Origin of the sequence: Cupriavidus sp. DF5525 (assembly GCF_040149425.2) — a bacterium.
GTDB classification, from domain to species: domain Bacteria; phylum Pseudomonadota; class Gammaproteobacteria; order Burkholderiales; family Burkholderiaceae; genus Cupriavidus; species Cupriavidus pickettii_A.
Map to the genome: position 1 here is coordinate 334,400 of NZ_CP168265.1, position 112,114 is coordinate 446,513.

Annotated in this window: 101 protein-coding genes, 1 tRNA gene and 3 pseudogenes (1 of these 105 only partly in view); 59 read left to right on the forward strand and 46 right to left on the reverse strand. The window is 67.2% G+C overall.

Annotation, left to right across the window (positions count from 1 at the left end; genetic code table 11):
• Together ABNX08_RS01675 and maiA are read left to right on the forward strand one after the other, a co-directional pair.
• Nucleotides 1-519, forward strand: the 3' portion of a protein-coding gene (locus tag ABNX08_RS01675) for a fumarylacetoacetate hydrolase family protein (protein ID WP_022533435.1). 183 nt of this gene lie to the left of the window's left edge; only the last 519 of its 702 coding nucleotides appear in the window; its start codon lies off the left edge, out of view; the stop codon is at nt 517-519.
• A 4-nt stretch (nt 520-523) separates the two neighbouring features.
• The gene (maiA, locus tag ABNX08_RS01680; RefSeq protein WP_022533436.1) at nt 524-1,171 is read left to right on the forward strand and encodes a maleylacetoacetate isomerase; all 648 of its coding nucleotides are present in this window, start codon (nt 524-526) and stop codon (nt 1,169-1,171) included.
• Nucleotides 1,172-1,243: 72 nt separating this feature from the next.
• Here maiA and ftsY read toward each other — a convergent pair whose 3' ends face one another.
• Nucleotides 1,244-2,446 (reverse strand): signal recognition particle-docking protein FtsY, encoded by a 1,203-nt coding sequence (gene ftsY / locus ABNX08_RS01685; protein WP_349605439.1) that lies wholly within the window; start codon nt 2,444-2,446, stop codon nt 1,244-1,246.
• A gap of 216 nt (nt 2,447-2,662) precedes the next feature.
• On the opposite strand from ftsY, the gene ABNX08_RS01690 reads away from it, so the two are divergent.
• From ABNX08_RS01690 to ABNX08_RS01710, 5 genes are all read left to right on the forward strand, one after another.
• Nucleotides 2,663-4,210 carry a pitrilysin family protein gene (locus ABNX08_RS01690; protein WP_022533438.1) on the forward strand — a complete coding sequence of 516 codons (1,548 nt, stop codon included), beginning with the start codon at nt 2,663-2,665 and terminating at the stop codon, nt 4,208-4,210.
• Between the two features lie 9 nt (nt 4,211-4,219).
• Nucleotides 4,220-5,611: a pitrilysin family protein gene (locus ABNX08_RS01695; RefSeq protein WP_349605440.1), complete on the forward strand. Its 1,392-nt coding sequence runs from the start codon at nt 4,220-4,222 to the stop codon at nt 5,609-5,611.
• Nucleotides 5,612-5,699: 88 nt separating this feature from the next.
• On the forward strand, nt 5,700-6,386 hold the full coding sequence (rsmD, locus tag ABNX08_RS01700; RefSeq protein ID WP_022533440.1) for a 16S rRNA (guanine(966)-N(2))-methyltransferase RsmD: 687 nt from the start codon (nt 5,700-5,702) through the stop codon (nt 6,384-6,386).
• A gap of 219 nt (nt 6,387-6,605) precedes the next feature.
• Nucleotides 6,606-7,091 carry a pantetheine-phosphate adenylyltransferase gene (gene coaD / locus ABNX08_RS01705; RefSeq protein WP_022533441.1) on the forward strand — a complete coding sequence of 162 codons (486 nt, stop codon included), beginning with the start codon at nt 6,606-6,608 and terminating at the stop codon, nt 7,089-7,091.
• A gap of 68 nt (nt 7,092-7,159) precedes the next feature.
• Nucleotides 7,160-7,420: a YfhL family 4Fe-4S dicluster ferredoxin gene (locus tag ABNX08_RS01710; protein WP_010814370.1), complete on the forward strand. Its 261-nt coding sequence runs from the start codon at nt 7,160-7,162 to the stop codon at nt 7,418-7,420.
• Nucleotides 7,421-7,518: 98 nt separating this feature from the next.
• Here ABNX08_RS01710 and ABNX08_RS01715 read toward each other — a convergent pair whose 3' ends face one another.
• From ABNX08_RS01715 to ABNX08_RS01750, 8 genes are all read right to left on the reverse strand, one after another.
• The gene (locus tag ABNX08_RS01715) at nt 7,519-9,363 is read right to left on the reverse strand and encodes a PhoX family phosphatase (protein WP_022533442.1); all 1,845 of its coding nucleotides are present in this window, start codon (nt 9,361-9,363) and stop codon (nt 7,519-7,521) included.
• 216 nt (nt 9,364-9,579) lie between these two features.
• Nucleotides 9,580-10,176 (reverse strand): aminoacyl-tRNA hydrolase, encoded by a 597-nt coding sequence (gene pth, locus ABNX08_RS01720; protein WP_022533443.1) that lies wholly within the window; start codon nt 10,174-10,176, stop codon nt 9,580-9,582.
• Nucleotides 10,177-10,324: 148 nt separating this feature from the next.
• Entirely contained in the window at nt 10,325-10,942 is a 618-nt protein-coding gene (locus ABNX08_RS01725; RefSeq protein WP_022533444.1) for a 50S ribosomal protein L25/general stress protein Ctc, read from the reverse strand.
• A gap of 128 nt (nt 10,943-11,070) precedes the next feature.
• Nucleotides 11,071-12,024 carry a ribose-phosphate pyrophosphokinase gene (locus ABNX08_RS01730; RefSeq protein WP_022533445.1) on the reverse strand — a complete coding sequence of 318 codons (954 nt, stop codon included), beginning with the start codon at nt 12,022-12,024 and terminating at the stop codon, nt 11,071-11,073.
• Between the two features lie 94 nt (nt 12,025-12,118).
• Nucleotides 12,119-12,195 (reverse strand) — tRNA-Gln (locus ABNX08_RS01735).
• A gap of 59 nt (nt 12,196-12,254) precedes the next feature.
• Nucleotides 12,255-13,133: a 4-(cytidine 5'-diphospho)-2-C-methyl-D-erythritol kinase gene (gene ispE / locus ABNX08_RS01740; RefSeq protein WP_022533446.1), complete on the reverse strand. Its 879-nt coding sequence runs from the start codon at nt 13,131-13,133 to the stop codon at nt 12,255-12,257.
• Entirely contained in the window at nt 13,130-13,741 is a 612-nt protein-coding gene (gene lolB, locus ABNX08_RS01745) for a lipoprotein insertase outer membrane protein LolB (RefSeq protein ID WP_022533447.1), read from the reverse strand. Before lolB ends, ispE begins: the two co-directional genes overlap by 4 nt.
• 94 nt (nt 13,742-13,835) lie before the next feature.
• Nucleotides 13,836-15,815: a tetratricopeptide repeat protein gene (locus tag ABNX08_RS01750; RefSeq protein WP_022533448.1), complete on the reverse strand. Its 1,980-nt coding sequence runs from the start codon at nt 15,813-15,815 to the stop codon at nt 13,836-13,838.
• 141 nt (nt 15,816-15,956) lie between these two features.
• Here ABNX08_RS01750 and mutM point away from each other — a divergent pair, with 141 nt between their 5' ends.
• From mutM to mutY, 3 genes are all read left to right on the forward strand, one after another.
• Nucleotides 15,957-16,823 (forward strand): bifunctional DNA-formamidopyrimidine glycosylase/DNA-(apurinic or apyrimidinic site) lyase, encoded by an 867-nt coding sequence (gene mutM / locus ABNX08_RS01755; protein ID WP_022533449.1) that lies wholly within the window; start codon nt 15,957-15,959, stop codon nt 16,821-16,823.
• A gap of 269 nt (nt 16,824-17,092) precedes the next feature.
• Nucleotides 17,093-19,045, forward strand: coding sequence for a dynamin family protein (locus ABNX08_RS01760; RefSeq protein ID WP_022533450.1), 1,953 nt, complete (start codon nt 17,093-17,095; stop codon nt 19,043-19,045).
• 113 nt (nt 19,046-19,158) lie between these two features.
• Nucleotides 19,159-20,346: an A/G-specific adenine glycosylase gene (gene mutY / locus ABNX08_RS01765; RefSeq protein WP_022533451.1), complete on the forward strand. Its 1,188-nt coding sequence runs from the start codon at nt 19,159-19,161 to the stop codon at nt 20,344-20,346.
• Nucleotides 20,347-20,365: 19 nt separating this feature from the next.
• On the opposite strand, the gene ABNX08_RS01770 is transcribed toward mutY, so the two are convergent.
• The 11 genes from ABNX08_RS01770 to ABNX08_RS01820 form a co-directional block, all read right to left on the reverse strand.
• On the reverse strand, nt 20,366-21,034 hold the full coding sequence (locus ABNX08_RS01770; RefSeq protein ID WP_022533452.1) for an LON peptidase substrate-binding domain-containing protein: 669 nt from the start codon (nt 21,032-21,034) through the stop codon (nt 20,366-20,368).
• 97 nt (nt 21,035-21,131) lie between these two features.
• Nucleotides 21,132-22,016: an RNase adapter RapZ gene (gene rapZ, locus ABNX08_RS01775; RefSeq protein ID WP_022533453.1), complete on the reverse strand. Its 885-nt coding sequence runs from the start codon at nt 22,014-22,016 to the stop codon at nt 21,132-21,134.
• Between the two features lie 107 nt (nt 22,017-22,123).
• Nucleotides 22,124-22,453 (reverse strand): PsiF family protein, encoded by a 330-nt coding sequence (locus ABNX08_RS01780; RefSeq protein WP_349605442.1) that lies wholly within the window; start codon nt 22,451-22,453, stop codon nt 22,124-22,126.
• A gap of 169 nt (nt 22,454-22,622) precedes the next feature.
• Entirely contained in the window at nt 22,623-23,594 is a 972-nt protein-coding gene (gene hprK, locus ABNX08_RS01785) for an HPr(Ser) kinase/phosphatase (RefSeq protein WP_012351664.1), read from the reverse strand.
• An 80-nt stretch (nt 23,595-23,674) separates the two neighbouring features.
• A complete protein-coding gene (gene ptsN, locus ABNX08_RS01790; protein WP_022533455.1) occupies nt 23,675-24,130 on the reverse strand; it encodes a PTS IIA-like nitrogen regulatory protein PtsN in 456 nt (151 codons plus the stop codon).
• Between the two features lie 427 nt (nt 24,131-24,557).
• Nucleotides 24,558-24,908, reverse strand: coding sequence for a ribosome hibernation-promoting factor, HPF/YfiA family (gene hpf, locus ABNX08_RS01795; protein ID WP_022533456.1), 351 nt, complete (start codon nt 24,906-24,908; stop codon nt 24,558-24,560).
• A 48-nt stretch (nt 24,909-24,956) separates the two neighbouring features.
• A complete protein-coding gene (locus tag ABNX08_RS01800; protein ID WP_022533457.1) occupies nt 24,957-26,435 on the reverse strand; it encodes an RNA polymerase factor sigma-54 in 1,479 nt (492 codons plus the stop codon).
• A gap of 168 nt (nt 26,436-26,603) precedes the next feature.
• Nucleotides 26,604-27,404, reverse strand: coding sequence for an LPS export ABC transporter ATP-binding protein (lptB, locus tag ABNX08_RS01805; protein WP_022533458.1), 801 nt, complete (start codon nt 27,402-27,404; stop codon nt 26,604-26,606).
• Nucleotides 27,405-27,460: 56 nt separating this feature from the next.
• A complete protein-coding gene (gene lptA, locus ABNX08_RS01810) occupies nt 27,461-28,114 on the reverse strand; it encodes a lipopolysaccharide transport periplasmic protein LptA (protein ID WP_022533459.1) in 654 nt (217 codons plus the stop codon).
• 114 nt (nt 28,115-28,228) lie between these two features.
• Complete coding sequence (gene lptC / locus ABNX08_RS01815; RefSeq protein WP_022533460.1) at nt 28,229-28,846, reverse strand: LPS export ABC transporter periplasmic protein LptC; 618 nt, start codon at nt 28,844-28,846, stop codon at nt 28,229-28,231.
• Nucleotides 28,847-28,868: 22 nt separating this feature from the next.
• A complete protein-coding gene (locus tag ABNX08_RS01820) occupies nt 28,869-29,852 on the reverse strand; it encodes a KpsF/GutQ family sugar-phosphate isomerase (protein WP_041681225.1) in 984 nt (327 codons plus the stop codon).
• A gap of 184 nt (nt 29,853-30,036) precedes the next feature.
• Here ABNX08_RS01820 and ABNX08_RS01825 point away from each other — a divergent pair, with 184 nt between their 5' ends.
• Nucleotides 30,037-32,016 (forward strand): monovalent cation:proton antiporter-2 (CPA2) family protein, encoded by a 1,980-nt coding sequence (locus ABNX08_RS01825; RefSeq protein ID WP_349605447.1) that lies wholly within the window; start codon nt 30,037-30,039, stop codon nt 32,014-32,016.
• Nucleotides 32,017-32,034: 18 nt separating this feature from the next.
• Here the strand turns inward: ABNX08_RS01825 and ABNX08_RS01830 are convergent, their stop codons facing one another.
• A complete protein-coding gene (locus ABNX08_RS01830) occupies nt 32,035-32,409 on the reverse strand; it encodes a ribbon-helix-helix domain-containing protein (RefSeq protein ID WP_022533463.1) in 375 nt (124 codons plus the stop codon).
• A gap of 102 nt (nt 32,410-32,511) precedes the next feature.
• Entirely contained in the window at nt 32,512-33,090 is a 579-nt protein-coding gene (locus tag ABNX08_RS01835; RefSeq protein WP_022533464.1) for a DJ-1/PfpI family protein, read from the reverse strand.
• Between the two features lie 214 nt (nt 33,091-33,304).
• On the opposite strand from ABNX08_RS01835, the gene ABNX08_RS01840 reads away from it, so the two are divergent.
• From ABNX08_RS01840 to ABNX08_RS01850, 3 genes are all read left to right on the forward strand, one after another.
• On the forward strand, nt 33,305-33,877 hold the full coding sequence (locus ABNX08_RS01840; RefSeq protein WP_022533465.1) for an adenine phosphoribosyltransferase: 573 nt from the start codon (nt 33,305-33,307) through the stop codon (nt 33,875-33,877).
• 44 nt (nt 33,878-33,921) lie between these two features.
• On the forward strand, nt 33,922-34,533 hold the full coding sequence (locus ABNX08_RS01845; protein WP_022533466.1) for a LysE family translocator: 612 nt from the start codon (nt 33,922-33,924) through the stop codon (nt 34,531-34,533).
• A gap of 210 nt (nt 34,534-34,743) precedes the next feature.
• Nucleotides 34,744-36,435, forward strand: coding sequence for a Na/Pi cotransporter family protein (locus ABNX08_RS01850; RefSeq protein ID WP_022533467.1), 1,692 nt, complete (start codon nt 34,744-34,746; stop codon nt 36,433-36,435).
• Here the strand turns inward: ABNX08_RS01850 and ABNX08_RS01855 are convergent.
• A complete protein-coding gene (locus ABNX08_RS01855) occupies nt 36,432-36,917 on the reverse strand; it encodes an adenosine-specific kinase (RefSeq protein ID WP_022533468.1) in 486 nt (161 codons plus the stop codon). The two genes, ABNX08_RS01850 and ABNX08_RS01855, sit on opposite strands and share 4 nt — an antisense overlap.
• A 144-nt stretch (nt 36,918-37,061) precedes the next feature.
• Here ABNX08_RS01855 and ABNX08_RS01860 point away from each other — a divergent pair, with 144 nt between their 5' ends.
• Nucleotides 37,062-37,655 carry a histidine phosphatase family protein gene (locus ABNX08_RS01860; protein ID WP_022533469.1) on the forward strand — a complete coding sequence of 198 codons (594 nt, stop codon included), beginning with the start codon at nt 37,062-37,064 and terminating at the stop codon, nt 37,653-37,655.
• A gap of 2 nt (nt 37,656-37,657) precedes the next feature.
• On the opposite strand, the gene uvrA is transcribed toward ABNX08_RS01860, so the two are convergent.
• Nucleotides 37,658-40,522 (reverse strand): excinuclease ABC subunit UvrA, encoded by a 2,865-nt coding sequence (uvrA, locus tag ABNX08_RS01865; protein WP_022533470.1) that lies wholly within the window; start codon nt 40,520-40,522, stop codon nt 37,658-37,660.
• Between the two features lie 388 nt (nt 40,523-40,910).
• Here uvrA and ABNX08_RS01870 point away from each other — a divergent pair, with 388 nt between their 5' ends.
• The 3 genes from ABNX08_RS01870 to ABNX08_RS01880 all read left to right on the forward strand — a co-directional run bounded on the left by ABNX08_RS01870 (nt 40,911) and on the right by ABNX08_RS01880 (nt 43,498).
• Nucleotides 40,911-42,161, forward strand: coding sequence for an MFS transporter (locus ABNX08_RS01870; RefSeq protein WP_022533471.1), 1,251 nt, complete (start codon nt 40,911-40,913; stop codon nt 42,159-42,161).
• A gap of 263 nt (nt 42,162-42,424) precedes the next feature.
• The gene (locus ABNX08_RS01875) at nt 42,425-43,009 is read left to right on the forward strand and encodes a single-stranded DNA-binding protein (RefSeq protein ID WP_349605451.1); all 585 of its coding nucleotides are present in this window, start codon (nt 42,425-42,427) and stop codon (nt 43,007-43,009) included.
• Between the two features lie 123 nt (nt 43,010-43,132).
• Complete coding sequence (locus tag ABNX08_RS01880) at nt 43,133-43,498, forward strand: helix-turn-helix transcriptional regulator (RefSeq protein ID WP_022533473.1); 366 nt, start codon at nt 43,133-43,135, stop codon at nt 43,496-43,498.
• 605 nt (nt 43,499-44,103) lie between these two features.
• Here the strand turns inward: ABNX08_RS01880 and ABNX08_RS01885 are convergent.
• A pseudogene (locus tag ABNX08_RS01885) lies at nt 44,104-44,330 on the reverse strand (arsenic resistance protein); the annotation flags it as partial.
• Between ABNX08_RS01885 and ABNX08_RS01890 the strand changes: the two are divergent.
• The 7 genes and pseudogenes from ABNX08_RS01890 to ABNX08_RS01920 all read left to right on the forward strand — a co-directional run.
• Nucleotides 44,331-44,447, forward strand: a pseudogene (locus ABNX08_RS01890) (arsenate reductase ArsC); the annotation flags it as partial. It lies immediately after the preceding pseudogene.
• Nucleotides 44,448-44,461: 14 nt separating this feature from the next.
• The gene (locus tag ABNX08_RS01895) at nt 44,462-44,596 is read left to right on the forward strand and encodes a hypothetical protein (RefSeq protein ID WP_022533476.1); all 135 of its coding nucleotides are present in this window, start codon (nt 44,462-44,464) and stop codon (nt 44,594-44,596) included.
• Nucleotides 44,597-44,825: 229 nt separating this feature from the next.
• Complete coding sequence (locus tag ABNX08_RS01900; protein WP_051369673.1) at nt 44,826-45,263, forward strand: hypothetical protein; 438 nt, start codon at nt 44,826-44,828, stop codon at nt 45,261-45,263.
• 70 nt (nt 45,264-45,333) lie between these two features.
• A complete protein-coding gene (locus ABNX08_RS01905; RefSeq protein ID WP_022533478.1) occupies nt 45,334-46,629 on the forward strand; it encodes a TolC family protein in 1,296 nt (431 codons plus the stop codon).
• Entirely contained in the window at nt 46,626-48,161 is a 1,536-nt protein-coding gene (locus ABNX08_RS01910; RefSeq protein ID WP_022533479.1) for an efflux RND transporter periplasmic adaptor subunit, read from the forward strand. Before ABNX08_RS01905 ends, ABNX08_RS01910 begins: the two co-directional genes overlap by 4 nt.
• Nucleotides 48,158-51,328 (forward strand): efflux RND transporter permease subunit, encoded by a 3,171-nt coding sequence (locus ABNX08_RS01915; protein ID WP_022533480.1) that lies wholly within the window; start codon nt 48,158-48,160, stop codon nt 51,326-51,328. The genes ABNX08_RS01910 and ABNX08_RS01915 overlap by 4 nt, the downstream gene beginning before the upstream one ends.
• Complete coding sequence (locus ABNX08_RS01920) at nt 51,325-51,663, forward strand: copper-binding protein (protein ID WP_022533481.1); 339 nt, start codon at nt 51,325-51,327, stop codon at nt 51,661-51,663. The genes ABNX08_RS01915 and ABNX08_RS01920 overlap by 4 nt, the downstream gene beginning before the upstream one ends.
• Nucleotides 51,664-51,718: 55 nt before the next feature.
• Here the strand turns inward: ABNX08_RS01920 and ABNX08_RS01925 are convergent, their stop codons facing one another.
• The 4 genes from ABNX08_RS01925 to ABNX08_RS01940 all read right to left on the reverse strand — a co-directional run bounded on the left by ABNX08_RS01925 (nt 51,719) and on the right by ABNX08_RS01940 (nt 56,248).
• Complete coding sequence (locus tag ABNX08_RS01925; protein ID WP_041680930.1) at nt 51,719-52,666, reverse strand: glycosyl hydrolase; 948 nt, start codon at nt 52,664-52,666, stop codon at nt 51,719-51,721.
• Between the two features lie 89 nt (nt 52,667-52,755).
• Nucleotides 52,756-54,918: a di-heme oxidoredictase family protein gene (locus ABNX08_RS01930; RefSeq protein WP_349605453.1), complete on the reverse strand. Its 2,163-nt coding sequence runs from the start codon at nt 54,916-54,918 to the stop codon at nt 52,756-52,758.
• 250 nt (nt 54,919-55,168) lie between these two features.
• Nucleotides 55,169-55,747: a TetR/AcrR family transcriptional regulator gene (locus ABNX08_RS01935; protein WP_349605455.1), complete on the reverse strand. Its 579-nt coding sequence runs from the start codon at nt 55,745-55,747 to the stop codon at nt 55,169-55,171.
• Between the two features lie 117 nt (nt 55,748-55,864).
• The gene (locus ABNX08_RS01940) at nt 55,865-56,248 is read right to left on the reverse strand and encodes a VOC family protein (protein ID WP_022533485.1); all 384 of its coding nucleotides are present in this window, start codon (nt 56,246-56,248) and stop codon (nt 55,865-55,867) included.
• Nucleotides 56,249-56,785: 537 nt separating this feature from the next.
• On the opposite strand from ABNX08_RS01940, the pseudogene ABNX08_RS01945 reads away from it, so the two are divergent.
• The 5 genes and pseudogenes from ABNX08_RS01945 to ABNX08_RS01965 all read left to right on the forward strand — a co-directional run.
• Nucleotides 56,786-57,349, forward strand: a pseudogene (locus tag ABNX08_RS01945) (sensor histidine kinase); the annotation flags it as partial.
• A 203-nt stretch (nt 57,350-57,552) separates the two neighbouring features.
• Nucleotides 57,553-57,897, forward strand: a complete 345-nt coding sequence (locus ABNX08_RS01950) for an Hpt domain-containing protein (protein WP_367576162.1) — start codon at nt 57,553-57,555, stop codon at nt 57,895-57,897.
• Nucleotides 57,898-57,899: 2 nt separating this feature from the next.
• Nucleotides 57,900-58,544, forward strand: coding sequence for a response regulator transcription factor (locus tag ABNX08_RS01955; protein ID WP_349605458.1), 645 nt, complete (start codon nt 57,900-57,902; stop codon nt 58,542-58,544).
• Between the two features lie 111 nt (nt 58,545-58,655).
• The gene (locus tag ABNX08_RS01960; RefSeq protein ID WP_374063639.1) at nt 58,656-58,829 is read left to right on the forward strand and encodes a hypothetical protein; all 174 of its coding nucleotides are present in this window, start codon (nt 58,656-58,658) and stop codon (nt 58,827-58,829) included.
• Nucleotides 58,830-58,960: 131 nt separating this feature from the next.
• The gene (locus ABNX08_RS01965; protein ID WP_374063640.1) at nt 58,961-59,503 is read left to right on the forward strand and encodes an RcnB family protein; all 543 of its coding nucleotides are present in this window, start codon (nt 58,961-58,963) and stop codon (nt 59,501-59,503) included.
• Between the two features lie 95 nt (nt 59,504-59,598).
• On the opposite strand, the gene ABNX08_RS01970 is transcribed toward ABNX08_RS01965, so the two are convergent.
• Nucleotides 59,599-59,847 carry a hypothetical protein gene (locus ABNX08_RS01970; RefSeq protein WP_041680932.1) on the reverse strand — a complete coding sequence of 83 codons (249 nt, stop codon included), beginning with the start codon at nt 59,845-59,847 and terminating at the stop codon, nt 59,599-59,601.
• A gap of 573 nt (nt 59,848-60,420) precedes the next feature.
• Here ABNX08_RS01970 and ABNX08_RS01975 point away from each other — a divergent pair.
• The 4 genes from ABNX08_RS01975 (at nt 60,421) to ABNX08_RS01990 (ending at nt 64,023) form a co-directional block, all read left to right on the forward strand.
• A complete protein-coding gene (locus tag ABNX08_RS01975) occupies nt 60,421-61,512 on the forward strand; it encodes a collagen-like protein (protein WP_349605461.1) in 1,092 nt (363 codons plus the stop codon).
• Between the two features lie 250 nt (nt 61,513-61,762).
• Complete coding sequence (locus ABNX08_RS01980; protein ID WP_022533492.1) at nt 61,763-62,263, forward strand: ion channel; 501 nt, start codon at nt 61,763-61,765, stop codon at nt 62,261-62,263.
• Nucleotides 62,264-62,418: 155 nt separating this feature from the next.
• A complete protein-coding gene (locus tag ABNX08_RS01985) occupies nt 62,419-62,769 on the forward strand; it encodes a hypothetical protein (protein WP_022533493.1) in 351 nt (116 codons plus the stop codon).
• 300 nt (nt 62,770-63,069) lie between these two features.
• Nucleotides 63,070-64,023, forward strand: a complete 954-nt coding sequence (locus ABNX08_RS01990; protein WP_022533494.1) for a glutamate/aspartate ABC transporter substrate-binding protein — start codon at nt 63,070-63,072, stop codon at nt 64,021-64,023.
• Nucleotides 64,024-64,039: 16 nt separating this feature from the next.
• Here the strand turns inward: ABNX08_RS01990 and ABNX08_RS01995 are convergent, their stop codons facing one another.
• Nucleotides 64,040-64,936, reverse strand: coding sequence for a MurR/RpiR family transcriptional regulator (locus ABNX08_RS01995; RefSeq protein ID WP_349605463.1), 897 nt, complete (start codon nt 64,934-64,936; stop codon nt 64,040-64,042).
• 442 nt (nt 64,937-65,378) lie between these two features.
• Between ABNX08_RS01995 and ABNX08_RS02000 the strand changes: the two genes are divergently transcribed.
• The 6 genes from ABNX08_RS02000 to ABNX08_RS02025 are packed head-to-tail and all read left to right on the forward strand — an operon-like array spanning nt 65,379 to nt 71,837.
• Nucleotides 65,379-65,798, forward strand: a complete 420-nt coding sequence (locus ABNX08_RS02000; RefSeq protein ID WP_041681229.1) for a type IV pilin protein — start codon at nt 65,379-65,381, stop codon at nt 65,796-65,798.
• A 2-nt stretch (nt 65,799-65,800) separates the two neighbouring features.
• Entirely contained in the window at nt 65,801-66,295 is a 495-nt protein-coding gene (locus ABNX08_RS02005; RefSeq protein ID WP_022533497.1) for a GspH/FimT family pseudopilin, read from the forward strand.
• Nucleotides 66,292-66,912, forward strand: a complete 621-nt coding sequence (pilV, locus tag ABNX08_RS02010; protein ID WP_022533498.1) for a type IV pilus modification protein PilV — start codon at nt 66,292-66,294, stop codon at nt 66,910-66,912. The genes ABNX08_RS02005 and pilV overlap by 4 nt, the downstream gene beginning before the upstream one ends.
• Nucleotides 66,909-67,955 (forward strand): PilW family protein, encoded by a 1,047-nt coding sequence (locus ABNX08_RS02015; RefSeq protein WP_349605465.1) that lies wholly within the window; start codon nt 66,909-66,911, stop codon nt 67,953-67,955. Before pilV ends, ABNX08_RS02015 begins: the two co-directional genes overlap by 4 nt.
• Nucleotides 67,956-67,978: 23 nt before the next feature.
• Nucleotides 67,979-68,545: a PilX N-terminal domain-containing pilus assembly protein gene (locus tag ABNX08_RS02020; RefSeq protein ID WP_022533500.1), complete on the forward strand. Its 567-nt coding sequence runs from the start codon at nt 67,979-67,981 to the stop codon at nt 68,543-68,545.
• Between the two features lie 49 nt (nt 68,546-68,594).
• Nucleotides 68,595-71,837 carry a PilC/PilY family type IV pilus protein gene (locus ABNX08_RS02025; protein ID WP_349605466.1) on the forward strand — a complete coding sequence of 1,081 codons (3,243 nt, stop codon included), beginning with the start codon at nt 68,595-68,597 and terminating at the stop codon, nt 71,835-71,837.
• 7 nt (nt 71,838-71,844) lie between these two features.
• Here the strand turns inward: ABNX08_RS02025 and ABNX08_RS02030 are convergent, their stop codons facing one another.
• Genes ABNX08_RS02030 through ABNX08_RS02050 form a run of 5 tightly spaced genes read right to left on the reverse strand, consistent with a single transcriptional unit; the run spans nt 71,845 to nt 77,165 of the window.
• Nucleotides 71,845-73,332, reverse strand: coding sequence for an efflux transporter outer membrane subunit (locus tag ABNX08_RS02030; protein ID WP_022533502.1), 1,488 nt, complete (start codon nt 73,330-73,332; stop codon nt 71,845-71,847).
• Between the two features lie 11 nt (nt 73,333-73,343).
• Entirely contained in the window at nt 73,344-74,519 is a 1,176-nt protein-coding gene (locus ABNX08_RS02035; RefSeq protein WP_022533503.1) for an ABC transporter permease, read from the reverse strand.
• Nucleotides 74,516-75,496 carry an ABC transporter ATP-binding protein gene (locus ABNX08_RS02040; protein ID WP_349605467.1) on the reverse strand — a complete coding sequence of 327 codons (981 nt, stop codon included), beginning with the start codon at nt 75,494-75,496 and terminating at the stop codon, nt 74,516-74,518. The genes ABNX08_RS02035 and ABNX08_RS02040 overlap by 4 nt, the downstream gene beginning before the upstream one ends.
• Nucleotides 75,493-76,464, reverse strand: a complete 972-nt coding sequence (locus ABNX08_RS02045) for an HlyD family efflux transporter periplasmic adaptor subunit (protein WP_349605469.1) — start codon at nt 76,462-76,464, stop codon at nt 75,493-75,495. The genes ABNX08_RS02040 and ABNX08_RS02045 overlap by 4 nt, the downstream gene beginning before the upstream one ends.
• Entirely contained in the window at nt 76,461-77,165 is a 705-nt protein-coding gene (locus ABNX08_RS02050; RefSeq protein WP_349605472.1) for a TetR/AcrR family transcriptional regulator, read from the reverse strand. The genes ABNX08_RS02045 and ABNX08_RS02050 overlap by 4 nt, the downstream gene beginning before the upstream one ends.
• Before the next feature lie 274 nt (nt 77,166-77,439).
• Here ABNX08_RS02050 and ABNX08_RS02055 point away from each other — a divergent pair, with 274 nt between their 5' ends.
• Nucleotides 77,440-78,720 (forward strand): carbohydrate porin, encoded by a 1,281-nt coding sequence (locus ABNX08_RS02055; RefSeq protein ID WP_041681232.1) that lies wholly within the window; start codon nt 77,440-77,442, stop codon nt 78,718-78,720.
• Nucleotides 78,721-78,735: 15 nt separating this feature from the next.
• Here ABNX08_RS02055 and queF read toward each other — a convergent pair whose 3' ends face one another.
• Both queF and ilvA read right to left on the reverse strand, forming a co-directional pair.
• Entirely contained in the window at nt 78,736-79,569 is an 834-nt protein-coding gene (queF, locus tag ABNX08_RS02060) for an NADPH-dependent 7-cyano-7-deazaguanine reductase QueF (RefSeq protein WP_349605474.1), read from the reverse strand.
• A 20-nt stretch (nt 79,570-79,589) separates the two neighbouring features.
• Complete coding sequence (gene ilvA, locus ABNX08_RS02065; RefSeq protein ID WP_022533509.1) at nt 79,590-81,137, reverse strand: threonine ammonia-lyase, biosynthetic; 1,548 nt, start codon at nt 81,135-81,137, stop codon at nt 79,590-79,592.
• A gap of 313 nt (nt 81,138-81,450) precedes the next feature.
• On the opposite strand from ilvA, the gene otsB reads away from it, so the two are divergent.
• From otsB to ABNX08_RS02085, 4 genes are all read left to right on the forward strand, one after another.
• Nucleotides 81,451-82,233, forward strand: coding sequence for a trehalose-phosphatase (gene otsB / locus ABNX08_RS02070; protein ID WP_349605476.1), 783 nt, complete (start codon nt 81,451-81,453; stop codon nt 82,231-82,233).
• A 79-nt stretch (nt 82,234-82,312) separates the two neighbouring features.
• The gene (locus ABNX08_RS02075) at nt 82,313-84,115 is read left to right on the forward strand and encodes a glycoside hydrolase family 15 protein (protein ID WP_349605699.1); all 1,803 of its coding nucleotides are present in this window, start codon (nt 82,313-82,315) and stop codon (nt 84,113-84,115) included.
• A gap of 51 nt (nt 84,116-84,166) precedes the next feature.
• Complete coding sequence (gene otsA / locus ABNX08_RS02080) at nt 84,167-85,558, forward strand: alpha,alpha-trehalose-phosphate synthase (UDP-forming) (RefSeq protein WP_349605478.1); 1,392 nt, start codon at nt 84,167-84,169, stop codon at nt 85,556-85,558.
• Between the two features lie 23 nt (nt 85,559-85,581).
• A complete protein-coding gene (locus ABNX08_RS02085) occupies nt 85,582-85,935 on the forward strand; it encodes a 4a-hydroxytetrahydrobiopterin dehydratase (protein ID WP_349605480.1) in 354 nt (117 codons plus the stop codon).
• 11 nt (nt 85,936-85,946) lie between these two features.
• Here ABNX08_RS02085 and ABNX08_RS02090 read toward each other — a convergent pair whose 3' ends face one another.
• The 8 genes from ABNX08_RS02090 to ABNX08_RS02125 all read right to left on the reverse strand — a co-directional run bounded on the left by ABNX08_RS02090 (nt 85,947) and on the right by ABNX08_RS02125 (nt 94,184).
• Nucleotides 85,947-86,552, reverse strand: coding sequence for a nucleotidyltransferase family protein (locus ABNX08_RS02090; RefSeq protein WP_349605482.1), 606 nt, complete (start codon nt 86,550-86,552; stop codon nt 85,947-85,949).
• 15 nt (nt 86,553-86,567) lie between these two features.
• Nucleotides 86,568-87,608: an XdhC family protein gene (locus ABNX08_RS02095; protein WP_022533515.1), complete on the reverse strand. Its 1,041-nt coding sequence runs from the start codon at nt 87,606-87,608 to the stop codon at nt 86,568-86,570.
• On the reverse strand, nt 87,581-88,138 hold the full coding sequence (locus ABNX08_RS02100) for a CoxG family protein (protein WP_022533516.1): 558 nt from the start codon (nt 88,136-88,138) through the stop codon (nt 87,581-87,583). The genes ABNX08_RS02095 and ABNX08_RS02100 overlap by 28 nt, the downstream gene beginning before the upstream one ends.
• Nucleotides 88,129-89,382: a VWA domain-containing protein gene (locus ABNX08_RS02105; RefSeq protein WP_022533517.1), complete on the reverse strand. Its 1,254-nt coding sequence runs from the start codon at nt 89,380-89,382 to the stop codon at nt 88,129-88,131. The genes ABNX08_RS02100 and ABNX08_RS02105 overlap by 10 nt, the downstream gene beginning before the upstream one ends.
• Nucleotides 89,383-89,384: 2 nt before the next feature.
• Nucleotides 89,385-90,281, reverse strand: a complete 897-nt coding sequence (locus ABNX08_RS02110) for a MoxR family ATPase (RefSeq protein WP_022533518.1) — start codon at nt 90,279-90,281, stop codon at nt 89,385-89,387.
• Nucleotides 90,282-90,471: 190 nt separating this feature from the next.
• Nucleotides 90,472-91,272 carry a xanthine dehydrogenase family protein subunit M gene (locus ABNX08_RS02115; protein WP_349605487.1) on the reverse strand — a complete coding sequence of 267 codons (801 nt, stop codon included), beginning with the start codon at nt 91,270-91,272 and terminating at the stop codon, nt 90,472-90,474.
• A 35-nt stretch (nt 91,273-91,307) separates the two neighbouring features.
• Nucleotides 91,308-93,683: a xanthine dehydrogenase family protein molybdopterin-binding subunit gene (locus ABNX08_RS02120; protein WP_349605488.1), complete on the reverse strand. Its 2,376-nt coding sequence runs from the start codon at nt 93,681-93,683 to the stop codon at nt 91,308-91,310.
• A 12-nt stretch (nt 93,684-93,695) separates the two neighbouring features.
• A complete protein-coding gene (locus ABNX08_RS02125) occupies nt 93,696-94,184 on the reverse strand; it encodes a (2Fe-2S)-binding protein (protein WP_349605489.1) in 489 nt (162 codons plus the stop codon).
• Nucleotides 94,185-94,529: 345 nt separating this feature from the next.
• Here ABNX08_RS02125 and ABNX08_RS02130 point away from each other — a divergent pair, with 345 nt between their 5' ends.
• From ABNX08_RS02130 to aspS, 14 genes are all read left to right on the forward strand, one after another.
• Nucleotides 94,530-95,108 (forward strand): YqaA family protein, encoded by a 579-nt coding sequence (locus ABNX08_RS02130; protein ID WP_022533522.1) that lies wholly within the window; start codon nt 94,530-94,532, stop codon nt 95,106-95,108.
• 181 nt (nt 95,109-95,289) lie between these two features.
• Nucleotides 95,290-99,264 (forward strand): FAD/FMN-binding oxidoreductase, encoded by a 3,975-nt coding sequence (locus ABNX08_RS02135; RefSeq protein WP_022533523.1) that lies wholly within the window; start codon nt 95,290-95,292, stop codon nt 99,262-99,264.
• Nucleotides 99,265-99,273: 9 nt separating this feature from the next.
• Nucleotides 99,274-99,711 (forward strand): HIT family protein, encoded by a 438-nt coding sequence (locus tag ABNX08_RS02140; protein ID WP_022533524.1) that lies wholly within the window; start codon nt 99,274-99,276, stop codon nt 99,709-99,711.
• 124 nt (nt 99,712-99,835) lie between these two features.
• A complete protein-coding gene (locus tag ABNX08_RS02145; protein WP_022533525.1) occupies nt 99,836-101,704 on the forward strand; it encodes an ABC transporter ATP-binding protein/permease in 1,869 nt (622 codons plus the stop codon).
• 90 nt (nt 101,705-101,794) lie between these two features.
• Nucleotides 101,795-102,217, forward strand: coding sequence for a DUF971 domain-containing protein (locus ABNX08_RS02150; protein ID WP_349605490.1), 423 nt, complete (start codon nt 101,795-101,797; stop codon nt 102,215-102,217).
• Nucleotides 102,218-102,248: 31 nt separating this feature from the next.
• On the forward strand, nt 102,249-102,980 hold the full coding sequence (gene ubiE / locus ABNX08_RS02155) for a bifunctional demethylmenaquinone methyltransferase/2-methoxy-6-polyprenyl-1,4-benzoquinol methylase UbiE (RefSeq protein WP_349605492.1): 732 nt from the start codon (nt 102,249-102,251) through the stop codon (nt 102,978-102,980).
• A 64-nt stretch (nt 102,981-103,044) separates the two neighbouring features.
• Nucleotides 103,045-104,022: a Tim44 domain-containing protein gene (locus ABNX08_RS02160; RefSeq protein ID WP_022533528.1), complete on the forward strand. Its 978-nt coding sequence runs from the start codon at nt 103,045-103,047 to the stop codon at nt 104,020-104,022.
• 135 nt (nt 104,023-104,157) lie between these two features.
• Nucleotides 104,158-104,829 carry an SCP2 sterol-binding domain-containing protein gene (locus ABNX08_RS02165; RefSeq protein ID WP_041680936.1) on the forward strand — a complete coding sequence of 224 codons (672 nt, stop codon included), beginning with the start codon at nt 104,158-104,160 and terminating at the stop codon, nt 104,827-104,829.
• Between the two features lie 68 nt (nt 104,830-104,897).
• A complete protein-coding gene (gene ubiB, locus ABNX08_RS02170; RefSeq protein WP_022533530.1) occupies nt 104,898-106,475 on the forward strand; it encodes a ubiquinone biosynthesis regulatory protein kinase UbiB in 1,578 nt (525 codons plus the stop codon).
• Nucleotides 106,476-106,513: 38 nt separating this feature from the next.
• On the forward strand, nt 106,514-107,134 hold the full coding sequence (locus ABNX08_RS02175) for a methyltransferase domain-containing protein (RefSeq protein WP_022533531.1): 621 nt from the start codon (nt 106,514-106,516) through the stop codon (nt 107,132-107,134).
• Between the two features lie 284 nt (nt 107,135-107,418).
• Entirely contained in the window at nt 107,419-108,855 is a 1,437-nt protein-coding gene (locus tag ABNX08_RS02180; protein WP_022533532.1) for a sodium:solute symporter family protein, read from the forward strand.
• A gap of 220 nt (nt 108,856-109,075) precedes the next feature.
• On the forward strand, nt 109,076-109,417 hold the full coding sequence (locus tag ABNX08_RS02185) for an FmdB family zinc ribbon protein (protein WP_349605494.1): 342 nt from the start codon (nt 109,076-109,078) through the stop codon (nt 109,415-109,417).
• Nucleotides 109,418-109,431: 14 nt separating this feature from the next.
• On the forward strand, nt 109,432-110,154 hold the full coding sequence (locus tag ABNX08_RS02190) for a DUF502 domain-containing protein (protein WP_022533534.1): 723 nt from the start codon (nt 109,432-109,434) through the stop codon (nt 110,152-110,154).
• Nucleotides 110,155-110,229: 75 nt separating this feature from the next.
• Nucleotides 110,230-112,035: an aspartate--tRNA ligase gene (gene aspS / locus ABNX08_RS02195; RefSeq protein WP_022533535.1), complete on the forward strand. Its 1,806-nt coding sequence runs from the start codon at nt 110,230-110,232 to the stop codon at nt 112,033-112,035.
• Nucleotides 112,036-112,114 lie beyond the last annotated feature (79 nt).

Consider the following 112,114-nt stretch of genomic DNA (forward strand, 5'->3'; position numbering starts at 1 on the left):
AGCTACGTCGCCGACGGCACCGAAGGCACCTTCCCGTATCCGCCGGGCACCGGCAACTGCCACTATGAGGTGGAGATGGTGGTCGCCATCGGCAAGGGCGGCCGCGATATCCCGGTGGACAAGGCTGCCGAGCATGTGTTCGGCTACGCCGTGGGCCTGGACATGACCCGCCGCGACCTGCAGAACGAATCGAAGAAGACGGGCCGCCCCTGGGAGACCGGCAAGGCCTTCGACCAGTCCGCGCCGATCGGCCCGATCGTGCCGGTCTCGGCCATCGGCCATCCGGAGAAGGGCGAGGTCACGCTGACAGTCAATGGCGTCGAGAAGCAGCGCGGCGACCTGTCCGACCTGATCTGGTCGGTGCCGGAGATGGTGTCGTACCTGTCCAGGCTGTTCGAGCTGCAGCCGGGCGATCTGATCTACAGCGGCACGCCCGAGGGCGTGGGCCCGGTGGTCAAGGGCGATGTCATGCAATGCCACGTCGGCGGCGTGGGCGATCTCACCATCAAGGTAGTCTGATCCGATGCTGAAGCTTTACAGCTACTTCCGCAGCTCGGCCTCGTTCCGCGTGCGCATCGCGCTGGAGCTGAAGGGCCTGCCATATGAGTACGTGCCGGTGCACCTGCTCAAGGAGGGGGGCCAGCAGCTCAAGCCGGAGTTCCGTGCGGTGAACCCGGACGGCCTGGTGCCGGCGCTGGTCGACGGCGACCACGTGCTGCAGCAATCGATGGCGATTGTCGAGTACCTGGACGAAGTCCATCCCGAGCCGAAGCTGCTGCCCGGCACGGCGCTGGACCGTGCCTACGTGCGCGGCCTGGCGCAGGAGATCGCGTGCGAGATCCACCCGCTGAACAACCTGCGCGTGCTGAAGTACCTGAAGCACACCGTGGGCGCGAGCGACGAGGTCAAGGACGGGTGGTACCGCCACTGGATCGAGCTGGGCTTCGAGTCGCTGCAGGCCAATTTGGAGCGCGGCGGCACGGCCGGGCGCTTCTGCTTTGGCGACACGCCGACGCTGGCCGATATCTGCCTGGTGCCGCAGGTGTTCAACGCGCAGCGCTTCAATGTCGACGTGAGCCGCTATCCGGCGATCGCGAAGATCTATGAGGCCTGCATGGAACTGCCGGCGTTCCAGAAGGCGGAGCCGAAGTCGCAGCCTGACGCGGAATAGTCGTCGCAGGACTGCAATGCAAAGCGCCCCGGCACTGGCCGGGGCGCTTTGCTTTCCGCGCGTGCGCGGGGATTATCCCAGCAGCGCCTCGGCAAACTCATCCGCCCTGAACGGCTGCAGGTCCTCCACCTTCTCGCCCACGCCGATGAAGTAGACCGGCACCGGCCGCTGGCGCGCGATCGCCGCCAGGATGCCGCCCTTGGCAGTACCGTCGAGCTTGGTCACGATCAGCCCGGTCAGGCCCAGCGCGTCGTCGAAGGCGCGGGTTTGCTGCAGGGCGTTCTGGCCGGTATTGGCGTCGATCACCAGCAACACCTCGTGCGGCGCGCTCGGCATGGCCTTGCTGATCACGCGCTTGACCTTCTTCAGCTCTTCCATCAGGTGCAGCTGTGTCGGCAGGCGGCCGGCGGTGTCGGCCATCACGATGTCGATGCCCCGCGCCTTGGCCGCGTTGACCGCGTCGAAGATCACCGCGGCCGGGTCGCCGCTTTCCTGCGCCACCACGGTGACGTTGTTGCGCTCGCCCCAGATCGTCAGCTGCTCGCGCGCGGCGGCGCGGAAGGTGTCGCCTGCGGCCAGCAGCACCTTCTGGTCGTAGCGCTGGAAGTGCTTGCACAGCTTGCCGATGCTGGTGGTCTTGCCGGCACCGTTGACACCCGCGATCATCATCACCAGCGGTTGCTCGCGGCCCAGCGCCATGGTCTTTTCCAGCGGGCGCAGCAGCTGCGTCAGCAGGTCGCGCAGCGCGGCCTTGACGCCTTCGGCCGACTCGATGCGCTCGGACTTGACCCGCTTGCGCAGCTCGCCCAGCAGGTATTCGGTGGCTTCAACGCCGGCATCGGCCATCAGCAGCGCGGTTTCCAGCTCCTCGAACAGCGCCTCGTCGACCTTGACGCCGACGAACAGCGTGCCGATGTTGCGGCTGGTCTTGGACAGTCCCGTGCGCAAGCGGTGCATCCAGCCCTGTCTGGCTTCGGCCGTGGGCGCGGGCGGTGGGACCAGTTCCAGCGCCTCGGCCGGCGTCGGGACCGGCACCGGAATGGGTGCGGGCGCTGGCGCGGGGATCGGAGCCGCCACGGGGGCCGGGGCCGGTGGTGGCACCTGCGCGGGGACTGGCGTCGGGACCGGAACGGGGACGGGTGTCGGCGCAGGGATTGGCGCCGGCGCGGGCGCAGGGGTTGGGGCGGGCGCAGGCGCCTCGGCCGGAGCGGGTGCCGGGGCGGGGGCCTCGACAGGCGCGGGCTCGGCCTTGCGCTTCTTCCAGAAACTAAACATTGGGGAATGGGGTCAATACCGGGGCCGAGACCCTGGCGGCAGCCATGCCAGCAGGCGACCGGTTAATAATCAAGGAGTTACGCAGGCATCGCGGTGGCAGGGGAGAAACCGTTGTAGTCCCGGCCGGCGATTGCGTATAGTTCGCTACATGGCAGATCCGTGGGCGCACGCATGCACACATGGATCGATCGGCAAAATTCTAGCAGACGGGGTCGCATGAACCATTGCGCTGTCCTGACCGCAGCGGGCGCCGAAGGCGCCCAAACGCGCATTCAACGCCTCTCACAACCGCCCTTCGCACCACTCCAATCGCTTCCCGCCCGCGCCGCGCGTCTCGCGCGGCGTGTCATTCCCACGTTGCTGCTGGCGTTGCTGCCCTGGTCGATGCCGGCCGGGGCGCAGGGCGTGGTTGCCTCGCCGATGCCGGGTACGCAGACCGCGCCGGCCGGCGCAACCGCGCAGGGCACCACCGAGTACCGGCTCTCCAACGGCCTGCGGCTGATCGTCAAGGAAGACCACCGCGCGCCCACGGTGGCGCACCAGATCTGGTACCGCGTGGGCGGCATCGATGAGGTGAGCGGCACCACGGGCGTGGCGCATATGCTCGAGCACATGATGTTCAAGGGCACGCCCAAGGTCGGGGTGGGGGAGTTCTCCAAGCAGGTCGCCGCACTGGGCGGGCGCGAGAACGCCATGACCAACCGCGACTTCACCATGTACTACCAGCAGATCGGCAAGCAGTACCTGCCCAGGATGATGGAGCTGGAGGCCGATCGCATGGCCAACCTCATCATCAGGAAGGACGAGTTCGAGCGCGAGATGAAGGTGGTGATGGAAGAACGCCGCCTGCGCACCGACGACTCCGCGCGCGGCAACGTCTACGAGCAGCTGCTGGCCACGGTCTATACCGCCGCCGGCTACCGCCACCCGGTGATCGGCTGGATGGACGACCTGGTCAATATGCGCGTGGACGACGTCAAGGACTGGTACCGCCACTGGTACGTGCCCAACAACGCGCTGGTGATCGTCACCGGCGACGTCAAGGCCGAGGAAGTGCGCGCGCTGGCCGAGCGCTACTATGGCAAGCTCAAGCCGCGCACGCTGCCGCTGCGCAAGGACCAGGAAGAGCCGGAGCAGAAGGGCATCAAGCGCATCTGGGTCAAGGCACCGGCCGAGAACCAGTACATGGTGATGGCCTACAAGGTGCCGCGCCTGCGCGATGTCGAAAAGGACGTCGATCCCTACGCGCTGGAGGTGCTGTCGGCCGTTCTCAACGGCTATGACAACGCGCGCCTGACGCGCGAGCTGGTGCGCGAGCAGCGCCTGGCCGACGACGTCAATGTCGGTTACGACAGCATCAACCGCGGCGAGTCGCTGTTCGTGCTCGACGGCACGCCAGCCGCGGGCCACAACACCGACGAGATCGAGCGTGCGCTGCGCGCCGAGATCCAGCGCATCGCGAAAGAGGGCGTCTCGCCTGAAGAGCTCAAGCGCGTCAAGGCGCAGGTGGTGGCCGGCCAGATCTACAAGCGCGATTCGGTGTTCGGGCAGGGCATGGAGATCGGCGTTTCCGAGATTTCCGATATCTCCTGGCGCCAGATCGACCGCATGCTTGACAAGATCAAGGCCGTCACGCCGGCCCAGGTGCAGGCCGTTGCAGCAAAGTACTTTAGCGACGACAACCTGACCGTGGCCACGCTGGTGCCGCAGCCGATCGACCCGAACAAGCCCAAGACCCAGGCCCCGTCGGGCCTGCGCCACTGAGGAAAGGCGATGTCTCAATTCGTCACCGCATTTGCTACCCCGCAGCGCGCGCTGCGCAAACTGGCAGGCGCCGCGCTCGGCGCCGCCGTGCTGCTGGTCGCGCAACTGGCGCAGGCCGCCATCCCGATCGAGCACTGGACCGCCTCCACCGGCGCGCGTGTCTTCTTCGTGCACAGCCCGTCGATCCCGATGCTCGACATCAATATCGACTTCGACGCCGGCAGCCGCTATGACCCGCCGGGCAAGGCAGGGCTGGCCACGCTGACCGCCGCGCTGCTCGACAAGGGTGCGGCCGCGCAGGACGGCCAGCCGGCACGCGACGAAGCGCAGGTCGCCGACGGCTTTGCCGATACCGGGGCCGCCTTTGGCGGTGCGGCCGGCGGCGACCGCGGCGGCATCGGCCTGCGCACGTTGACGGCGCAGCCGGAACTGGACCAGTCGGTCGCGCTGGCGGCCCAGCTGATCAAGGCGCCGACCTACCCGGACGCCGTGGTCGGCCGCGAGAAGCAGCGCCTGATCACCGCCATCCGCGAAGCCGACACCAAGCCGGGCGTGATTGCCGACAAGGCACTGGCCAAGGCCATGTACCCCGACCATCCCTATGGCGTGGCGGCGACGCCGGACAGCGTGGCGTCGATCAAGCGCGACGACATCGTCAAGTTCTGGCGCGACAACTACAACGCGCAGCGCGCGGTGGTCACGCTGATTGGCGCCGTCGATCGCAAGCAGGCCGAGGCCATCGCCGAACTGCTTACGCGCGGGCTGCCGCAGGGCACTGCCGCGCCGGCGATGCCGCAAGTCAAGCTGAACATCCCCGCCACCGAACAGCGCGTGCCACACCCGGCGCAGCAATCCAGCGTGGTCATCGGACAGCCCTCGATCGCACGCGGCGATCCCGATTATTTCGCGCTGCTGGTGGGTAACTACGTGCTGGGCGGCGGCGGCTTCAGTTCGCGTCTGACTGACGAGGTGCGGGAGAAGCGCGGCCTGACCTACGGCGTCGACAGCTATTTCGCGCCGTCCAAGCAGCCCGGGCCGTTCGGCATCAGCCTGCAGACCAAGAAGGCACAGACCGACGAGGCGCTGGCGCTGGTGCGCCAGGTGCTGGCGCGCTTTGTTGCCGAGGGACCGACCGAGAAGGAGCTGCGCGCGGCCAAGGACAATCTGATCAACGGCTTCCCGCTGCGCATCGACAACAACCGCAAGCTGCTGACCAACGTGGCCAATATCGGCTGGTACGGGCTGCCGCTGGACTACCTGGATACCTGGACCGCGCAAGTGGGCAAGGTCACGCGCGAGCAGGTCAGGGCGGCGTTCCAGCGCCATGTGCGCCCGGACGGCATGGCCACGGTGATCGTCGGCGGCCCGGTGACCGCGCCAGCCACCACAGCCAAGCAGTGACGGCCACGCCGCATCGGGCCGGTTTGTCGATGCGCCGCCGCACACCCGAGCGTGCGGCAGAACGGCCCGCAGGCTCTACAATCACGGGATGAATTCGCGCTCCCGATTGCCATCGCCCGCCCCTGGCGGGCGAACCGCTACCCCCGCCACCGGCGGGCGGCCCACTGCATCCCCGGCCCCGCGCCCGGCACCCCGCCAGGCGCCATCTCAAGTCCGCATCATTGGCGGACGCTGGAAGCGCACCTTGCTGCCCGTACCCGATGCCCAGGGCCTGCGCCCGACGCCCGACCGCGTGCGCGAGACGCTCTTCAACTGGCTCGGCCAGGACCTGACCGGCATGGAATGCCTGGACCTGTTCGCAGGCTCGGGCGCACTTGGCTTCGAGGCCGCGTCGCGCGGCGCGGCCGCGGTCACGCTGGTGGAGTCCAACGCGCGCGTGGCCAAGCAGCTGCGCGACAACCAGTACCGGCTCGACGCCGGCACGGTGCGCGTGGTGCAGGGCGATGCCTTTGCCGTAGCCGCGCAGATGCCCGATGCCAGCTTCGACGTGATCTTCCTGGACCCGCCCTTTGCCGAGGACTGGATCGGCCCAGCGCTGGAACATGCGGCGCGGCTGTCGCGTCCGGGCGGCGCGGTCTATGTGGAAACCGACCATGCGCTGACCGGTGCCGATGCGCCAGTGCCTGCGTCGCTTGAGATCGTGCGGCACGCGCGCGCCGGCGCGGTGCATTTTCACCTGCTCTTGCACCGCAGCCCTGGCAACGGCGCCGCCTGAGGTTCCAATCAGGCTCCACGAAGGCCCTCTATGCCCTGAAGCGGGGCGCCCGGTGACGGTGCGCTGCAGCAAAAGGGAGCGTCAGGGGCCTTCCAAGTGGCGGATTTAGGGTTACACTACGCCGCTGTCACAACGCTCGCGACGCAGCACCCGCGCCGGTCCGGCCGGCGAACGAGGCGGCCCACATACGGCCGGCAGCGGGCAGATCAAGGAGGAAGTATGGTCATCGCGGTCTATCCCGGCACCTTCGATCCAATGACCCGGGGACACGAGGATCTGGTCCGCCGTGCGTCGAATATCTTCGACGAACTGGTGGTCGGCGTGGCGCAGAGCCCCAACAAGCGCCCGTTCTTTGCGCTCGAAGAGCGCATCGCCATCGCCCGTGAAGTGCTCGGGCACTATCCCAATGTGCGCGTCGAGGGTTTTTCCGGCCTGCTCAAGGACTTTGTGCGCAAGAACAATGCGCGCGTGATCGTGCGCGGCCTGCGCGCGGTGTCCGACTTCGAGTACGAGTTCCAGATGGCGGGCATGAACCGCTACCTGTTGCCCGACGTGGAAACCATGTTCCTGACTCCGTCCGACCAGTACCAGTTCATCTCCGGCACCTTCGTGCGCGAGATCGCGGTGCTGGGCGGCGACGTCAGCAAGTTCGTGTTCCCGTCGGTGGAACGCTGGCTGCAAGAGAAAATCGGCAAACCGGAATAAAATAGCAGATTCAGATACGTCGATTCGCGGCCAGTCGGGCGCGGGCGTGTCCGCAGGAAGGAAACACCATGGCGCTGATGATCACCGACGACTGCATCAACTGCGACGTTTGTGAACCCGAGTGCCCGAACGAAGCCATTTCGATGGGGCCCGAGATCTATGAAATCGACCCCAACAAGTGCACCGAGTGCGTCGGGCACTTCGACGAGCCGCAATGCCAGCAGGTCTGCCCGGTGGCCTGCATTCCCAAGGATCCGAACAGGGTCGAGACGCATGAGGTGCTGATGCAGCGTTACCGGCTGTTGACGGCTGCCAAACACGCGGCCTGAACGGTTCCCTCGGCAAGGCAAAAAAAGCCCCCGCCACCGCAAGGTGACGGGGGTTTAACTTTTCCCCTTTACTACTTACTACTTACGACACTGCGCGGTCAGGCACCCATCGGCTTGCCGTCGGTACGGCGCACCACGATGGTGGACGAGCGCGGCGGCCTGGCCGCGTCCGGCCACTTGCCGGTGGGGTGCTGGATATTGATGAAGCAGGTGGTCAGGTCCGGCGTGTAGGCGATGCCGGTGATTTCGCAGCCGGTCGGACCCACCAGGAAGCGCTTGGACTGACCCGTCGGCGAGACGTAGTACATGCTGTTGTTGCCGAAGGTGTTGATGAAGCTGGCGCTGGTGCTGGAGTCGGTCTGCACCCACAGGCGGCCCTTCGGGTCGACGCGCAGGCCGTCCGGGCTGGAGAAGGTGTCGCCGTTGATATTGCCCTTCAGGTTGTCGGTGGCCAGCGACGGGTCGCCGGCCTGCAGCAGGATGCTCCACGTAAAGGTGGTGGCCAGCGGCGAATTGCCGGCTTCGATCCACTTGATGATATGGCCGTGCAGGTTGTTCTTGCGCGGGTTGGCGGCGTCGGTCTGCTGGCGGCCGCTGTTGTTGGTCAGCGTGCAGTAGAGCGTATTGTCCGGTGCGGCCGTGATCCACTCGGGACGGTCCATCAGCGTGCCGCCGGCCACGCGCGCGGCGGCCTTGGTGTTGACCAGCACGTCGGCCTGGCTGGTGAAGTCGACCGTGGTCGGCGCCGGCGAGGTGGCCGACTGGGTCCAGTTGCCCGGATCCGAAGCGCCGACGGTCAGGCCGTTCTTGCCCTGCGTCAGCTCGATCCACTGGCCGCTGCCGTCGGCGTTGAATTTGGCGACGTAGAGCGTGCCGCTGTCGAGCAGGTTGGCGTTGGCGGCGCGGGTGTTCGGATCGAAGGCCTTGCTGGGTACGAACTTGTAGATGCAGCCCGGCGTGCCGTCGTCGCCCATGTAGAAGGCGACGTTGTTGCTGGCGTCGGTCAGGAAGGCGACGTTCTCATGGTCGAAGCGGCCCATCGCGGTGCGCTTGGACGGCGCGCCCAGCGTGCCGTACGGATCGACTTCCACCACCCAGCCGTAGCCGTTGTCGGCCTGGTTCGGGTCGATGTAGTTGTCCGTGCTTTCTTCGCAGGTCAGGTAGGTGCCCCACGGCGTGTAGCCGCTCGAGCAGTTGTTGAGCATGCCGACCACGGTCGAACCCACCACCGAGGCAGCCGGGCCGCCCACGCGGTACAGCGTGTTGCCGGTGTAGCGCTTGTTGTAGATCGAGTCGCGCTTGACCTGCCACTTGCCGCTGGCGGCCAGTTCGACCTCGATCACCGAAATGCCGACGGCCGACAGCGCGATGCGCTTCTGCTCCGGGCTGGCAGTGGCGGCGTCGTAGGCGGTCGGGAACAGGATGTTGTAGTCCGGCAGCTCGTGGTTGATGGCGAGCAGGCCGCCCTTCTGCGGATCGACGCCCGGCAGCGCGAAGAAGTGCATGCCGTCGTGGTTGCCGCCGGCCTGGCGCTCGGTCTCGGCGGACGACTGGAAGGCGCCGGCATAACCGGTGGCGCCGGCTTCCACCGGATCGCCGGCGGAGAACAGCACGTCGATGCTGTAGCCGTTGGGCACCACCACGGCATCGGCGGTGGACTTGGCGACCGGCTCGAAGGTGACTTCATAGCTCGGGGTGACCGGGCCGGTGGGCGCCGGCCCTGGGGCGGGTGCAGGGGCCGGGGCGGGATCGTCACCGCCGCCGCAGGCGGCCAGCAGGCCGCTGCCGAAGGCCGAGACCAGCGACAGGCCGAGGCCGCCGCGGAGCACCCGGCGGCGCGCCGGGTTGGCGGCGACGATGTCTTCGAGCATCTGGCCGGGCACGTCAACGTCGGGCTTGGCGGCGCGGCCGGCGGCACGCGCTTCGTCGGTCAGGTACGACATGGGCTTTTCCTCCTGTGGGTTTGTCATGGGCGCAAGCCATCATGGGATGCCGGCGCGGTGGGAAGCCCGCAATGTAGGTGCCGCCTGTGTAACTTTGATGACCGGATGTCTGCGACAGCAGAGTTTTGGATCGGAACGCGACAACAATTGAAAAAGGCCGCTTTTGCGGCCCGTTTTCATGCTGTTGTCGCAGGAGTGTGCCTGCGTGCGCTCCCGTCAGCGCGCGGTATGCAGCTGCGCCATCGCGCGCTCGGCATCGCCGCGCGCGAGCAGCCCCAGCGGGTCGATGCTGCGGTCGATGGCTCCCTCGATCGCTTCCTGCTCCTCACGCCGGGGCGGCTTGAGCACGAAGCTGACCACGTCCTCGCGGCCCGCACCGGCGCCGCCCGGCGCGTTGCGCGGATGGCCCACGCCCAGGCGCAGGCGCCAGTATTCCTGCGTGGTCAGGTGGGCCGAGATGTCCTTGAGCCCGTTGTGGCCGCCCGCGCCGCCGCCGCGCTTGAGTTTCACGGTGCCCGCCGGCAGGTCCATCTCGTCGTGGGCCACGACGATCTCGTCGGGCAGGATCTTGTAGAAGCGCGCCAGCGACACCACGGCCAGCCCGGAGCGGTTCATGAAGGTCGACGGCTTGAGCAGCCAGATATCCTGGTCCCACAACCGCGCACGCGCGGCCAGTCCATGGAAGCGGCCCTCCACGCGCAGCGTGGCGCCGCCCATGCGGGCGAGCTGGTCCACCAGCCAGAAGCCGGCGTTGTGTCGGGTGGCCTCGTACTCCGCACCGGGATTGCCGAGGCCGACGATGAGCTTGATCATGCGTGTTGAACAGGTTGGGTGGCAGCGGCTACTGCGTGCAACAACGGCGTACCGCCTGCAGGCGCCAAGCATACGCCAAAAAAAACCGCCGGCAGGGCCGGCGGCTTTTGGCTGCGTGCGGCCAGGGCCGCCACGGCGCAACGACAGCTTAGGCAGCCGGCGTCTCGCCTTCGCCTTCGGCAGCGCCTTCGGCGGCCGAAGCGGCGCCAGCCGGCAGCGAGATGCTGGCGATGGCGGGATTGTCGTCACCGTGGGTGATGACGGTCAGGCCTGCCGGCAGCTTCAGATCGCTCAGGTGCAGGGTCTGGCCCAGCTCCATGGTGCCGACGTCCACTTCGATGAACTCAGGCAGGTCGGCCGGCAGGCACGACACTTCCAGGTCGTTCACGATGTGGTTGACCAGGCCGTGGCCCAGCTTCACGCCAGGAGCGGTCTCCTGGTTCATGAAGTGCAGGGGCACCTTGACGTGGATCTTGTCGTTGGCCGACACGCGCTGGAAATCGACGTGCAGCACCAGCGGCTTGAATGGGTGCATCTGGAATGCACGCAGCAGGGCCTGTTCCGACTTGCCGGCGACTTCCAGTTCCAGGATCGACGAGTGGAACGCTTCCTTCTTCAGGGCGTGCCACAGCGCGTTGTGATCCAGTTCGATCATCTTCGGTTCGGCGGCGCCGCCGTAGATGATGCCGGGGGTCTTGCCCGAATTGCGCAGGCGGCGGCTCGCACCCGTTCCCTGTACGCTACGCTCGAAAGCGACAACTTTCATGATGACTCCAAAGTAAGAAGGCTGTCCGCGACCAGACAGCCCCGTTGCGGCGCAAAGATAGATATGCGCCGATCAAGCCACGTTGACCGCCAAAATCTGGCAATCAACGTGGTAAACCAAAAATTTTATCAGGATCCCGCGAACAGCGACATGATCGAGTCGCCCTTGACGATGCGGGTGAAGGTCTCGGCCAGCAGCGGGGCGGTCGAGAGTTGACGGATCTTGGTGCACTTGGCGGCTTCCTCGGACAGCGGGATGGTGTCGCACACCACCACTTCGTCCAGTGCCGACTCGGCGATGCGGGCAGCGGCGCCGCCCGACAGCACGGGGTGCGTGCAGTAGGCGAAGACCTTCAGTGCGCCGCGCTCCTTCAGCACCTGGGCAGCCTTGCACAGTGTGCCGCCGGTGTCGATCATGTCGTCCATGATCACGCAGTTGCGGCCGTCGACTTCACCGATGATGTTCATCACCTCGGCCACGTTGGCCTTGGGACGACGCTTGTCGATGATCGCCAGGTCGCAGTTCAGTTCCTTGGCCAGCGCGCGGGCACGGACCACGCCGCCGACGTCCGGCGACACCACCAGCAGGTCGCCGTAGTTCTTCTCGCGCAGGTCGCCCAGCAGTACCGGCGAAGCGTAGATGTTGTCGACGGGGATATCGAAGAAGCCCTGGATCTGGTCGGCGTGCAGGTCCATCGTCAGCACGCGCTCGACACCAGCGACTTCCAGCATGTTGGCCACGACCTTGGCCGAGATCGCCACGCGCGCCGAACGCGGGCGGCGGTCCTGGCGGGCATAGCCGAAGTAGGGCATGGCGGCGGTGATGCTGCGTGCCGAGGCGCGCTTGAGCGCGTCGACCATCACCATCAGTTCCATCAGGTTGTCGTTGGTCGGCGCGCAGGTGGACTGCAGCACGATGACGTGCTTGCCGCGAACATTTTCCTGGATGTCGACCTGGACTTCTCCGTCGGAGAAACGGCCAACGAGCGCCTTGCCCAGCGGAATGCCGAGGTGCTGTACGACAGCCTCCGCGAGTTTGGGGTTGGCGTTGCCGGTAAATACCATCAAGCCTTCGCTGCTCATTCGGGGCACCTGTCTTGCTGCTGGGGGAGCTTGGCGTCACCGGCAAAGCCGGTGACTGATACAGAGGGTCCGTAAGGACACTATAGGAATGTAATGGCAGGGGAAGAAGGATTCGAACCTTCGAATGCCGGAATCAAAATCCGGTGCCTTGACCAACTTGGCGACTCCCCTACACAACCGGGCCGTTCTTCGTGGTACCACACTGCCGTACCGCGCCGAACGATAACTTGCTATGCGAGCGCTGCGAGCGGGTGACGTGCCAGACTGCGCACACACCTGCCATCCCACTCGGGAGGCAACCTTTCCAAAACCTGCTGCGCTGTTGTTGCGTCGGGAAAACGCGCAAACACACAGGCTCCGGAACCGGTCATCCTGGCATGCTGATTGTGTTGCTTCAGCCATGCAAGGGCTCGGGCGACTTCGCCGAACTTCGCTGTTGCTATCGGTTCCAGGTCGTTGCGACCGAAATCGAATTTGTTTGTGCGAGCAGCGAAGACCGCAATTATGGAGAGCGGCGTATCCCTTGTCAAGCAGCTGTCCGAAAAAATTTCAGCGGTCGGCACGTGTTGTTTCGGGTGGATGACGACGAACCAACTGTCGGGCAAATCGACCGGCGTCAGTTGCTCGCCAACGCCTTCGGCAAACGCGTTATGCCCGAGCACGAACACAGGCACGTCGGCCCCCAGCGTCAGGCCGATGCGCATCAATTCGGCACGCGAAAAGCCGAGGCCCCACAGGTGGTTCAGCGCCAGCAGCGTGGTGGCCGCGTCGGACGATCCGCCGCCGATGCCGCCGCCCATGGGCAGCACCTTGTCGATGGCGATGTCGGCGCCGAAGGCGGTGCCGCTGGCCGCCTGCAAGGCGCGCGCGGCGCGCACTGCCAGGTCGGTGTCGGCCGGCACGCCGGGCACATCGGTGACACGCGCGATGACGCCGTCATCGCGCCTGCGGAAATGCAGCGTGTCGGACCAGTCGACCAGCTGGAACACGGTCTGCAGCGTGTGGTAGCCGTCAGGGCGGCGGCCGGTGACATGCAGGAACAGGTTGAGCTTGGCCGGCGCCGGGCAGTCGCGCAGCTCGGGCGGGGGCAGGGCAGCGGTTCGGGTCATGGCGTTCGCGGATCGATCACCAGGCGTACCGACAGCGGATTGGCGGCGGAATCGCGCGCCAGGTCGATACGGCGCGGCACCGGGCGGGCAGCCGCATCGGGCGCAGAGGTGTCCTGCCACGCGACATAGCGCACGGTCCAGCCGTTCTGCGCGAGCGTTGCGAGGCGTCCCTGCTCGTCGCGCGTGGTGCGCGCGGGCGAGCCCTGCGCGGCGCGGCCATGCAGCCAGTCGCGCATGCCTGCCACCGGCAGCGCGAAGCCGAGCGCCTCTTCCATCAGCGTGTCGACCTCGGGCGCATTGCGCGGCGGCTGGTTGGGCAGGTCGAGCGTGGCGCCCGATGGCGTGGCGGTCACCACGGCCAGCGTCTGGCCAAGCGGGGAGACCAGGTCCAGGCGCACGTTACGGCCCTGCTCCTCCCAGCGGAAGCTGCCCTGCACGCCTTCGTCGCGCCCGTAGCGCACGTAGTTGGCGGAGAAGCGGCCAGTGTATTGCTGGCTCGCGGCGGTTCCATCGGCATCGAAATTGCGCGACGGCGCCACGCTGGCGCAAGCCTGCAGCAGCAGGGGGGCGCCAAGGCAAAGCAGTGCCAGGCGTCGGGTTCGGTTCATGGGCATTGTCGGGAAGCGGCGGCGCGCTGCGGCAGCCGCCGGCGGACATGAGTCCGGCGCCGCGGGCCTCCAGCGAGGCCGCGGTGCGCGGAGGTTACTTGGACGTCTGTACGTTGACCTTGTAGCGGCGCAGCGTGTCGATCAGGGTCTCGTTCTCCGGATCGATGCGCACGGCCTCGGTCCAGGTCTTGCGCGCTTCGTCGTGCTCGCCGAGCTGCCACAGCACCTCGCCCAGGTGCGCGCCGATCTCGGCTTCGGGCGCCTTGGCGTAGGCGTTGCGCAGCAGGTCCGCCGCGGGGCGCAGGTCGCCCATGCGGAATTTGACCCAGGCCAGGCTGTCCATGATGTACGGATCGTCCGGGCCCAGTTCGGAGGCGCGCTCCAGCAGCTTGAGCGCCTCGGGCAGCCGCTCGTTGCGGTCGGCCAGCGAGTAGCCCAGCGCGTTGTAGCCTTGCTTCTGCTCGGGCAGCAGCGCGATGACCTTGCGCAGGCCTCTTTCCATGCTGTCGTAGCGCTTCTGGCGCTCGTCCAGCATGGCCAGCTCGTAGATCCAGTCGGCGTTCTCGGGCTCGGCCGTGATGCGTTCGTCCAGCACCTTGCGGGCGCGGTCGTAGGCCTTGGTCTCCATCAGCGTGGCGACCTCGGCCTGACGGATGGCGGTCATGCGCTGCGAGCGCTGGCCTGGATCGGGGATGTCCTCGGCGTCGGAAAGCATATCGCCGAAAAGCGCCTGCGCGTCGTCGAGCTTGCCCATGCGTGCCAGCAGCTGCGCACGCTTGGCGGTCGCCGCGGGTGCCAGCCGGATGTCCTCGATGCGGTCCAGCCACTGGATCGCGCCGGCATAGTCCTTCCGTTCCTCAGCGATCTGCGCCAGGTACTGGTAAGCAATGTCGGGATTGGCGGTGGGCTGCTTCTGGACCAGCTGCAGGTATTCCTTCAGGTACTGCTCGGCCTCGGTGTAGTTCCTGGCCTGCAGGCTGGTCAGACCCAGCGCCAGCGGCACGCGCGGGTCTGCCGGTGCCACCTTGCGCAGCGTCTCGAACTCTTGCCGGGCCGCCTGCATGTCATTGCGCAGCAGGTACAGCCGCGCCAGCGTGATATGGCCGTTGACCGAGTCGGGAGACTTGTCGAGGAAGCGCTTGAGGATGGCGACGGCTTCGTCGGGCTCCTTCTCGGCGCGCAGCTCGGCGGCCATCAGTGCCGCGGCTTCATAGCCGGGCCGCAGCTTCAGCGCCTGGTCCAGCGCGGCAAGCGAGCCCGGCACGTCGCCGGCGACTTCCTTGGCGCGCGCCAGCGCGAGTTGGGTCTCGGGCAGACGCGTATCGTTCCTGGTCAGCTCCTGCAGCAGCGTAGCGGCGCCGGCGGGATCGCTGGTGCGCGACAGCTGCTGCTGCAGTTGCAGGATGGCATCGCCGCGATGGGTGGCCGGCACCGAAGCCAGTTGCTGCTGCAGCAGCGGCCGGGCATCGTCCCAGCGACCGTTGAGTACCAGCAGCGTCGACAGCACCTGGGTGGCGGCGGGCGAGTTCGGCGAGATCTCGCGCCACAGCCGCGCAGCGTCCAGCGCCTGCTGCGGGACGCGCGCGTTGAAGGCGATCTCGGTGGCGCGCTGCGCGAAGCGCGGGTCGCGTGTCTGCCGCGCCAGTTCCAGGTAGGTGCGGTAAGCCGGGCCGACCAGGCCGCGCTGCATGGAAATCTCGGCGGCGAGCACCATATAGACGATGTCGTCGGTCAGCTCGACCGACGGCAGCGCACTGCGTGCCGCCTTGGCGGCCGCGGCGCGGTCGCCCTCGGCGGCGGCCAGCTGCAGCCTGGGCAGCGGGGCCTCGGCGGGCGGTGCGGCATGGGCCGCTCCCGCGGCCACGGCGAGCAGTGCCGAGGCGGCCAGCGCACCCACATGGCGGCGGTGACTTTGCCGGAACACGGCGAGTGCGCTAGCGGCCCGCGCTGTGCGGGAAACGGCGCCTATGGCTGCGGCCAGTGGATTACCCGCGGCGTGCCTGGCGTGCCCGACGTGCTCAGTGAGGGGATGCGACGTGGTGTCCGGCATCTGGTCCGGAATAAGGTCCGACATGTATTGAGTGCTCCGGCGCACGCTGGCGAAGGATTGGATAAGGGCATTGTAGCCTGCCGCTACAATGCGCTGCTCGGCGCCCGCGGGCTTGCGCACGCAGGGCCGGCAGGAGTTTGGAGCGGTAACAAACGGAGAGGTTCGATGCCTGAATTGCCCGAGGTCGAGGTGACCCGGCGCGGCCTGCTGCCGCATGTGGTGGGCCGGCGCATCGCCGCGGTGACGGTACGCCACCGGGGCCTGCGCTGGCCGGTCGATCCGGAGCTGGAAAGCCGTCTGGCGCAGCGCGTGGTACGCCGGATCGAGCGCCGCGGCAAGTACCTGCTGCTCGAATGCGTCAGCGCCGATGGGGAGGCAGCCACCGGCTGGCTGCTGGTGCATCTGGGCATGACCGGCACGCTGCGGGTGCTGCCCGATGCGCCGCCGCCCGGCACGCACGATCACCTGGACCTGCTGCTCACGGCCGAACCTGGCGCCGGGCCTGGCCCGGTGGTGCTGCGCTTTCGCGATCCGCGCCGCTTCGGCGCGATCTTGTGGACCACGCTGCCCGAGGCCGAACTGCAGCAACACCCGCTGCTGCGCACGCTCGGCATCGAGCCCTTCGATGCCGCCTTCGACGGCGCCTGGCTGCACCGCCACACGCGCGGGCGCAGTGCCGCAATCAAGACCGTGCTGCTGGCGGGCGGCATCGTGGTGGGCGTGGGCAACATCTATGCATCGGAAAGCCTGTTCCGCGCCGGCATCCGCCCGACCACGCCGGCCGGGCGCCTCAGCCGCGCGCGCTGCGACCGCCTGGCGCAGGCCGTGCGCGAAACGCTGGCGCAGGCGATCGAGCGCGGCGGCAGCACGCTGCGCGACTTTGTCGGCAGCGACGGCGCCAGCGGCTACTTCCAGCTCGATTGTTTTGTCTATGACCGCGCCGGGCAGCCGTGCCGGGTCTGTAGCACGCCGGTGCGCCAGATCGTGCAGGGCCAGCGCTCGACTTTCTACTGCCCGAACTGCCAGCACTGAGCTGCTGCGACATGCGCTGTGTGGCGCACAATGCGCGCCGCTGCGGATTGTCGATGGGTCGGCGCAACACTCCTCGTCCGCGGAACCCACAAGGGGCGTGAATTCCACAAAACCGCCGTGGAAACCTGTATCGTGTGCGCAGTCATAAAAAGTTACAAAAATGGCCCAACCGTCTGAAAGATTCGCGGCGGCGGCCGGCATTGCGTGAACACGGGCACGCCACCCGGTGGCCAGCCCCGAGGTAGAAACCGAGTCAGCCAAACAGCTCCATGACAACGCTCGCCCACCAATTCGAACAATACGGCGCCTGGAGAACGGGGGTCCTCCAGTCACTGGCCGAATTCCAATCCTGGCTGCAGCAGCACGACCTGTACGACGCACAGGCCGATGACCGCGTGCAGCGCATCCAGAACGTACTGCGCGGCGACCGCCTCAAGGTCGCCTTTATTGCCGAGTTCTCGCGCGGCAAGAGCGAGCTGATCAACGCCATCTTCTTTGCCGACTACGGGCGCCGCATCCTGCCGTCGTCGGCTGGGCGCACCACCATGTGCCCGACCGAGCTGCGCTATGACGAGGCCGAGCCGCCGTGCATCCGCCTGCTGCCGATCGAAACGCGCCTGCAGGAAGCCTCGACCGCGGACTTTCTCGAGGCCGGCACCTCGGCCGCGCACTGGCATTCTGTGCCGCTCGACCCGTCTTCGCCCGAAGGTATGCTGGAAGCCTTCCAGCACGTGGTGCAGACCGTGCGCGTGCCGCCGCAGCAGGCCGAGGCGCTTGGCCTGTACCACGAGAACGATCCCGACGCCGCCTACGCGGTCGATGCCGAAGGCATGGTCGAGATCTCGCGCTGGCGCCACGCCGTCATCAATTTCCCGCACCCGCTGCTGCGCCAGGGCCTGGTGATCCTCGACACGCCCGGGCTGAACGCGATCGGCACCGAGCCCGAACTGACGCTGCGGCTGATCCCGGACGCGCACGTAGTGGTGTTCGTGCTGGCGGCGGACGCCGGCGTCACCAAGAGCGACCTGGAGCTGTGGCGCAGCCATGTCGGCGCCGGCCACCGGCGCGGCTGCCTGGCGGTGCTCAACAAGATCGACGGGCTGTGGGACCCGCTGCGCCAGCCGGCCGAGATCGCGCAGGAGATCGCGCGGCAGGTCTCCACCACCGGGAAGGTGCTGGGCATCGAGCAGTCACGCATTTATCCGGTATCCGCGCAGAAGGGCCTGGTGGCCAAGGTCACGCACGACGACGCGCTGCTCGCGCGCAGCGGCCTGCCCGAGTTCGAGCATGTGTTGTCCAACCAGTTGATCCCGCGCCGGCGCGAGATCGTCTCGGACCAGGCGCACCGGCTGGTGCAGGACATGGCGCGCGCCGCGCAGCAACTGCTGCAGAGCCGTCGCCGCGACATCGTCGAGCAGTTGTTCGAGCTGCGCGGCCTGCGCGGCAAGAACCACGCGATGGTCAAGCACATGCTGATGCGCGTGCAGGGCGAGAAGGAAGAGTTCGAGCAGAGCATCAGCAAGTTCCAGGCGCTACGGCTGGTGTTCGGGCGCCACAGCGCCGACATCATCAAGAGCCTGCAGCTGCGCGACGTGCGCCACACCATGCGCACCGCGCGCGAGCAGATGAAGGAGCGCTTCTTCTCGCGCGGCCTGCGCGAGGACATGGACGCGCTGTTCGCGCAACTGACCGCGCTGGTGACCGATGCCGACAACAAGATCGGCCAGCTGCATCAGCTGATCGAAAGCATGTACCGGCGCTTCAATGCCGAGCACGGCTTCACGTTGCCCGCGCCGATGCAGTTCACCGCCGAGCGCTACATTGCCGAGCTGCAGGAAACGCTGCGGCTGGTGCATGCGCATTTCGGCACGGTCAGCATGCTGACCCGCTCGCGGCCGCAGCTGGTGCAGAACGCGTTCAGCACCATGGCCAGCCGCGTGCTGGAGAACTTCCGCGACCTCAATCGCGATATCGAGGTGTGGCTCAAGTCGGTAATGACGCCGCTGGAAGCGCAGGTGCGCGAGCACCAGAAGCAGCTGCGCCGCCGTGTCGATTCGATCGAGCGCATCCACGAAGCCACCGACACGCTGGAAAGCCGCATCGCCCAGCTCGAGGAAGTGCTCAACGGCCTGGACGAACGCAGCGGGCATATCGAGAACTTCGCGCAGCGGTTGCTGCGGCCGACAGCCAATCCCGCCGGGGTGGACCTGGCAGTGGCCTAGCGCGGGGCACCGTCGCCGGGCGGTATATCATGTGGCGCCGCGCGTAGCGGCGCCATTTTTATTTGGTGCGCCCGCGACCGCAGCGCCCCCACGTTCTACACCAGTCTCACCCGATGCCCCGCAAGCCCGCCCCCCGTGCCGCTCCAGCCGTTCCCGCCGTGCCTGACGACATCCACGTCCCCCCCGATTTCGGCGCGCGCGTGGTCGACTGGCAGCGCGTGCATGGCCGGCACGACCTGCCGTGGCAGAACACGCGCGACCCATACCGCATCTGGCTGTCGGAGATCATGCTGCAGCAGACGCAGGTCAGCGCGGTGATCGACTACTTCCAGCGCTTTATCTTGCAGTTGCCCACGGTACAGGCGCTGGCCGCGGCGCCGGCCGACCAGGTGATGGCGTTGTGGGCGGGGCTGGGCTACTACTCGCGTGCGCGCAACCTGCACCGGTGCGCGATGCAGGTGGTCAGCGAACATGGTGGCGAGTTCCCGACCGACCCGGCGGTGCTGGCGACGCTGCCCGGCATCGGCCGCTCCACCGCCGCGGCGATCGCCGCGTTCAGCGCCGGCGTGCGCTCGCCGATCCTGGACGGCAACGTCAAGCGTGTGTTCGCGCGCTTCTTCGGCATCCACGGGCATCCGGGCGAACGCGCGGTGGAAGCGCGCATGTGGCAGCTGGCCGAGGCGGCGCTGCCGGCCCCGGGTCCGCGCCAGGCCGAGGACATGATCGCCTACACGCAGGGCCTGATGGACCTGGGTGCAACCGTATGCTCGCGTGGCAAGCCTGCATGCCTGGCCAATGCGGGTGCGTGCCCGCTGTCCACCGATTGCGTGGCGCGCCGCGACGGCCTCACCGCCGTGCTGCCCACGCCCAAGCCGCGCGCAGCCATCCCCGAGCGCAGCACCGTGATGCTGCTGGTGCGGCGCGAGCGTGAAGTGCTGCTGCGCCTGCGCCCGGACAGTGGCGTGTGGGGCGGCCTGTGGAGCCTGCCGGAGATGCCGGTCGACGCCGTGCCGTTCGATGCCGAAGCCGCGGAAGAGGCGGCGCTCGACTATGCGCGCGCCTTCGGCAAGCCGACGCGTGCCGCGCTGACCGGCGAGCTGACCCACGTGTTCACGCATTTCCGCCTGCTGATCCGTGCCATCCGGGTCGATGTCAGCACCGACCCCGGCAACCTGATGGTGCGGGACAGCGCCGCGGAAGCCGCGCAACGCTGGATTTCGCTCGATGATCTCGATGCGCTGGGCACGCCCGCGCCGGTGCGCAGGCTGCTGGAAGACCAGGCGCGCGGCGGGCTGTTTTGATTGATGTGGGGAACTGCGCCTAGACCATGTGGTTCTGGCGCATATACCGGTGCACGATCTCGATGCGCATGCCCGCATCGGGCAGTGCCATCAGCATCTGCTTGGCCTTGAGCGGCACCGGCAGCAGTTCGCACAGCCGGTTGGCGACCCAGCTCGGGTCGTCCCACAGGTAGGGCTCGTCAAAGGGCAGGCGGTCGGGCTGCTCGGCATGCAGCCGGGTCACGATGCGCCGCAGCGCGTCCAGGCATTCACCCAGCAGCTCCAGCTTGCAGTCGATGATGTCGGCGGGCAGCACTTCGGCGCGCGCCACCAGCAGGCCGTCGTCGCGCGTCTCGTGGCTGATGATGCGGAAGCGTTCGCGGCCGCGCGCGCGGATCAGCAGCACGCCCAGTTGCTCCATATTGCAATCGACGATGTCGGCGAGGCAGCCGATCGGCTCGGGCACGGTGGCCTGGTCGGGGCGCGCCACTTCTTCCCCGCTTTCGATCAGGCATACGCCAAAGGGCGTGCTGTCGCGCAGGCAGTTGCGCACCATGTCGACATAGCGCGCCTCGAACACGCGCAACGGCAGCCGTCCACCGGGAAACAGCACGGTGTGCAAGGGGAACAGCGGCAGGTTGTCGAGCGTCTGCGTTGGGTCGTCGGACCCTGCGGACGCGGTATGACGGTAGAGATCGGTCGAAGACATGCGGTGCCAGCTTGCGTAGGGGACGCTGTTCGGGCAGCAATGGCGCGCCGCCAGGCAAACGCTGCGCGCCACCGCCCGCAGGCAGGCACGATTCGCGTCAGCCCGCCGGCGCGAGCTCTCGGTGTCTCACCAGCACATTACCATGCGCCCGGAAATAGTTGGCGAGCCTTTCCGCAATATAGACCGAGCGATGCTGGCCGCCGGTGCAGCCGATCGCCACGGTCAGGTAGCTGCGGTTGTCAGCAATGAAACTCGGCAGCCACTTTTCGACATAGGCGCGGATATCCTCGGCCATCGCCAGCACCATCGGCTGCCCCTGCAGGAAGTCGATTACCGGCTTGTCGCGGCCCGTCAGCGGGCGCAGCGCCAGGTCGTAGTAGGGGTTGGGCAGCGAGCGCACGTCGAACACCATGTCGGCGTCGCTGGGCACACCGTGCTTGAAGCCGAAGGACTCGAACAGCAGCGTCAGCCGTTCGCTGTCGTCGCGGATCAGCTCCTTGATCCAGCTGCGCAGCGTATTGGTGCGCACATTGCTGGTGTCGATCCGGTGCGCGGCCTCGGCCAGCGGGCTCAGCAGCTCGCGCTCCATTTCGATCGCTTCCATCAGCGCGGTGTCGTTGAGGGCGGGCTCGCCGCCCGGGCCGGGCGTGCCTTCGGTGCGGATCGACAGCGGATGGCGGCGGCGCGTCTCGGAGTAGCGTTGCACCAGCGCGTCGGTGCTCGCCGTCAGGAACACCACCTCGACCTGGTGCTCGGGCGCGAGCGCGCGCACGGTGTCGGGCAGCTCGTCGAGCGATTCGCGGCTGCGGATGTCGGTGGCCACCCCCAGGTGCGTATAGCCCTGGCTGGCGAGATAGCGGGTCAGTTCCGGGATGAACTGCGCCGGCAGGTTGTCGACGCAGTAATAGCCTGCATCTTCGAGGACGTTCAGGGCGACGGACTTGCCGGAACCGGAAATGCCGGTGATGAGAATGATGCGCATAGCATGTGAAGCATAGCATCAGGTGATGGCCGCGTCATGACAGTCGCCGCAAGCAAAAATGGCGAGCCTCGCGGTTCGCCATTCATTGTGTGTCAGCTGGACATTGGTCAGGCCGACTTGGACAGGCATTCCTTCATGTACGCCTTGTATTCGTCGCCCTTCTTGCCCTTGCCCTCCTTGCTGCAGGCCGCCATCTTTTCCTGCTGGGTCTTGGGCACGGCCGACTTGTTGGCCGACAGGCATTCCTTCATGAACGCCTTGCGCTCGTCGCCCTTCTTGTCGCCGGCCTGGGTGTTGCAGGCCTTCATCTTTTCCTGCTGCGCGGTCGGGGCCTTGGCTTCCTTGGCGGGAGCGGCCGGTGCCGACGCCGTCTGGGCAAAGGCCACGGACGCCATCAGCGGGGTCACCAGCGCGCACATCGCGATCAGTTTTTTCATGCTTGCTCTCCTGGCTGTGGAAAACATCATGGCCGCGCGGGTATGGGGGCTCGTGGCGGCCTGTGGATGGGCTCGATGCCCATTACAGCACAAAACGTAGGACGTCCCAAGCACGTTGACGGCAGCGCCTGCCGCCGTTGTAAGCAATTGAAAGCGCAGTGCGGAAGGGTCAGAGCAGCCGGCCCTGGCCGCGCGAAACCGCGTCGGCCTGCATCGCCGCGCGCTGGCGGTCCATGAAGTCGCGCAGCGTGTCGATGCCGCGCAGGCGCAGGATGGTGTTGCGCACCGCGGCCTCGACCAGCACGGCAAGGTTGCGGCCGGCCGCAACCTGGATCTTGACCATATGGATCGGCAGGCCGAGCACGTCGAGGTATTGCGAATCGAGCGGCAGACGCTCGAATTCGCCGTCGTTGCGCCGCACCAGCTGCACCACCAGCTTGATCTTCATCTTCCGCCGCACCGCGGTCTCGCCGAAGATGGTCTTGATATCGAGCAGGCCCAGGCCGCGCACTTCCAGCAGGTTCTGCAGCAGCGGCGGGCAGCGCCCCTCGATGAAGTCCGGCCCCAGGCGCACGAAGTCGACCGCATCGTCGGCCACCAGCCCGTGGCCGCGCGAGATCAGTTCCAGCCCGAGCTCGCTCTTGCCCAGGCCCGATTCACCCATGATCAGCACGCCCATGCCGAGGATGTCGAGGAACACCCCGTGCATGGTCACGCGCGGCGCGGAAATGCGCGACAGGTACAGGCGCAGGTGGTCGATCACCGCGGCCGACGACACCGGCGTGGTGAACAGCGGCGTGGACGAGCGCGTGCAGCGCAGTTCCAGGTCGGGCGGCGGCTCCATGCCGTCGGCGATCACCAGGAAGGGCGGCTCGAGCAGGATCAGCTCGCCCATCTGGCGCTTGCGGGTCTCGTCGTCCAGGCGCTGGTAGTAGGTGATCTCGGGCTTGCCGAGCACCTGGATGCGGTTGGGGTGGATCAGGTTCAGGTGACCCACCAGGTCCGCGGCGGAGGTGGCCTCGCGGGCGAATTCCACGTCGAAGGCGCGATCCGCCCCTTCCAGGCCGGCCACCCACGAGAGTTTGAGGTCGGCTGCGTTGTCGTCGAAGATCGACTGGGAGGTGACGCCGGTGAGTTCCATGCGGTATGACTGGTGAGGCGGTGTGCGAAGCGTCTTGCGCCTGCCCGGTCTGGTGCCGGCCCGCTCTGGGGATCAGTGGATCAGGGGTGCCATGCAATCAGCAACTGGTGCACGGCATCGGGCGTGGGCAGGGTTGCCAGCCCTTCGCGCATGTCCCGGTCCGACAGCAGTTGCGCGATTTCAGAAAGGATTTCCAGGTGCTGCTGCGTGGCCTGCTCGGGCACCAGCAGGAAGATCAGCAGCGACACCGGCTTGCCGTCCGGCGACTCGAACGGGATCGGCTCGGCCAGCCGCATGAAGGCGGCCAGCGGCTGCTTCAGGCCCTTGATGCGGCCATGCGGGATCGCCACGCCGGCGCCCAGGCCGGTGGAGCCCAGCGATTCGCGCGCGAACAGGTTGTCCGTCACAGTAGCGCGCGCCACGCCATGGTTGTTCTCGAAGAGGAGCCCGGCCTGCTCGAACACACGCTTCTTGCTGGTGACGCTTACATCGAGGTTGATGTTGCCGGGTGGCAGCAATTTGGCCAAACGATTCATGGGCGATGCGCAGGATTTCAGTTAGCGGGGCGGATCAGCCGTTCCGGCCGGGCAGTGGGCTGCTGCGGGCGGCTGCAAAGTCACTCGACGCCGGGCCGTCAGCCGCCCGCGGGCGTCCGGCCATTATAGAGCAGCGGCTTCCTCCCCATTGTGCAGCGCAGCGCCGGATTCGGGTGCAAAACGACACAAGGTCACGCACCGGGTTGGATGCAAAAAATGCCCGCCTGCCATGTATGGCGCAGCATACACCTTGCCGCCGTCGTTGCGAACACCCTCGCCCAATCGGGTGGTACTAGTTTGCACCGCCGCCACAGCCAGGGCGCTTTATGCTCATTTTCTGGCGCCAGGGCGCAAAAAAGCCGCGTTTGAGCGCGGCTTGCCTGTCTAGTCTCGGATTCGACGGCTCGCTGGGAGCCGCCGGGCACGGTCATTGCTGCATTTGCGCTGCGGCCATCTGATATTTGACCGCCTCGCGGTCGTGGCTTTGCACGCGGTCCTTGTAGCGGATCACCTGACGGTCGAGCTTGTCGACGAGCGCGTCGATTGCCGCATACAGGTCTTCGTGATGCGCTTCAACAAAGATGTCCTTGCCCCTGAGATGTAGATTGATTTCCGCGTACTGGCGCCGGTCCTTTTCTTTGTGATTATCGACAGAGAGCAGCACGCTAACGCCAATGACTTGATCGAAATGCCTGACGATTCGCTCCAGCTTCGTTTCCACGTACTCACGCAATGCCGGCGTGATGTCAAGGTGGTGTCCACTGATCTTGAAGTTCATAGCGCTTCTCCTTCTGAAAGAGCCTCACCAGGCAGGCGGTGGGCTCGGCTACAAAGACTTGCGGAGATTGACTGCGGGGATTTTCAGGGCTTCGCGATACTTGGCAACGGTGCGGCGTGCGACAACGAAGCCTTGTTCGCCCAGCAGTTCGGCAATGCGACTGTCGGAAAGGGGATTCCTCGGGTCTTCGGCTCCTATCAGTTGCTTGATCAAGGCGCGGATGGCCGTTGATGAAGCCGCGCCACCGGTTTCGGTGGACACGTGGCTGCCGAAGAAGTACTTCAATTCGAAAGTACCCATCGGCGTTGCCATGTATTTATTGGTCGTCACCCGGGAGATGGTTGACTCGTGTAAACCCAGTGTATCGGCAATCTCCCTCAAAACCAAGGGGCGCATGGCGATTTCGCCGTGGGTGAAAAAGTTCTTTTGACGCTCGACAATGGCCTGTGAGACACGCAGGATGGTGTCGAACCGTTGCTGGATGTTCTTGATCAGCCACCGCGCTTCCTGCAGCTTCTGCTGCAGGCCGGCCGTGCCCGACTCGCCCTTGGCGCCGCGCAGGATCTGCGCGTACATATCGTTGATGCGCAGCCGCGGCATCACATCCGGGTTGAGTTGCGCGGTCCAGCCGCCGCCGCTCTTGCGCACGAATACATCGGGCACCACGAAATCGGCTTCCGGGCGGCTGTAGGCATGGCCGGGATAGGGCGCGAGCGAGCGGATCAGTTCATGCGCCGCCTTCAGCGCCGCTTCGTCCACCTGCAGCGCCTTCTTCAGCCGCGTGTAGTCGCGCACTGCCAGCAGTTCCAGGTGGTTGGTGACGATGACCAGCGCCAGGTCGCGCTGCGGGTGCTTCAGGCGCCGCAATTGCAGCGCGAGGCACTCGGCGGCATTGCGCGCGCCCACGCCGGGCGGATCGAAGCTCTGCAGCAGCGTCAGGATCGCGTGGACTTCCTCGATCTCGAATTCGAGTTCTTCCGGCAGCTCGGTGCAGATTTCCTCGAGCGACGCGCTCAGGTAGCCGTCGTCGTCCAGCGATTCGATCAGGAAGATCGCCAGGCCCTTGTCGCGCGTCGAGATCTTCAGCGGCGCGAGCTGCTCCATCAGGTATTCGCGCAGCGTCGGCTCGGCGTCGCGCAGCTGCATCGGCGTCTTTTCGTCATCGTCGCCTTGCGGCCGGCGGGCGAAGTCGTCAAGGCTCCAGTCGCTGCCATAGTCGTCGCCGCTGCTGCTGTCGCCGTAGCTGTCATCGTCGCCCGCGGCGTCGGTGCGCGCGTCACCGTTTCCTTGCGGCTCGGCCGGCGCGGGTGCGGGCGCGCTCTGCAGGTTGACCGAGCCGTCGGCGGCCACGCGCAGCGGGCTTTCGATCCAGTCGTTCTCACGTTCGAGCAGGGGGTTTTCCGTCAGCGCCTGTTCGACTTCCTGCTGCAGTTCCAGCGTTGAAAGCTGCAGCAGCCGGATCGACTGCTGCAGTTGCGGCGTGAGTGCCAGGTGCTGGGAGAGGCGGAGCTGTAGCGACGGTTTCATGCGACCTATTTTATGCGCATCTTTCCGTTGTTGGAACGGAAATTGCTATCGCTGATGCGCTCTGATCGCCGCACGCTGTGGGGTATCCCACGCGCTGCCTGAACAAAACCTGCCGTGTGTGGTAGCGCTCGAGACAACGCTTCTGACCACTTTCAGCAGGCCGGTACATCACATGCGGAAGTTCTCGCCCAGGTAGACGCGCCGCACCGATTCGTTGGCGATGATCTCTTCGGGCTCGCCCGCGGCCAGCACCGTGCCTTCGCTGATGATGTAGGCGTGGTCGCAGATGCCGAGCGTTTCGCGCACGTTGTGATCGGTAATCAGCACGCCGATATTGCGCGCCTTCAGGAAGCTGACGATGCGCTGGATCTCGCCCACCGCGATCGGATCCACGCCGGCGAAGGGCTCGTCCAGCAGGATGAAGCGCGGCGACGAGGCCAGTGCGCGCGCGATCTCCACGCGGCGGCGCTCGCCACCCGACAGCGACAGCGCCGGGTTGTTGCGCAGGTGCGCGATCTGCAGGTCGTCGAGCAGCGAATCGAGGCGGCGGTCGATCTCGGCCTTGCCCAGCGGCTTGCCGTTTTCCACCTGCAGCTCCAGCACGGCGCGGATGTTCTCCTCGACGTTGAGCTTGCGGAAGACCGAGGCCTCCTGCGGCAGGTAGGACAGCCCCATGCGTGCGCGCTCGTGGATCGGCAGGCCGCTGATATGGTCGCCGTCGAGCACGATATCGCCCTCGTCCAGCGCCACCAGGCCGACGATCATGTAGAAGGAGGTGGTCTTGCCCGCGCCGTTGGGGCCGAGCAGCCCGACCACCTCGCCGCTCTTCACGTCCAGCGAGACATCCTTGACCACCGTGCGCGTGCCATAGCGCTTCCTCAGGTGGCGCACGACCAGCGTGCTGCCCCCGGCTAGGACGGTGGAGGCTTCGACGAAAGGCTTTTCGGCAATCGTTGCGGTATCGGTCATTGGCTCAGGCATTCATTCAGGCGGCGGCGCAGGGGATGTCGTATGCGGCGCCGGCGTCAGGGTTTGTTGGTCGGCGCGGGCGCGGACTTCAGGTTCAGCGGCGAGCCGCCGGCACCGGGCGCGCCTTGGGCGCCCTGGTCCTGGCGCGGCGACAGCACTGCGCGCACGCGGCCGGAAGGATTGGCGGGCGAGCCCTCGCCGCCGCTACCGGCAGCCGTGTAGAACTCCTTGCGGCTGTCGTAGGTCAGCACCGCGCCGCGGATCTCGTCGACCATCTTGGCACCCTGCAGGCGGGCCATGCGGGCATTGCCGATCAGCTTGGACAGTTCCTGCTTGCCGTCGTATTCGATGCGGTCGCCCCAGCCGTCGATATATTCATCGACACCCTCGCGCTTCTGCCGGATATACGCCTGCTTGCCCGGCTTGGCGGTGGCCACGGCGAACTGATAACCCTCCGGGTCGGTGCGCAGCTCGGCCGCGTCCGACTTCAGGATCATGGTGCCCTTGGTCAGCACCACGTTGCCGGTGAGCGTATAGATCTGCTTGACGTCGTCGTAGCTGGCGTTGTCGGCCTCCAGCACCATCGGCTTGTCGCGGTCCGCGCGCTCGGCAAGGGCGGGCTGGGCCAGCAGCAGGCCGAAGGCCACTGCCGAAGCCAGCAGGGCAGGGGCGGTGCGTCGACGGGACGATGTCGTCAGGAAAGCAGTCATGTTGGCAGGGGTCGCTGGAGGGCGTCTTGGTACGTTTTGGTACGTGTTGGTGGTGCCTGGGGCGGGCGGGGTTCGTTGCAGCCTTGCTGCCAACGGGGCCCCGTGCCGGGATCATCACCGGCCCGGCGACGGTCCGGTGATGATGGTGCCGCGTACATTGCCGAGCAATTGTACTTCGCGGGTGACGTTGTTGAAGATCAGGCCGTTGGCTGTCATCACCGAGGGGCCGCGCGTGAGCTTGACCGCCTTGTCGGTCTTGACGATGTCGTCGTTGAGCAGCAGCTGGAAGTAGCTCGACGCCGCGGTCAACTGCGGGTCCTTGGACGCGTCGGGCCCCTGCTGGCGCAGGATGAAGCCGTTGCCGTACAGGTCGATCACCGAGCCTTCGGCGTTCATGCGGCCGATGTCGGCGCGCGCGGTGACGGGCGGGCGGTCGGGCTGGTAGGCGCGCATCGCGGGACGGGTCACCTCGTAGGTCTGGTCGTCCTCGAAATGGACCATGCGATCGCCGGTGAAGCGGATCTTGGTGCTGCCGTCCGGTGCCAGCTCGGTGGCCGAGAAGCGGTCGATGAAGTAGTCCGGCTCGTGTTTCTTGGTGGTCTGCGCGGCCTGGTCTTCCTTGGGCGAGTTGATCTGGACCAGCCAGAACGTGCTGCCCGCCACGAAGGCCATCAGCAGCAGCGGCAGCAGCCGCATCACGATGCCGCTGAGGGAGGCGAGTAGTGCCTGCATGGTGTCCTTGCTTGCGCCCCGTTCAGATGACCTTGGCGCGGGTCAGGTCGTGGATATGGAGCGCGCCGGTGAGGCGGCCGTCGTCGTCCACCACCAGCAGCTGGTTGATGCGGTTGGCTTCCATCACCTGTACCGCTTCCACGGCGAGCTGGTTCTCGTTGACCACGTGCGGGTTGCGGTGCATGACCTCGCCGATGGGCACGGTCTTCCAGTCGCGCGGGGTTTCCAGCAGGCGGCGCAGGTCGCCGTCGGTGAAGACCCCGATGGCGTGGCCGTCGGGGTCAACCACCGCGGTCATGGCCATGCCCTTGCGGGTAATTTCCATCAGTGCCTGCGCCAGCGGGGTGTTCTCGCGTACCTCGGGCACGGCGTTGCCGGTGCGCATCACGTCGCGCACGTGCGTCAGCAGCTTGCGCCCCAGCGCGCCGCCCGGGTGCGAGCGGGCGAAGTCTTCCTCGCCGAAGCCGCGCGCGTCCAGCACCGCCACTGCCAGCGCGTCGCCGAGCGCCAGCGCCGCGGTGGTGCTTGCCGTTGGCGCCAGGTTCAGCGGGCAGGCTTCCTTTTCCACGGCGGCGTCCAAGTGCACATCGGCCAGCTTGGCCAGGTTGGACTCGGGGTTGCCGGTGACCGAGATCAGCCGGGCGCCGATGCGCTTGACGATCGGGATGATCGACAGCAGCTCGCCGGTCTCGCCGGAATTGGAAAAGGCGATCAGCACGTCGTCGCGCGTGACCATGCCCAGGTCGCCATGGCTGGCCTCGGCCGGGTGCACGAAGAACGCGGGAGTGCCGGTGGAGGCCAGCGTGGCCGCCACCTTGCGCCCGATATGACCGGACTTGCCGATGCCGGAGACCACTACGCGCCCGTTGCATTGCAGGATCAGCTGCACCGCGTGGGCAAAGTCAAGGGTCAGGCGGCCCGAAAGTGCGGAAACCGCATCGGCTTCGGTCTGGAGGGTATTGCGCGCGAGCCGGAGTGCTCGATCCGCATCGAAATTGGCTATCATGGCGACGAAGTATACCAACGAATGCGACGGCGCCTTGGTCGCCTCCGGGCGCCCCGCCGCGCTTGCCGTGTTGCCCCGGCAGGGTGCCCGTGCCGGGTCGGACGCGTGCCTGGCCGGTCACCCCGCTAGCCTGGCTTCCCTATCGCCTGACTGCCTGACCGCCCGACCGCCTGAAACACGCCTGATGCATTCTCCGCTGGAACTGACCCTGGTGCTGCTGGCCGCTGCCGTATTCGGCGTGGTCGCTTTCCGTATGCTGCAGTTGCCGCCAATGCTCGGCTACCTCGCCGTGGGCATCCTGATTGGCCCGCATGCGCTCGGACTGGCCAGCGACACCGCGCAGACCAAGTACCTGGCCGAATTCGGCGTGGTCTTCCTGATGTTCTCGATCGGCCTGGAGTTCAGCCTGAGCAAGCTGCGCTCGATGAAGCGCCTGGTGTTCGGGCTGGGCGGCTCGCAGGTGGTGCTGTCGATGCTGGCGGTGGTGGCGGCGAGCTGGGCCTTCAACTGGCTGTTTGCGCTGTCGTGGCAGGCCTCGGTGGCGCTGGGCGGGGCGCTGGCGATGTCCTCCACGGCGATCGTGTCCAAGATGCTGTCCGAGCGCATGGAGCTGGAAAGCGAGCACGGCCGCAACATCATCAGCATCCTGCTGTTCCAGGACCTGGCCGTGGTGCCGCTGCTGATCGTGATCCCGGCGCTGTCGCAGGACCCGGGCGACCTGGTGAAGGCCCTGGCCCTGGCCACGGTCAAGATCGTGGTCGCACTGAGCGTGATCTTCTTCCTCGGCCAGCGCCTGATGAGCCGGTGGTTCCATGTGGTGGCAGCGCGCCGCTCGCAGGAACTGTTCATGCTGAACCTGCTGCTGGTCACGCTGGGCATGGCGGCGCTGACCGAGCGGCTCGGGCTGTCGATGGCGCTGGGCGCGTTCATGGCCGGCATGCTGATCTCCGAGACGCCGTACCGCCACCAGGTGGAAGAAGACATCAAGCCGTTCCGCGACGTGCTGCTGGGCCTGTTCTTCGTCACCATCGGCATGCTGCTCAATATCCGCGTGGTGCTCGACCACCTGTGGCTGGTGCTGGCGCTGCTGGTGGTGCCGGTGGTGTTCAAGCTGGTGCTGATCACGGTGCTGGCGCGGCTCTTTGGCTCGCGCCAGGGCGTGGCCATCCGCACCGGGCTCGGGCTGGCGCAGGCGGGCGAGTTTGGCTTCGTGCTGCTGAACCAGATCGACGGGCTCAACCTGGTCGACCCGGTGCTGATCCAGGTGATCCTGGCGTCGATGCTGCTGTCGATGCTGGCGGCGCCCTTCCTGATCCAGTACAGCGACGCCGTGGTGCTGCGCTTTGCCGCCAACGAATGGCTGATGCAGTCGCTGAACATGACGCGCATCGCCGCGCAGAGCCTGCAGACCGAGAAGCACGCGATCATCTGCGGCTTCGGCCGCAGCGGGCAGAACCTGGCGCATATGCTCGAGCGGGAGGGCATCACCTACGTCGCGCTCGACCTCGACCCCGACCGCGTGCGCGAGGCCGCCGCCGCCGGCGATACCGTGGTCTACGGCGATGCCGGCAGGCGTGAGGCGCTGATCGCCGCCGGCATCCACCGCGCCGCCGCGCTGATCGTCACCTACGCCAACACGCCGTCGGCGCTCAAGGTGCTGCACCACGTGCAGGAACTGGCGCCGGCGCTGCCGGTGATCGTGCGCACCGTCGACGATTCCGAACTGGACACGCTGCAGAAGGCCGGCGCCACCGAGGTGGTGCCCGAAATCATCGAAGGCAGCCTGATGCTGGCCTCGCACGCGCTGGTGCTGCTGGGTGTGCCGATGCGCCGCGTGGTGCGCGGCGTGCAGGAGGCGCGCGACGCGCGCTACAGCCTGCTGCGCGGCTACTTCCATGGCCGCGACGATGACGACGACATGGTCGAGCGCGATTCGGTGCGGCTGCATTCGGTATCGCTCGGGCCGCAGTCCACCGCGGTCGGGCGGCGCCTGGGCGTGCTGGGCCTGGAGCGCATCGGCGTAGAGGTGACCGCGGTGCGCCGGCGCGGCATCCGCGCCTTCGACCCCGAGCCCGAGACCGTGCTGGAGCCGGGCGATATCGTCGTGCTGCGCGGCCCGCCTGAAGCGCTGGAAGCGGCCGAAACGCGCATCCTGAACGGTTGAGACAGCCGCCCGCCGGTATCAATGCGGACGCGTTTCCGCCCAGGACTCAGGCAGATTGTCGAGCACCGCGCGCGCGTCCAGCGAGCGGATCGGCACGGCGGGGTCGGCGGGGATGCGGCCTTCGCCTTGCAACATCAGGTAGCGCAGGCAGCACACTCGCAGAAAGGACGAGAAATTGCCGGCGACGGCCTCGGCGCCGCGATGGGCGCTCAGCTCGTCATGCAGGCGGGTGATCAGCTGGTTGACGGTCATGCCGTCGCGCCGCGCCAGTTCTTCCAGCACTTCCCAGAAGAGGCTTTCCAGCCGGATGCTGGTAGCCACGCCGCGCAGGCGCAGCGAGCGCGCCTGGCTCTGGTAAGAGGCCGGGTTGGCGCGGATAAATATTTCACACATCAAAGTCCCCTGCAGGCGGCACGGCCGGCGTGCGGGTGCGCCGCCCGTCGCATGGGCCGCGCACTGCCGTGACGCCGGCACTGGCGCCGCGTTCGGAAGGCTCTAATGTACGATCCGCGTGCCCAGCACCGCAAGAAACTGCGCCAGCCATGCCGGATGCGCCGGCCAGGCCGGGGCGGTGACGAGGTTGCCGTCGGTATGGGCCTGGTCGACCGGGATCTCGGCATAGGTGCCGCCGGCCAACTTTACTTCCGGCGCGCAGGCGGGGTAGGCGGAGCAGGTCTTGCCTTCCAGCACGCCGGCCGCGGCCAGCAGCTGGGCGCCGTGGCAGACCGCGGCGATCGGCTTGTCCGCCTGGGCGAAGTGGCGCACGATCTCCAGCACGCGCGCATTCAGCCGCAGGTATTCCGGCGCGCGGCCGCCGGGGATGACCAGCGCGTCATACGCGGCGGGGTCGATCTCGGCAAAGGTCGCGTTCAGCGTGAAGTTGTGGCCGCGCTTCTCGGTGTAGGTCTGGTCCCCCTCGAAATCGTGGATGGCGGTGGCGCAGGCGTCGCCCGCCTTCTTGTCGGGGCATACGGCATCAACGGTATGGCCGACCATCTGCAGCGCCTGGAACGGCACCATGGTTTCGTAGTCTTCGGCGTAGTCGCCGACCAGCATCAGAATCTTCTTTGCCATCGCGGTCTCCTGTATGGTTACGGGTGTCCGGCAGGTGCCGGACCCGGCAGCCCGGCGCGGCGGCCGGCAGGGTCATTGTGCTGGCCGGTGCCACGGCGCGGGTGGTAATGGGTTACCGCAGGGGTTACCGCAGCTGGCGTCACTTGCGGCCCGATACCGCGAACAGCTTTCCTACCGGCGCGCGACATAGCGCGCGTTCCGTTTCCAGATTCCTATGGCAGATTCCATCATCCAGTCCCCCGACCTCGGCGACGTCACCGGCTACCTGCGCGACCGCATCAGGACCGTGCCGGACTGGCCCGCGCCCGGGGTGATGTTCCGCGACATCACCCCGCTGTTGCAGAACCCCAAGACCCTGCGCGTGCTGATCGACGTCTTTGTGCACCGCTACATGGATGCGCAGCTCGACCTGGTAGCGGGCATCGACGCGCGCGGCTTTATCCTGGGTGCGATCGTCGCGTACGAGCTGAACCTGGGCTTCGTGCCGATCCGCAAGAAGGGCAAGCTGCCGTTCCAGACCGTGGCCGAGGAGTATGAGCTGGAATACGGCAGCGCCACCGTCGAGATCCATGCCGATGCCTGCAAGGCCGGTGACCGCGTGCTGCTGGTCGACGACCTGATCGCCACCGGCGGCACCATGATGGCAGGGCGCAAGCTGCTGGAGCGGCTGGGCGCGACCGTGGTGGAAGGCGCTGCCATCGTCGACCTGCCCGAGCTGGGCGGCTCCAGGCTGCTGCAGGACGGCGGGCTGCCGCTGTTCACGGTGTGCCGCTTTGAGGGGCATTGAATTTCAGACACTGAGAGACCGGACTTTGCGCTGAAGGAGACGCCATGCCAGACCTGTTGCTGTTCCTGCTGACCTCGATCGCCGTCACGGTGGCGCCCGGCCCCGACAACCTGCAGGTGCTGGCGCGCGGCATGGCGCAGGGACGGCGCGCAGGACTGGTGGCGGCGCTGGGGTTCTCGGTCGGCTGCCTGTTCCATACCGTGATCGCCGCGGTCGGGCTGGCGGCGGTGTTGCGCTCGTCGCCGCTGGCGTTCCAGCTGATCAAGTACGCGGGCGCAGCCTACCTGATCTGGATTGGCATCCAGGCGCTGCGCGCCAAGGGCGGGCTGGCGCAGGGCGGCGATGTCGATGCGGTGCCGCTGGCGCGCGTGTTCCGCCAGAGCGTGCTCGGCAACGTGATGAACCCCAAGGTCACGCTGTTCTTCCTGGTGTTCCTGCCGCAGTTCGTGCGCGCCGATGCCGCGCATCCGGGGCTGCAGTTCCTGCTGCTGGGCGTGGTCTTCATGCTGCAGACCGCGGTGGTGTTCTCGCTGTTCGGCCTGTGCGCTGGCTGGCTCGGCGCCTGGCTGCGCCGCCGCCCGGCTACTGGACGCTGGCTGGACCGCGCCGCCGGGGCCATCTTCGTCGGGCTCGGGATCAAGGTCGCGCTGCCCTGAGGTTGTCCTGGTCCCGCCCTGATGCCGCGGCGGGCGCTTCGCTGCGGCCTTCCCGCCTTGTGTTGCCTGTGTGTTGCCTGCGGCCCGCAGCGCCTGGCCCCTCCGTTGCCGCTGTCGGGTGACGGGCGCATAATGAGCCCTTGACAACGACACGATGATCGGGCCGAGCCTCCTGGCAGTATTTCGGCACCGGTCACACAAAGGCGCACAATGGGCGTACTCCTTCACCTGTTATCAGGCGTGGCCCTCCTTGTCTGGGGCACGAACATCGTCAAGGTCGGCATCCTGCGCGTCTACGGCGCCAACCTGCGCCACGTCCTGTCGACCAGCGTCTCCAATCGCTTCACCGCCTTTGCCGCCGGCCTCGGCGTCACCGGGCTGGTCCAGAGCAGCAACGCCACCGCGGTCATCGTCAGTTCCTTCGTCGGCCAAGGCCTGATCGCCGTGGCACCGGCGCTGGCCATCATGCTCGGCGCCAACGTCGGCACCGCGCTGATGGTGCAGGTGTTCTCGCTGGACCTGTCGTGGCTGTCGCCGCTGCTGATCTTCGTTGGCGTGATCTGCCATCTGAGCTGGAAGGGCAGCAAGCCGGGCCACGTCGGGCGCGTGCTGATCGGGCTGGGCCTGATCACGCTGGCGCTCGAGCTGATCTCCATCGCGACGCGCCCCGTGGTCCAGGCCGCCGGCGTCAAGGTGCTGTTCAGCACGCTGACCGGCGACACCGCGCTCGACATGCTGATCGGTGCCTTCCTGACCATCCTGTGCTATTCCAGCCTGGCCGTGGTGCTGTTCTGCGGCGCGCTGGCCTCGGCCGGCGTGGTGTCGATCCACGTGGCGCTGGCGCTAGTGCTGGGCGCCAACCTGGGCTCGGGCATATCGGCGCTGCTGACCACCTCGGGCAACAACCAGCCGGGCAAGCGCGTGACGCTGGGCAATCTGCTGTCGCGCCTGCTGGGCTGCCTGGTCGCGCTGCCGCTGCTGGGTCAGGCCGAAGAACTGCTGGCGCTGCTCGACCATGACCCGCAACGGCTGATCGTCAACTTCCACCTGCTCTTCAACGTCACGCTGGCGGTGCTGTTGCTGGGCGCGACCGGGCCGCTGGCGCGCCTGTGCGAGAAGGTGCTGCCCGGACGCAATACCGGCGACAGCCAGGTCACGCCGCGCCATCTCGACACCGCCGCGCTGTCCACGCCCACGCTGGCGCTGTCCAACGCCTCGCGCGAAGTGCTGCGCATCGGCGACCGCGTCGAGCAGATGCTCGACAACATGCTGCGCGTGCTGCGCACCAACGACGCCAAGCTGGCCACCGCCACCTGCCGCATCGACAACGAGGTCGACGATCTCTATACCGCGATCAAGCTCTACCTGACCCGCATCAGCCTGGAAGCGCTGGACGAGCGCGACGGCCAGCGCTGGACCGAAATCATCTCGCTGACCATCAACCTGGAACACGCCGGCGACATCATCGAGCGCATCCTGCTCGATACCAAGGACAAGAAGATCGCCCACAACCTGATGTTCTCCGAGGCGGGCATGCAGGAGATCGCCGAGATGCATGCGCGGCTGGTCGCCAACCTGCGGCTGGGTTTGTCGGTGTTCCTCAACGGCGATCTCAAGAGCGCGCAGGCGCTGATGGCCGAAAAGGCCAACTTCCGCGAACTGGAGCGCAAGTACGCGCGCACCCATCTGCAGCGCGTGGCGGTGCAGACCGCGGAGAGCATTGAAACCAGCTCGCTGCACCTGGACGTGATCAGCGAGCTGAAGCGGCTGAATTCGCTGTTCTGTGCGACGGCATATCCGGTGCTGGAGCAGGCTGGGGTGTTGAACCGGAGCCGGATGAAGGAAGACGACGTGCCGCCGGTGCCGAGGGTGCAGGCGGCGCAGCACGAAGCGCTGCGCTAGAGCTTGTAGCCGAACTTCCGCAACAACGCCTTCCGCTCGGCCACATCCGCCTCGGTTTCGATCCCCAGCGGCGAGGCGCCATCAATGACGCCAACCACGCCACGCCCGGCATCGGTCTCGGCGATGATCACCTGCGTCGGATTGGCCGTCGCGCAGAAAATCCTGCACACCTCCGGCACCGCCCGCACCGCGGGCAGCACGTTCACCGGAAAGAAACCGTCGCCGAGGAAGATCAGGAAGCTATGCCCCGCGCCGATGGCGCGCGCATTCTCACAGGCCAGGTCAATCAGGCTTTCGTCCGTTCCCGACCACCGCACCAGGCGCTTGCCCGAGGCCTCGCAGAACGCCAGCCCGAAGCGGATACCGGGCACGGTGCCCACCAGCGCCTCGTGCAGGTCCTCCACGGTCTTGATGAAGTGCGACTGACCGAGGATGAAGTTGGTGGCTTCCGGCTTGGTCACCGGTACGACCGTCAGTTCCATGGCTGGCTCCTGAATTGCGGCGCGGCTTGCCGTCGTCCGGTTCATGGTAGGGCGCGGGGTGGTGAATGCAAGCGGGCAGGGCGATCTTTGCCTGGCACGCGTACCTGCTATACAGGATGGACTGGCCCGTCACCGGAGACGCCGATGCCGCTTCTTCGCCTCTTCCTTGCATGGCTTGCCATGGCGCCATCCGTGGCCGCCGCCCAGGTCGTTCCGGCATCACAGGGCGAAATCGCCGTTAGTGAGCTGAAGCGCCCCAATGTCGTCGTCGTGCTGCGGCATGCGAGTGCGCCGGGAGTCGGAGATCCACCGGGTTTCAAACTGGACGACTGTTCGACCCAACGCAACCTGGACGTGAATGGCCGGCAGCAGGCGGCCAGGCTCGGTAGCAGCTGGAAGGCGGCAGGCTTCCGGCCGACGCAGGTCTACAGCAGCGCCTGGTGCCGTTGCCAGGACACCGCACGCCTGATCGACCTGGGTCCGGTGCGGGTCCAGCCATTGCTCAATTCATTTTTTGGCGCAGATGCGCAGCGCCGCGAAGCACAGACCGCGCAGCTGTCGCGCTTTATCGACGGCCTCGACCCGCGCGGCGGGCCTTACCTGCTGGTCACGCACCAGGTAGTGATCACCGCGCTGACCGGGCACGGCGCGGACAGCGGCGGCGGCGTCGCGATCGAGCTGCAGTCCGGCGGCGCCGCGCGGCGCACGCGCGTGCTGCCAGCCGCCGGGCTGGACTGAACTCAGGCCCGCTTGAGCAGCGGCGCCAGGTACTTGCCGGTAAAGCTGGCCTTGCTCCTGGCGACATCCTCCGGCGTGCCGCGCGCGATCACCTGCCCACCGCCCGCACCGCCTTCCGGGCCCATGTCGATCAGCCAGTCCGCGGTCTTGATGACATCGAGGTTGTGCTCGATGATGACCACGGTATTGCCCTGGTCGCGCAGCTTGTGGATGACCTTGAGCAGCAGCTCGATATCGTGGAAGTGCAACCCGGTGGTGGGTTCGTCCAGGATGTAGAGCGTGCGCCCGGTATCGCGCTTGGACAGCTCCAGCGACAGCTTGACGCGCTGCGCCTCGCCGCCCGACAGCGTGGTCGCCGACTGCCCCAGTCGGATATAACCCAGGCCCACGTCTAGCAGCGTCTGCAGCTTGCGCCGCACCACCGGCACCGCGCTGAAGAATTCATGCGCCTGTTCGACGGTCAGGTCCAGCACCTCGGAGATGTTCTTGCCCTTGTACAGCACCTCCAGCGTCTCGCGGTTATAGCGCTTGCCGTGGCAGACGTCGCAAGGCACGTAGACGTCGGGCAGGAAGTGCATCTCGACCTTGAGCACGCCGTCGCCCTGGCAGGACTCGCAGCGCCCGCCCTTGACGTTGAACGAGAAGCGGCCCGGATCGTAGCCGCGCTCCTTGGCCGACGGCACGCCGGCGAACAGTTCGCGGATCGGCGTGAACAGGCCGGTGTAGGTGGCCGGGTTGGAGCGCGGCGTGCGGCCGATCGGGCTCTGGTCGACGTTGATGACCTTGTCGAAATGCTCCAGCCCCTCGATACGGTCGTGCGCGGCCGGTTCCGGCGTGGAGCCGTACAGGTGGCGCGCCACCGCGTGGTAAAGCGTGTCGTTGATCAGCGTCGACTTGCCTGAGCCGGAAACGCCGGTGATGCAGGTCAACAGGCCGACCGGTACCTCGGCGGTGACGTTGCGCAGGTTGTTGCCACTGGCGTTGACGATGCGCAGCAGCCGTTCGTCGTCGGGCGCGGAGCGCTTCTTCGGCACCTCGATGCGGCGCTGGCCCGACAGGTACTGCCCCGTCAGCGATGCCGGCGATTCCTCGATCTGCCGCGGCGTGCCCTCGGCCACGATCATGCCGCCGTGCACGCCGGCACCCGGGCCGATATCGACCACATAGTCGCAGGCGCGGATCATGTCCTCGTCATGCTCGACCACCAGCACCGAGTTGCCGATATCTCGCAGGTGCTTGAGCGTGCCGATCAGGCGGTCGTTGTCGCGCTGGTGCAGGCCGATCGAGGGCTCGTCCAGCACGTACATCACGCCGGTCAGGCCCGAGCCGATCTGCGACGCCAGCCGGATGCGCTGCGCCTCGCCGCCCGACAGCGTATCGGCACTGCGCTCCAGCGACAGGTAATCCAGCCCGACGTTGTTCAGGAAGTTCAGCCGCGCGGAGATCTCCTTGATGATCTTGTCGCCGATCTCGCGCTTGGCGCCGTGCATGTCCAGCGTCAGGAAGTACGTCAGCGCGTCGCGCAGCGGCCAGCCGTTGATCTCGAAGATCGCGCGCGCCTGCTCGCCCTCGCCCAGCTTGACGTGGCGCGCCTCGGTGCGCAGGCGCGTGCCGTGACAGGCCGGGCAGGGCTGGTTGTTCTGGTACTTGGCCAGTTCCTCGCGCACGGCGACGGAATCGGTTTCGCGGTAGCGCCGCTCCAGGTTGGGGATGATCCCTTCGAACACATGCGCGCGCACGGTGGTGCGCCCACGTTCGTTGATATAAGTGAACGGGATTTCCTGCTCGCCCGAGCCGTGCAGCACCACCTGCTGCACGTTCTCCGGCAGCTCCTCGAACGCCGTCTCGGTGTCGAAGTCATAGTACGCCGCCAGGCTCTGCAGCATCTGGAAGTAGAACTGGTTGCGGCGGTCCCAGCCCTTGATCGCGCCCGAGGCCAGCGACAGGTTGGGGAAGGCCACCACGCGCTTGGGATCGAAGAAGGTGATCTGGCCCAGCCCGTCGCAGCTCGGGCAGGCGCCCATCGGGTTGTTGAACGAGAACAGCCGCGGCTCCAGCTCCTGCAGCGAGTACGAGCAGATCGGGCAGGCAAAGCGCGAGCTGAAGGTGTGCTCCTTGCCGGTATCCATCTCCAGCGCCAGCGCGCGGCCATCGGCCAGGCGCAGCGCGGTCTCGAACGATTCGGCCAGGCGCTGCTTGATGTCGGCGCGGACCTTCACGCGGTCGACCACCACGTCGATGCTGTGCTTCTCGGTCTTCTTCAGCTTGGGCAGCGCGTCGACCTCGTAGACCCTGGCCTCGGCCTCGTGCGCGGTGCCGCCGCCCGAGCGGATGCGAAAGCGCACGAAGCCCTGCGCCTGCATGCTGTCGAACAGGTCCGAATGCTCGCCTTTGCGGTCGACCACCACCGGCGCCAGGATCATCAGCTTGGTGTCCTCCGGCAGCGCCAGTGCCGCATCCACCATCTGCGACACGCTCTGCGCCTGCAGTGGCAGGTTGTGGTCGGGGCAGTAGGGGGTGCCGGCGCGGGCATACAGCAGGCGCAGGTAGTCGTGGATCTCGGTGACGGTGCCGACCGTCGAGCGCGGGTTGTGGCTGGTGGCCTTCTGCTCGATCGAGATCGCCGGCGACAGGCCTTCGATCAGGTCCACGTCCGGCTTTTCCATCAGCTGCAGGAACTGGCGGGCATAGGCGGACAGCGACTCCACGTAGCGGCGCTGGCCCTCGGCATAGAGCGTGTCGAAGGCGAGCGAGGACTTGCCCGAGCCCGACAGGCCGGTGATCACGATCAGCCGGTTGCGCGGCAGGTCGAGATTGATGTTCTTCAGGTTGTGGGTACGCGCCCCACGGATCTTGATTTCTTCCATATGCCGAAAAGTCGTCGCCAGACAGGCCGTTCCCCGCCGGAGGTGGCAGAGTTGTCTGAAGGAATGGCAGAAACAAGTGCCTCGATTGGCACTTCCGACCGCTGGCGACGGCCGGAATGCGCGCCCGGGCACACGCCGGGGGCCAGCTGGCATGGCCAGGTGACCCGGGAAGCGCGAAGGAGCAAACCTGTTAATATACCCAACTTCGGTTTCCGCGGTTGTCCGCCCGGACAGGGCTTGCACCGGAAACCCGGCACAGCCGCCGCCGGCCCGGCCCCGAAAGCGGGAGCCACGACCTCCGCGAGCCGGCCAAAACAGGCAACCGCGCGCCGCCAGCCCGATCCTCAGCTGACCCGATTCCGAGAACACCAAGATCACCCCGATCGCAATGCCGCCGATCCAGTCTTCTTCCCCGGATGCGAGCCCTGCCGGCGCATCCCAGGCTCCCGCCCGCGAACGCATGACGCGCACCGAGCTGCGCGCCAGCGTGTCGCTGGCCAGCATTTTCGCGCTGCGCATGCTGGGCCTGTTCCTGATCCTGCCAGTCTTTGCCGAATACGCGCTCACCCTGCCCGACGGGCAGGATGCCCAGCGCGTGGGCCTGGCCATGGGCATCTACGGCCTGATGCAGGCCTTCCTGCACATTCCGCTGGGCTGGCTGTCCGACCGCGTCGGGCGCAAGCCGGTGATGGTGGCCGGCTTGCTGTTGTTCATCGCGGGCGGGCTGGTAGCCGCGTTCTCGGACACGCTCACCGGCATCATCGCCGGCCGCGCGCTGCAGGGCATGGGCGCGATTTCCGCGGCTATCACCGCCTGCATCGCCGACCTGACGCGCGAGCGCCATCGCACCAAGGCCATGGCGATGGTCGGCGGCAGCATCGGCCTGACCTTTGCGCTATCGCTGGTGATCGCCTCGCCACTGCTGCACAGCATCGGCATGTCGGGCATCTTCGGCCTGATGTCGGTGCTGGGCGTGGTCGCCATTGCCGTGACGCTGTTCCTGGTGCCGAGCCCGCCGGCGCCGCACCCGGTGCGCCTGCCGTTCCGCCACGTGCTGCTCAATGCCGACCTGGCGCGGCTGAACGTCGGCGTGCTCGCGCTGCATGCCTCGCAGGTCGCGATGTTCATGGTGGTGCCGACCATGCTGAGCGATGCCGGCATGCCGCTGGACCAGCACTGGAAGGTCTACCTGCCGGTGGTGCTGGTGTCGTTCGTGCTGATGCTGGGCCCGATGATGGCGGCCGAGCGCTACGGGCGCGTGCGTCCGGTGCTGCTCGGCGCGGTCGCGCTGATGACGGCGGTGCAACTGCTGTTCGCCGCCGTGCATGGCCTGTGGGCCATCGTCGGCGTGCTGCTGCTCTTCTTTGTCGCGTTCAACGTGCTGGAAGCGATGCAGCCGTCGCTGGTATCGCGCTATGCCGCGGCTGCGCGGGGGGCGGCGCTGGGGGTGTACAACACCACGCAGGCGCTGGGCCTGTTCCTGGGCGGCGCCGGGGGCGGCTGGCTGCTCAAGCATGAAGGGCGCAGCGCGGTGTTCGTCGGCTGCGCGGCGGTGCTGCTGCTCTGGCTTATAATCGCCTGGAGCATGAAGGCGCCGCCGGCCCGTGGACAGGAAGGCGCGCCGGCAGCAGCGGCCTGAATCTGCACCCGAAGCTGGCCCAAGCCGCATCGAACCGTAAAGAATTCCGGCCTGAAAATGGCCTAGCATGATCGCGCCACCCGACGTCCGGCCGGGGGCGCGATGTTCGTTTACGTTGCTGCGCCTGGCGGCGCCGCGGTGACGGGCAAGGCAGCCGGATGCGGTAGCCGCTGGCGCAGTATCGGGTCACACTACAGTTAGCTTCACCCTTATCGTATTGCCACGCTTTTCAACACAGCGCGTGGCTTTTGGAGAACATTCAAATGGCATCGGTCAACAAAGTCATTCTCGTCGGCAACCTCGGCGCAGACCCCGAGACGCGCTACATGCCCAGCGGCGACGCCGTCACCAATATCCGCCTGGCGACCACCGACCGCTACAAGGAAAAGGGGTCCGGCGAGATGAAGGAAGCCACCGAGTGGCACCGCATCGCCTTCTTCGGCAAGCTCGCGGAGATCGCCGGCCAGTACCTGCGCAAGGGCTCGTCGGTCTATATCGAAGGCCGCATCCGCACCCGCAAGTGGCAGGACCAGTCCGGCCAGGATAAGTACTCGACGGAAATCGTCGCCGACCAGATGCAGATGCTGGGTGCGCGCCAGGGTGGCGGCGGCGGTGGTGACGAAGGTGGCTACGGCGGCGCTGGTGGCGGTGGCTACAGCCGTGAAGCCTCGGGCGGCGGCGGTAGCGGCTATGGCGGCGGCCGTGGCGCCCAGGGTGGCGGCCAGGGTGGCGGCCAGGGTGGCGGCCAGGGTGGTGGCCAGGGCGGTGGTCAGAGTGGCGGTGCGCGCCGTCCGCAGCAGGCGCCGTCGAATGGCTTCGAGGATATGGACGACGATATTCCGTTCTGAGCCCTGCCTGGCAGGTCTTGCAAGGATTCATCTCCGAGCCCGCAATCTTGCGGGCTTTTTTGCGCCTGGGTTTGCCCCGCCCAAGCTTGCGCCGGTTGCGCCAATGCCTCTACAGTTCGACAAATGAAGAACGAAACCGCCGTCGCAGCGCTGGCTGCACTTGCCCAGGATTCCCGACTCGCGATCTTCCGCTTGCTGGTGCAGGCCGGCCTGGAAGGCGTCAGCGCGGGCCGGATCGGCGAAGCGTTAGGCGTGCCGCCCGCCACGCTGTCTTTCCATCTGAAAGAACTGGTCCACGCCGGTCTGATCAAGAGCACCCAGGAAGGGAAGTTCGTGATTTACCGGGCACAGTTCGACAAGATGAACGAACTCATTGCCTTCCTGATGGAGCATTGCTGCGAGGGCAGTCCTGAGGGCTGCGGCGTGGCGAAGGTGGAATGCAAGCCGGAAGTTGCAAAGCGGCGCCGCGTCTCGTCCCAGACGGCCTGAGCACTACGATCGCCGACGCAGGCCAGCCGGCGCTGCCGTAGCCTGGTTGCGGTCGGGACAGGCGGCACCTGCGCGACATCCCTGATCGGGTCGCCGCAATCAGCAACACCAGCGACAGACTTGCCAGCGCTGACAGCGCCAACACCCGCCATACGAAAGGCGCGCCGCTCGACGCCACAAAGGCATAGCACAGCGGCGCCAGCGCCATCGCCAGCGTCCCCAGTGCCAGCGCGGCGAGGAGGGAACCGGCGCACAGGATGCGCTTGCCGCCAAAGCGGTCGATCGCACCGGGGCGCTGTCAGCGCGGACACCAGCAGTGCCAGCGTGAACGCCCCGAAGAGAACCGGCTGATCGATCTGCAGTTCAGCCTGGATCGGCCCGGACAACACCGCAAACGCATAGTAGAGGCTGCCCCACGAGGCAATCTGCGCAATGCCCAACGCAGGCACAACCACGGCTAGCCGTACCGGCGGTGCGGGTGAGGCGGTCACTTGCCTGCCATCGATGGCGCTGCGCATACCGGGCCCTCCTTGGGCGGAAACAAAAAACGCCCGGGACCAGGGCCGGGCGTTAAGCAGTTCTTGTTGTTTGCCTGGGGGCAAGCGTCAGGCCTTCGACCCCGCTTCATACCAGGATTGGGTCCGATTGACGATGCTGACGAACAGCAGCATGACCGGCACTTCAATCAGCACGCCGACCACCGTCGCGAGCGCTGCCCCCGACTTGAAGCCGAACAGGCTGATCGCCGTCGCCACGGCCAGCTCGAGAAGTTGCTGGCGCCGATCAGCGACGATGGGCCCGCCACGCAGTGCGCGACACCCAGCTTGCGGTTTTCGAACTGACGCGCGAGGCCATTGGCTACCGCATGCTGCAATTGCTGGCGTTGCCGCTGGAAACCATGAGCAACGCCGAACTGCAGGACGCGCTCAACGCGATCGCGAAGAACTGAAGGCGCCGGAACTCATGAATCAAAACGCCACCACCCACGCCCCCATTTCGACCAAGCCCGCCATTGGCTTCTTCGAACGCTACCTGACCATCTGGGTCGCCCTGTGCGACATCGTTTTCTTCCATTATTCCACAATAATGGAAATGTAGAAGAATAGATATGGGAAAAATGCCCCGGCTGACGATGCCTGTGACATTTTGACGCGGCAACGTACACGGCGACCAAGACATCGTGATGACAGGGAGGCAGCGCCTCTGCCGCGGTATCGCGGGGCGCAGGGCCAGTAAGAGAACGAGCGGCCCGTTGGCGATGAAGCCTTGCAGCCAGAGGTGCCACGGCCTGCCACGCAGCCGGGTTGCAACGCCCGCAAAAGACAGTATGCTTGCGACTATCTCGCCCACGGCACTGCAAAGCTTGCGTTATTCCGCCTGCCGGCGGCCATGGTTCGCCGGCGTCCTCCTCGTTGTCTTCCTGGCAGTCCAACTGGCAGCGGCGGCGTACGCCTGCGCCGGAAGCCGCTACCAGATGGCGAGCAGCGGCGCGATGGCGGCAATGACCGAGTCGTGTCCCGACATGGCCGCGAGTGAGGACAACAAGCGTATCGACCAGAGTGGTCTTTGCCTGGCGCACTGCCAGGCCGATTCCAAGAGTGCCGATCATGTATCGCCGCAACTTCCGGCCTTCATGCCGGTACTGATGCGCGTCATTGAGCCGACGCCCGTGGAGCTCGCGGAGGTACGCGTCGCTCTGCACGCCAAGGCGGAGGCACGCGGTCCGCCACCGCTCAACATCCTTCACTGCAGTTTCCAGACTTAGCCTCCGGTTCGACGTCACCTGGTGCTGCCCGCTTCCCGTGCGGGCGGCAGTTGTCGCTCCCGGAGGCTTTATGCATTTTCTACGTCACCTGACCGTGGCGCTGCTTAGCGCGCCTGCTGTCGGCCTGGCCGCGCCGCAGGGCGCCCCCGCGCAATCTTCGCTGTCCCTCGCGGAAACCGTTGCGATCGCGAGCGGTCATGCAGGCGACGCCGAATCCTCGCGCGGCGCCGTCGAGGCCGCCGTGCAAATGGCGGTCGCCGCCGGCCAGCTGCCGGACCCCGTGCTCAAGCTCGGGATCAACAATGTTCCTGTCAACGGCTCTGACCAGTTCTCGCTGAGCCGAGACTCCATGACCATGCGCTCCGTCAGCGTGACACAGGAATTCACGCGCGCGGACAAGCGTCGCGCCAAAGCGGCGCGTTTCGAAGCGGAAGCCGCCGCCGCCGAGGCGCAGCGCGCAGTCGGACTGGCCAACGTGCAGCGCAATGCCGTAAGTGCCTGGCTCGACCGCTGGTATGCCGAACAGGCCGGCGTCCTGCTCGGCCATCACAGCCAGCCGCTTGAACTGGCGGTGCAGGCGGCCACTGCTGCCTACCGGGGCGGGCGCGGCTCGCGCGCGGACGTACTGGCGATGGAGCTGGAAATCCAGAAACTGCATGACCGCGAGGACGAGAACCGGGCCGCCCTGGCTACCGCCACGCTCAACCTGGAACGCTGGATCGGCGCCGCGGCCCGGCGGCCGCTATCGGACCGGCCGCTGCTCGACGTGCCGCAGGGCGCCTTGCAACTGGCGCAGGGCGAATTCGAGGCCGTGCCCGAACTCTCGGCTGCGCAGCGCGACGTGGCCCTGGCGGAATCGGAGATCCAGCTGGCCAGGCAAGCCGCCAGGCCCGATGTGACGGTCGAGCTGATGTACAGCCAGCGCGGCTCGGCCTACTCCAATATGGGATCGCTCAATGTCAGCTTCCCGGTGCCGTGGGACCAGGGCAATCGCCAGGACCGGGATATATCGGCGCGGCTGGCGCAGGCAGGCGAAGCGCGGGCCAGGCTGGAAGTGATCCGGCGCAATACCCAGGCCATGGTCGGCGCCCGGCTTGCCGAACTGCAGCGCAACCTTGAGCGCCTGCGACGCTACGACGACAAGACCTTGCCGCTCGCCCGCGCGCAGGCGGAGGCGGCGCTGACGGCCTACCGGGCCAACACGGGCCCGCTGCTGGCCGTCGCCGAAGCGAACCATCGCGCCATCGATACCGCCATGGATCGCCTGCTGCTCGAGGCAAAGACCGCGAAGCTGTGGGCCGACCTGAACTACCTGGTGCCGCTGCCCACCGCGCAGACCGAGCCCGCCATGAAGGAAGCCAAATGAAAAAGCACGCCATTGCAGCGATGGCCGGGCTGTTTGTCGTCTGCGCCGCTCTCTACGGCGCCTACCGGCTCGGGCTTGCACGGGGAACGCAGTCCGCGCAGACGTCGGCCGTGCCCGGTGCGGAATCCGCCCTTAAAGCCGGCGACACCGACCCCCGAACCGGCAAGAAGATCCTGTACTGGCACGATCCCATGGTGCCCGGCCAGCGCTTCGACAAACCGGGCAAGTCCCCATTCATGGACATGCAGCTGGTGCCGGTCTACGCGGACGGTGATGGCGGCGGGAGTGGTGTCACGGTGGACAGCCACGTCGCCCAGAACCTGGGTATTCGCACGGCCGAGGTCAAGTCCGGGCGGCTGGGCGCCGTGCTCCAGGCGCCCGGCAATGTCGCCATCGACGAGCGCAGCGTGCGCGTGATCCAGGCGCGCACCAACGCCTTCGTCCAACAGGTTGCGGTCAGGGCCACCCTCGACCCCGTCCGGCGGGGCCAGCCGCTGGCGACCTTGTATTCGCCCGACTGGGTCGCGGCCCAGGAGGAGTTTCTTGCCGTCTCGCGCATGGCGGCGGGCGAGCATTCTGGCGACCTGCGCGGTGCCGCAAGGGCCCGCATGCTGCAGGCGGGCATGACGCCGGACCAGGTCCGCGCGGTGGAGTCCTCGGGCAAGCTGCAGCCCAATCTTGCCGTCGTGAGCCCGGTCGATGGGCTCGTGACCGAGGTGGGGGTGCGCGAGGGCATGACCGTCTCGCCTGGCATGACCCTCTTCCGCCTGGCCGACCTCAGCCAGGTGTGGGTGATTGCCGAGATCCCGTCGGGGCAGGCCGGCGCGATCCGCCCTGGCGTCGGGGCCAGGGTACAGCCGGGCGGCGCGGCCGATGCCATCGCCGGCAAGGTCGACGCCATCCTCCCCGACGTCAATCCGGCGACACGAACGGTCAGGGCCCGCATTGTCCTGCCCAACAAGGGCAGGCAGCTGTTGCCGGGGATGTTCGTGACGGTCAGCTTTGACAGCGGCGCCGGAAAGGACGCGCTGCTGATCCCGGCGGAGTCGGTCATTCGCACAGGGCAGCGCAACATCGTCATGGTGGATGCAGGCAAGGCGGGCTTTGTCGCGACCGAAATCAAGACCGGCCAAGAGGCCGAGGGCATGGTCGAGGTGCTGGACGGACTGAAGCCGGGGCAGAAAGTGGTCACGTCCGGCCAGTTCCTGCTCGACTCTGAAGCCAGCCTGCGCGGCACCGCCGCACGCATGTCGACCGCGCCTGCGGCGCCGGCCGTGCCGGCCGCCGAGCATGAAGGCACCGGCCGCATCGAAGCCGTGAACGGCGCCGAGAGCGTCACGATCTCGCACGGTCCGATTCCGTCGGCACAGTGGGGCGCGATGACCATGGACTTCGCCGCGCCACCAACGGGCCTGCCCAACGGACTGAAGGCAGGCGACAACATCCGCTTCCGCTTTCATCTCGACAACGATGGCGTGGCCAGGCTGTCGTCGGTCGAGCCGGCAGCCAGCGCCCAAGGGAGCCGGCAATGATCGCGCGCCTGATCCTGGCCTCGATTCGCCACCGCTTCCTCGTGCTGCTGGCCACGGTCCTGCTGACCGCATGGGGCCTGTGGGCCGTGCGCAGCACGCCGCTCGACGCCCTGCCTGACCTGTCCGACGTGCAGGTCATCATCCGCACGCCGTTTCCCGGCCAGGCGCCGCAGATCGTCGAGAACCAGGTCACGTATCCGCTGACCACCACGATGATGTCGGTACCCGGCGCCAGGACGGTGCGAGGCTATTCTTTCTTCGGCGATTCCTTTGTCTACGTGCTGTTCGAGGATGGCACCGACCTGTACTGGGCGCGCTCGCGCGTGCTGGAATACCTGAACCAGGTGCAATCCCGCCTGCCCGCGGCGGCCAGGCCGGCGCTGGGGCCCGACGCCACCGGCGTCGGCTGGATCTACGAGTACGCGCTGGTGGACAAGACCGGCCAGCATGACCTCGGCCAGTTGCGCGCACTGCAGGACTGGTTCCTGCGCTTCGAGCTCAAATCGCTGCCCAACGTCGCCGAGGTCGCGTCGCTCGGCGGCATGGTGAAGCAGTTCCAGGTCGTGCTGATGCCGGACCGGATGCGCGCCTACAACCTGTCGCAAGGCAAGGTGCTGGCTGCGCTCAAAGGCGCCAACCAGGAAGCCGGCGGGTCGGTGCTGGAAATGGGCGAGGCCGAGTACATGGTCCGCGCCAGCGGCTACCTGAAGACGCTCGACGACTTCCGGCAGATCCCGCTGGTGACCAGCGACGCCGGGATTCCGGTGCGGCTGGGCGATGTCGCTACCGTGCAGCTCGGTCCGGAGACGCGGCGCGGCATCGCCGAACTCGATGGCCAGGGCGAGGTTGCCGGCGGCGTCATCGTGATGCGCTCGGGCAAGAACGCGCTGGAAACCATCGAGGCGGTCAAGGCCAGGCTCGCCACGCTGCAGAAGAGCCTGCCGGCCGGCGTGCAGATCGTGAGCACCTACGACCGCTCCGCGCTGATACACCGCGCGGTGCAAAACCTGACCCACAAGCTGGTCGAAGAGTTCATCGTTGTCGCGCTGGTCTGCCTGCTGTTCCTGTTCCACCTGCGTTCCGCGCTGGTGGCCATCGTCTCGCTGCCGCTGGGTGTGCTGGCGGCCTTCCTGGTGATGCGCTACCAGGGCATCAACGCCAACATCATGTCACTGGGCGGCATCGCCATTGCCATCGGTGCCATGGTCGATGCCGCGGTCGTCATGATCGAGAACGCGCACAAGCACCTGGAGCACTGGCATACGGACCAACCCGGCCGCAAGCTGACGGGCAGCGAGCGCTGGAGCGTGATCGGGCAAGCGGCGGCCGAGGTGGGACCGGCGCTGTTCTTCTCGCTGCTGATCATCACGCTGTCGTTTATCCCGGTATTTACGCTGGAGGCGCAGGAGGGCCGGTTGTTCTCGCCGCTGGCCTTTACCAAGACCTATTCAATGGCGGCGGCGGCAGGCCTGTCGGTAACGCTGGTCCCGGTGCTGATGGGCTACCTGATCCGCGGCCGGATTCCGTCGGAGCAGTCCAATCCGTTGAGCCGATGGCTGATCCGCGCCTATCGCCCGGTGCTGGCGCGGGTGCTGGCCTGGCCCAAGACCACCCTGGCGATCGCCGCGGTGCTGCTAGCCGCGACGGCGTGGCCGGCCATGCGAATCGGCGGCGAGTTCATGCCGCCGCTCGACGAGGGCGACTTGCTCTATATGCCGTCGGCGTTGCCGGGGCTATCCGCCGGCAAAGCGGCGCAGTTGCTGCAACAGACCGATCGCCTGATCAGGACCGTGCCGGAGGTGGCAACCGTATTCGGCAAGGCAGGCCGCGCCGATACCGCGACCGATCCGGCGCCACTGGAGATGTTCGAGACCACCATCCAGTTCAAGCCGCGCGACCAGTGGCGTGCCGGCATGACCACCGACAAGCTGGTGGAGGAACTCGACCGCGTGGTGAAGGTGCCGGGTTTGTCCAATATCTGGGTGCCGCCGATCCGCAACCGGATCGACATGCTGGCCACCGGCATCAAGAGCCCAGTCGGGATCAAGGTGGCGGGCGCCGACCTGAGGGAGATCGACCGCCTGGCGACGCGCATCGAGGAGGCCGTCAAGACCGTGCCGGGCGTCACGTCGGCGCTGGCCGAGCGCCTGGCGGGCGGGCGCTACGTCGACATCGATATCGACCGGCTGGCAGCCGCCAGGTACGGCCTCAATATCGCGGACGTGCAGAGCGTGGTCTCGTCGGCCATCGGCGGCGACAATGTGGGCGAGGTGGTCGACGGCCTGGCGCGCTTCCCCATCAATGTCCGCTATCCGCGCGATTACCGCGATTCGGTGGAGCAATTGCGCAGCCTGCCCATCGTCACCGACAGGGGCCAGCAGATCGTGCTGTCCGACGTGGCGCGCATCCAGGTGGTGCAGGGGCCGCCGATGCTGCGCAGCGAGAACGCCCGCCTGTCCGGCTGGGTGTACGTCGACATCCGCGGGCGCGACCTGCGTTCGGCCGTCCACGATATGCAGGCCGCCGTCGCCAGGGTGGTCCCGATGCCGGCCGGCTACTCAGTGAGTTGGTCGGGGCAGTTCGAATACCTGGAGCGGGCAGCCGCCAGGCTGAAGGTGGTGGTGCCGTTCACGCTGCTGATCATCTTCGTGCTGCTTTACCTGGTGTTCGGCCGTCTCGATGAAGCGCTGCTGATCATGGGCACGCTGCCGCTGGCGCTGATCGGCGGCTTCTGGCTGCTTTACCTGCTCGGCTACAACCTGTCGGTTGCCGGCGTGGTCGGCTTTATCGCGCTGGCAGGCGTGGCGGCGGAATTCGGCGTCATCATGCTCCTCTACCTGAAGCAGGCATGGACCGCGCGCGAGGCTCGGGGCGACGCCAGCCTGTCCGCGCTGCTTGACGCCATCCAGGAAGGCGCAGTGCTGCGCGTGCGCCCCAAGGCCATGACCGTCGCCGTCATCCTTGCCGGCCTGCTGCCGATCATGTGGTCGCATGGCACCGGCTCGGAGGTCATGCAGCGTATTGCAGCGCCGATGGTCGGCGGCATGCTTACGGCGCCTTTGCTTTCGTTGTTCGTGGTGCCGGCGGTGTACCTGCTGCTACGTCGGCGCCACATCACAACGCCTTCTGGTTCCACCCATCCTTCACTTCAACGGAAACCGCAATGAAATCCGCCAAGACTCTCGCATTCGTACTGGCTTTCGCCACCATGCCGGCCGCATTCGCGGCGGGCTCGATGGGCGGCATGGACATGAAGCCGTCCGCCTCCTCGCAACCGGCGCCGCAACCCGTGGCGGCCGAGATCAGGAAGATCGATGTGCAGGCCGGCAAGGTCACGCTGAAGCATGGTCCTATCGCCAACCTCGGAATGGGCCCGATGACCATGGCATTTCCGGTCAAGGACCGCGCTTCGCTGAAGAACTTCAAGGAGGGCGATGCGGTATCGGCAACCTTCGACAGCGTCGACGGAAAACCGACTGTCGTAGAGATGCAGCACAAGTAAATCGCGGGGGTGACGTGCAACCGCTGCGGAGAGCGGTTGTGCAGCGCTCCCCCGCTCAGTACGGCAGACTGAGGTAATACCGCCCAAGCTCCGTCAGTGCTCCATCGGCGGCCAGCAGGCTGGTGAAATGGACGTCATGGCTCCACCTGCCCGTGAACCACGCGTACCGGAACACGTCAGCGCGCTGTTCGCACGTCGCCACCATCTCCTGCATCTGCCGCTTCTGCTTGTCCAGCGTGTCGATCTGCGCGCCGTCGTTGCCTGCGTGCCAGTTGGCAAACTCCGTGACCCAGAACGGCTTGCCGTACTTGGCCAGGCGATCGAGCTGGCCGCCGAGGCCATAGTCGTACCAGTGGAAGGCGAGGTAATCGATGCGTGGGTCGCGGTTGCCGTTGGCGGCACGATACGCAGCGTAGAACGCATCCAGCCACGCTACCGGGTCTTCATAGCCTGGCATCGTTCCCCATGTGATCGCGGGGCCAACCAGTTTCACGCCGGTGCGAGCGGCGATGCTCTCGTAGCGGGGCCATGCGGCGGCGGCGGCGGCCGGCGAGAGATTGGCCTGGTCGAGCAGGTTCGGCTCATTCATCAGCAGCAGGTACCGGATACCCGGACGGGCAAGCAGGTAAGCCTCGACGGCGACGGCGTCGAAGTTGTCGTTCCAGAGCATGGGAATGTAGTCCATGCCGTAGGCGGACCTGGCATCGGCAGGCGCCGCGCCGTTCGGCTGCGAGGCCCAGTTGTACCACCATGAAACGCCGGGGGCCAGGGCGGCAAAGTCGGCCGCGCTGGCGAGATCGTAGGCGATGCCTCGCTTGGCGCTCTTGCCGGTCGCCGGTGTCGAAGCAGGGGGCGTGGTGGGCGCCATGACCGGTGGCGTGCCTCCATTGCTGTCGTTGCCATTCTTCGTGGTGTTGTCTTCCCCGCCACCGCCGCACGCGGCGAGTGCGAATGCCATCATCACTGCCAGCAGGCAGTGGCCAATACGTTTGCGCACGCTCATTTGTAATTCAGGAATGGGATCGGTCTGCGAGACCAGCCGTCACGCTTGTGCACGCCTGCCCGCTCCGGAGAGCGGGCAGGCACCCGGGATTACAGCGACTGCAGGAACGCCGCGATGGCATTGCGGTCAGCCTTCGGCAGCGCTTCAAAGCGCGTCCGGCTGTCCGTTGCCTCGCCACCGTGCCACAGGATCGCTTCCAGCAGGTTGCGCGCGCGGCCGTCGTGGAGCAGGCGCACGTTCTGGTCGCCGCCCTGGACGAAGCGCAGCGAGCCGATGCCCCACAGCGGCGCGGTACGCCATTGGCTCGGATAGGCGCGCCCCTCGCTGAGGGAGTCGGCCAGGCCGGGGCCCATGTCGTGCAGCAGCAGGTCGCTGTACGGATGGATGGTCTGTTCGCGCAGTTCGGCAAACGGGTGCGTGTTGCCCGTTTTCATGGTCGGGGTGTGGCAGGCCACGCACCGGACTTGCGCGAACAGCTCGCTGCCGCGCGCGATCTGCGCGGGATTCACGTCATGCTCCGGCGACACCCGGATGCCATCCGGGAAGCCGCTGCGCAGGCTGCGCTGGGCCGGCACGCCGATCAGCGACAGGTAGTGCGACAGGCGCTGCAGCTCGGTTTCATTGACCGCGGTGGGCGCGGTCGAGCCGCGGCAATCCGGTGCGCCACGCTGGCAACCCCGGTCCGGGAAGACCGGAGAGGTCACGCCCATGTCCTTCAGCAGCGCGTCCGCGACCTGTTGCCTGAGGCTTCCCTTCGAGGCCTTCCAGCCGAAGCGCCCAAGGTGGGTCTTGCCAGTCTCCGGATCGACGACCCAGTTCGGGATGCCCCGCACGCCGTCGCCATTGGCATCGTTCGGGTCGGCCAGCGCCAGGATGGTGGGCTCGGCAACGGCCTCGAGCAGGCCCATGCCGATCACCTGCGGCGCCTGGCGCGTCGAGAAGCGCGCCGGCACCGGTCCCTTGAACGCATAGACCGGCTTGACCAGTTCCACCTTCTCGCCATCGGGCAAGGTGCGCACCGTGGTCTCGTACGACTGCACGGTCACGTCATAGGCAGGCGCAGCGGGATCCTGCGCGTGCTGCTGCACGTTGTGGCCGTAGACGGGATCGGCCTTGCCGTCGGCCGTGGCGGTCAGGAACGAAAGCGTATCGAGCTTGGCGCCGATGCCCGCGGCCACGCTGCGGCCATTGTTGGTATGGCACTCGATACAGCGCGGCTGGTTGTAGCGTGGGCCGAGCTGGCCGATGTGCGCGGTGAATTTCGGGTTGTCGACATCGTGTTCCGAGTGCGTGCCGTCCAGGAACGAGGTGTGGAACAGGCGCCGGCCCTCGACAAAGCGCTGGGTGTTGGCGATGCCGATATTGTTCGCCATCTGCTGGAACACCCGCATCGGTTCTTCCGAGTAGTTGTACGAGATGCTGGCCTGGCCGCCGAGCAGCGTCTCGTCAGGCAGGACCTCGGAGTCCAGGTTCGGGACGATGCCGTACCACGGCCGCATGCCGACGCCCACGACGTAGAGCTGCTCGAACGAGTAGTAGCGGCTGCCGCCGCCATCGACCACCGGATCGCGCTTGAGCCTGGGTGCCGGCGCCAGCTCGATCCTGTCGCCGATCTTCAGCGTACTGTGCGGATCGGTACGCCAGTTGGAATCGACCACCATCATGCAATCCTCGCGCGGCTGCCCCTCGCGGCAGATCGGCAGGCCGCCTTCCTTCGGATTGTTGAACCCGAAGTTCAGCGCCCAGCCGTAGTCGCGCACGTTGGGATCGAGCACATTGCGGAACAGGCTGAAGGTGGTGCCGTCGAAGATGCCCTGGTTCACCCGCAGATAAATCTCGATGCGCTGGCGCCCGGCCGGCACATGGTCGCGGATCTCGAGGCCGAAGGTGCGGTTCTGGAAGTAGAAGGTGGGGAAGGTCAGGTAACGGCCCGGACCCGCATCGGGGGCGTCCCACGGCTCGCCGCGTTCGCGTGCGTGGCGCTCGGTCGGGCGCGAGCCCATCAGCGTGACCAGCGTGCCGTCAGGTTCGCGGTACTGGATCTGCTCCATCAGCGGCGTATCGGCCGCGAACAATGGCGTATAGGCCAGCGGCTCCTGCACGGGTGGTGGTGGTGGCGGTGTCGAAGCACTGTCACCGCCACCACCACCGCAGGCGGTTGCCAGCAGTATTGCAGCCAGCATCGAGACCGACGCGCGCACGGCGCGGGATGCCGCGCTGCCAGGCGCGCGGCATTGAGCAAGGAACTTCATGTTTTGACCCCTCTTTTTCTTTTTGTGAAACGCATGATCGATGTACGACTCTTATGCGGGCGCGCGAACGTCGTGCGCCGCGGCCGTCGAGGATGATGATTGACATCTAAATGGATGTCAATCATCATCCTTTCGCGCGAATCAATCGTGCGGGATCAATGAGGTATGCGCATGAAGCGCGCCGGGGATCTTCGTGAGAGGAGGGGCCGACGGAATGCTGAAGCGCAGACGCGGCCCTTAGGGGACCTGCTTAGTCGTCCGTGGCGGACGCCGAATCGAACTGCGCGAGCAGGAATTCCTGTACCGAGGCCAGTATCTTTCCCGACAGCGCTGGATCATCCACCGCCCGAGCCAGGCCAAGCGCGCCGACCATGGTGCTCAGGGCGACGATCGCTCCGGCATCGTGGCCAGCATCGGCAGCCGCGGCCAGCAGCCCGCCGATAGTTCCCAGGCTCTTGCGTACCTGCTCGGTATATAGCGCGCGCGCCTCCTCGTTGGCGCGGCCCATGTCGTTGACCACCGCCGCAACGGCGCAGCCGTTGCCCGGAGAGTCGCGGTGCCTCTTGCTCAGGTACGCCGACACCATCGCCTCGAAGGTGGCTCGCGCGGCCGAGCGTGCCTGGGTGCTTGCGAAAGCAGAGGCAAGGGCTTCGGCGACCAGTTCGTCGCGGGATTCGAAATGCTTGTAAAAGCCCCCGTGCGTCAGGCCAACCTCCTTCATCAGGTTGGCGATGCTCAGCCCTTCCAGGCCATGCTCGCATAAACGCCGCGCGGCAACCTCCACGATGCGCTCATGCGTCTGCTGCTTCTGCGATTGCGAATGCCCCATTCCTCTTGCGTCATTTGATGGTTCGCGGCCGAGGCGGCCGGTGCCGGCTGATGATAGCACCCGATTACCCCTGAATTTCTGCCAGTTTTCGCGGAATGGGACACAGCTCGCATGGTGTCAGGCCGGCATGCGATGCAACGCGCACAGCTTGTTGCCATCCGGATCGCGCATGTAGGCGAGATACAACGCCCCGGCAGGGGTGTTGCGGATGCCGGGCGGATCCTCGACCGATGTGCCGCCATTGGCCAGGCCGGCGGCGTGCCAGCGCTCGATCTGCTCGGCCGACTGGCAGGCAAAGCCGACGGTGCCACCGTTGGCATGCGTGGCCGGCTTCCCGTCGACCGGCGGCGTCACGATGAAAAGGCCGCTGTCGGAGGCGTAGACATAGTCGCCCTTGGGGCGCAGTACCCCTTCGCCATAGCCGAGCGCACCCAGCACGGCATCGTAGAATTTCTTGGCGCGTTCGAGGTCGTTGGTGCCGACCGCTACATGACTGAACATGGTTTTGCTCCTTGCGTGATGGACCATCGCCGACGGAAGCCGTCGGGCTACGGCACGTATTTCAAAGGAGCGATGTATCGCGGATGTTGCGGCTGGTGGCTGTTTCTGTTGCCCAACGTATCGTCGCCGCAGCGGGATACATAGCCATACAAAAGCGGGGCCAAGGCGCGAAGTTGCCCGGCGCGCCTGCGCGGTAGCGTTCCTGGGGGGCCTCAGTAGTTCAACACCACGTTGAGCATCGTCGTGCGCGGATTGCCCACGGGACGCAGGCCTTCCGAACGTTCAGTCCTTACCGAATCTATGCAAACCAAAGCCCCGGCAAACCGCGCTTGCCGGGGCTATTCTTTTTGCATGCCATGCAGCGCGGGCGCGAACGCTAATCCGGTTGGCGCGCCGCGCACGCACCCACTACGACGGGGCGATCCGATGAAACCCACCGATACCAGCGCAGTGCGCGAGCAGGCCGCCGAGACCCGCCCGGTCAACCCGCGCCTGCTCGCAGCCATGAGCCACGAGATCCGGACCCCGCTGTACGGCATGCTCGGCACGCTTGAGCTGCTGTCGATGACGGAACTGACGGCCGTGCAGCGGCAGCAGGTGGCCACGATCACGTCATCGTCGCGCGTGCTGCTGCAGTTGCTTGATGACCTGCTCGACTATTCGCGCATTGAAGCCGGCCAGCTGGCGCTCGACGCCGTGCCGTTCGATCCGGTGGAGCTGGCGGAATCGGTCGCGCGTGCGCAGGCACCGCTGGCCCTGGGCAAAGGCCTGGCGCTTTCCTGCGAGCCGCAGCCAGGCCTGCCGTGGCTGGTGGGCGATCCTCTGCGCGTGAGGCAGGTGCTCGCCAACCTGGTGCGCAATGCGATCAAGTTCACCGCGCAGGGGCGCGTCACTATCCGCATGTGGCACGAACCGCTGCCGCCGCCTGCCGACAGGGTCCGGCTGATGCTGGAGGTCGCCGATACCGGCATCGGCATCGCCGAAGAACTCCAGCCCTGCCTGTTCGAGCCCTTTGTGCAAGGCGATGCCGCGAGCGCGCCTCGCCAGGGCGGCGCAGGACTTGGCCTGGCCATCTGCAGGCGGCTGGCCAGGCGGATGGGCGGCGACGTGGCGTTCGCCAGCACGCCGGGCGAGGGCAGCCGCTTTGCGGTGACGCTGGTGCTTGGCACCAGCTCGCGTGAGACGGCGGCGGTGCCGATCGTGGCACTGACGGCCAGTGCCGACGGTGGTGAAGCCAAGCGTTGCCAGGCCGCTGGCATGGATCGCTGCCTCAGCAAGCCGGTTTTGCTGCCGGCGCTGGCCGCATGCCTGCAGGATCTGGCGCCGACGCGCGCTGCGTCCGTCGCCGCCATGCCAGCTGCCGTGGATGCGCCGACGCGGCGCCAGCGCTGCTCGTGCAGACCACGCACGCTGATCTCGATGCCCTGCACGCGGCCGCGGGCGGTGGCGACATGCATGCGGTGCAGGCGCATGCGCACCGCATGCGGGGTGCCCTGGCGCAGGTCGACGGCGCGCAGGAGGCGGCCGAATTGTGCCGGGAGCTGGAAGCCGGTGCAGCCTGGGCCGTGCAGGCCGCGCGGGATCGCATCGGTGATCTCAGGCTTTACCTGGAAGCCTGCCTCGCACGGTCAGGTTCCGGAGACGCTTAACCATGATCAGGGTCGTGATCGCAGATGATCACCCGGTCGTGCTCAGTGGCATCCTGCGCGCGCTGGCGTGCGAGGTGGGGCTCAGCGTAGTGGGCCACGCCGCCGACTCCGGCGAACTGGTGGCGCACCTGGACAGCACGCCCTGCGATGTGATCGTGACGGACTACTCGATGCCCGGCGGCGAGCACGGCGATGGCCTGCCGATGCTGCAGATGCTGCGCAGGCGCTATCCGCACACACGCATCGTCGTCATTACCATGCTCGACAACCCGGCGCTGATCCGCAATATCCAGCAGGCCGGCGTCTCGGGCATTCTCAGCAAGACCGATCCGGTCCGGCACCTGGTGCCGGCAATTCATGCCGCCTTCCGTGGCCATAGCTACCTGCCGCCCTCGGTGCAGGCGCTGCTCGCTGCCAGAGGGCTGGACTCGCCGAAGCCGCGGGCGCGGCTGTCCCGGCGCGAGCCGGAAGTGCTGCGCCAGTGCGCGGCCGGCGTGCCGCTGGTCGAGATCGCGCGCCAGTCCAATCGCAGCAGCAAGACCATCAGCGCGCAGAAGAGCGTGGCGATGAAGAAGCTCGGGCTCAGCAATGACCACGAGCTGTACGAATACGCCAGGGCCAACGGCCTGCTGGGCGGCGCGCAGTAAGCGCTGGGCGCCGCTGGAAGCGCGCAGCGGCGGCCTGCCCGCGCATTTGCCGCGTGCTTTAAGGCATGCCTGATCCCAGCCGTGCTGCAGGCGGGCGACCGCGACCGAGTTTTGCGCAACGACGGCAAGGCGGTCACGTGGGTGTCCAACGGGCAACTCGCGCGCGGCCGCACCTTTCTCGTGGGCGGCGAGGTCTCGGCCGGCCTGGCCAGGCTGGGTGAACTGCCGGGCGCCAGCGCGATCCAGCTTGAAGGCATGGCCACCATCGAGGTGATCTACCTGTAGCCCGGACCAGCCCTGGTGCGGTGCAGCACCCCGGCATATGCGTTGGCCGGTGCGCACTTTTGTGTTCTAACCTTGTAGGTGCTGTCCGGATCCTCCGGCAGTTCGGTTTTCCCGTACGCAAGGAGATCACGATGAATACCAAGAAAGCGATACCGGCACTGTGGCTGGCCGCGAGCGTGCTGGCAGCGCCGCTGGCCCTGGCGCAGGCACAGGGCGGCGCCACAGCCTCCGGCGCTGCTGGCGCCACCGGCGCCGGCGGCACCCCAGACACGACCACCACGCCTGGCATGACAGGCGCCCCAGGCCCGACAACCACCCCAGGCATGACAGGCAGCCCTGGCACGACAGCCATGCCTGACGCCACCGGCACGACCAAACCCCCGGGCGCTACCGGAACCACCGGTACCCGGAGCACCAAGGGGACCACCAGGCCGACGACGGGCTCCACGGCCGCGCCGCCTGCCGCGCAAAGCTCGCCGTATATGCAGGTGCAGCAATGGAAGAAAGGCGACCGCCTGCCGACCGAGTTCAGGGACCGCCAGTATGTGATCGACGACTACAAGCAATACAACCTGCCGGCGCCGCGCAAGGGCACGCGCTGGGTCGGTGTTGGCGCGGAGTATTACCTGGTGGCGCCCAATGGCGTGATCCAGCAGGTCGGCTCGGGTTCCTGAGCGGCTCCGGTCACCGTCCACCCGTCCGGCAACACGGGCAGACAAGGCAAAGCCGCCGCGCATGGCTGCGCGGCGGCTCTTTTTTGCCGCAGGGATCACATACCCAGGATCTTCTTGGCGTCGAGCAGCGATTTCATCGCTTCGTCATGCTTGCCGGCCTTGTGATACGCCTCGCCATCGGCGCGCAGCTTGGCGACCTTGGCTGCGTCGTCCGGCGACAGCGCCGGCTTGGTCGACAGCTTGCCATCAATGGCCTTCATCTCGTTGGGACAATTGTGGGCGAGCGCCAGGCCGGAGGCGCCGCACAGCAGCAGTGCCGCGAGGATCGAAATGGATTTGCGCACGTTGGCCTCCGCCGGGAGCAGTTGAAATTTCCAGCATAGTGCATCGCGCGCGGTCCACAAGCGCTTCCGACCCCGGGCATAATCACCGGCCGGTTTTCCGGGCTCGCTTCAAATACCCTCTCGAAGGGGTATATGGCGATTATTTGATGCGCGGCTGAAACGCCTGCAAACCGCTGCCAAGCGCTCATCCCATCCGGAATTCAGCCATTCGGGCGAGGCTATGCATTGGCGGCACGGAACAGCACGCCGCGCGAATACCGTGCCGCGAGACGTGGTCTGCGCAAGCCGCCATGCGTCCGTTCCGAACGTCCCTTCACGCTCACCCTTTGCGCTGCGCAGGTATTACGGCGTTTGCATCTTTCATTTCGGCGCACTCGCGGTTTCAAGCGTCCGCTCGCCCAGGCCATTTCCGGATACTGCGCTTGGTGGATTTTCCTGGCGCGCGCGGCTGCGCTTCATTCCTGAAACAGCCCGTGCGGATGCCCGATTTAAAGGGCGCGCGGCAGGACTTAAATTGAACTCGCCCGGTACGTATCCGGGCCGGTCATTAAAAAAAAGACGGGGGGCTCCATCATGCAACGCATCAACCTGAAACTTGCGGCGATCCCGGTCGCCTGCCTCGCCATCCTGGTCGCCGGCTGCGGCGGGGGCGGCGGCGATTCCGCGCCGGCCAGCAACGCCGTCCCGTCCGAAAGCGTGCCCGGCCCGTCTGGCGTCAACGGCAAGACCATCCTGTCCGGCGCCAATGCGCCGAGCGCCGATATCGGCACGGACGGGGACTTCTACCTCAATGTATCGACCTCGACACTGTACGGTCCCAAGGCCAACGGCGCCTGGCCCGCAGGCGTGGCGCTGATCGGGCCGCAGGGCGTGGCCGGCGCGCCCGGGGCGATGCTGCTGCACGGTCCGGCGGACCCGGCCGCGGCGGACGGCTCGGAAGGCAGCTTCTACCTGAATACGACGACCAACACGCTGTTCGGGCCGAAGACCGGCGATAGCTGGCCGACCGGGATTTCCGTGGTCGGCCTGACCGGCCCTGTGGGCCCGGCCGGCCCCGCCGGTGCCGATGGCGCAACGGGTGCGCAGGGCCCGCAGGGAGAGAACGGCGAGAAGGGGGACAAGGGCGACAAGGGCGACAGCGGTGAGAAGGGCGACAGCGGCGCCTCGGGCCCTCAGGGTGAGCAGGGCGAACAAGGCGAGACGGGGGCGCAGGGACCGCAAGGCGAGCAGGGCGAGCCCGGCGGCGCGTTGATCTACACCGCCAACTTCGCGGTATCGACCGCCCCAGGCGGCAACGGTACCTATGTGATGAACGGCAGCGGGCTGGACCTGCAGAGCGCCGATCCCTATTTCGGCGCGATGATGCCGGTGGGCTGCACCGGCGGGCTGACCATGACCGCCAGCCTGGCCGGGACGGTGCCGGACAGCGCGCTGTACTCGGTGGTGGCGTACCGCGTTGCCAGCGGCACAGCGCTGGAAACGCTGAGCCCGCTGGCCATCACCGACGGGTACGCATGCAAGCTCAGCGGCACCAACCGGACCTGCGCGACGGCGGCCACGACGGCGGTGGCGGCCAATGACATCATCCAGATCCAGGTCAGCGGCAACCGCCCCTTCAACTGGGGCGGCGGGCTGTACGTCAACCTGGCCTGCAAGAGCAACTGAGCGCACGGGGACAGCGGCCCCCGCCGCCGTCCCGCCAGCCGACCACCCCAACACATTCCCTCAGCCAGGGCAGGCGGTACAACAACGAACTGTCACGAGCCCGCGAGCACCGCAACGCGCCGTTACAAGCCATTCGCCCGCCCCGGTTTTCCCACACGCCTTCCAGTGCTATTTTGGAGGGCGTCGTTTTTTGCCCTGCGCCAATTACCAGTCGCCTGCGCCCGCCCCCGATCCGCCCAACCCTTTGCGCATGGAACCCTCCACCGCCACACACTATTCCCTGGCCCTGCTATGCGCCGCCGTGCTGACCGTGGCGGTTGTCGGCATCCACTACGAAGCGCTGCGGCTGTTGTCGGGGCTGCATCCGAGGCGCTGGAGCGGGCGCGTGAATATCGGCGTGCTGATCGTCTGCATCATCGTGGTCCATTGCCTGGAGGCGATGGTGTTCGCATTGGGGTTCTGGTTCGCTGACAACGTGCTCGGGCTCGGCTGGCTGGCCGGGTCCACTGCGCCGGGCATGCCCACCCGGCACGGCGAGCCGTCGCTGCTGGTCTATGCCTACTTTGCGCTGGAGACCTTCACCACGCAGAGCCTGGGCGATCTGTCCCCGGTCGGCGCGACCCGGCTGATCGCCAGCATCGAGCCGCTGGTGGGGCTGATCCTGATCGGCTGGTCTGCCTCGTTCACCTATGTGATGATGCGCCGCGACTGGCTGCTGGACGAGGAGGACGAGCACCGCGGCAGGCACTAGCGGGGCCACGCAGCGGTACGGGCGACGGCTTAACTGCCCGAAATGCCGGTACTACCCGGACTACCAGCAATGCCGCTGGTGCCAGACCGGCCGGGAACGACTAAGCTGGCAGCTTGCCCCGGCCATCGGGCCACAGACCAAAGGAGCCATCCATCATGCGGAGCCCCCAGCGATCCCTGATCCGCCTTGCCGCCATCGCCGCACTCGCCATGGCCGGCAGCGCCCACGCGCAGAAGCCGGACGGCCAGGGTGCCGCCGCCGCCGCGATCAACGAGGCGGTGCAGGAAGGCACCACGCCGTACCGGCCCGATCCCGCCGCGACGCCCGGCAGCATCCAGTCGGCCGAATGCCGCGAACTGGCAGACCAGATCGCCACGGCGCCAAAGCGTGAATACCGCACCTCCGGGCAGGGCATCGAAACCGCCCAGGGCCGGACCATGCCCGAACTGGAACGCGAGCGGCCGCGCAAGACGCTACAGCAGGCGTACCAGGAGAAGTGCCTGTAGCAAGCCACTCCGGGGGGCGGCGGCTCCACGCGTCCGCCGCCTGGCCCGCGCCATCCCGCCAAAAGCCGCTCCGGCAAAGTCTTTCCCCCGCCATTTCCCGCCTGCCGCGCCCTGCACACGCCCGGCGCATGGCTGCCCCATGCCCGCGCGTCCGGGCGGGTGCTCGCGGCATCTGTTTCATTGCGCCGGGGGGAAATACATATGTTTCATGGTTATCCATGATGGAACACTTGTTTCTCATTGGCTAGGATTCCCCTCGCGATGGCGCATCGCGTGAACGCTACCCAAGGAGAGCCTGTCATGAAAGCAGCAGAAGTCACTCGCCAGCGCAGTGGTTCCCGGAGCCGCCGGGCGTTGCTCGCACCGTTCGCCGCCGCCGTGGTGCTTTGCGCTGGCGCCGCCGGCGTCGCGCACGCCGCCGACGTTGCGGCCAGCCCCACGCTTTCCAAGGTCAAATCCTCGGGCACGATCGCCATCGGCCACCGCACCTCGTCGATCCCGTTTTCGTATTACGACGCCAACCAGAAGGTGATCGGCTTCTCGCAGGACATCTGCGACCGCGTGATCGATGCGGTGAAGCGCGAAACTGGCGTGCAGAACCTGCAGGTGCGCATGGTGCCGGTGACCTCGCAGAACCGGATCTCGCTGGTGCAGAACGGCACCGTGGACCTGGAGTGCGGCGTCACCACCAACCTGAAGTCGCGCCAGCAGCAGGTGGCGTTCTCGACCACGTTCTTTGTCGCCGGCACGCGGCTGCTGGTGAAGAAGGGCAGCCCTGTGCATGACTTCGGCGACCTGTCGGGCAAGGCGGTGGTGACCAATGCCGGCACGACCTCCGAGCGCATCCTGCGCCGGCTCAATGACGAGAAGCGCGCCAATATCAGCATCCAGAGCGCCAAGGACTATGGCGAGTCGTTTCTGATCCTGCAGTCGGGGCGGGTGGCGGCGTTCATGATGGACGACGTGCTGCTGTCGGGCGCACGCACGCTGGCGCCGAACCCGGCGGAATGGACGGTGGTGGGCACGCCGCAGTCGTTCGAGGCCTACGCGTTCATGATGCGCAAGGACGACCCGGGCTTCAAGCAGGTGGTCGATGGCGCCATCACCGGGCTGATCAGGAGCGGCGAGATCAACAAGCTCTACGCCAGATGGTTCGCCGCGCCGGTGCCGCCCAAGCATGTCAATTTCGAGCTGCCGATGAGCGAGCCGCTGAAGAAGGCCTACGCCAGTCCCAACGACGAAGCCTTCGAATAATCGCGCTCAGCCGAACTCAGCCGCGCCCGGCCGGCACGTAGGCGCCGGTGCGGTGCAGCTCGCCCTCGGCCTGCTCCAGCGCGCGAATCGCACCCTTGCCCTTGCGCGCCAGCAACTGTTCGACCAGCGCCTCGACCACGGCGACGCCGGCCGTGATCGACGGGAAGAACGACGGGCTCTCGACCGGGAACAGCAGCGTGCAGTCCGCCGCCAGCGCGATCGGCGCCACCGTGCTGTCGGTGAGCGCGATCACCTTGCAGCCGCACTCGCGCGCGGCCGTGGCCACGCGGATGCTTTCCTGCGAGTAGGGGGCGAAGCTGACCACCAGCACCGCATCCTTGGGCGTGAGGCCGCGCAACTCCATCTCCAGCGTGCCGGCCTCGGCGCGGATCAGGTGCACCGTGCTGCGGAACAGCCGGTAGACGTATTGGAAAGTGAACGCGATCGGGAAGCACGCGCGAAAGCCCGCCACATGCACGCACGCCGCCTGCGACAGCAGTTCCGCCGCATGCTGCAGCGTCTGGTCGTTGTTGGCCGCGATCATGTCCAGGTTGTGGTGCTGCGCGTCCAGCATCTCGCCCAGCATGCGGCTGGCGCTGCTTTCGCGCACCACCTTGCGCGCACGGTGCGCGTACGGCTGGGTGCCGCCACGCAGCGCATCGACGAACAGCTCACGCAGCCCCTGCCAGCCCTCGAAGCCCAGATGCTGCGACAGCCGCACCAGCGTGGCCGGCTGCACCCCCGCGCTGGCGGCGATCTTGCGCATCGACAGCACCGGGACTTCCTGCGGATGGTCGAGCAGGTAGCGCGCGCCGCTCTGGAACTGCGTGCTGAGCGCGGGGAAGCTGCTGCGCAACAGCGCGAGCAGGGCCTCCAGGTCCTGCGGCGGCTGGGTAGGGTGGTCGGACGGCATGGGTACTCCGGATTCGGTGTTGTAACGATTGTTGCACAGCTGCGCCCCGGGGCGCGCTTGCCGGCTCCCGCTGCCGGTTGATTTCCGCTTGATGTCCAACTGGCGTCCGGTTAACGTCCGCCGCGGCCCAAAGCTGTATGCCCTGCCATGTGCGCAAGCCCCCTTTTGTGGGATTGCCGCAACGCTGCTGCACCGCCTTCAGAAATTTCTTCACCCTTTAAAAAGTCGTGACTTACACTGCCCGCCATAACCTCCGGAAATAGGTCGTCCGGGACATAATGAGTATCGGAGCGCGAGCATGGGACATAGAAGCCCTGCAGTGCGACACGGCGGGATGGTCAACCTGCCGTTTCGGGTCAAGGGTCAAATCACGTCCGGGGGCGGGAGCCGGGTCAGGTTCCGCACCAGGGGTGCCATCGATATGGCACAGGGGGCCGGCGGCATGCCATGCCGTGGCAGGCCCGCGCGCGGCTTCACGCTGATCGAGCTGATGATCGCCGTGGCGGTCATCGCCATCCTCGCCGCCGTCGCCATTCCCAACTACAGCCGTTACGTCGTGCGCTCGAACCGCGCGGCGATCGAGTCCTTCATGCTCGAGGTCTCGGGCGCGCAGGAGCGTTTCCTGGTCGACAACCGCGCCTATGCCGCCAACCTCGGCGCGCTCGGCATGGCCGTGCCGGCGGGGCTGGCGGGACGCTACCAGGTCACCGTGGCGCCCACCGTGGCGCCGCCGCCCGGCTACACCATCGTGGCCACGCCGCTGGGCAGCCAGCTCAGCGGCGACACCGACTGCGGCACGCTGACGCTGACCAGTGCCGGCGCCAAGACCGCGTCGGGCGCCGCCACCAACTGCTGGAACTGATCATGCGGCGCGCCACTTCACTGATGCGGTTGCCGCGGCGCGCGGACACGCGCGGCTTCACCCTGGTCGAACTGCTGTGCGCGCTGAGCGTGCTGGCGATCCTGGCGGTCGCGGCGGCGCCGTCGTTCGCGTCGCTGGTGGCGGGCCAGCGCGTGCGCGGTGCCTCGCTGGAGCTGGCGTCAGCGCTGGTGCTGGCGCGCAGCGAAGCGGTCAAGCGCAACGCCACCGTCAGCCTGGCCGCCACCGGCGCCGCGTGGACCGCCGGCTGGGCGGTCACCGCCGGCGCCGAGACGGTGCGCACCTTCGGGCCCTACAGCGGCCTGACCATCACCCCCAGCGCCGCCGGGGCACTGGCCATCGGCAACGACGGCCGGCTCACCGGCGCGGCAATGACCTTCGAGGTCGCGCCAAGCGGCGATACCTCCGCCAACTCGCGCGTCTGCGTGCAGGTCAGCGAGACCGGCCGCGTCGCCTCGGCCACGGGAGCCTGCACATGACGCACAGAACCTCGCGGCCGCGGCCGCGTTTGCCTGTCCGCCGGCAGCAGGGTGGCTTCCTGCTGATCGAAGTGCTGGTGGCAGTGGTGATCCTGCTGGTCGCGCTGCTCGGCACGGCGGGGCTGGTGACGCGCTCTGGCCAGACCGAGATGGAGTCCTACCAGCGCGTGCAGGCGCTGGCGCTGCTGCAGGACATGGCGGTGCGCATCAACGCCAACCGCCAGGTCGCCACCTGCTACGCCAACGGTGCCAACGGCATGCTGCTGGGCACCACCGCGGCGCCGCCCGCAGGCTGCACGCAAGGCACCGCGGCGCAGCAGGCCACCGCCAACGCCGACCTGCAGGCCTGGAACACCGCGCTGCTTGGCAGCGCCGAGCAGCGCCCTGGCGCCAGCGGCGCCCCCGCGCAGGCGGTGGGCGCCATGATCGGCGCGCGCGGCTGCATCGAGACCGTCGATGCCGTCAGCCAGGTCTACCGTATCACCGTCGCCTGGCAGGGCCTGGCCACCACCGGCGCGCCCGCGCTCGGCTGTGGCAAGGACCAGTACGGCAACGATGCCTATCGCCGCGCGGTCAGCACGCAGATCCGCATCGGCACACTGGGGACCGTGTCATGAACACGCTGCGCATTGCCAACGGCCGCCTGCGGCGGCGCCAGCGCGGCGTCTCGCTGATCGAGCTGATGATCGGTATCACCATCGGCCTGGTGCTGCTGACCGCGCTGGCCAGCCTGTACTACGCCAACAGCCTGTCGCGCACCGAGTTCGTCAAGTCGGCCGAGCAGGTGGAGAACGGCCGCTACGCGTTGGACCAGATCCGGCGCGAGGTGGAACTGGCGGGTTTCTTCGGCGCTGGCAGCATCGCGCGCGGCGCCACCGTGGCCGAGCCCGCGCTGTGCGCGGCAGACCCGGCGGCGCTGGGCTTCTCCGCGGCAGGCTTGACCGTGCCGCTGGCACTGGCAGGCTATGGGCCCGGCGTGGCGGCGCCATGCCTGCCTGACCTGGCGGCGACCTCCGAGGTGCTGGTGGTGCGGCGCGTGTCGACCACGCCGGTGGCCGCGCCCACGCCGGGCGTGCCCTACCTGCAGGTCTCGGCCTGCCCGCAGGACGCCAATTCCTTCGTCTTCGACGCCAGCGCCGCGGCGGCCTTCGGCCTGCGCACCAAGGCCTGCGATCCCGCCCAGCCCGCCGCGCTGCGCCAGGCCGTGGTGCGCGTGTTCTACCTGGCCGGCTGCGACCGCTGCACCAACGGCGGCGACGGCATCCCCACGCTGAAGATGGCCGAACTGGTGGGCGGTGCGTTCCAGTCGCGCTCGGTTGCGCAGGGCGTGCAGGACATGCACCTGCTGTACGGCGTGGACCTGGACAGCAACGGCTCGGCCGACTGCTACGTGGACGACCCGGGCAGCAACAACGCCGCCGCCTGCGCCACCGTGCCGGGCTACGACTGGACCAATGCGCTCGCCAACTGGGGCAACGTCACCACCGTGCGCGTGAACCTGCTGGCGCGCACGCTGCGGCCCTCCGGCGGCCAGTCCGACAACCGCACCTACGACCTTGGCCGCGCCGCCGCCAGCGGGCCGTTCAATGACGGCTTCAAGCGCCACGTCTACGCCCAGGTGGCGCGGCTGGTCAACGTGGCCGGGCTGCGCGAGCAATGACCTCACACCGCAAAGAGCAAGCAATGATCAAGCTACCGGGTCATAAACGGCAGGGCCGGCCACTGCGCCGCAGGCAGGACGGGGTCACGCTGGTGGTCACGCTGGTGTTCATGGTCCTGTTCCTGCTGATCGCCGTGGCCATGGTCAATTCCGGGCTGGTCAACGTGAAGGTGGCCGCCAACCAGCAGCACACCGCCGAAGCGCGCGACGTGGCGCAGCAGGCGATCGAGCAGGTGATCAGCAACGATTTCACCAAGGCGCCGGCGGCGGTTGCCGTGCCGGTGGACGTCAGCGGCGACGGCAAGGCGGACTATGTGGCGCAGGTGGCGCAGCCGGAGTGCGTGACAAGCAAGCCGATGAAGAACGTCGAGCTTGACCTGAGCGATGCCGACGACGTGTCTTGCCTGATCGGCAGCGGCGTGCAGAACACCGGGATCGTGACGGCGGGCAACAACGGCGGCAATTCGCTGTGCAATGCCACGCAATGGGATGTGGCGGCCACCGTCAACGATGCCGCCAATACCGGCACGGTTGCCACCGTGCACCAGGGCGTGGCGGTGCGCATGCCAACCGGTTCGGCCTGTCCGTGAACGCGCAGGACACCACGACCTTTTCACTATCGATCGGACGGGAACCAGCATGACGACCAACGCCTGCCGGCAGCGCCGCCTTGCGGCCTTCGCAATCGCCTTGCTTACCTTTGCGGGCGTGAACGGCGCGCGCGCCGAGGACATCGACTTGTTCACCGGCCTGCAGTCCAACGCCGGCACCAAGCCCAACGTGCTGCTGCTGCTGGACAACGCGTCCACATGGAACGCCAGCACCATCATCAAGGGCTGCGACACGCCCGATGTGGTCAGCGCCAACAATGCCGGCACCGATGTGGGCGCGATCCAGTGCGCGCTGTACCGCGCGGTCAACACGCTGGTGACCAACGAGCAGCTGGCCGGCAACATCAACATGGGCTTGATGATGTTCGGCACCGGCACAAACGTCGGCGGCCAGTTCCGCCATCCGGCGGCGGCGCCCTACACCCTGCCGCTGATGGATAAGACCAACGGCCCCCAGTTCCTCGAGTACATCAAGAGCATCGACCGCCAGGCCGACAACGCGAACAATTCGCAGGTGGGTTCCGGCATGCAGGAGGCGTGGGCCTTCTTTGCCGGCAAGAAGGGTTTGTCGGGCACGCAGTACACATCGCCGATCACCAACCCCTGCCAGAAGAACTTCGTCATCTATATCGCCAACGCGGTCAACAACGGCAAGCCGCAGGACACCGGAACCGTGGCCAAGGATGCGCTGGTGGCGGCGGGAGCCAATGCAACGCAGCTCACGCAGCTCAAGCTCGATTCGGCCGCCAACAAGTACGAGAGCAACTGGGGCGATGAATGGGCGCGGTTCATGTACCAGACGGACGTGAACGGCAACGTCGATAACAACCAGAACATCATCACCTACACCATCGCTGTCACGGACGGCAAGAATCCGGACTATGTCGAGTCGACCCGCAGCATGGCCGACAACGCCGGTGGCAAGCGCTACGTGGTGGAGCTGGGCGACGTGCAGGCGCTGGTCGATGCGCTGCTGCAGATCTTCAACGAGATGCAGGCAGTCAACAACGTGTTCTCGTCGGTGAGCCTGCCGGTCAGCGTGAACGGGCAGGGCTCGTACCTGAACCAGATCTACATCGGCATGTTCCGTCCCGACGCCACCGCGGCGCCGCGCTGGATGGGCAACCTGAAGCAATACAAGCTCGGCTACGACAGCAACAAGCAGATCGTGGTGCTGGACGCGAACCCGAGCGGGCCCAACCAGAAGAGCGCGATCAGCAACGCCGGCACGGGCTTTATCTCGCCCAATGCCAAGAGCTTCTGGACCGCGGAGCCGCCGCTGGCGTTCAGCGGCAGCAGCTATTCCGGCAGCGCTGTCGCCGGCTGGCCCGCCAAGGGCTTCTGGGTCAATAGCCCCTCGGGCGCGGCCGGGGCGCTGGACTCCGCGGACGGCGTTGCCGGTGTGATCGGCGGCGACGGCGAGATCGTCGAGAAGGGCGGCGCCGGCGAAATGCTGCGCGCGCAGATCGTCACCGACCAGGCCGCGCGCAAGCTCTACACCTGCCCGTCGGGCGCGTGCACCACCACGGCCCTGGCGTCGTTCGATACCGCCAACACCTGGCTGACCGATACCACCGGTCAGACGGCGCTGAACAGCAGTGCTGCCGACGTGAAGAGCCTGATCAACTGGGTGCGCGGCCGCGACGTGGGGGCGCTGGGCGAGAGCACCGTGGCCGGCAAGGAACAGCAGAAGGGCCCCGGCGGCAGCGTCACGGTGCGCGGCTCGGTGCACGGCGATGTGCTGCACTCGCGCCCGGTGGTGATCAACTATGGCGGCACCACCGGCGTGGTGGTCTTCTATGGCGCCAATGACGGCGTCTTCCATGCGGTCAACGGCAATCAGACCACCGGCATCAATGGCGTGCGCCCCGGCGGCGAGCTGTGGGGCTTCGTGCCGCCGGAGTTCTACGGCAAGCTCGGCCGCCTCTACACCAACGCGCCCGAGGTGCAGCTGAGCGGCTCGCCGACCGGCTCAGGCGCCAAGCCGCGCGACTATTTCTTCGACGGCACCACCACGGTGTTCCAGGACCTGCGCGACCCGGCCAATCCGCGCGTGGTGATCTACCTGACGGCGCGGCGCGGCGGGCGGCTGGTCTATGCGCTGGACGTGACCAACCCGGTGGCGCCCGAGTTCCTGTGGAAGTCCGACAGCAACCAGATCGCCGAACTGGGCCAGACCTGGTCGCAGCCGCGCGTGATCCGCGTCAAGGGCTACACCAACCCGCTGGTGGTGATGGGCGCCGGCTACGATACCGCCGAAGACGCCGAGCCGTCGCAGGGCGGCGGCGCAACGGGGCAGGGGCGCGGCGTGATCGTGTTCGACGCGCTCAAGGGCACTGTGGTGCGGGCGTGGCTGGCCGATTGCACCGGCCTCGACGCCACCGTCTGCTCGGTACCCACCGGCCTGAACCGCGCCATCCCGTCAGACGTCGCGGTGGTGGACCGCAACGGCGACGGCCTGATCGACAAGGGCTATGTCGGCGACATGGGCGGCAATGTCTGGCGCCTGGATTTCGAGACCGCCACCGGCACGGGCCCGGCGGCCTGGACGCTGGGCAAGTTCGCCTCGCTGGGCGGCGCGCAGACCAGCAACGATGCGCGCAAGTTCATGTACCCGCCCGACGTCATCACCACCGGCGCCTACGACGCGGTGATGATCGGCAGCGGCGACCGCGAGCATCCGCTATACACCACCAGCAACGTGGCGGGCCTGGCCTATAACGTCACCAACCGTTTTTACATGCTGAAGGACACCGCGCTCATCGGCGGGCTGCCGGCGACATGGACGCCGCTGACCGACAGCAGCCTGTTCAACGCCACCGCCACGGTGTATGCGGATTCGGGTACCAGCAAGGGCTTCTACCTGACGCTGGGGACCGGTGAGAAGGTGGTCAACGCGCCGCTGACGGTGGCCGGCTACACCTACTTCGGTACCAATACTCCCAGCGTGCCAAAGACCGGGGTCTGCTATCCGGACCTCGGCATCGCGAGGGGCTATGCGGTGTCGTTCCTGACGGGCAAGGGGCTTAACGACAACCGCTATGTCCAGTTCAACAACGGCGGCCTGCCGCCGTCGCCGGTGTTCGGCGTGGTGGCGGTGAGCGATGCCCAGGGCAACACCAGCAACGTGCCGGTGCTGATCGGCGGCGGCAACCAGACCGGGCCGGGCGGTGGCGACAATACCTCGTCGCTCGGTGCGCAGAAGATCTCGCCGCCGGGGATCGGCAAGCGCAAGCGGACTTACTGGTACACGCAGGCCGACAAGCAGTAGGTCGCAGTTACGGCGCCGCTGCCACGGCGCCGTTTTCTTCCTGCCACCACCCACCCCCCAACGCCTGCAGCAACGCCGCCGAATCCGCCAGCCGGTCGGCGCGCGCCTGCGCCAGTTCCAGCGAAGCCTGCCGGGATTGCCGTTCCGCATCCAGCACCGTCAGCTGGCTGACGCCGCCCAGCTGGTACTGCTCCGACACCACCGCCAGCGTGTCGCGCGCCTGGCGTGCGCTGTCGGCGCGTTCGCGCAGCGCGGCGGCGTCGGCTTCGAGGGCGCGGAGTGAGTCGGCCACGTTCTGCAATCCCTGCAGCACGGCTTGCCGATACGCGGCCAGCGACTGCTCATAAGCCGCCTCCGCCGCGCGCTTGCGCGCCTGCAATTCACCGCCGCGGAACACCGGCTGCACCAGCCCCGCGGCAAGGCTCCATACATTGAGGCTGCTGAACAGGTCGCGCGCGGCGGTGGCCTGGGTGCCGCCGCTGGCGCTCAGCGTCACCTGCGGATAGAGGTTGGCGGTGGCCACGCCGATATTGGCCGAGGCCTGGTGCAGCAGCGCCTCGGCCGCGCGGATGTCGGGGCGGCGGCGCGCCAGCGAGGAGGGCAGGCTGACTGGCAGCGTGTCGGGCAGGTGCAGGTCGTCGAGGCGGAATTCCGGCAACTGGGCCGCGGCCGGCGTCTGGCCGGTGTAGACCGCGAGCTGGTGGCGCGTGGTCTCGAGTTGTCGCTGCAGCGATGGCACCAGCGCCTGCGTCTGCGCCAGTTCCGCGCGCTGGCGCTGCACTTCCACACGCGCCACGCCGCCTGCGTGCAGGCGTTCTTCGGTGATGCCGAGCTGGCGCTGCTGGGCTTGCGCGACCGCGACCGTATCGGCCAGCTGCGCGCGCAAGCCCGCTTCGCGGATCGCCGCGGTGGCGACGTTGGCGGCCAGCGCCAGGCGCGCGGCTTCGAGTTCGTAGCGCTGGTAGTCCACCGCCGCCTGCAATCCCTCCAGTTCGCGTCGCTGGCCGCCAAACAGGTCGAGCACGTATGACACCTGCACCGTGGCGCCGTACAGCGTGAACGGGCCGGGGCTGGGAAACGCAGTGATGCCCAGCGATTGGAAATCGACCTGCTGACGGGTGGTATTGAGCGTTGCGTCGACCGCGGGCCAACGTGTGGCCCCGGTGCGCGCGGCCAGGTTCTCCTGCGCCTCGCGCAGCCGGGCGCGGGCCTGGGCGAGCGTGGGGCTGGCGTCGAGCGCGGTGCGGATGGTGGCGTCAAGCGCCGGGCTGCGGAACAGGGACCACCACTGCGCCGGCACGTCAGCGCCGGCGGCCAGTGTCTGTGCGTGCGCCTGGCCGGGCGCGTCCGCGGTATCGGCGGCAACCGTTGCCACCGGCTGCGGGCCCCGCACATAGCCGGCGTCATCCGGCGGCGCGGGGGCGTGGAAATCCGGTCCGACGGCGCAGCCGCACAACAGCGCGGCGGCGGCGAACACAGGTGTCAGTCGAGACATGGCGAACTCCTTCAGTCCAGCGTGCGGCGATAGAAACGCACCGCGATCGCCATCACCACCACGATGAACAGCGCCATCGGCCAGACCTGGGGCCATAGTTCGACCCAGCCGTTGCCTTTGAGCAGGATGCCGCGCACCATGCGGTTGAAATACGTCATCGGCAGGATGTTGCCGATGACCTGCGCCCAGCCGGGCATGCCGGCGAACGGGAACATAAAGCCCGAAAGCAGGATATTGGGCAGGAAGTAGAAGAAGGTGAGCTGCATCGCCTGCAGCTGGTTCTGCGCCAGCGACGACAGCGTGATGCCCACGGTCAGGTTGGCCGCGATAAACAGCAGCGCGGCCAGGTACACCGCCGTTACCGAGCCGACGAAGGGCACGTCGAAAACCCAGCGTGCGGCCAGCAGCACGATGGTCGACTGCAGCAGCCCGATGAAGATGTAAGGCACGATCTTCCCGGTCATCACCTCGATCGGCCGCACTGGCGTGGCCAGCAGGTTTTCCATGGTGCCGCGCTCGCGTTCCCGCGTCATTGCCAGCCCGGTCATCATCACCATCGTCATCGACAGGATCACGCCCATCAGGCCGGGGATGATGTTGTACTGGGTCAGGCCCTCCGGGTTGTACAGGCGCTGCACCTGCACGTCGAACGGCGCCTTGCCGCCGGCCAGCGGCGCCAGCGCTCCCTTCAGGTCATGGGTGCCGACGCTGTAGGGCAGCTGCGGCAGCGCCGCGATGGCCTGGCCGGTGGCCGAGGGGTCGGTAGCGTCGGCCTCGACCAGCAGTGCGGGGCGTTCGCCGCGCAGCAGCTTGCGCGTAAAGTCGGGCGGGATGCTGAGCACGAACTGCACCTCGCCCTTCATCAGGGCCTGGCGCCCCGCGGCTTCGTCGGGCAGCGTGGCGACCACCTTGAAGTAGGTCGAGTTCTGCATGCTGGCGATGAACGAGCGCGTGAATTCGCTCTGGTCGGCGGCGATCACCGCGGTCGGCAGGTGGCGCGGGTCGGTGTTGATGGCAAAGCCGAACAGCAGCAGCTGCATGATCGGCAGGCCGACGATCATGCCGAAGGTGACGCGGTCGCGACGCAGCTGCAGGAATTCCTTCAGCACGATGCTCCACCAGCGCTGGACCGAGAAGCGCGTGGCGGTGCCATTGCCGGCAGCGGGTTTGCGGGAGGCGGCGGTCATGTCGGCTCCTTTGCCTTGCGCGTGCCCATGTTGTCTTCGGCCCGGCTCATCATATGGATGAACACGTCCTCCAGGCTGGTCTGGGTCTGCGCTACGCGCCGGCCGGGACCGGCCAGGCGCGACAGCGTATCCGCGAGCGCCTGCGCATCGCGCCCGGTCACGTGCAGCGCGGTGCCGAAGGCCACGGTCTGCTCCACGCCCGGTGCGCCCTGTAGTTGCTCGGATAGCGTGGCGAGGTCGTCGCCTTCCACGCTCCAGGTCGACAGCTGCTGGCTGGCTACCACCTCATCGGCGGTGCCCTGCGCCAGTAGCTTGCCGTAGGCGATATAGGCGAGCTTGTGGCAGCGCTCGGCCTCGTCCATGTAGTGCGTGCTGACCAGCACCGAGATGCCGCGCGCGGCGAGCTGGTGCAGCTGCTCCCAGAAGTCGCGCCGCGCCTTGGGATCGACGCCCGCGGTCGGTTCGTCGAGCAGCAGCAGTTCGGGCTCGTGCAGCAGGCAGGCCGCCAGCGCCAGCCGCTGCTTCCAGCCGCCAGACAGCGAGCCGGCGAGCTGCGCCGAACGCGTGGCCAGGCCCAGGTCCTCGAGGGCACGGTCGACAGCCTCGCGCCGGTTCGGCATGCCATAGACGCGGGCGACGAAGTCCAGGTTCTCGCGGATCGACAGGTCGTCCCAGTACGAGAACTTCTGCGTCATGTAGCCGACGCGGCGCTTGATCTCGTCAGCCTCGCGCAGGATGTCGTAGCCCAGGCAGGTGCCCGCGCCGGAGTCGGGCGTCAGCAGCCCGCACATCATGCGGATGGACGTCGTCTTGCCGCTGCCGTTGGGGCCGAGGAAGCCGAAGATCTCGCCGCGCGCGACCTGCATGCTGAGGTCGTTGACCACGTGCTTGTCGCCGAAGTGCTTGTTCAGGCCGCGTACGTCGATGGCGAGTTCTGCCGGGCGGCCGTTGGCGGTTGTGTTGACTGTCGTGTTCATTGCCGCACCACTTCGACGGGCTGGCCGGGCCGCAGCTTCGGGGCGTCGGCGGTCGACGGGCGAGCCTCCACCAGGAACACCAGCTTGCGGCGGGTCTCGTTGCTGTAGATCACCGGCGGCGTGTATTCGGCCTCGTTGGCCACATAGGTGATGCTGGCGGTCACGGGCGCGGCGCAGCCGTCGCAGCGCACCTGCACCGCCTGGCCGTTGCGCAGCGCGCCAACCACGGTCTCTGGCACGTAGAAGCGCACCTTGACGTTGCCCGGCGGCAGCATGCGCACCACCGGGCTGCCGGCCGGCACCCATTCGCCCAGCCGGTAGGGCGTGTCATAGACCAGGCCCGCCTGCGTGGCGGCGACAGTCTTGCGCGACAGCTTCCAGTCCGCCTGCGCCAGCGCCGCGCGCGCGGCCGCCACTTGCGCGGCTTGCGCGGCTTGTTGCGCGTCGCGCCCGGGCAGGCGTGCCACGTCGATATCGCGCTGCAACTCGCGCACGCGCGCGGCGTCGCTGCGGGCCTGTGCGCGCGTTTCGTCGAGCTGCGCCTGCGCGATGCCGCCGATCTCGTACTGGCGCTCATCGCGCCGCAGGGCCGCGGCACTGCGCTGCGCCTGGGCCTGCGCCTGCGCCAGCTGGGCGCGGCTGACGTCGACTTCCACCGGGCGCTTGCCGGTCTTCATGTCCTGCAGCTGGGCTTCGGCCGCGCGCAGCTGGTCTTCGGCCTGCTGCCGCGCGGCGCGTTCGTCGTCGGATTCGAGTACGAACAGCGCGGCGCCCTGGCTGACCTGCTGGCCGCGCTGGACCGACAGCGTGTCGAGGCGCCCAGCAAAGGGCGAGGCCACGCTGACGAACTCGCCTTCGACATAGCCTTGCCAGCTATCGGTGCGCTGGTTGCCGCAACCGGCAACGAGCAGCGCGGCAAACGTTGCCGCCAGCCCCGGCAGGGGGCGTTTGTGGTTTGCGTACTTCATGGTGACTCCGGGGAATGCTTGGGCTTGCCAGCGTTTGCGGCGGGCACGGGTGCCAGGCCGTGCGTCAGCAGCGCGGATACATGGCGCACCAGCGCGTCGGTATCGATCGCCTCGGCGCCGGGCAGCCGCCGCCAGATATGCGCGGTGGCCAGCGGCAGCAGCGTCAGGCCGACCAGCGACGGCATCAGCAGCACCGGCTCCAGTCCGCTGTTGAGCTGCCCGCGCGCGATCGCGGCCGCCAGCGGAGCGCTCAGTGCGCCGACGCGCTGCAGCGCGAAGCGGTCCAGCACGCGCTCGCGCAGGGCGCCGTCGGCGCTGGCGACTTCGCGGATCCACAGGCCGGGAAACCACGGCGTGGCGGCCGCGGCGCGGATCAGCGCGCTGGCGAGGCCGATCAGCATCGCCAGCGGCTCCGTGTCGCCGCCCGCGGCGGCGAAGACGCCGGCAATCAGTGGCTGCAGCTTTTCCTCGGTCACGGCGTCGAGCAGCAACTCGCGGTCGCTGAAGTAGTAGTGGACCAGCGCCGGCGTCACGCCGGCCTGCGCGGCGATCGCCTTGACCGGCGTGCCGGCCACGCCCTGGCGCGAGAACAGCTCGGTGGCCGCATCGAGGATGCGTTCGCGCTGGCCGGGCTGGCCCGCGGCGGGGCGGCCGGGGCTGCGGCGGGCGGAAGGTTTCGGTTTGGCGGGTTGGCGCGGCATGGGGGGCAAGTGAGTGCGTGGGCGGTGTCGATGGAATATTAATTGTTGCGTTAATTAATTCAAGCGCGGTTACAACGTCGACCTTGCCGCACACGGTGGACATGTCATGGGGCTTGGCTATGCTGCGGGCGCCGAAGCGCGCCGCCCCCGGCACATCCTTTCCACCATCCTCCAGCCGATGCCGTTTCCGCCACTTGCCGCCGCGCGCTCGCGCCGACCGTTCCGTTTCCGTCGCTGGCTGGCGGCATTGGCCTGTTGCGCATGCCTGCCGGCGATGGCACAGCAGTCGGTGCCGGCACAGGATTCCGGCGGCGCGGAGAATCCCTTCGCCTTCCACGGCCAGAGCACCTACATCTGGCAGCGCAAGCCGGCCTTCAACGCGGCCTATTCCGGCCCGAACAGCCTTGGCACCGAACGGGCCAAGAGCTATTCCTTCAGCGCGACGCTGGACCTGGGACTGAAGCTGTGGCGCGGTGCGGAATTCCACTTCAACCCGGAGGCGACGCAAGGGGTACCGTTCTCCGGATTGCACGGACTGGGCGGCTTGTCCAACGGCGAGCTCGGCAAGGCAGCCAGCACCAGCCCGGTGTTCTACCGGGCGCGCGCGTTTGTCCGGCAGACATGGGACATGGGCGGCGGCAGCGAAACGCTGGACGCGGACTTCAACCAGTTCGCGCGCACCGTCGACCGGCAGCGGCTGGTGCTGACCGCGGGCAATTTCGGCGTGCTCGATGTGTTCGACCAGAACGAGTTCGGTTCGGACCCGCGCACGCAGTTCATGAACTGGGCGTTCATGACGCACGGTGCGTTCGACTATCCGGCCGATGCGCGCGGCTATAGCTGGGGCCTGGCGCTGGAGTACATCGGCGACGGCTGGTCGGCGCGCATCGGGCGCTTTTTGCAGCCGCTGGAGTCCAACGGGCTGGAGCTGGACACGCGCATGTTCCAGCACTACGGCGACATCATCGAACTGGAAAAGCGCTATGAGCTGGCGGGCCGCCCCGGCACCGCACGTCTGCTCTGGTTCCGCAACAAGGCGCGCATGGGCGCGTTCAACGACGCGATCCAGTTCGGCATCGCCAACAACACCACGCCCGACCTCGCCGACGTGCGGCGCGAGCACGCCAAGAGCGGCGTGGGCGTGACGCTGCTGCAGCAGGTCACCGATTCACTGGGGCTGTTTGCGCGCGCCAGCTTGTCGGACGACAAGACCGAGACTTACGCCTTTACCGAGATCGGCCGGCAGGTGTCAGCGGGCGGCGTGCTGAAGGGCGATGCGTGGGGACGGGGGCGCGATGCGCTGGGGGTGGCGGTGGCGATCAATATGCTGGGGGCCCACCATCGCAACTACCTGGCCGCGGGCGGGCAGGGGGCGTTTCTCGGGGACGGTGCGCTGCGCTATGGGCCGGAGCAGATACTGGAGATCTACTACAGCTTCCAGCCGGTGCAGTACCTGAGCATCAGCCCGGATTTCCAGTACGTGCGCAATCCGGGGTACAACCGCGACCGGGGGCCGGTGAAGTTTTTCGGGGTGCGGTTTCACGGGGAGTTTTGATCCTCCCCGCCTGGCTTACTGCCGCGCGTTGCGCTTGTTATCCGGCCACACCGTATTGAAGTTGGTCCGGAACGGATTGATATCCAGCCCGCCCCGCCGCGTATAGCGCGCGTACACCGCCAGCTTGACCGGCTTGCACTGGCGCAGCACGTCCATGAAGATCCGCTCCACGCACTGCTCGTGGAACTCGTTGTGGTTGCGGAACGAGATCAGGTACTTCAGCAACCCTTCCTGGTTGATCGGGGCGCCCACATAGCGGATCTGCACGCTGCCCCAGTCCGGCTGCCCGGTCACCAGGCAGTTGGACTTCAGCAGGTGCGACACCAGCGTTTCCTCCACCGGCGTTTCTTCCTGGTCGGCACGCAGCAGCTCGGGCGCCGGCTCGTAGCGGTCCACCTCGATATCGAGACGGTCCAGCAGCAGCCCGTCGAGTTCGCCCATCTGCTGCTTGCCCAGCTCGGCCTCGGTCACCAGCCGCACCTGCACGGTACCGCCAGTGGCCTCGGACAGGTCGTGGTGCAGCAGCTGCTGCAACGCCTCGGGCGAAGCGATCTTCGACTGGTTGAACGAGTTCAGGTAAAGCTTGAACGACTTGGACTCGATGATATTGGGCGTGTCCGACGGGATGATGAAGGTGGCCAGCGCCACCTGCGGCTTGCCTTTCAGGTTTAGCCACGACAGCTCGTACGCATTCCAGATATCGACGCCGAAGAACGGCACCGGCTTGCCTTCGGGCAGGCCGATCTCGGTGCGTTTGGGCTGGCGCGGGATCGGGAACAGCAGCGAGGCGTCGTATTCGGTCTTGTAGGCCGAGGGCTTGCCCAGCGGCGAATGTTCAGGGAGGCTCATGGGGCGCTCAGCAGGGTCGGTCAGGACAGGAACAGCTTGTACACCGGGTTGTCCGTTTCGTCCCAGTGTACGTAACCCAGCGTCGAAAGGAAGGCGCGGAAGGCCCGCATCTCGTTCTTGGGCACCTGGATGCCGACCAGGATGTTGGAGGTGTCCGCGCCCTGGTTGCGGTAGTGGAACAGGCTGATGTTCCAGTTCGGGCTCATGCTCGACAGGAACTTCATCAGCGCGCCCGGCCGCTCCGGGAACTCGAAGCGGAACAGCAGTTCGTCATGCGCCAGCGGCGAGCGCCCGCCCACCATGTAGCGGATATGCTGCTTGGCCAGCTCGTCGTTGGACAGGTCGAGCGTGTCGAAGCCGTGCTTGCGGAAGCTGGCGGCGATCTTGTCGTTCTCCGCGCGGCTGGCGATCTGCACGCCGACGAAGATATGCGCCACGTTGGTGTCGGCGATGCGGTAGTTGAACTCGGTGACGCTGCGCGTGCCCACCAGCTCGCAGAAGCGCTTAAAGCTGCCGCGCTCCTCGGGGATGGTCACGGCGAACACGCCTTCGCGCGCCTCGCCCACTTCGGCGCGCTCGGCGACGAAGCGCAGGCGGTCGAAGTTCATGTTGGCGCCGCAGGCGATCGCCACCAGGTGCTGGCCCTTGAGCTTCTCGCGCTCCGCATAGGCCTTGAGGCCGGCCACGGCGAGCGCACCGGCCGGTTCCAGGATGCTGCGCGTATCCTGGAACACGTCCTTCACGCCCGCGCAGATGGCGTCGGTATCGACCAGGATGATCTCGTCGACCAGCTCGCGCGTGATGCGGAAGGTTTCCTTGCCGACCAGCTTGACCGCGGTGCCGTCCGAGAACAGCCCCACTTCCTTCAGCTCGATGCGCTTGCCTGCGTCGACAGAGCGCTTCATCGCGTCCGAATCCACCGTCTGCACGCCGATCACCTTGATCTCCGGACGCACCGCCTTGATGTAGGCCGCGATTCCCGAGATCAGCCCGCCGCCGCCGATGGCGACAAAGATTGCATGGATCGGGCCCGGGTGCTGGCGCAGGATTTCCATGGCGATGGTGCCCTGGCCGGCGATCACTTCGGGGTCGTCGAACGGGTGGATGAAGGTCAGCTTGTGCTTCTTCTCCAGCACCGCGGCGTGGGTGTAGGCGTCGCTGTAGGACTCGCCGTGCAGCACGATCTCGACCCACTGGCCGCCGCGTTCGCGCACGGCGTCGATCTTCACCTGCGGCGTCGTCACCGGCATGGCGATGATCGCCTTGCATTGCAGCCGCGCCGCGGCCAGCGCCACGCCCTGCGCATGGTTGCCCGCCGAGGCGGCGATCACGCCGCGCTTGAGCTCCTCCGGCGTGAGCGACGCCATCTTGTTGTACGCGCCACGCAGCTTGAAGGAGAACACCGGCTGGGTGTCCTCGCGCTTGAACCAGACCGAATTGCCGGTGCGCGCCGAGAGCTGGTGCGCATAGGTTAGCTCAGTCTCCTGTGCCACGTCATAGACCTTGGCGGTCAGGATCTTCTTCAAATAATCGGGTTTGGCGGCGGAGGCGGCGGACTTGCGGGTCATGGTGTCTGGGCAGGGGCCTTGGGGCGGCGAATAAAAGCGGCGCAAAAAAAGGCGGAAATTCTGGCTGAAACCGTCAATGATAAAGGATGGCGGCGCCTTCCACCCGGCCCGGGCGACGCGCGCGCCGCCCGCGGTGCGTCGTCCGGGCCGGGTCCAGGGCGCTCTTTGTGTGCGGGGCGGCGCACTCGCGCGGACAGGGTTTGCGGGAAGCGACTGGTTGTCCCGGACTTGCATCCGCGCCAGGTTGCGCCCACGCCATGTAGGACGAAGCCCGGTGGACGCCTGTCAAAACGACGTGTTACGGTTTAACGCGATGCCTCACCTACCGCTTATCGAACCCAATACCGCCCTGTTTCTCGACTTCGACGGCACGCTGGCCGACCTGGCCCCGCGCCCGGAACTGGTGCAGGTCGAACCCGAACTGGTCGGCACGCTACGTACGCTGTACCAGCGACTGGACGGCGCGCTGGCCGTCATCTCCGGGCGGCCCGTGATCGAACTGGACCACTTCCTGCGACCGCTGCAGCTCCCGGCCGCCGGCGTGCACGGCGCCGAATTCCGCACCGACGGCGGCATGGTGTCCAAGACGCCCGCGCCGGGGCTGGAACCGCTGATCCCCCACCTGGAAGCGCTGGTGCGCGCCTATCCGGCGCTGATGCTGGAGCGCAAGTCAGTCGCCGTCGCCATCCACTACCGCCAGGCGCCCGAACTGGCCGGCGTGGTCGAAGCCGCGGTCACTGACGTATTGCGCCATGCCGTCGGGCTGGAGGCGCTGCCGGGCAAGATGGTGGTCGAGATCAAGCCCGCCGGCGTCGACAAGGGCGACGCCATCGCCGCATTCATGAAGGCGCCGCCGTTTGCCAAGCGCGTGCCGCTCTTTGCCGGCGACGACCTGACCGACGAGCCCGGCTTTGCCGCCGTGCGCAAGCTCGGCGGCCTGGGCGTGCTGGTGGGCCAGCGCCAGACGCTGGCCGGCACCACCGTGGCCGGGCCGGCCGCGCTGCGCAGCTGGCTGCATCGCTCGGCCAGGGCACTTGACGACGCTGCACGCGCCACCGGCAAGCCGGGCGCCGTGCCTCACACAACGACATCCTGAGGGAGGTATCGCTGTGACCAACAATACAAGCAGCCCCGGGGAACTGGGCAGGCAGCCGCGCGAAGGCGTGCACAAGACCATGGATGGCAGTGGCCGCTTTGCCAATCCGTCGCTGTCGCTTGGCATGATCGGCAACTGTTCCATCTCCGCGCTGGTGGACTGCCGCGGGCGCATCGTGTGGTCGTGCCTGCCGCGCTTCGACGGCGATCCGGTGTTCAACGCACTGCTGGACCCGAGCGAGAACGCCGGCCATTTCTCGATCGAGATCGAGGATTTCCACAGCGCCAGCCAGTGGTACGAGCCCAACACCGCGGTGCTGCGCACGCGCCTGACCGACACGCACGGCAACTGCCTGGAGATCACCGACTTCGCGCCGCGCTTCTTCCGGCTCGGGCGCTATTTCCGCCCGACTGCGCTGATCCGGCGCATCCGCCCGGTGCGCGGCGCGCCGCGCGTGCGCGTGGCGGTGGCGCCGCGCTTCGAATGGGGCCGCAAGGCGCCCGAGATCACGCGCGGCAGCAGCCATGTGCGCTACATCGGCGATTCCATGACGTTGCGCATGACCACCGACGCGCCGCTGGCCTACGTGCTGTCGCAGACGCCGTTCCTGGTGACGCGCGGGTACAACTTCATCCTCGGCCCGGACGAGACGCTGGCGCACGGCGTGGAAGAAACCGCACGCGATTTCGAGCAAGAGACCACCGCGTACTGGCGCCTGTGGAGCCGCCGGCTCGCGGTGCCGCGCGAATGGCAGGACGCGGTGATCCGCGCCGCCATCACGCTGAAGATGTCGCTGTATGAAGAGACCGGCGCCATTGTCGCCGCCATGACCACAAGCATTCCCGAAGCCCCGGGCAGCGGGCGCAACTGGGACTACCGCTTCTGCTGGCTGCGTGACGCCTTCTTTGTCGTGCGCGCGCTCAACAGCCTGTCTGAAGTCGGCACGATGGAGGATTACCTGCGCTGGCTGGCAAACGTGGTGATGCAGTCGCAGGACGGGCATATCCAGCCGCTGTACGGCATTGGCCTGGAGCGGGAGCTGCCCGAAAGCATGCTCGACCACCTGGCCGGCTACCGCGGCATGGGCCCGGTGCGCGTCGGCAACCAGGCGCAGGAGCACTTCCAGCACGATGTCTACGGCAACGTGGTGCTGGGCGCGGCGCAGGCCTTCCATGACCACCGGCTGCTGCATCGCGGCGGGGCGGCTGAATTCCACCGGCTGGAACAGGTTGGCGAGCAGGCAGTCAAGGTGTTCGGCACGCCTGACGCCGGCATGTGGGAACTGCGTACCCGGGCGCGCGTGCATACCTCGTCGGCGCTGATGAGCTGGGCCGCTTGCGACCGCCTGGCCAAGATCGCCGAGAAGCTGCAGATCCCGGACCGTGCCGCCTACTGGCACGACCACGCCAGCCGGATGAAGGAACGCATCCTGGCCGAATCGTGGAGCGAATCGCGCCAGTCTTTTGCCGAGAGCTTCGGCGGGCGCGAACTGGATGCCAGCGTGCTGTTGATGGCCGAGGTCAATTTCATCGACCCGCACGACGAGCGCTTTATCGCCACGGTCAAGGCGCTGGAGACGTCGCTGTGCGACGGCCCGTACATGCGCCGCTACGAGGCGCCGGACGATTTCGGCAAGCCCGAGACCGCCTTCAACATCTGCACCTTCTGGCGCATCGACGCGCTGGCGCGCATCGGCCGGCGCGACGAGGCGCGCGAGATCTTCGAATCGATGCTCGCCGCGCGCAACCCGCTGGGCCTGCTGTCCGAGGACACCCACCCCGTGACCGGCGAGATGTGGGGCAACTTCCCGCAGACGTATTCGATGGTCGGCCTGATCAACGGCGCCATGCGGCTGTCGGCGCCGTGGGATTCGGTGATCTGACCCACGCAACCTGGCACGGCAACAAGAACAGAGGACTCCAGAAAACAACATATGCCCAGACTTGTAGCGGTATCCAACCGGGTCGCCGATCCCCGCAACGTGGCGGCGGGCGGCCTTGCCGTCGCGCTCTCCGAGGCCTTGCGCCAGACCGGCGGCTTGTGGTTCGGCTGGAGCGGCAAGGCGCTGGAAACCGCCCAGGGCGGCACCCCCGGCGAAGGCGACCTGCACCTGCAGCAAGCCGGCAATGTCACGCTGGCCACTGTCGACCTGAGCCGCGAAGACCATGATGCCTACTACCTGGGATACAGCAACGGCGTATTGTGGCCGGTATTCCACTACCGGCTCGACCTGGCGGATTTCGACTCCAACTTCCTGAACGGCTACCGGCGCGTGAACCAGCTGTTCGCGCGCAAGCTGGCCCCGCTGCTCGAGCCCGACGACGTCATCTGGATCCACGACTACCACCTGATCCCGCTGGCGTCAGAGCTGCGCGCGATCGGCTGCGGCCAGAAGATCGGCTTTTTCCTGCACGTGCCGCTGCCGCCGCCGCTGATCCTGGCGGCCATCCCGCAGCATGAATGGCTGATGCGCGCGCTGTTCGCCTATGACCTGCTCGGCTTCCAGAGCCATGCCGACGTGGAGCACTTCTCGCGCTACGTCCAGGCAGAGGCCCAGGCCGAGCCCATGGGCGAGCATCGCTACCGCGCTTTCCACCGCACGGTGCGCGCGCAGGCCTTTCCGATCGGCATCGACGTCGACGAGTTCATGGAACTGGGCCGCGGCGACGAGGCGAAGGAAACCTTCGAGATGATGTGCGCACAATATGCGCGCCGCCGGTTGCTGCTCGGCATCGACCGGCTCGATTATTCCAAGGGGCTGCCGCACCGGCTCAAGGCGTTCTACCGGCTACTGGCGGAATACCCCGAGAACCGGATGAGCGCGACGCTGGTGCAGATTGCTGCGCCCTCGCGCGAGTCGGTCGACGCCTATGTCGACCTGCGCAGCGAGATGGAGCGCCTGAGCGGCGCCATCAACGGCGAGTTCGGCGAACTGGACTGGATGCCGGTGCGCTATATCCATCGCACCACCGCGCGCAAGCGCCTGCCGGGCCTGTGCCGTGCCAGCCGCGTGGCCCTGGTGACACCGTTGCGCGACGGCATGAACCTGGTGGCCAAGGAATTCATCGCCGCGCAGGACCCGGAAGACCCGGGCGTGCTGGTGTTGTCGCGCTTTGCCGGTGCGGCCGAGCAGTTGCGCGAGGCGCTGCTGGTCAATCCCTACGACACGCGCGCCACCGCGCAGGCGATCCAGCAAGCGCTGCACATGCCGCTGGCCGAACGCCAGCAGCGCCACCAGAAGCTGCTGGAGCGCATCCGCGCGCAGGATGTGCACTGGTGGAGCAGCGAGTTCTTGCGCGCACTGACAGAGACCGAAGGCGCCTGATCCTCCGGTCGGGGAGCAAGACCATGAGTGAAGACCTGGCAGCGCAATCGTGCACGCCTTGCCGCGGCGGGGTGCCGCCGTTGACGCCGGATGAAGCTGAAGCTCTGATGCAGCAGGCGCCTGGCTGGGATTTGTTCGATGGAGCGACCCGGCTGGAGCGGCGCTTTACCTTCGGGAATTTTGCGCAGGCGCTGGCGTTCGTGAATGGCGTCGGGCAACTGGCCGAGGCGCAGGGACATCATCCGGAGATCAGTTTTGGCTGGGGGCATGCCACGGTGTCGTGGCGGACCAAGAAGATCAAGGGACTGCACCGGAATGATTTCATCATGGCGGTGAAGACTAGTGAGATAGCGGCGGGGCAGGGCGAGGCGACGTAAGCCGCATTGGGCTAGCGCAAATCCCCCGGCGTATCGATATCCCGAAACGCCCCGTCATCGTCAGTCAGGATCCGCGTAACGGGTTTGTCCTTCAGCAACGCCCGCGCCCCCTCATCACCGTCCAGCTTCAGCAGTTCCTCGCGCCAGGCGGCCCCGAACCCGACCGGATGCCCGCGCTGCCCATTGCGCCACGGCGCAGCGATGGTCTCCGGGGTGGTGATCGTCAGCGCCACTGCCCGGATGAGTTCCATCGGCAGCCAGGGCATATCGGCCAGCGCCACCACCCAGCCGCGCGCTTCGGGCGTTGCCGCCACCGCAGCCCGCAGCGCCGCACCCATGCCCGCGTCGGCTTCGGCGGATTCCAGCACGCGGCAGCCGCCGCGGCGCAGTTCCTCCGCCAGCGCCGGATTGCCCGGGCGAATGACCGCAATCGATTCCGGCAGTGCTGCCGCCAGCGTGCGCGCACTGCGCCACGCTACCGTGCGTCCGCCGGGCAGCGTTTCCAGCAGCTTGTTGCGTTTGCCCGCCGCATCGAAGCGGCGGCCGAAACCCGCGGCCAGCAGGATGCCGGTAGGCAGGTCGGTGCGGAGCAGGGGAGCGTTGGGGGCGGCGGTCATGGCGTCATGCTGTCCTCAGGTGGCCGGGCCGGGCGCGACTTCGCAGCTGCTGCCGGTGCTGGCTGCCATCTCGCGCGCAGCCTTGGCGCCTTCGACCTGCAGGATGTCGGGCAGCGACACATGGTTCTTGGCCGCGATCACTTCGGCCAGGATCGAGATCGCGATCTCCGGCGGCGTGCGGCTGCCGATGTAGATGCCTACCGGGCCGTGCAGCCGCGCGAGCTGCAGGTCGGTCAGGTCGAACTCCTTGAGCCGTTCGCGCCGTGCCTGGTTGTTGCGGCGCGAACCGAGCGCACCGACGTAGAAAGCATTCGTGCGCAGCGCCTCCATCAGCGCGAGGTCGTCCAGCTTGGGATCGTGCGTCAGCGCGATCACCGCGCAGCGCTCGTCCAGCTTCAAGTCCATGACCGTGTCGTCCGGCATGGTGCGCACCATGGTGATGCCGGAGATGTCCCAGGTCTCGGTGTATTCCTCGCGTGGGTCGCACACGGTGACCTGGAAGCCGAGGCCCACGGCGATCTGGCACAGGTACTTGGAAAGCTGACCCGCGCCGATCACCAGCATGCGGTAGCGCGGGCCGTGGATGGTCAGCAGCGTCTTGCCATCGAACACCAGCCCGTCGGTGGCGTTGGCCGGGCCCAGCGTGGCGGCGCCCGTCGCCATGTCGAGCGTACGCGCGACCAGGCGGCCGTTCTCGACCGCGTCGAGCAGTTCGGCGATGCCGCTGGCCGGGGTCAGCGGCTCGGTCACCAGTTCGATCGTGCCGCCGCAAGGCAGGCCGAAACGGTGCGCTTCCTCGGCGCTGATGCCGTACTTGATCGCTTCGGGGTGGTCGGCGGTGATGCCTTGCCGGCGCACGCGGTCGATGATGTCGTCCTCGATGCAGCCGCCCGAAACCGAGCCGACCACCAGGCCGTCGTCGCGTACCGCCAGCATCGCGCCTTCGGGGCGGGGCGACGAGCCCCAGGTGCGCACTACCGTGACCAGCAGCACGCGGTGGCCCTGTTGCTGCCACTGCACGCTGTTCTTCAGGACTTCGAGATCCACGCTCTCCATGATCGTTTCCGCTTCGGTTCCTCTGTCTGTTCATTGTCGCCGGCGGCTGCGGCGGGGGCGCCCTCGGCCGCTGGCGTGTCTTCTGTATTGTCCGGCGTGACCGCCTCGGTGAAGCGCGTAAAGAAGGTATCCGCCATCTTGCGCGCCGCGGCATCCACCAGCCGCGAGCCGATCTGCGCGAGCTTACCGCCGACGTGGGCATCGACGGTGTAGCTCAGCACGGTCTCGTCGCCATCCGGTTCCAGCCTGACGCGGGCGGTGCCCTTGCCGAAGCCCGCCGCGCCACCCTGGCCGTCAAAGCGGATGGTGTAGCTGTCGGGGGCCTGGATGTCCTCCAGCGCCATCCGTCCCTTGAAGCGCGCCTTGACCGGCCCCACCGCAGCCGTCAGGGCCAGCGCGTAGGCGTTTTCGCCGTCGGGCTCGATACTCTCACATCCCGGGATGCATTGCTTGAGCAGCTCGGTGTCGTTGAGCGCTTCCCATGCCACTTGCTGCGGCACCGGCAGGCGCTGGCTCTGGTTCATTTCCATGGCGGGGCTTCCTTGTCTGGCTTGGCGGGGGCGGCCCGGGGAGGGCCGCCATGATCGGACAGCAGGGTCTCCAGCGCGAGCAGGCTGTCCAGGTTATGCGCGGGGCGCAGCGCGTCGACATGCGGCAGGATCGCCTGCACGCCGCGCGCCTGCGGGGTGAAGCCGGGATAGCGCAGCAGCGGGTTGAGCCAGACAATGCGGTGCGCAAAGCGGCGCAGCCGCGCCATCTCGTCCCCCAGCAGGTCGATCTGCTCATGATCGAGGCCGTCGGTGACCAGCAGCACGGTGGCGCGCCCGGACAGCGTGCGGCGTGCCCAGTGGCGGTTGAAGCTCGCCAGCGCGGCGCCGATGCGGGTGCCGCCCGCCCAGTCGCGCACCTGGCCGGTGATGACCGCGACCGCTTCGTCCGGATCGCGTTCGCGCAGCGAGCGGGTGATATTGGTCAGCCGCGTCCCGAACAGGAACACCGACAGCCGCTCGCGCGACTGCATCAGCGCATGGCAGAAATACAGCACCGCGCGCGAGTACTGGCTCATCGAGCCGGAAATGTCGAGCAGTAGCACCACCGGCGGCTTGCGCTCGGCGTGCTTGCGGAATTTCCAGCGCAGCCACTCGCCATGCTGGCGCACCGCCAGGCGCGCGCTGGCGCGCAGGTCGGCATGGGTGCCGCAGGTGGCGGCGCGCAGCCGGCGTGTGCGCTGCAGTGCAAGATGGGCGCGGCGCGTGCGCACCAGGTGCTGCAGCGCGCGCCATTCCTGCGCGGTCAGGGTCTCGAAGTCGCGTTGCGCCAGCCGCTCCTGGTCGGAGAAGGTCAGCGGCACGTGGACGCGCTCGGCCTCGGTCTGCGCAGGGCGCGATGGCGCCTCGGGCTGGCGCGCGGCCAGCGCGTCGGCCAGCCGGTTGCTGCGCTTTGGCGGCGGCGCGCCGGCATCGACGCGCGGCAGCAGCAGCGCGCGCAGCTTGCCTTCCCAGTCGGGGTCACGCCAGAACAGGTCGAAGGCGGCGTCGAACAGCGGGCGCTGGTCGGGGCCCGACAGCACCAGCGCGGCCAGCGCGGCGCGCACCTCGTCGCGGCGGCCGATATCGACATGGCGCAGCGCGCTGAGCGCATCGACCGCATGCGCCGGCGACAGCGCAAAGCCGCCGTCGCGCAGCAGCCGCATGAAGTGGGTAACGTTGCGCGCCAATACCGGCAGGCCGGTTTGCGGTCCGCCGGTACGTGCCGCGGCGTGCAGCGTGGCCACGGTCACCCTCCCGGTGCGGCGCCGGCCAGCAACTCCGCCACGGTGGGGCCGTCGGCGCGTGCGAGGTCGTCCTGGTACTTGAGCAGCACGCCCAGCGTGTCGCGCACCGACTGCGGATCCAGCTCGGTCACGCCCAGCGCGGCCAGCGCGCGGCACCAGTCGATGGCCTCGGCGATACCGGGCGCCTTGAACAGGTCGATGCCGCGCAGCCGGTGCACGAAGTCGATCGCCTGCGCCTGCAGCGCGGCGGCGGCCTCGGGCGCGCGCGCGGCGACGATCTGCAGCTCGCGGTCGCGCTCGGGGTAGCCCATCCACTGGTACAGGCAGCGGCGCTTGAGCGCGTCATGCACTTCGCGCGTGCGGTTGGAGGTGATCACGATCAGCGGCGGGCGCTCGGCGCGGATCACGCCGATCTCGGGGATCGAGACCTGGAATTCGGACAGAACTTCCAGAAGGAAGGCTTCGAAGGGTTCGTCGGCACGGTCGATCTCGTCGATCAGCAGCACGCGCGGGACTTCCGGTGCAGCAGGGTCGGGCAGCAGTGATTCCAGCAGCGGGCGCTTGAGCAGGTAGTCATCGTGGTACAGCGACTGCGCCTCGGGACGTTCGCCGCGCGCTTCGGCCAGGCGCAGCGCCATGATCTGGCGCGGATAGTCCCACTCGTACAGCGCGCTGGCGGCATCGAGCCCTTCATAGCATTGCAGCCGCAGCAGCCGGGTGCCGAGCACGCCCGCCATCGCCTGCGCCAGCGCGGTCTTGCCGACGCCGGGCTCGCCTTCGAGGAACAGCGGGCGCTGCATGCGCAGCGCGAGGTAGAGCACCGTGGCGGTTTCGCGGTCGGCGTAGTACTGCTGGCGTTCGAGCTGGGCGAGGGTGTCGTCGATGGAGGTGGGGAGCATGAGCAATCTTGTGTGCCGACGCGGCAAAATGCGCCGGCGGTTTGCTCCCCTCTCCCGCTTGCGGGAGAGGGGCTGGGGGAGAGGGCAGGAGGTTCGCGTGCGAAAACGCTTGATTCAAGCGCCGGCCCTCTCCCCCGACCCCTCACCGCTGGGCGAGAGAGGGGAGACCACAGCGGGCGATGGACAGGCACTACCCCTTCGTCGCCTCCTCCACCGCCCGCGCCGCCAGCACCGGAATCAAGTGCGCCCGGTACTCCGCCGACGCATGCAGGTCGGCATTCAGGTTCGCCGCATCGACCTTCACGCCACGCGCAGCCTGTGCAGTGAAATTGCCCGACAGCGCGTGCTCCAGCGGCTGGCAGCGGAACACACTGTCGCCCGCGCCGGTGACCGCCACCCGCACCGTATTGCCGGTGCGCGCCACCATCACCCCGACCAGCGCAAAGCGCGAAGCCGGATTGCGGAACTTGACGTAGGCAGCCTGCTCGGGGATCGGGAAGCGCACCGCGGTGATCAGCTCATCCGGTTCCAGCGCGGTTTCATAAAGGCCCTTGAAGAAGTCATCGGCCGCGATGGTGCGGCGGTCGGTGACTACGGTTGCGCCGAGCCCCAGCACGCCCGCGGGATAGCAGGCCGCAGGATCGTCGTTGGCCAGCGCGCCACCCAGCGTGCCCATCGCACGCACCTGTCGATCGCCGATGCCGCCGGCCAGTGCCGCCAGCGCCGGAATGCGCTTGCGCACCTCGGCATTGGTTTCCACGTCGGCATGGCGCGCAGCCGCGCCGACCACGATCTCGTTGTTCTCGACGCGGATCTCGGCCATGCCGGGAATGCGCACCACGTCCACCAGCACGGAAGGCGAGGCCAGCCGCAGCTTCATCGCGGCCAGCAGGCTCTGGCCGCCGCCGAGGAACTTGGCGTCAGGGTCGGCCTTGAGCCTGGCCACCGCCGCCTTGGCATCCGCGGCACGTTCAAACTGGAATGTGTACATGTCGGTTTCCTTTCCGGTTCGTCGGTCCGTGGCGCTCAGGGGCGAGCGGCCTGGATGGCCTGCCATACACGGTGCGGGGTCGCCGGCATCTGCACATCCTTGACGCCCAGCGGCGACAGCGCATCCACCAGCGCATTGATAAACGCTGGCGGCGAGCCGATCGCGCCGGCCTCGCCGCAGCCCTTCACGCCCAGCGGGTTGTGCGTGCAGGGCGTGCCGCTGGCGGTCTCGACGGTGAAGTCGGGCAGGTCGGCGGCGCGCGGCATGGCGTAGTCCATGTAGGATCCGGTCAGCAGCTGGCCGCTGTCGGGATCGTAGACGCACTGCTCCAGCATGGCCTGGCCCAGGCCCTGGCCGATGCCGCCATGCACCTGGCCCTCGACGATCATCGGGTTGATGATGTTGCCGAAGTCATCCACGGCGGTGAACTTCACCACCTTCGATTCACCGGTATCCGGATCCACCTCCACTTCGCACACATAGGCGCCGGACGGATAGGTGAAGTTGGTCGGGTCGTAGAACGCGTTTTCGTTCAGGCCCGGCTCCAGCTTGTCGAGCGGGTAGTTGTGCGGCACGTAGGCGGTCAGCGCAACTTCGCCGAAGGTCTTGGTGCGGTCGGTGCCAGCCACGCGGAACACGCCGTTGCTGAACTCGATGTCCGTGTCCGATGCTTCCAGCAGGTGCGCGGCGATCTTCTTGGCCTTTGCCTCGATCTTGTCGAGCGCCTTCATGATCGCCGATCCCCCCACTGCCAGCGAACGCGAGCCGTAGGTGCCCATGCCGAACGGCACGCGGCCGGTGTCGCCGTGCACGATTTCGACCTGGTCGAGCTGCAGCCCGAGCCGGTCGGCGACGATCTGCGCGAAGGTGGTCTCGTGGCCCTGGCCGTGGCTGTGCGAGCCGGTGAAGACCGTCACGGTGCCGGTCGGGTGCACGCGGATCTCGCCCACCTCGAACAGCCCCGCGCGCGCGCCCAGCGCGCCGGCGATATTCGACGGCGCCAGCCCGCAAGCTTCGATGTAGCAGGAGTAGCCCAGGCCGCGCAGCTTGCCGCGTTGCTTGGCTTCGTCGCGCCGGGCCGGGAAGCCCTTGACGTCGGCCAGCTCCTGCGCGCGCGCCAGGCATGGCTCGTAGTCGCCGGTGTCATAGGTCAGGCCCACCGGCGTGGCGTACGGGAACTGGCGGATGAAGTTCTTGCGGCGCAGTTCGGCGGGATCCGTGTTGAGCTCGTGCGCTGCGGTTTCCACCAGGCGCTCGACCACATATGTGGCTTCGGGACGGCCGGCGCCGCGGTAGGCATCGACCGGCGCGGTGTTGGTGAACACCGCCTGCACCTCGGCATAGATCGCGGGCGTGGCGTACTGGCCGGCCAGCAGCGTCGCATACAGGATGGTCGGCACGCTGCTGGCGAAGGTCGACAGGTAGGCGCCCATATTGGCGACCGTGTGTACGCGCAGCGCCAGGAACTTGCCGTCGGCATCGAGCGCCAGCTCGGCCTTGGTGACGTGGTCGCGCCCGTGCGCGTCGGTCAGGAAGGATTCGGAACGGTCCGCGGTCCACTTGACCGGCCGGCCAACCTTCTTCGATGCCCACGTCAGCGCCACGTCTTCCGGATACAGGAAGATCTTGGAGCCGAAGCCGCCGCCAACGTCCGGCGCGATGATGCGCAGTCGCGATTCCGGCAGCCCCAGCACGAAGGCGCCCATCAGCAGCCGCTCCACGTGCGGGTTCTGGTTGGCCACGTAGACGGTGTAGCTGTCGTCCTGGCGCGTGTAGCTGGCGTTGACCGCGCGCGGCTCGATCGCGTTGGGGATCAGCCGGTTGTTGACGATGTCCAGCGTGGTCACGTGCGCGGCCTTGGCAAAGGCGGCGTCGGTGGCGGCCTTGTCGCCATGGCCCCAGGTGTAGCAGGTGTTGGCTGGCACGTCGTCATGCACCAGCGTCGAAGCTGAAGCAGCGTCCGCGGCGTTGACCACCGCGGGCAGCTCTTCATAGTCGACGTCGATCTTCTCGGCGGCGTCGCGCGCCTGCTGCAGCGTCTCGGCGATGACCAGCGCCACCTGGTCGCCGACGTGGCGCACCTTGTCGTGCGCGATCACCGGGTGCGGCGGCTCCTTCATCGGCGAGCCGTCCATGCTGTGGATCAGCCAGCCGCAGGGCAGGCCGCCCACTTTATCGGCGGCCAGTTCGTCGCCGGTCAGCACGGCGATCACGCCGGGCGCGGCGAGCGCCTCGCTCTTGTCGATCGAACGGATGCGCGCGTGCGCGTGCGGCGAGCGCAGGAAAAATGCATAGCTTTGCTGCGGCAGCACGATGTCGTCGGTGTACTGGCCGCTGCCGGTCAGGTAGCGGAAGTCTTCCTTGCGCTTGACCGGCGCGCCTACCAGGCGCTGGTTCTCGGGTGCGTTCATGGCCTGTCCCCCTTATTCCGCGCTGGCGGCGGCGCCCTGCATGGCCGCCTGGCCCTGCTGCACTGCCCGGACGATGTTGTGGTAGCCCGTGCAGCGGCACAGGTTGCCTTCCAGGTGGGCGCGGATGGTGGCGGCGTCGGCGCCCGGGTGCTCCTGCACCAGCGCGGTGGCGCTCATCACCATGCCCGGCGTACAGAAGCCGCATTGCAGGCCGTGGCATTCACGGAAGGCTTCCTGCATCGGGTGCAGCGTGCCGGGCGCGCCCAGGCCCTCGATGGTGGTGACCTTGGCGCCGTCGGCCTGTACCGCCAGCAGGTTGCACGACTTGACCGCCCGGCCGTCCAGGTGGACCGTGCAGGCGCCGCACTGCGCAGTGTCGCAGCCGACGTGGGTGCCGGTCAGGCGCAACTGTTCGCGCAGGAACTGGACCAGGAGGGTGTTGGGTTCTACCTGGGCGTCAACGGGCTTGCCGTTGACCGTCAGGCGGATCGGAATCGCCATGCTTGTCTCCATGTGGGGTGGACGCGCATGACCAATTGCCCGAAATCCCGAAAGAACTGCGCGGGACTGGCCACGACGCGGTACTGCCGCTTAAGACGGCTATAGGACGGCTAATTCGTGATATTGGTGCTGCCGCTACAACTGCTGTAGGTGCGCCAGCGCACGCGGCGAGCGGCTTCAATGCTGGCGCAAATGCCGCGGCCGGCGAACGATCGGTCGCAACAGGCTCTAACAGTTAATCACAAATCCCGCACAGGTGCCATGAGGTTTGCCCGCCCCATCCGGGGGGCGGGGGCCTCGGATGGGCCGCTGCTAGAATGGCCCGACCCCCTCGCCCACCCCGACATGGAAGCGTTCTTCGACTGGCTGTTTGAAACCGTCGCCCTGCCCAAGGTGGGCCTGTCCGCGATCTTCGTGGTCAGCCTGATCTCGGCCACGCTATTGCCACTGGGCTCCGAGCCGGCCGTGTTCGGCTACGTCAAGCTCAACCCGCAGATGTTCTGGCCGGCGATCCTGGTGGCCACGCTCGGCAACACGGTCGGCGGCGCGATCGACTGGTGGCTGGGCTACGCCGCCAAGCTGGCGCTGGTGCGCTACCACAAGCGGCGCCGGGCGCGCGAACACGAAATTGAGCACCTCGAGCACCGCGAACACACGCGCAAGCCGCCCAAGCCCAAGCTCGACGTGCGCTACTTCCGCTGGATGCGCCGGCTCGGCCCGCCCACGCTGCTGTTTTCCTGGCTGCCCGGCATTGGTGATCCATTGTGCACTTTGGCTGGCTGGCTGCGGCTCTCTTTCTGGCCCAGCCTGGCCTGGATGGCAGTCGGCAAATTCATCCGCTACCTGTTCATGACGGCCAGCCTGCTGTGGATCCCGGACAGTTTTTGGCACAACATTGCGCAAACGTGGAAGGCCTGGTTCTGATCCGGTGCGCCGCCGGCACCACGGCAGGGCGCCACTGCCACCGCCCAAAGATCGCCTAATCCCTTGTTCCGACAAGGATTCCCTGATGCTGCGGTGCGGCGAAACCGGGCCTTGCAGTACAATCGCCCTTTAATGAACGATTCGCGCACTGTCCCCGTGCGCAGCAGGAAGCGGTCCCCCAATGAACGCCCCACTCGTGCTCGACGCCAAGCTCGCCGCGCAGGACGCCCCCCCGCGCCTGCGTGAGATTCCCTATAACTACACGTCCTTCTCGGACCGCGAGATTGTCATCCGCCTGCTGGGCGAGGAAGCCTGGCGCATCCTGGACGAGCTGCGCAGCGAGCGCCGCACCGGCCGCTCCGCCCGCATGCTGTACGAAGTGCTAGGCGATATCTGGGTGGTTCGCCGCAATCCCTACCTGCAGGACGACCTGCTGGAAAATCCCAAGCGCCGCCAGATGCTGGTCAGCGCGCTGCATCACCGCCTGAACGAGATCGAGAAGCGCCGCGCCGCCGACCGTGCCGAGCACGCCGAGCCCGCCGCCGAGGACCGTTCGCACCGCGTGGAGCAACTGGTCGCCTTCGCCAAGCAGGCGATCGAGGATTTCAAGAACGAATTCGCCGCGGCCTATGACCTGCGCAAGCGCGCGCAGCGCGTGCTGGGCAAGGTCACGCAGAAGGACAACATCAAGTTCGACGGCCTGTCGCGCGTCTCGCACGTGACCGACGCTACCGACTGGCGCGTGGAATACCCGTTCGTCGTGCTGACGCCCGACACCGAGGAAGAGATCGCCGGCCTGGTCAAGGGCTGCTTCGAGTTGGGCCTGACCATCATCCCGCGCGGGGGCGGCACCGGCTATACCGGCGGCGCCGTGCCGCTGACGCCGATGAGCGCGGTGATCAATACCGAGAAGCTGGAGCAGCTCGGCCCGGTCGAGGAAACTGACCTGCCCGGCGTGTCGCGCAAGGTTGCGACCATCTTCTCCGGCGCCGGCGTGGTGACGCGCCGCGTGGCCGACGCGGCCGACAAGGCCGGCCTGGTGTTCGCGGTCGACCCGACCTCGATCGATGCCTCGTGCATCGGCGGCAACGTGGCCATGAATGCCGGCGGCAAGAAGGCCGTGCTGTGGGGCACCGCGCTGGACAACCTGGCCTGGTGGCGCATGGTGGACCCGGAGGGCAACTGGCTGGAAATCACCCGGCTGGACCACAACCTGGGCAAGATCCACGACGTGCCGGTGGCCACCTTCGAGCTGAAGTGGTCGGACGGCAACCGTGCGCCGGGCGAGAAGGTGCTGCGCACCGAGACGCTGGCCATCGAGGGCCGCAAGTTCCGCAAGGAAGGCCTGGGCAAGGACGTCACCGACAAGTTCCTGGCCGGCCTGCCGGGCGTGCAGAAGGAAGGCTGCGACGGCATCATCACCAGCGCGCGCTGGATCCTGCACCGCATGCCGAAGTTCATCCGCACGGTGTGCCTGGAGTTCTTCGGCCAGGCGCGCGACGCCATCCCGAGCATCGTCGAGATCAAGGACTTCCTCGACGCCGAGACTAGGAAGCCCGGCGGCGCCATCCTGGCCGGCCTGGAGCACCTGGACGAGCGCTACCTGCGCGCGGTCGGCTACGCCACCAAGAGCAAGCGCAACGCCTTCCCGAAGATGGTGCTGATCGGCGATATCGTCGGCGACGATGAAGACGCCGTGGCGCGCGCCACCTCGGAAGTGATCCGCATGGCCAACGGCAAGAGCGGCGAAGGCTTTATCGCCGTCAGCCCCGAGGCGCGCAAGAAATTCTGGCTCGACCGTTCGCGTACCGCAGCGATTGCGAAGCATACCAACGCCTTCAAGATCAACGAAGACGTGGTGATCCCGCTGAACCGCATGGGCGAGTACACCGACGGCATCGAGCGCATCAATATCGAGCTGTCGATCAAGAGCAAGCTCAAGCTGGTCGACACGCTGGAAGCGTTTTTCGCGCGCGGCAACCTGCCGCTGGGCCGCAGCGACGACGCCAATGAGATCCCCAGCGCTGAATTGCTGGAAGACCGTGTGCAGCACGCGCTGACGCTGCTGCGCGAGATCCGCGCGCGCTGGCGTTACCTGCAGGACCATATGGACGTGCCGCTGACGCAGGCCAAGGCCTCGCTGATCGGGCATGGACTGGGACTGCTGGGGCAGGAGTTCGATGCGCGCCTGCAGCATCAGCCTGACGCCACCGTGTTCCACCTGCTGCAGGACCGCACCATCCGCGTGTCGTGGAAGGCCGAGATCCGCGCCGAGCTGCGCAAGATCTTCAACGGCGGCGAGTTCAAGCCGATCCTGGACGAGGCCCAGAAGATCCACAAGCAGGTGCTGCGCGGCCGCGTCTTCGTGGCGCTGCACATGCACGCCGGCGACGGCAATGTGCACACCAATATCCCGGTGAACTCCGACGACTACGACATGCTGCAGGACGCGCACCGCGCGGTGGCCCGCATCATGGCGCTGGCGCGTTCGCTCGACGGCGTGATCTCGGGCGAGCACGGCATCGGTATCACCAAGCTGGAATTCCTCACCGAGGAAGAGATCGGCGACTTCCGCGCCTACAAGGCCAAGGTCGACCCGCAGGGCCGCTTCAACAAGGGCAAGCTGCTGCCCGGCGCCGACCTGCGCAATGCCTACACGCCGTCGTTCGGCCTGATGGGGCATGAGTCGATCATCATGCAGCAGAGCGATATCGGCGCCATTGCCGAGAGCGTCAAGGACTGCCTGCGCTGCGGCAAGTGCAAGCCGGTGTGCGCCACGCACGTGCCGCGCGCCAACCTGCTTTACAGCCCGCGCAACAAGATCCTGGCGACTTCGCTGCTGATCGAGGCCTTCCTGTATGAAGAGCAGACCCGCCGCGGCATCTCGGTCAAGCACTGGGACGAGTTCTCCGACGTGGCCGACCATTGCACGGTCTGCCACAAGTGCGTGACGCCGTGCCCGGTCAAGATCGACTTCGGCGACGTGTCGATGAACATGCGCAACCTGCTGCGCAAGATGGGGCAGAAGAAGTTCAACCCCGGCACCGCGGCGTCGATGTTCTTCCTGAACGCCACCAACCCCGAGACCATCAACCTGACCCGCAAGGTCATGATCGACTGGGGCTACAAGGCGCAGCGCCTGGGCAACGAGGTGCTGAAGAAGTTCGCCAGGAAGCAGACCGCGCATCCGCCCGCGACCGTGGGCAAGCCGCCGGTGCGCGAGCAGGTGATCCACTTCATTAACAAGAAGATGCCGGGCAACCTGCCCAAGAAGACCGCGCGCGCACTGCTCGATATCGAGGACAACGAGATCGTGCCGATCATCCGCGACCCGAAGGCGACCACGCCGGAATCGGAAGCGGTGTTCTACTTTCCGGGCTGCGGCTCGGAGCGGCTGTTCTCGCAGGTCGGGCTGGCCACGCAGGCGATGCTGTGGCACGTCGGTGTGCAGACCGTGCTGCCGCCTGGCTACCTGTGCTGCGGCTATCCGCAGCGCGGCAACGGCCAGTACGACAAGGCCGAGAAGATCGTCACCGACAACCGCGTGCTGTTCCACCGCGTGGCCAACACGCTGAACTACCTCGACATCAAGACCGTGGTGGTCAGCTGCGGCACCTGCTACGACCAGCTCGCCGGGTATGAATTCGACAAGATCTTCCCGGGCTGCCGCATCATCGACATCCACGAATACCTGCTCGAGAAGGGCGTGAAGCTGGAGGGCGTGACCGGTACGCGCTACATGTACCACGATCCCTGCCACACCCCGATCAAGACCATGGACCCGACCAAGCTGGTCAACGACCTGATGGGCGGGAACACCGGTCTGGGCAAGATCGAGAAGAACGAGCGCTGCTGCGGCGAGTCCGGCACGCTGGCGGTGACGCGTCCGGACATCTCGACGCAGGTCCGCTTCCGCAAGGAAGAGGAGATGACCAAGGGCGCCGACAAGCTGCGCGCCGACGGCTTCACTGGCGACGTCAAGATCCTGACCAGCTGCCCGTCCTGCCTGCAGGGGCTTTCGCGCTACAACGAAGATGCTTCGGTGCAGGCGGATTACATCGTGATCGAGATGGCCAAGCACCTGCTGGGCGAGAACTGGATGCCCGAGTACGTGGCCAAGGCCAATGCGGGTGGCATCGAGCGGGTGCTGGTGTAAGTCGCGACGATGGCGCGTTCTGCTAACTGCCCGCTCTGCCAGACCGACGGCGGCGAACTGGTCTGGATGGGCGACCGCGCCCGGCTGATCCTGGTCGAGCATGACCGCTTCCCGGGCTTCTGCCGCATCGTCTGGAACGATCACGTGGCCGAGCTCAGCGACCTGGACGATGCCGACCAGGCCTGGCTGATGCGGCTGGTGGCGCGCGTGGAGCGGGTGGTGCGCGAGGTGATGACGCCGGACAAGGTCAACCTGGCCGCCTTCGGCAACATGGTGCCGCACCTGCACTGGCATATCATCCCGCGCTATCGCTGGGACACGCATTTCCCTGAGGCGATCTGGGCTGCGCCGCAACGCGCGGCGGATGCCGTGCGCGTGCAGGAGCTGGCCAGCCGGCTGCCCGCGCTGCGTACGGCACTTTCGCTGCTTGAATCGGATGATGCCTGAGGCTTGACGCGGAACCCGCGCCTGCCCGCAACCGTCTGACTGCTGTCGCAGCCGTGGCCAGCCGCCGCGGCATCCAGAACAACAAGCCCGGCCCGCATCCGCTGGCGGGCCAAGAGCTGCCGCTATGTCCTCGACCACCCCGACTTCCGTCACCGTACCGGGCCCGGCCGTCCCTGCCAGGGCCCTCAAGATCCAGAGCCGGCTGCGCATGGCCGCGACCTGGGCGTTGATCAAGCCCTACTGGAAATCCGAAGACCGCGTGGCGGGCCTTGGCCTGCTCACCCTGGTGATCGCGCTGAACCTGGGCATCGTCTATATCAACGTGCTGCTCAACGAGTGGAACCGCGTGTTCTACAACGCGCTGGAGCAGCGCGACTATGCCTCGTTCAAGGTCCTGCTGCTGCGTTTCTCGTGGATTGCCGGCTTCTATATCGTTGCCTACCTGTCCCGCCAGTACTACACGATGATGCTGCAGATGCGCTGGCGTACCTGGATGACCGGCCAGTTCATGGACCGGTGGCTCGGGCACCAGGCGTACTACCGCATCGAACAGACCCACACCACCGACAACCCCGACCAGCGGATCGCGGACGACCTGCGCCTGTTCACCGACGGTGGCCTGTCGCTGTCGCTGGGACTTCTCAACTCGGTGGTGACGCTGATCTCCTTCGTCGGCATCCTGTGGACATTGTCGGGGCCGATCAGTTTTGCGCTGGGTGGCAGCGAGCTGATGATCCCGGGCTACATGGTCTGGTTTGCGGCAGGCTACGCCGTGGTCGGATCGCTGGTCGCGCACTTCGTCGGGCGTCCGCTGATCGGCCTGAACTTCCAGCAGGAACAGTACGAGGCGGATTTCCGTTTTACGCTGGTGCGGCTGCGCGAGAACAGCGAGCCCGTGGCGCTGTACCGCGGCGAGCCGACCGAGAAGGCAGGGCTGCGCGCACGCTTCGACCGCATCCGCGCCAACTGGAACCAGCTGATGCTGTACACGCGGCGCCTTAACTTCGTCAGCTCCGGCTATGCCCAGTTCGCCATCATCTTCCCGATCCTGGTGGCCGCGCCGCGCTACTTCGCCGGCAAGATGACGCTGGGCGGGCTGATGCAGATCAGCTCCGCCTTCGGCCAGGTGCAGGGCGCGCTGTCCTGGTTCGTCGACAGCTACGCCACGCTGGTGGGCTGGAAGGCGGCGGCCAACCGCCTGATCGATTTCCAGGAAGCGATCCGCGTGGCCGAGCGCCAGGACCTGGCGCCGGGCGGCACGCGCGATATCGAGGTGGTGCACACCGGCAAGCCGCAGGACGGCATCACCATCGACGGCCTCGCCCTGGCGTTGCCGGTGCGGGCGGCGCGCGGCGCGGCCGTGGGCCAGCGGCCGCTGGTGGCGCCGTTCTCGCTGTCGGTGGCGCCGGGCGAGCGCTGGCTGGTCAGCGGCCCGTCGGGCTGCGGCAAGAGCGTGCTGTTCCGCGCGCTGGCCGGGATCTGGCCGTACGGCAGCGGCACGGTGACCATGCCCGAGGGTGCGCGCATGCTGTTCCTGCCGCAGCGCAGCTACCTGCCGATTGGCACGCTGGCCGATGCGCTGGCCTACCCGGACGCCGGCACCGCGCACGACAAGGAAGCGCTGCAGGTGGCGCTGCGCCAGGCGCGGCTGGCCGCGCTGGTGGACCAGCTCGACGTGTTCGACAACTGGTCGCTGCGGCTGTCGCCGGGCGAGCAGCAGCGGCTGGCCTTTGCGCGCGCGCTGCTGCAGAAGCCCGACTACCTGTTCCTGGACGAGGCCACCAGCGCGCTCGACGAGGAAACCGAGGGCGCCATGTACAAGCTGATGGTGGAGTCGCTGCCCGGCGCGGCGATCATCAGCATCGCGCACCGCAGCACCGTCGCGGCTTACCACGGCCGGCGCCTGCGCTATGTGCCGCAGGATGGGGAAGCCGCCCGGGCTGCGCAAGCCGGCGAGCCTGGGGTAAGCTATCGAGTTGTATGCGAAGCGTGAGGCGGCGCGGCGGCGTTCCCGGCGCCGCACCTGTCCTGTCACGCTGAAATCACCCTATCAGGAGCGCCCGTAGCACGGGCCGCGATCATCATGGCAGGCCTGGACAAAGACACCCCCCATCCCACCGCGCTGACGGTCCACACGCAATCCCGCGTGCTGGAGATCGGCTTCGACAACGGCCGCAGCTTCCGGCTGCCGTTCGAGCTGCTGCGCGTGTATTCGCCGTCCGCTGAAGTCCAGGGCCACGGCCCGGGGCAAGAAGTGCTGCAGACCGGCAAGCGCGAGGTCGGCGTCGCCGCGGTCGAGCCGGTCGGCAACTACGCCATCCTGATCCGCTTTTCCGACGGCCATGACACCGGCATCTATTCCTGGGACCTGCTGTACCGCCTCGGCGACAACCAGGATGCGCTCTGGCAGGACTACCTGCAGCGCCTGGAAGCCGCCGGCGCGGACCGCGACACCCAGATGCCTGCCGCCGGCGCCGCCGGCGGCCACGGCTGCGGCCATCATTGAGCCGCCCCCGACAATCCTGGAGTCTTGAGAGATGAGTGAAACCCACTTCGGGTTCGAAAAGGTCGACGAAGAGGAGAAGGCCGGCAAGGTCGCCGGCGTGTTCCATTCGGTGGCGAGCAAGTACGACGTGATGAACGACCTGATGTCGGGCGGCATGCACCGGCTCTGGAAGATGTTCACCATCGCCCAGGCCGGCGTGCGGCCCGGCCACAAGGTGCTGGACATCGCCGGCGGCACCGGCGACCTGGCCAAGGCCTTCGCGAAGCAGGCCGGCCCGACCGGGCAGGTCTGGCTGACCGATATCAACGAGTCGATGCTGCGCGTGGGCCGTGACCGGCTGCTGAACAAGGGCATCGTCACCCCGGTATGCCTGTGCGACGCCGAGCACATCCCGTTCCCGGACAATTACTTCGACCTGGTCACGGTGGCCTTCGGCCTGCGCAACATGACGCACAAGGATGCCGCGCTGGCCGAGATGCGCCGGGTGGTCAAGCCGGGCGGCAAGGTCATGGTGCTGGAGTTCTCCAAGGTGTGGAAACCCCTGGAGAAGGCCTACGACGTCTATTCTTTCAAGGTGCTCCCCTGGTTGGGGGAGCGCGTGGCAGGGGATGCCCCCAGCTATCGCTATCTCGCGGAATCGATCAGAATGCATCCAGACCAGGTCTCACTTGTACGCTTGATGGAACATGCCGGCCTGGATAATGTCGAATACTTCAATCTGACGGCCGGAGTGGTGGCGCTCCACGTCGGGCGGAAGTATTAGAAAGAACTTGAAATCGCCATGCCTCGCCCCAAGATAGGGTGAAACTGACAGGGGATAACAGAATATGTCGTCAATTCGTGGGAAGTTCCTGGTGGGGTCGCTGATTACCGCGATTGCCTTGGGAGTGATGTTCGACGCCAATGCCAAGCGCATGGGCGGTTCGCGCAGCATCGGGAAGCAATCTGAGTCGGTCACGCAGCGCCAGCAGGCGCCGCAGCCCACTTCGCCGACCCAGCAGGCGCAGCAGCCCGCACAACAGGCAGCTCCGGCAACGGCCGGCGCAGCCGGCGCGGCCGCGGCCGCGGCGCCCAAGCGCAACTGGGGCGGCATCCTGGGCGGCATCGCCGCCGGCCTGGGTATTGGCTGGCTGCTGTCGCACTTCGGCCTGGGCGGCGCGGCGCTGAGCTTCCTGTCCAACCTGATCCTGATCGCGCTGGTCGCGTTCGCCGCGATCTGGCTGATCCGCAAGTTCCGCGGCGGCAGCAAGCGCACCCAGCAGCCGGCCTTCGCTGGTGCCGGTAACGCCCCGAACCTGGGCCGCAACGCCGAGCCCATGCTCCGTGAGCCGACGCCCGTCCCTTCGGCTAGCCCGGCCACCAACACGGTACTGCCCGCGGCGGCAGCCGCACCGCTGGCAGCCGATGCCGTGGCCCAGCAGCCGTGGGGCGTGCCGGCCGACTTCGACACCGAAGCCTTCATGCGCAACGCCAAGGTCCACTTCGTGCGCCTGCAGGCCGCGTGGGACGCCGGCAACCTGGAGGACATCCGCGAGTTCACCACGCCGGAAATGTTCGCCGAGATCAAGATGGACCTGGCCGAGCGCGGCGCCGAAGTCAACAAGACCGACGTGGTCACGCTGGAAGGCCAGCTGCTCGGCATCGAGTCGACGCCGGCCCAGCATATCGCCAGCGTGCGCTTCTCGGGCATGATCCGCGAGAAGGCCGGCGAGGTGGCCCAGCCGTTCGGCGAGGTGTGGAACCTGGCCAAGCCCGCCAGCGGTACCGGCGGCTGGCTGCTGGCCGGCATCCAGCAAGAGTCCTGATGCCGCACCCCCCCTGGCGATGATGCGCCGGGGGGAGTAGCTTAGAATGGAGGCCCACGTGAAAGCGTGGGCCTTTTTGTTTGGGACGCCCGACGTGCAGCGTCGCTGCCCGTCTGCCAGCCAACCCACGCCACCATGAACACTCTGCCTACCGCCCTGGCCACGCCCGCCGTCTCGGCGCTGAACCACCTGCTCGAGCAGGAGCCGTGGGCCCGCAACCAGCTGGCGCCGTTTGCCGGGCGCGTGATCCGTTTCGATGCGGCCGCCTTCGTGCTGTCGCTGAAGGTCACCGAGCACGGCTGCACGGAAATGGCGCCCGAGGTCGAAGCGCCCGCGGTGACGCTGCGCGTGCCATTGCAGCAGTGGCCGCTGGTGGCCGCCGATGTGGCCGAAGGCGGGCAGGCCGCCGCCATGCGCCACGTGCGCATCGAGGGCGATGCCGAACTGGCCAACACCGTGTCGACGCTGGCGCGCAACGTGCGCTGGGACGCCGCCGAGGACCTGTCGCGCGCGTTGCGCGGCATCCTGGGCGGGCCCGTCAGCGACAGCGTGGCGCAACGCGTGGTCGACGGCGCGCGCCAGGTGCATGAGCAGGCCACGCGCGTGGGCCGCGCGCTGGTGGACAACGTCACCGACTACCTGCTGGACGAGCATCCGACGCTGGTGCGGCATGCCGCGCTGGAGGAATTCGGCACCGAGGTGGGCCGGGTTCGCGACAGCCTGGCCCGGCTCGAGAAACGGCTGGAGCGCCTGGAGCGCGGCGGCCCGGCCGGCCAGGCCACCAGGCTGCCGTCCCCGCACCGCTGAGCGGGCTGCGCCCGCGTATCCATCAACCCACAACGTGACTGCCCGCCCGGCCTCGTGAAGACTCCCGAATGACCCGCCTCCTGCGCCTTGGCAAGATTCTCTTCGTCATCCTTTACTACGGCCTGGACGAGCTGGTGCTCTCCGGCTTCCGCAGCCGCCGGATCCGCTTCCTGGTGCGCGTCATCACCATCGGCCGCAAGCTCGACGTGCCGCGCGGCGTGCGGCTGCGGCTGGCGCTGACGCGGCTGGGCCCGATCTTCGTCAAGTTCGGCCAGGTGTTGTCGACCCGGCGCGACCTGATGCCGCCGGATATCGCCGACGAACTGGCCAAGCTGCAGGACCAGGTGCCGCCGTTCGATTCGGTGGTGGCGGTGAAGATCATCGAACGCGCGCTGGGGCGCCCGCTTAACGAATTGTTCGAAACCTTCGAGCACCAGCCGGTGGCCAGCGCCTCGATCGCACAGGTCCACTTCGCCACGCTCAAGGGCGGCCCCAGCCACGGCCGCGAAGTTGCGGTGAAGGTGCTGCGCCCCGGCATGTTGCCGGTGATCGACAGCGACCTGGCGCTGATGCGCGACATGGCGACCTGGCTGGAACGCTTCTGGGCCGACGGCAAGCGCCTCAAGCCGCGCGAGGTGGTGGCCGAGTTCGACAAGTACCTGCACGACGAACTCGACCTGATGATCGAGGCGGCCAACGCCAGCCAGCTGCGCCGCAACTTTTCCGACACCAGCCTGCTGCTGGTGCCCGAGGTGTTCTGGGACTGGTGCAGCAGCACCGTGTTCGTGATGGAGCGCATGCACGGCATCCCGATCTCGCGCACCGAATCGCTGAAGGCCGCGGGCGTCGACATGGACCTGCTGGCGGAAGAGGGCGTCGAGATCTTCTTCACCCAGGTGTTCCGCGATGGCTTCTTCCATGCCGACATGCACCCGGGCAACATCCTGGTGTCGGTGCAGCCCGAGACCTTCGGCCGCTATATCGCGCTGGACTTCGGTATCGTCGGCGCGCTGTCCGAGTTCGACAAGAACTACCTGGCGCAGAACTTCATCGCCTTCTTCCGGCGCGACTACCACCGCGTGGCGCTGCTGCACGTGGAGTCCGGCTGGGTGCCGCCCGAGACCCGCGTCGAAGAGCTGGAAAGCGCGGTGCGGGCCTGCTGCGAGCCGTACTTCGACAAGCCGCTCAAGGAAATCTCGCTGGGCATGGTGCTGATGCGCCTGTTCCAGACCTCGCGCCGCTTCAATGTCGAGATCCAGCCGCAACTGGTGCTGCTGCAGAAGACGCTGCTCAATATCGAAGGGCTGGGCCGCCAGCTCAACCCCGACCTGGACTTGTGGAAGACCGCCAAGCCCTTCCTGGAACGCTGGATGCACGAGCAGGTGGGCTGGAAGGGCGCGTGGGAACGGGTCCAGGTGGAGGCGCCCCTGTGGGCCAAGATGCTGCCCGACTTCCCGCGCCTGGCGCACCAGTTCCTGGAGCGGCGCGCGCTGACCAGCAACGGCGAGCAGGACAAGCTGCTGGCGATGCTGGTCCTGGAGCAGCGCCGCACCAACCGGTTGATCGGCACCACGCTGCTGCTGGTGGGCGGCTTTGTCGCCGGCATCGTGCTGACGCATGTGCTGGCCTGGGCCGGGTACTGGTAGACCCGCGGCAGGCATTGATTGACCGAACAGAGGAGACCATGACCGATCCCGCCAAGCCGGCACCCCAGTTCGCCACCCGCAACGCCGCCGATCCCGCCTTCTGGGACGAGCGCTTCGAACAGGGCTTCACGCCCTGGGACCTGGGCGGCGTGCCCGAGGAATTCCGCCAGTTTATCGATAGCCGAGCGCCTTGCCCCACGCTGGTGCCCGGCTGCGGCAACGGCTGGGAGGCCGCCTGGCTGTTCGAGCGCGGCTGGCCGGTGACGGCGATCGACTTCTCGCCGCAGGCGGTGGCCTCGGCCCGGCGGGCGCTGGGTGCCGCCGGCGAGGTGGTGCAGCAGGGGGATTTCTTCACCTTCACGCCGCAGCCACCGTGCCAGCTGGTCTACGAGCGCGCCTTCCTGTGCGCGCTGCCGCCGGCGATGCGTGCCGCCTATGCCGCCCGGGTGGCCGAATTGCTGCCGCCGGGCGGGCTGCTGGCCGGCTACTTCTACCTGGGCGAAATCCAGGGCGGGCCACCCTTCGCGATGCCGGCGGCCGAGCTGGACGCGCTGCTGGCGCCGGCCTTCGGGCGCATCGAGGACCAGCCCTCGGCCGCGCCGCTGCCGGTCTTCCAGGGGCAGGAGCGCTGGCAGGTCTGGCGCCGGCTGGCCGGCTGAGCGGGTCCGCCGGCCAGCCCTTGTGGCGGCAGCGATGCATCGCGTGGCGCATTTGCGCCATCGGGGAATTTTTTTCGCCCACGCTGGTCTGCGTCGCTATAATCCGCGTTTTGATTCGGCTACGACCGCAGGCCCGGCCGCGTTATCCGCCCCCAGCGCGGGAACGCCAAGCAGCTCTTTATGCGGCCCCGACCGATGAATTGGACTCCGGGCAGATGTATACCCATGCGCCGCCCGGCATTCGGTTTTTCGCCACAAGGGCACTTTCTGCATAGGGCAGCGGCATGCTGATCTGGTTCGTCATCATCTACTGGGTAATCTCGGTCGGCATCGGCCTGTGGGCGGCGCTGCGCGTGCGCAATACCACCGATTTCGCCGTCGCCGGGCGCAGCCTGCCGTTCCACATCGTCACCGCCACCGTCTTCGCCACCTGGTTCGGCTCCGAGACCGTGCTGGGCATCCCCGCCGTATTCCTGAAAGAAGGCCTGTCGGGTGTCGTTTCCGATCCCTTCGGCTCGTCGCTGTGCCTGATCCTGGTAGGCCTGTTCTTCGCCCGGCCGCTGTACCGGATGAACCTGCTGACCATCGGCGACTACTACCACAACCGCTATGGGCGGCTGGCCGAGGTGCTGACCACGCTCTGCATCGTGGTGTCCTACCTGGGCTGGGTCGCGGCGCAGATCAAGGCGCTGGGGCTGGTGTTCTATACCGTGTCGGATGGCGCGCTGTCGCAGGAGGCCGGCATGATGATCGGCGCGGCCAGCGTGCTGGTCTATACGCTGTTCGGCGGCATGTGGTCGGTGGCGATCACCGACTTCATCCAGATGATCATCATCGTGATCGGCATGCTCTATATCGGCTACGAGGTCAGCGGCCAGGCCGGCGGCGTCACCGCCGTGGTCTCGCACGCGGCCGCAGCCGGCAAGCTCGAGTTCCTGCCATCGCTCGATATCGTGCAGATCATCGGCTTTGCGGCGGCGCTGTTCACCATGATGCTGGGCTCGATCCCGCAGCAGGACGTGTTCCAGCGCGTGACTTCCTCGCGCACCGAGCAGATCGCCGGGCGCGCCTCGGTGCTGGGCGGCGTGCTGTATTTTTGCTTCGCCTTTATCCCGATGTTCCTGGCGTATTCGGCCACGCTGATCGACCCGGGCATGGTCGGCAAGTACATCGATACCGATTCGCAACTGATCCTGCCGCAGCTGATCCTGCAGCACGCGCCGATGTTCGCGCAGGTGATGTTCTTCGGCGCGCTGCTGTCGGCAATCAAGAGCTGCGCCTCGGCCACGCTGCTGGCTCCGTCGGTGACCTTTGCCGAGAACATCCTGCGCCCGTACTTCCGCCACCTGGATGACAAGCAGTTCCTGCGCGTGATGCAGGCCGTGGTGCTGGTATTCACCACGCTGGTGACGCTGTTCGCGCTGAACTCGCACCTGTCGATCTTCCATATGGTCGAAAATGCCTACAAGGTTACGCTGGTGTCGTCGTTCGTGCCGCTGGCCTTTGGCATGTTCTGGAAGCACGCCACCCGCCAGGGCGGGCTGGCGGCGATCCTGCTGGGCCTGTCGTCGTGGCTGACCTGCGAGGTCGCTTTTGCCGATGCGGTGGTGCCGCCGCAGATGGTGGGCCTGATGTTCTCGATCAGCGGCATGGTGGTCGGTTCGCTGCTGCCGCAGTGGATTGCGGATCACGCGCCGGTCAAGGAAGTGCATATCGCCTGACCGCGCCTGACGGGCAGCCCGGCCCCGCCGCCGTGCCCGGCGCCCGGAACCCCCTCATTTCCGGCCATCAGCCAGCCCCGGAACGGTTTATAATTCAAGGCTTTGCATCGCCATGTGGGTCGGCGGGCGCGCGGTTTTCCGCGGTCCACGCAGTTTCCGGCCCCGGCGGCGATGCCCGCCTTTGTACCGATCCCGACGTTTTTCTCGCGAAATTAACACCATGCCGATCTATGCCTACCGTTGCGACGCCTGCGGCCACGGGCGCGATGTGCTGCAGAAAATGAGCGATGCCCCGCTGACCGACTGCCCGTCGTGCGGCACCGCTGGCGCGTTCAAGAAGCAGCTGACCGCAGCCGGTTTTCAGCTCAAGGGCTCCGGCTGGTACGTGACCGACTTCCGCGGCGGCAGCGGCGGTGCCAGCGCGCCCGCCAAGGCCGCTGATGCCGCTGGTGCGGGTGGCGCGGCCGCGGCCAGCGCCCCGGCCGCGGCTGAGTCGTCGACCAGCACCGCCTCGGCCACGCCGGCCGCCGGCGGTTGCGGCAGCGCCTGCGCTTGCCACTGAGCCGGACCCGCCCCGTGGTCGCAAAGAAGACTTCTGCCCTCAAGACCTGGTTCCTGACCGGGCTGCTGGTGCTGGTGCCGCTGGGCATCACGCTGTGGGTGCTCAGCCTGATCATCGGCACGATGGACCAGAGCCTGGCGCTGCTGCCCGAGGCCTGGCGCCCGGACCAACTGCTGTTCGGCAAGCGCGTCACCGGCCTGGGCGCCATCCTGACGCTGCTGGTCATCCTGCTGGTCGGGCTGCTGGCGCACAACTTCATCGGCCAGCGCCTGGTGCGTTGGTGGGAAGCGCTGCTGGGCCATATCCCGGTGGTGGGCCCGATCTACACCAGCGTCAAGCAGGTCTCCGACACGCTGCTGTCGTCCTCCGGCAATGCTTTCCGCAAGGCGCTGCTGGTGCAGTACCCGCGTGAGGGCTCGTGGACCATCGCCTTCCTGACCGGGCGCCCCGGCGGCGACGTGCAGAACCACCTGCAGGGCGAGTACGTCAGCGTCTACGTGCCGACCACGCCCAACCCGACCTCGGGCTTCTTCCTGATGATGCCCAAGGCCGACACCATCGAACTCGACATGACCGTCGACGCCGCGCTCAAGTACATCGTCTCGATGGGCGTGGTGGCACCGGCCGAACTGCCCCGCAAGAACGGCGGCGCGGGCCGCCCGGACCATCCGGCAGCCGCTACCAATCCGGCGGGCAAGGCCAGCAGCGAGGAAGCGGTCGAGACCACCGATCCTTAAGCACTCAAACTGATCACGGGCCGTCCGGGTTACACCATGCGCTTCGGGCGGCCGCGTTTTACCGGGAATCTCCTTATGTCCTCCATGCGTACTCACTACTGCGGTCTGGTGACCGAACAATTCTCGGGCCAGGAAGTGGCCCTGACCGGCTGGGTCCAGCGCCGCCGCGACCATGGCGGCGTGATCTTCATCGACCTGCGTGACCGCGAAGGCCTGGTGCAGGTGGTGTGCGACCCGGACCGCCCGGAGATGTTCAAGGCCGCCGAAGAGATCCGCAATGAGTTCTGCATCCGCGTCACCGGCAAGGTCCGTCCGCGTCCGGCCGGCACCGAGAACGCCAACCTGACCTCGGGCAAGATCGAAGTGCTGTGCCACGAGCTGACCGTGCTGAACCCGTCGGTCACACCCCCGTTCCAGCTCGACGACGACAACCTGTCGGAAACCACGCGCCTGACGCACCGCGTGCTGGACCTGCGCCGCCCGCAGATGCAGTACAACCTGCGCCTGCGCTACAAGGTGGCGATGGAAGTGCGCAAGTACCTGGACGCCCAGGGCTTTATCGACATCGAGACCCCGATGCTGGGCAAGAGCACGCCCGAAGGCGCGCGCGACTACCTGGTGCCGTCGCGGGTGAACCCGGGCCACTTCTTCGCGCTGCCGCAGTCGCCGCAGATCTTCAAGCAGATGCTGATGGTCTCGGGCTTCGACCGCTACTACCAGATCACCAAGTGCTTCCGCGACGAAGACCTGCGCGCCGACCGCCAGCCCGAGTTCACGCAGATCGACTGCGAGACCTCGTTCCTGAGCGAGCAGGAGATCCGCGACCTGTTCGAGGACATGATGCGCACGGTGTTCAAGAACGCGATCGACGTCGACCTGGACGCCTTCCCGGTGATGGAGTTCCGCGAGGCCATGGCCCGCTTCGGCTCGGACAAGCCTGACCTGCGCGTCAAGCTGGAATTCACCGAGCTGACCGAAGTGATGAAGGACGTCGACTTCAAGGTGTTCTCGGGCCCGGCCAACAGCGACAACGGCCGCGTGGTCGGCCTGCGCGTGCCGGGCGGCGGCCAGATCTCGCGCGGCGAAATCGACGCCTACACCCAGTTCGTCGGCATCTACGGCGCCAAGGGCCTGGCCTGGATCAAGGTCAACGAAGTGGCCAAGGGCCGCGACGGCCTGCAGTCGCCGATCGTCAAGAACCTGCACGATGCCGCCATCGATGAAATCCTGAAGCGCACCGGCGCCCAGGACGGCGACATCATCTTCTTCGGCGCCGACAAGGCCAAGGTCGTCAACGACTCGATCGGCGCGCTGCGCCTGAAGATCGGCCATTCCGACTTCGGCAAGGCAAACGGCCTGTTCGAGGACGCCTGGAAGCCGCTGTGGGTGGTCGACTTCCCGATGTTCGAGTACGACGAGGAAGACGCCCGCTGGGTGGCGATGCACCACCCGTTCACCAGCCCCAAGGACGAGCACCTGGAATACCTGGAGACCGACCCGGGCAAGTGCCTGGCCAAGGCCTACGACATGGTGCTGAACGGCTGGGAAATGGGCGGCGGCTCGGTGCGGATCTTCCGTGCCGACGTGCAGAGCAAGGTGTTCCGCGCGCTCAACATCAACGACGATGAAGCCCGCGCCAAGTTCGGCTACCTGCTGGACGCGCTGCAGTACGGCGCGCCCCCGCACGGCGGCCTGGCCTTCGGCCTCGACCGTATCGTCACGATGATGGCCGGCGCCGACTCGATCCGCGACGTGATCGCCTTCCCCAAGACCCAGCGTGCCCAGGACCTGCTGACCCAGGCCCCGAGCTCGGTCGACGAGAAGCAGTTGCGCGAGCTGCATATCCGCCTGCGCGCCGCCGAGCCCAAGCCGACGGCCTGAGCCGACTGACGTCTGTCGCAAGGAAGCCGCGCATTTGCGCGGCTTTTTTGCTTTGTGCGCAACGTCGGACCGCCACACA

Bases quoted from the DNA above. Each gene is read 5' to 3' on its own strand.
- mutM (WP_022533449.1), top strand. From the start codon at position 15,957: ATGCCTGAATTGCCCGAGGTCGAGGTGACCCGGCGCGGCCTGCTGCCG.
- ABNX08_RS02040 (WP_349605467.1), bottom strand. From the start codon at position 75,496: ATGAACACGACAGTCAACACAACCGCCAACGGCCGCCCGGCAGAACTC.
- ABNX08_RS02095 (WP_022533515.1), bottom strand. From the start codon at position 87,608: ATGGAGAGCGTGGATCTCGAAGTCCTGAAGAACAGCGTGCAGTGGCAG.
- pth (WP_022533443.1), bottom strand. From the start codon at position 10,176: ATGATCAAGCTCATCGTCGGCCTCGGCAATCCCGGTGCGGAGTACGAG.
- otsA (WP_349605478.1), top strand. From the start codon at position 84,167: ATGCCCAGACTTGTAGCGGTATCCAACCGGGTCGCCGATCCCCGCAAC.
- ABNX08_RS02085 (WP_349605480.1), top strand. From the start codon at position 85,582: ATGAGTGAAGACCTGGCAGCGCAATCGTGCACGCCTTGCCGCGGCGGG.
- ABNX08_RS01950 (WP_367576162.1), top strand. From the start codon at position 57,553: ATGCCTGCAGGATCTGGCGCCGACGCGCGCTGCGTCCGTCGCCGCCAT.
- otsB (WP_349605476.1), top strand. From the start codon at position 81,451: ATGCCTCACCTACCGCTTATCGAACCCAATACCGCCCTGTTTCTCGAC.
- ABNX08_RS01895 (WP_022533476.1), top strand. From the start codon at position 44,462: ATGAATCAAAACGCCACCACCCACGCCCCCATTTCGACCAAGCCCGCC.
- ABNX08_RS02090 (WP_349605482.1), bottom strand. From the start codon at position 86,552: ATGACCGCCGCCCCCAACGCTCCCCTGCTCCGCACCGACCTGCCTACC.
- ABNX08_RS02160 (WP_022533528.1), top strand. From the start codon at position 103,045: ATGTCGTCAATTCGTGGGAAGTTCCTGGTGGGGTCGCTGATTACCGCG.
- ABNX08_RS02005 (WP_022533497.1), top strand. From the start codon at position 65,801: ATGCGGCGCGCCACTTCACTGATGCGGTTGCCGCGGCGCGCGGACACG.
- hpf (WP_022533456.1), bottom strand. From the start codon at position 24,908: ATGAACTTCAAGATCAGTGGACACCACCTTGACATCACGCCGGCATTG.
- aspS (WP_022533535.1), top strand. From the start codon at position 110,230: ATGTCCTCCATGCGTACTCACTACTGCGGTCTGGTGACCGAACAATTC.
- ABNX08_RS01830 (WP_022533463.1), bottom strand. From the start codon at position 32,409: ATGTGTGAAATATTTATCCGCGCCAACCCGGCCTCTTACCAGAGCCAG.
- lptB (WP_022533458.1), bottom strand. From the start codon at position 27,404: ATGACCGATACCGCAACGATTGCCGAAAAGCCTTTCGTCGAAGCCTCC.
- ABNX08_RS02030 (WP_022533502.1), bottom strand. From the start codon at position 73,332: ATGTCTCGACTGACACCTGTGTTCGCCGCCGCCGCGCTGTTGTGCGGC.
- ABNX08_RS01850 (WP_022533467.1), top strand. From the start codon at position 34,744: ATGGGCGTACTCCTTCACCTGTTATCAGGCGTGGCCCTCCTTGTCTGG.
- lptC (WP_022533460.1), bottom strand. From the start codon at position 28,846: ATGCAGGCACTACTCGCCTCCCTCAGCGGCATCGTGATGCGGCTGCTG.
- ABNX08_RS02025 (WP_349605466.1), top strand. From the start codon at position 68,595: ATGACGACCAACGCCTGCCGGCAGCGCCGCCTTGCGGCCTTCGCAATC.
- ABNX08_RS01820 (WP_041681225.1), bottom strand. From the start codon at position 29,852: ATGATAGCCAATTTCGATGCGGATCGAGCACTCCGGCTCGCGCGCAAT.
- ABNX08_RS01800 (WP_022533457.1), bottom strand. From the start codon at position 26,435: ATGAAACCGTCGCTACAGCTCCGCCTCTCCCAGCACCTGGCACTCACG.
- ABNX08_RS01880 (WP_022533473.1), top strand. From the start codon at position 43,133: ATGAAGAACGAAACCGCCGTCGCAGCGCTGGCTGCACTTGCCCAGGAT.
- ABNX08_RS01695 (WP_349605440.1), top strand. From the start codon at position 4,220: ATGTCTCAATTCGTCACCGCATTTGCTACCCCGCAGCGCGCGCTGCGC.
- ABNX08_RS01930 (WP_349605453.1), bottom strand. From the start codon at position 54,918: ATGAAGTTCCTTGCTCAATGCCGCGCGCCTGGCAGCGCGGCATCCCGC.
- ABNX08_RS01905 (WP_022533478.1), top strand. From the start codon at position 45,334: ATGCATTTTCTACGTCACCTGACCGTGGCGCTGCTTAGCGCGCCTGCT.
- ABNX08_RS01860 (WP_022533469.1), top strand. From the start codon at position 37,062: ATGCCGCTTCTTCGCCTCTTCCTTGCATGGCTTGCCATGGCGCCATCC.
- rapZ (WP_022533453.1), bottom strand. From the start codon at position 22,016: ATGCGCATCATTCTCATCACCGGCATTTCCGGTTCCGGCAAGTCCGTC.
- ABNX08_RS01780 (WP_349605442.1), bottom strand. From the start codon at position 22,453: ATGAAAAAACTGATCGCGATGTGCGCGCTGGTGACCCCGCTGATGGCG.
- ftsY (WP_349605439.1), bottom strand. From the start codon at position 2,446: ATGTTTAGTTTCTGGAAGAAGCGCAAGGCCGAGCCCGCGCCTGTCGAG.
- maiA (WP_022533436.1), top strand. From the start codon at position 524: ATGCTGAAGCTTTACAGCTACTTCCGCAGCTCGGCCTCGTTCCGCGTG.
- ABNX08_RS02000 (WP_041681229.1), top strand. From the start codon at position 65,379: ATGCCATGCCGTGGCAGGCCCGCGCGCGGCTTCACGCTGATCGAGCTG.
- ABNX08_RS01940 (WP_022533485.1), bottom strand. From the start codon at position 56,248: ATGTTCAGTCATGTAGCGGTCGGCACCAACGACCTCGAACGCGCCAAG.
- ABNX08_RS02110 (WP_022533518.1), bottom strand. From the start codon at position 90,281: ATGCTCCCCACCTCCATCGACGACACCCTCGCCCAGCTCGAACGCCAG.
- ABNX08_RS02150 (WP_349605490.1), top strand. From the start codon at position 101,795: ATGGCAGGCCTGGACAAAGACACCCCCCATCCCACCGCGCTGACGGTC.
- ABNX08_RS01900 (WP_051369673.1), top strand. From the start codon at position 44,826: ATGCTTGCGACTATCTCGCCCACGGCACTGCAAAGCTTGCGTTATTCC.
- coaD (WP_022533441.1), top strand. From the start codon at position 6,606: ATGGTCATCGCGGTCTATCCCGGCACCTTCGATCCAATGACCCGGGGA.
- ABNX08_RS02045 (WP_349605469.1), bottom strand. From the start codon at position 76,464: ATGAAGTACGCAAACCACAAACGCCCCCTGCCGGGGCTGGCGGCAACG.
- ABNX08_RS01715 (WP_022533442.1), bottom strand. From the start codon at position 9,363: ATGTCGTACCTGACCGACGAAGCGCGTGCCGCCGGCCGCGCCGCCAAG.
- ABNX08_RS02180 (WP_022533532.1), top strand. From the start codon at position 107,419: ATGCTGATCTGGTTCGTCATCATCTACTGGGTAATCTCGGTCGGCATC.
- ABNX08_RS02140 (WP_022533524.1), top strand. From the start codon at position 99,274: ATGGCGCGTTCTGCTAACTGCCCGCTCTGCCAGACCGACGGCGGCGAA.
- ABNX08_RS01935 (WP_349605455.1), bottom strand. From the start codon at position 55,747: ATGGGGCATTCGCAATCGCAGAAGCAGCAGACGCATGAGCGCATCGTG.
- ABNX08_RS01975 (WP_349605461.1), top strand. From the start codon at position 60,421: ATGCAACGCATCAACCTGAAACTTGCGGCGATCCCGGTCGCCTGCCTC.
- ABNX08_RS01835 (WP_022533464.1), bottom strand. From the start codon at position 33,090: ATGGCAAAGAAGATTCTGATGCTGGTCGGCGACTACGCCGAAGACTAC.
- ABNX08_RS01980 (WP_022533492.1), top strand. From the start codon at position 61,763: ATGGAACCCTCCACCGCCACACACTATTCCCTGGCCCTGCTATGCGCC.
- ABNX08_RS01910 (WP_022533479.1), top strand. From the start codon at position 46,626: ATGAAAAAGCACGCCATTGCAGCGATGGCCGGGCTGTTTGTCGTCTGC.
- ABNX08_RS01995 (WP_349605463.1), bottom strand. From the start codon at position 64,936: ATGCCGTCCGACCACCCTACCCAGCCGCCGCAGGACCTGGAGGCCCTG.
- ABNX08_RS01870 (WP_022533471.1), top strand. From the start codon at position 40,911: ATGCCGCCGATCCAGTCTTCTTCCCCGGATGCGAGCCCTGCCGGCGCA.
- ilvA (WP_022533509.1), bottom strand. From the start codon at position 81,137: ATGACCCGCAAGTCCGCCGCCTCCGCCGCCAAACCCGATTATTTGAAG.
- ABNX08_RS01925 (WP_041680930.1), bottom strand. From the start codon at position 52,666: ATGAGCGTGCGCAAACGTATTGGCCACTGCCTGCTGGCAGTGATGATG.
- rsmD (WP_022533440.1), top strand. From the start codon at position 5,700: ATGAATTCGCGCTCCCGATTGCCATCGCCCGCCCCTGGCGGGCGAACC.
- ABNX08_RS02125 (WP_349605489.1), bottom strand. From the start codon at position 94,184: ATGGCGATTCCGATCCGCCTGACGGTCAACGGCAAGCCCGTTGACGCC.
- ABNX08_RS01915 (WP_022533480.1), top strand. From the start codon at position 48,158: ATGATCGCGCGCCTGATCCTGGCCTCGATTCGCCACCGCTTCCTCGTG.
- ABNX08_RS01990 (WP_022533494.1), top strand. From the start codon at position 63,070: ATGAAAGCAGCAGAAGTCACTCGCCAGCGCAGTGGTTCCCGGAGCCGC.
- ABNX08_RS02100 (WP_022533516.1), bottom strand. From the start codon at position 88,138: ATGGAAATGAACCAGAGCCAGCGCCTGCCGGTGCCGCAGCAAGTGGCA.
- ABNX08_RS02145 (WP_022533525.1), top strand. From the start codon at position 99,836: ATGTCCTCGACCACCCCGACTTCCGTCACCGTACCGGGCCCGGCCGTC.
- ABNX08_RS02075 (WP_349605699.1), top strand. From the start codon at position 82,313: ATGGATGGCAGTGGCCGCTTTGCCAATCCGTCGCTGTCGCTTGGCATG.
- ABNX08_RS02055 (WP_041681232.1), top strand. From the start codon at position 77,440: ATGGCACAGCAGTCGGTGCCGGCACAGGATTCCGGCGGCGCGGAGAAT.
- ABNX08_RS01920 (WP_022533481.1), top strand. From the start codon at position 51,325: ATGAAATCCGCCAAGACTCTCGCATTCGTACTGGCTTTCGCCACCATG.
- ABNX08_RS01770 (WP_022533452.1), bottom strand. From the start codon at position 21,034: ATGTCTTCGACCGATCTCTACCGTCATACCGCGTCCGCAGGGTCCGAC.
- ABNX08_RS02120 (WP_349605488.1), bottom strand. From the start codon at position 93,683: ATGAACGCACCCGAGAACCAGCGCCTGGTAGGCGCGCCGGTCAAGCGC.
- ABNX08_RS01690 (WP_022533438.1), top strand. From the start codon at position 2,663: ATGAACCATTGCGCTGTCCTGACCGCAGCGGGCGCCGAAGGCGCCCAA.
- ABNX08_RS01760 (WP_022533450.1), top strand. From the start codon at position 17,093: ATGACAACGCTCGCCCACCAATTCGAACAATACGGCGCCTGGAGAACG.
- ABNX08_RS01965 (WP_374063640.1), top strand. From the start codon at position 58,961: ATGAATACCAAGAAAGCGATACCGGCACTGTGGCTGGCCGCGAGCGTG.
- ABNX08_RS02035 (WP_022533503.1), bottom strand. From the start codon at position 74,519: ATGACCGCCGCCTCCCGCAAACCCGCTGCCGGCAATGGCACCGCCACG.
- ispE (WP_022533446.1), bottom strand. From the start codon at position 13,133: ATGACCCGAACCGCTGCCCTGCCCCCGCCCGAGCTGCGCGACTGCCCG.
- ABNX08_RS01750 (WP_022533448.1), bottom strand. From the start codon at position 15,815: ATGTCGGACCTTATTCCGGACCAGATGCCGGACACCACGTCGCATCCC.
- ubiB (WP_022533530.1), top strand. From the start codon at position 104,898: ATGACCCGCCTCCTGCGCCTTGGCAAGATTCTCTTCGTCATCCTTTAC.
- ABNX08_RS02130 (WP_022533522.1), top strand. From the start codon at position 94,530: ATGGAAGCGTTCTTCGACTGGCTGTTTGAAACCGTCGCCCTGCCCAAG.
- queF (WP_349605474.1), bottom strand. From the start codon at position 79,569: ATGAGCCTCCCTGAACATTCGCCGCTGGGCAAGCCCTCGGCCTACAAG.
- ABNX08_RS01725 (WP_022533444.1), bottom strand. From the start codon at position 10,942: ATGAAAGTTGTCGCTTTCGAGCGTAGCGTACAGGGAACGGGTGCGAGC.
- ABNX08_RS02185 (WP_349605494.1), top strand. From the start codon at position 109,076: ATGCCGATCTATGCCTACCGTTGCGACGCCTGCGGCCACGGGCGCGAT.
- ABNX08_RS02165 (WP_041680936.1), top strand. From the start codon at position 104,158: ATGAACACTCTGCCTACCGCCCTGGCCACGCCCGCCGTCTCGGCGCTG.
- uvrA (WP_022533470.1), bottom strand. From the start codon at position 40,522: ATGGAAGAAATCAAGATCCGTGGGGCGCGTACCCACAACCTGAAGAAC.
- hprK (WP_012351664.1), bottom strand. From the start codon at position 23,594: ATGGAACTCACCGGCGTCACCTCCCAGTCGATCTTCGACGACAACGCA.
- lptA (WP_022533459.1), bottom strand. From the start codon at position 28,114: ATGACTGCTTTCCTGACGACATCGTCCCGTCGACGCACCGCCCCTGCC.
- mutY (WP_022533451.1), top strand. From the start codon at position 19,159: ATGCCCCGCAAGCCCGCCCCCCGTGCCGCTCCAGCCGTTCCCGCCGTG.
- ABNX08_RS01840 (WP_022533465.1), top strand. From the start codon at position 33,305: ATGGCAGATTCCATCATCCAGTCCCCCGACCTCGGCGACGTCACCGGC.
- ABNX08_RS01955 (WP_349605458.1), top strand. From the start codon at position 57,900: ATGATCAGGGTCGTGATCGCAGATGATCACCCGGTCGTGCTCAGTGGC.
- ABNX08_RS02115 (WP_349605487.1), bottom strand. From the start codon at position 91,272: ATGTACACATTCCAGTTTGAACGTGCCGCGGATGCCAAGGCGGCGGTG.
- ABNX08_RS01710 (WP_010814370.1), top strand. From the start codon at position 7,160: ATGGCGCTGATGATCACCGACGACTGCATCAACTGCGACGTTTGTGAA.
- ABNX08_RS01985 (WP_022533493.1), top strand. From the start codon at position 62,419: ATGCGGAGCCCCCAGCGATCCCTGATCCGCCTTGCCGCCATCGCCGCA.
- ABNX08_RS02020 (WP_022533500.1), top strand. From the start codon at position 67,979: ATGATCAAGCTACCGGGTCATAAACGGCAGGGCCGGCCACTGCGCCGC.
- ABNX08_RS01845 (WP_022533466.1), top strand. From the start codon at position 33,922: ATGCCAGACCTGTTGCTGTTCCTGCTGACCTCGATCGCCGTCACGGTG.
- ABNX08_RS02175 (WP_022533531.1), top strand. From the start codon at position 106,514: ATGACCGATCCCGCCAAGCCGGCACCCCAGTTCGCCACCCGCAACGCC.
- ABNX08_RS02015 (WP_349605465.1), top strand. From the start codon at position 66,909: ATGAACACGCTGCGCATTGCCAACGGCCGCCTGCGGCGGCGCCAGCGC.
- ABNX08_RS01730 (WP_022533445.1), bottom strand. From the start codon at position 12,024: ATGAGCAGCGAAGGCTTGATGGTATTTACCGGCAACGCCAACCCCAAA.
- ABNX08_RS01855 (WP_022533468.1), bottom strand. From the start codon at position 36,917: ATGGAACTGACGGTCGTACCGGTGACCAAGCCGGAAGCCACCAACTTC.
- ptsN (WP_022533455.1), bottom strand. From the start codon at position 24,130: ATGAATCGTTTGGCCAAATTGCTGCCACCCGGCAACATCAACCTCGAT.
- ABNX08_RS01825 (WP_349605447.1), top strand. From the start codon at position 30,037: ATGCATTCTCCGCTGGAACTGACCCTGGTGCTGCTGGCCGCTGCCGTA.
- ABNX08_RS01875 (WP_349605451.1), top strand. From the start codon at position 42,425: ATGGCATCGGTCAACAAAGTCATTCTCGTCGGCAACCTCGGCGCAGAC.
- ABNX08_RS02050 (WP_349605472.1), bottom strand. From the start codon at position 77,165: ATGCCGCGCCAACCCGCCAAACCGAAACCTTCCGCCCGCCGCAGCCCC.
- ubiE (WP_349605492.1), top strand. From the start codon at position 102,249: ATGAGTGAAACCCACTTCGGGTTCGAAAAGGTCGACGAAGAGGAGAAG.
- lolB (WP_022533447.1), bottom strand. From the start codon at position 13,741: ATGAACCGAACCCGACGCCTGGCACTGCTTTGCCTTGGCGCCCCCCTG.
- ABNX08_RS02135 (WP_022533523.1), top strand. From the start codon at position 95,290: ATGAACGCCCCACTCGTGCTCGACGCCAAGCTCGCCGCGCAGGACGCC.
- pilV (WP_022533498.1), top strand. From the start codon at position 66,292: ATGACGCACAGAACCTCGCGGCCGCGGCCGCGTTTGCCTGTCCGCCGG.